123 protein-coding genes (2 of these 123 only partly in view) are annotated in these 115,343 nt (G+C 41.3%); 92 read left to right on the plus strand and 31 right to left on the minus strand.

Features of this window, described 5'->3' with window-relative positions; genetic code table 11:
- The 4 genes from SHALO_RS00855 to SHALO_RS00870 form a co-directional block, all read right to left on the minus strand.
- On the minus strand, window positions 1-258 hold the 5' portion of the coding sequence (locus tag SHALO_RS00855) for a transporter substrate-binding domain-containing protein (RefSeq protein WP_025343385.1). The gene continues 543 nt to the left of window position 1, outside the view; 258 of the gene's 801 nt are visible here — the first part of the coding sequence; its start codon is at window positions 256-258; its stop codon lies beyond the left edge, outside the window.
- A 24-nt stretch (window positions 259-282) separates the two neighbouring features.
- Entirely contained in the window at window positions 283-1,023 is a 741-nt protein-coding gene (locus SHALO_RS00860) for an amino acid ABC transporter ATP-binding protein (protein WP_069476960.1), read from the minus strand.
- 100 nt (window positions 1,024-1,123) lie between these two features.
- Complete coding sequence (locus SHALO_RS00865; protein WP_069476961.1) at window positions 1,124-1,438, minus strand: hypothetical protein; 315 nt, start codon at window positions 1,436-1,438, stop codon at window positions 1,124-1,126.
- 16 nt (window positions 1,439-1,454) lie between these two features.
- A complete protein-coding gene (locus SHALO_RS00870) occupies window positions 1,455-1,769 on the minus strand; it encodes a c-type cytochrome (protein WP_084010634.1) in 315 nt (104 codons plus the stop codon).
- A 177-nt stretch (window positions 1,770-1,946) separates the two neighbouring features.
- Between SHALO_RS00870 and SHALO_RS00875 the strand changes: the two genes are divergently transcribed.
- On the plus strand, window positions 1,947-2,852 hold the full coding sequence (locus SHALO_RS00875) for a DMT family transporter (RefSeq protein ID WP_069476962.1): 906 nt from the start codon (window positions 1,947-1,949) through the stop codon (window positions 2,850-2,852).
- A 99-nt stretch (window positions 2,853-2,951) separates the two neighbouring features.
- Here SHALO_RS00875 and SHALO_RS00880 read toward each other — a convergent pair whose 3' ends face one another.
- Genes SHALO_RS00880 through SHALO_RS00890 form a run of 3 tightly spaced genes read right to left on the minus strand, consistent with a single transcriptional unit; the run spans window position 2,952 to window position 5,413 of the window.
- Entirely contained in the window at window positions 2,952-3,758 is an 807-nt protein-coding gene (locus tag SHALO_RS00880) for a metal ABC transporter permease (protein ID WP_069476963.1), read from the minus strand.
- On the minus strand, window positions 3,755-4,516 hold the full coding sequence (locus tag SHALO_RS00885; protein ID WP_069476964.1) for a metal ABC transporter ATP-binding protein: 762 nt from the start codon (window positions 4,514-4,516) through the stop codon (window positions 3,755-3,757). The genes SHALO_RS00880 and SHALO_RS00885 overlap by 4 nt, the downstream gene beginning before the upstream one ends.
- 12 nt (window positions 4,517-4,528) lie before the next feature.
- Window positions 4,529-5,413, minus strand: a complete 885-nt coding sequence (locus SHALO_RS00890) for a metal ABC transporter solute-binding protein, Zn/Mn family (protein ID WP_069476965.1) — start codon at window positions 5,411-5,413, stop codon at window positions 4,529-4,531.
- A 142-nt stretch (window positions 5,414-5,555) separates the two neighbouring features.
- On the opposite strand from SHALO_RS00890, the gene SHALO_RS00895 reads away from it, so the two are divergent.
- From SHALO_RS00895 to SHALO_RS00995, 21 genes are all read left to right on the plus strand, one after another.
- Window positions 5,556-5,927 (plus strand): Fur family transcriptional regulator, encoded by a 372-nt coding sequence (locus SHALO_RS00895; protein WP_069476966.1) that lies wholly within the window; start codon window positions 5,556-5,558, stop codon window positions 5,925-5,927.
- Window positions 5,924-6,406, plus strand: coding sequence for a hypothetical protein (locus SHALO_RS00900; RefSeq protein ID WP_069476967.1), 483 nt, complete (start codon window positions 5,924-5,926; stop codon window positions 6,404-6,406). Before SHALO_RS00895 ends, SHALO_RS00900 begins: the two co-directional genes overlap by 4 nt.
- A gap of 10 nt (window positions 6,407-6,416) precedes the next feature.
- Window positions 6,417-7,259: a deoxyribonuclease IV gene (nfo, locus tag SHALO_RS00905; protein ID WP_069476968.1), complete on the plus strand. Its 843-nt coding sequence runs from the start codon at window positions 6,417-6,419 to the stop codon at window positions 7,257-7,259.
- A gap of 19 nt (window positions 7,260-7,278) precedes the next feature.
- On the plus strand, window positions 7,279-8,517 hold the full coding sequence (locus tag SHALO_RS00910) for an OmpP1/FadL family transporter (RefSeq protein ID WP_069476969.1): 1,239 nt from the start codon (window positions 7,279-7,281) through the stop codon (window positions 8,515-8,517).
- 2 nt (window positions 8,518-8,519) lie between these two features.
- A complete protein-coding gene (locus tag SHALO_RS00915) occupies window positions 8,520-10,088 on the plus strand; it encodes a fatty acid--CoA ligase (RefSeq protein ID WP_069476970.1) in 1,569 nt (522 codons plus the stop codon).
- A gap of 104 nt (window positions 10,089-10,192) precedes the next feature.
- Window positions 10,193-11,926: an ATP-binding protein gene (locus SHALO_RS00920; protein WP_069476971.1), complete on the plus strand. Its 1,734-nt coding sequence runs from the start codon at window positions 10,193-10,195 to the stop codon at window positions 11,924-11,926.
- A gap of 170 nt (window positions 11,927-12,096) precedes the next feature.
- Entirely contained in the window at window positions 12,097-12,495 is a 399-nt protein-coding gene (locus SHALO_RS00925; RefSeq protein WP_420801894.1) for an NAD(P)H-quinone oxidoreductase subunit 3, read from the plus strand.
- On the plus strand, window positions 12,477-12,986 hold the full coding sequence (locus SHALO_RS00930) for a NuoB/complex I 20 kDa subunit family protein (protein WP_069476972.1): 510 nt from the start codon (window positions 12,477-12,479) through the stop codon (window positions 12,984-12,986). Before SHALO_RS00925 ends, SHALO_RS00930 begins: the two co-directional genes overlap by 19 nt.
- Window positions 12,983-13,783 carry an NADH-quinone oxidoreductase subunit C gene (locus SHALO_RS00935; protein ID WP_069476973.1) on the plus strand — a complete coding sequence of 267 codons (801 nt, stop codon included), beginning with the start codon at window positions 12,983-12,985 and terminating at the stop codon, window positions 13,781-13,783. Before SHALO_RS00930 ends, SHALO_RS00935 begins: the two co-directional genes overlap by 4 nt.
- A gap of 2 nt (window positions 13,784-13,785) precedes the next feature.
- Window positions 13,786-15,012 carry an NADH dehydrogenase (quinone) subunit D gene (gene nuoD, locus SHALO_RS00940; RefSeq protein ID WP_025343401.1) on the plus strand — a complete coding sequence of 409 codons (1,227 nt, stop codon included), beginning with the start codon at window positions 13,786-13,788 and terminating at the stop codon, window positions 15,010-15,012.
- Between the two features lie 9 nt (window positions 15,013-15,021).
- Window positions 15,022-15,261 (plus strand): NADH-ubiquinone oxidoreductase subunit E family protein, encoded by a 240-nt coding sequence (locus SHALO_RS00945; RefSeq protein ID WP_069476974.1) that lies wholly within the window; start codon window positions 15,022-15,024, stop codon window positions 15,259-15,261.
- A complete protein-coding gene (locus tag SHALO_RS00950) occupies window positions 15,262-16,104 on the plus strand; it encodes a hypothetical protein (protein WP_025343403.1) in 843 nt (280 codons plus the stop codon).
- Entirely contained in the window at window positions 16,101-18,578 is a 2,478-nt protein-coding gene (locus tag SHALO_RS00955) for an NADH-quinone oxidoreductase subunit G (protein WP_069476975.1), read from the plus strand. Before SHALO_RS00950 ends, SHALO_RS00955 begins: the two co-directional genes overlap by 4 nt.
- On the plus strand, window positions 18,571-19,563 hold the full coding sequence (gene nuoH, locus SHALO_RS00960; RefSeq protein ID WP_069476976.1) for an NADH-quinone oxidoreductase subunit NuoH: 993 nt from the start codon (window positions 18,571-18,573) through the stop codon (window positions 19,561-19,563). Before SHALO_RS00955 ends, nuoH begins: the two co-directional genes overlap by 8 nt.
- A 9-nt stretch (window positions 19,564-19,572) precedes the next feature.
- Window positions 19,573-20,187 carry an NADH-quinone oxidoreductase subunit NuoI gene (gene nuoI / locus SHALO_RS00965; protein WP_069476977.1) on the plus strand — a complete coding sequence of 205 codons (615 nt, stop codon included), beginning with the start codon at window positions 19,573-19,575 and terminating at the stop codon, window positions 20,185-20,187.
- A gap of 7 nt (window positions 20,188-20,194) precedes the next feature.
- The gene (locus SHALO_RS00970) at window positions 20,195-20,749 is read left to right on the plus strand and encodes an NADH-quinone oxidoreductase subunit J (protein ID WP_069476978.1); all 555 of its coding nucleotides are present in this window, start codon (window positions 20,195-20,197) and stop codon (window positions 20,747-20,749) included.
- On the plus strand, window positions 20,746-21,048 hold the full coding sequence (nuoK, locus tag SHALO_RS00975; RefSeq protein WP_025343408.1) for an NADH-quinone oxidoreductase subunit NuoK: 303 nt from the start codon (window positions 20,746-20,748) through the stop codon (window positions 21,046-21,048). The genes SHALO_RS00970 and nuoK overlap by 4 nt, the downstream gene beginning before the upstream one ends.
- A gap of 2 nt (window positions 21,049-21,050) precedes the next feature.
- On the plus strand, window positions 21,051-22,907 hold the full coding sequence (gene nuoL, locus SHALO_RS00980; RefSeq protein ID WP_069476979.1) for an NADH-quinone oxidoreductase subunit L: 1,857 nt from the start codon (window positions 21,051-21,053) through the stop codon (window positions 22,905-22,907).
- Between the two features lie 10 nt (window positions 22,908-22,917).
- Entirely contained in the window at window positions 22,918-24,444 is a 1,527-nt protein-coding gene (locus SHALO_RS00985) for an NADH-quinone oxidoreductase subunit M (protein WP_069476980.1), read from the plus strand.
- Window positions 24,444-25,931 carry an NADH-quinone oxidoreductase subunit NuoN gene (nuoN, locus tag SHALO_RS00990; RefSeq protein ID WP_069476981.1) on the plus strand — a complete coding sequence of 496 codons (1,488 nt, stop codon included), beginning with the start codon at window positions 24,444-24,446 and terminating at the stop codon, window positions 25,929-25,931. Before SHALO_RS00985 ends, nuoN begins: the two co-directional genes overlap by 1 nt.
- A gap of 39 nt (window positions 25,932-25,970) precedes the next feature.
- Window positions 25,971-28,367: a tetratricopeptide repeat protein gene (locus SHALO_RS00995; RefSeq protein WP_069476982.1), complete on the plus strand. Its 2,397-nt coding sequence runs from the start codon at window positions 25,971-25,973 to the stop codon at window positions 28,365-28,367.
- A gap of 142 nt (window positions 28,368-28,509) precedes the next feature.
- On the opposite strand, the gene SHALO_RS01000 is transcribed toward SHALO_RS00995, so the two are convergent.
- Entirely contained in the window at window positions 28,510-29,928 is a 1,419-nt protein-coding gene (locus SHALO_RS01000) for an aldehyde dehydrogenase family protein (RefSeq protein ID WP_069476983.1), read from the minus strand.
- Window positions 29,929-29,951: 23 nt separating this feature from the next.
- Entirely contained in the window at window positions 29,952-30,848 is an 897-nt protein-coding gene (gene miaA / locus SHALO_RS01005) for a tRNA (adenosine(37)-N6)-dimethylallyltransferase MiaA (RefSeq protein WP_069476984.1), read from the minus strand.
- A gap of 131 nt (window positions 30,849-30,979) precedes the next feature.
- Between miaA and mqnP the strand changes: the two genes are divergently transcribed.
- Genes mqnP through SHALO_RS01020 form a run of 3 tightly spaced genes read left to right on the plus strand, consistent with a single transcriptional unit; the run spans window position 30,980 to window position 32,887 of the window.
- Complete coding sequence (gene mqnP / locus SHALO_RS01010) at window positions 30,980-31,849, plus strand: menaquinone biosynthesis prenyltransferase MqnP (protein ID WP_069476985.1); 870 nt, start codon at window positions 30,980-30,982, stop codon at window positions 31,847-31,849.
- A gap of 2 nt (window positions 31,850-31,851) precedes the next feature.
- The gene (locus SHALO_RS01015) at window positions 31,852-32,382 is read left to right on the plus strand and encodes a hypothetical protein (protein WP_069476986.1); all 531 of its coding nucleotides are present in this window, start codon (window positions 31,852-31,854) and stop codon (window positions 32,380-32,382) included.
- The gene (locus SHALO_RS01020) at window positions 32,372-32,887 is read left to right on the plus strand and encodes a DUF6115 domain-containing protein (RefSeq protein ID WP_025343420.1); all 516 of its coding nucleotides are present in this window, start codon (window positions 32,372-32,374) and stop codon (window positions 32,885-32,887) included. Before SHALO_RS01015 ends, SHALO_RS01020 begins: the two co-directional genes overlap by 11 nt.
- Before the next feature lie 37 nt (window positions 32,888-32,924).
- On the opposite strand, the gene SHALO_RS15665 is transcribed toward SHALO_RS01020, so the two are convergent.
- Together SHALO_RS15665 and SHALO_RS01030 are read right to left on the minus strand one after the other, a co-directional pair.
- Window positions 32,925-34,373: a methyl-accepting chemotaxis protein gene (locus tag SHALO_RS15665; protein ID WP_084010636.1), complete on the minus strand. Its 1,449-nt coding sequence runs from the start codon at window positions 34,371-34,373 to the stop codon at window positions 32,925-32,927.
- The gene (locus tag SHALO_RS01030) at window positions 34,339-34,851 is read right to left on the minus strand and encodes a PAS domain-containing protein (protein WP_069476987.1); all 513 of its coding nucleotides are present in this window, start codon (window positions 34,849-34,851) and stop codon (window positions 34,339-34,341) included. Before SHALO_RS01030 ends, SHALO_RS15665 begins: the two co-directional genes overlap by 35 nt.
- A 149-nt stretch (window positions 34,852-35,000) precedes the next feature.
- On the opposite strand from SHALO_RS01030, the gene moaA reads away from it, so the two are divergent.
- On the plus strand, window positions 35,001-35,969 hold the full coding sequence (gene moaA / locus SHALO_RS01035; RefSeq protein ID WP_069476988.1) for a GTP 3',8-cyclase MoaA: 969 nt from the start codon (window positions 35,001-35,003) through the stop codon (window positions 35,967-35,969).
- Here the strand turns inward: moaA and SHALO_RS01040 are convergent.
- On the minus strand, window positions 35,951-37,105 hold the full coding sequence (locus SHALO_RS01040; protein WP_069476989.1) for a molybdopterin molybdotransferase MoeA: 1,155 nt from the start codon (window positions 37,103-37,105) through the stop codon (window positions 35,951-35,953). The two genes, moaA and SHALO_RS01040, sit on opposite strands and share 19 nt — an antisense overlap.
- A gap of 80 nt (window positions 37,106-37,185) precedes the next feature.
- On the opposite strand from SHALO_RS01040, the gene SHALO_RS01045 reads away from it, so the two are divergent.
- The 15 genes from SHALO_RS01045 to mnmL all read left to right on the plus strand — a co-directional run bounded on the left by SHALO_RS01045 (window position 37,186) and on the right by mnmL (window position 49,278).
- On the plus strand, window positions 37,186-37,596 hold the full coding sequence (locus SHALO_RS01045) for a hypothetical protein (RefSeq protein WP_069476990.1): 411 nt from the start codon (window positions 37,186-37,188) through the stop codon (window positions 37,594-37,596).
- Complete coding sequence (locus SHALO_RS01050) at window positions 37,597-38,265, plus strand: 16S rRNA (uracil(1498)-N(3))-methyltransferase (protein ID WP_069476991.1); 669 nt, start codon at window positions 37,597-37,599, stop codon at window positions 38,263-38,265.
- A gap of 97 nt (window positions 38,266-38,362) precedes the next feature.
- Window positions 38,363-38,563: a 50S ribosomal protein L31 gene (gene rpmE, locus SHALO_RS01055; RefSeq protein WP_025343427.1), complete on the plus strand. Its 201-nt coding sequence runs from the start codon at window positions 38,363-38,365 to the stop codon at window positions 38,561-38,563.
- A 12-nt stretch (window positions 38,564-38,575) separates the two neighbouring features.
- Entirely contained in the window at window positions 38,576-39,388 is an 813-nt protein-coding gene (gene rsmI, locus SHALO_RS01060; RefSeq protein WP_069476992.1) for a 16S rRNA (cytidine(1402)-2'-O)-methyltransferase, read from the plus strand.
- A 91-nt stretch (window positions 39,389-39,479) separates the two neighbouring features.
- Window positions 39,480-40,163 carry a 23S rRNA (guanosine(2251)-2'-O)-methyltransferase RlmB gene (rlmB, locus tag SHALO_RS01065; RefSeq protein ID WP_025343429.1) on the plus strand — a complete coding sequence of 228 codons (684 nt, stop codon included), beginning with the start codon at window positions 39,480-39,482 and terminating at the stop codon, window positions 40,161-40,163.
- Window positions 40,156-41,079: a hypothetical protein gene (locus SHALO_RS01070; protein WP_069476993.1), complete on the plus strand. Its 924-nt coding sequence runs from the start codon at window positions 40,156-40,158 to the stop codon at window positions 41,077-41,079. Before rlmB ends, SHALO_RS01070 begins: the two co-directional genes overlap by 8 nt.
- A complete protein-coding gene (locus tag SHALO_RS01075; RefSeq protein ID WP_069476994.1) occupies window positions 41,076-41,891 on the plus strand; it encodes a hypothetical protein in 816 nt (271 codons plus the stop codon). Before SHALO_RS01070 ends, SHALO_RS01075 begins: the two co-directional genes overlap by 4 nt.
- A gap of 14 nt (window positions 41,892-41,905) precedes the next feature.
- Window positions 41,906-43,117, plus strand: a complete 1,212-nt coding sequence (locus SHALO_RS01080) for an LL-diaminopimelate aminotransferase (protein ID WP_069476995.1) — start codon at window positions 41,906-41,908, stop codon at window positions 43,115-43,117.
- A gap of 3 nt (window positions 43,118-43,120) precedes the next feature.
- Entirely contained in the window at window positions 43,121-44,392 is a 1,272-nt protein-coding gene (locus SHALO_RS01085; RefSeq protein ID WP_069476996.1) for a homoserine dehydrogenase, read from the plus strand.
- Between the two features lies 1 nt (window position 44,393).
- Window positions 44,394-44,720 carry a YraN family protein gene (locus tag SHALO_RS01090; protein ID WP_069476997.1) on the plus strand — a complete coding sequence of 109 codons (327 nt, stop codon included), beginning with the start codon at window positions 44,394-44,396 and terminating at the stop codon, window positions 44,718-44,720.
- Between the two features lie 86 nt (window positions 44,721-44,806).
- Complete coding sequence (gene trxA, locus SHALO_RS01095; protein ID WP_025343435.1) at window positions 44,807-45,124, plus strand: thioredoxin; 318 nt, start codon at window positions 44,807-44,809, stop codon at window positions 45,122-45,124.
- Between the two features lie 128 nt (window positions 45,125-45,252).
- Window positions 45,253-46,185, plus strand: a complete 933-nt coding sequence (gene trxB, locus SHALO_RS01100) for a thioredoxin-disulfide reductase (RefSeq protein WP_069476998.1) — start codon at window positions 45,253-45,255, stop codon at window positions 46,183-46,185.
- 15 nt (window positions 46,186-46,200) lie between these two features.
- On the plus strand, window positions 46,201-46,968 hold the full coding sequence (gene dapB, locus SHALO_RS01105; protein WP_069476999.1) for a 4-hydroxy-tetrahydrodipicolinate reductase: 768 nt from the start codon (window positions 46,201-46,203) through the stop codon (window positions 46,966-46,968).
- A gap of 19 nt (window positions 46,969-46,987) precedes the next feature.
- Window positions 46,988-48,325, plus strand: a complete 1,338-nt coding sequence (gene purF, locus SHALO_RS01110; protein ID WP_069477000.1) for an amidophosphoribosyltransferase — start codon at window positions 46,988-46,990, stop codon at window positions 48,323-48,325.
- Window positions 48,325-49,278: a tRNA modification radical SAM protein MnmL/YtqA gene (gene mnmL, locus SHALO_RS01115; RefSeq protein WP_069477001.1), complete on the plus strand. Its 954-nt coding sequence runs from the start codon at window positions 48,325-48,327 to the stop codon at window positions 49,276-49,278. The genes purF and mnmL overlap by 1 nt, the downstream gene beginning before the upstream one ends.
- A 141-nt stretch (window positions 49,279-49,419) precedes the next feature.
- Here mnmL and SHALO_RS01120 read toward each other — a convergent pair whose 3' ends face one another.
- The 5 genes from SHALO_RS01120 to SHALO_RS01140 are packed head-to-tail and all read right to left on the minus strand — an operon-like array spanning window position 49,420 to window position 53,205.
- Window positions 49,420-49,962: a DUF2393 family protein gene (locus SHALO_RS01120; protein ID WP_069477002.1), complete on the minus strand. Its 543-nt coding sequence runs from the start codon at window positions 49,960-49,962 to the stop codon at window positions 49,420-49,422.
- Window positions 49,963-49,972: 10 nt separating this feature from the next.
- Window positions 49,973-50,509, minus strand: a complete 537-nt coding sequence (locus SHALO_RS01125; protein ID WP_069477003.1) for a DUF2393 family protein — start codon at window positions 50,507-50,509, stop codon at window positions 49,973-49,975.
- Entirely contained in the window at window positions 50,499-51,182 is a 684-nt protein-coding gene (hisIE, locus tag SHALO_RS01130) for a bifunctional phosphoribosyl-AMP cyclohydrolase/phosphoribosyl-ATP diphosphatase HisIE (protein WP_069477004.1), read from the minus strand. The genes SHALO_RS01125 and hisIE overlap by 11 nt, the downstream gene beginning before the upstream one ends.
- Window positions 51,179-52,273, minus strand: coding sequence for a prohibitin family protein (locus tag SHALO_RS01135; RefSeq protein WP_069477005.1), 1,095 nt, complete (start codon window positions 52,271-52,273; stop codon window positions 51,179-51,181). Before SHALO_RS01135 ends, hisIE begins: the two co-directional genes overlap by 4 nt.
- 17 nt (window positions 52,274-52,290) lie before the next feature.
- The gene (locus SHALO_RS01140) at window positions 52,291-53,205 is read right to left on the minus strand and encodes a branched-chain amino acid transaminase (protein ID WP_069477006.1); all 915 of its coding nucleotides are present in this window, start codon (window positions 53,203-53,205) and stop codon (window positions 52,291-52,293) included.
- A 243-nt stretch (window positions 53,206-53,448) separates the two neighbouring features.
- On the opposite strand from SHALO_RS01140, the gene SHALO_RS01145 reads away from it, so the two are divergent.
- Together SHALO_RS01145 and bcp are read left to right on the plus strand one after the other, a co-directional pair.
- On the plus strand, window positions 53,449-54,867 hold the full coding sequence (locus SHALO_RS01145; RefSeq protein WP_069477007.1) for an aldehyde dehydrogenase family protein: 1,419 nt from the start codon (window positions 53,449-53,451) through the stop codon (window positions 54,865-54,867).
- A 23-nt stretch (window positions 54,868-54,890) separates the two neighbouring features.
- Window positions 54,891-55,355, plus strand: a complete 465-nt coding sequence (gene bcp / locus SHALO_RS01150; protein WP_069477008.1) for a thioredoxin-dependent thiol peroxidase — start codon at window positions 54,891-54,893, stop codon at window positions 55,353-55,355.
- 40 nt (window positions 55,356-55,395) lie between these two features.
- On the opposite strand, the gene SHALO_RS01155 is transcribed toward bcp, so the two are convergent.
- Window positions 55,396-58,272 (minus strand): DUF748 domain-containing protein, encoded by a 2,877-nt coding sequence (locus tag SHALO_RS01155; protein ID WP_238585266.1) that lies wholly within the window; start codon window positions 58,270-58,272, stop codon window positions 55,396-55,398.
- A 142-nt stretch (window positions 58,273-58,414) separates the two neighbouring features.
- On the opposite strand from SHALO_RS01155, the gene SHALO_RS01160 reads away from it, so the two are divergent.
- From SHALO_RS01160 to SHALO_RS01210, 11 genes are all read left to right on the plus strand, one after another.
- Window positions 58,415-59,503, plus strand: coding sequence for an epoxyqueuosine reductase QueH (locus tag SHALO_RS01160; protein ID WP_069477009.1), 1,089 nt, complete (start codon window positions 58,415-58,417; stop codon window positions 59,501-59,503).
- 33 nt (window positions 59,504-59,536) lie between these two features.
- Window positions 59,537-59,980, plus strand: coding sequence for a 3-hydroxyacyl-ACP dehydratase FabZ (gene fabZ / locus SHALO_RS01165; protein WP_037959045.1), 444 nt, complete (start codon window positions 59,537-59,539; stop codon window positions 59,978-59,980).
- A gap of 9 nt (window positions 59,981-59,989) precedes the next feature.
- A complete protein-coding gene (lpxA, locus tag SHALO_RS01170; protein WP_069477010.1) occupies window positions 59,990-60,781 on the plus strand; it encodes an acyl-ACP--UDP-N-acetylglucosamine O-acyltransferase in 792 nt (263 codons plus the stop codon).
- Window positions 60,771-62,003 (plus strand): ATP-dependent Clp protease ATP-binding subunit ClpX, encoded by a 1,233-nt coding sequence (gene clpX, locus SHALO_RS01175; RefSeq protein ID WP_069477011.1) that lies wholly within the window; start codon window positions 60,771-60,773, stop codon window positions 62,001-62,003. Before lpxA ends, clpX begins: the two co-directional genes overlap by 11 nt.
- Before the next feature lie 15 nt (window positions 62,004-62,018).
- Complete coding sequence (locus SHALO_RS01180) at window positions 62,019-63,053, plus strand: rod shape-determining protein (RefSeq protein ID WP_037959038.1); 1,035 nt, start codon at window positions 62,019-62,021, stop codon at window positions 63,051-63,053.
- Complete coding sequence (gene mreC, locus SHALO_RS01185; protein WP_069477012.1) at window positions 63,046-63,792, plus strand: rod shape-determining protein MreC; 747 nt, start codon at window positions 63,046-63,048, stop codon at window positions 63,790-63,792. Before SHALO_RS01180 ends, mreC begins: the two co-directional genes overlap by 8 nt.
- A 62-nt stretch (window positions 63,793-63,854) precedes the next feature.
- The gene (gene carB / locus SHALO_RS01190; RefSeq protein WP_069477013.1) at window positions 63,855-67,112 is read left to right on the plus strand and encodes a carbamoyl-phosphate synthase large subunit; all 3,258 of its coding nucleotides are present in this window, start codon (window positions 63,855-63,857) and stop codon (window positions 67,110-67,112) included.
- A gap of 5 nt (window positions 67,113-67,117) precedes the next feature.
- Entirely contained in the window at window positions 67,118-67,558 is a 441-nt protein-coding gene (locus SHALO_RS01195) for a Sua5 YciO YrdC YwlC family protein (protein ID WP_069477014.1), read from the plus strand.
- A 74-nt stretch (window positions 67,559-67,632) separates the two neighbouring features.
- Window positions 67,633-67,917, plus strand: a complete 285-nt coding sequence (locus tag SHALO_RS01200) for a BrnT family toxin (RefSeq protein ID WP_084010638.1) — start codon at window positions 67,633-67,635, stop codon at window positions 67,915-67,917.
- Complete coding sequence (locus tag SHALO_RS01205) at window positions 67,904-68,131, plus strand: BrnA antitoxin family protein (protein WP_069477015.1); 228 nt, start codon at window positions 67,904-67,906, stop codon at window positions 68,129-68,131. The genes SHALO_RS01200 and SHALO_RS01205 overlap by 14 nt, the downstream gene beginning before the upstream one ends.
- Window positions 68,132-68,232: 101 nt before the next feature.
- The gene (locus tag SHALO_RS01210; RefSeq protein ID WP_069477016.1) at window positions 68,233-68,856 is read left to right on the plus strand and encodes a hypothetical protein; all 624 of its coding nucleotides are present in this window, start codon (window positions 68,233-68,235) and stop codon (window positions 68,854-68,856) included.
- 91 nt (window positions 68,857-68,947) lie between these two features.
- Here SHALO_RS01210 and SHALO_RS01215 read toward each other — a convergent pair whose 3' ends face one another.
- The 3 genes from SHALO_RS01215 to surE are packed head-to-tail and all read right to left on the minus strand — an operon-like array spanning window position 68,948 to window position 70,779.
- Window positions 68,948-69,289 carry a hypothetical protein gene (locus SHALO_RS01215; protein ID WP_069477017.1) on the minus strand — a complete coding sequence of 114 codons (342 nt, stop codon included), beginning with the start codon at window positions 69,287-69,289 and terminating at the stop codon, window positions 68,948-68,950.
- 60 nt (window positions 69,290-69,349) lie between these two features.
- Window positions 69,350-69,994 carry a tRNA threonylcarbamoyladenosine dehydratase gene (locus tag SHALO_RS01220; protein ID WP_069477018.1) on the minus strand — a complete coding sequence of 215 codons (645 nt, stop codon included), beginning with the start codon at window positions 69,992-69,994 and terminating at the stop codon, window positions 69,350-69,352.
- Window positions 69,994-70,779: a 5'/3'-nucleotidase SurE gene (gene surE / locus SHALO_RS01225; RefSeq protein WP_069477019.1), complete on the minus strand. Its 786-nt coding sequence runs from the start codon at window positions 70,777-70,779 to the stop codon at window positions 69,994-69,996. The genes SHALO_RS01220 and surE overlap by 1 nt, the downstream gene beginning before the upstream one ends.
- A gap of 101 nt (window positions 70,780-70,880) precedes the next feature.
- Between surE and lpxB the strand changes: the two genes are divergently transcribed.
- Genes lpxB through SHALO_RS01260 form a run of 7 tightly spaced genes read left to right on the plus strand, consistent with a single transcriptional unit; the run spans window position 70,881 to window position 77,962 of the window.
- Complete coding sequence (lpxB, locus tag SHALO_RS01230) at window positions 70,881-71,912, plus strand: lipid-A-disaccharide synthase (RefSeq protein WP_069477020.1); 1,032 nt, start codon at window positions 70,881-70,883, stop codon at window positions 71,910-71,912.
- A 21-nt stretch (window positions 71,913-71,933) separates the two neighbouring features.
- Window positions 71,934-72,431: a transcription elongation factor GreA gene (gene greA / locus SHALO_RS01235; RefSeq protein ID WP_069477021.1), complete on the plus strand. Its 498-nt coding sequence runs from the start codon at window positions 71,934-71,936 to the stop codon at window positions 72,429-72,431.
- A gap of 1 nt (window position 72,432) precedes the next feature.
- Entirely contained in the window at window positions 72,433-73,446 is a 1,014-nt protein-coding gene (gene argC / locus SHALO_RS01240) for an N-acetyl-gamma-glutamyl-phosphate reductase (protein ID WP_174543295.1), read from the plus strand.
- Window positions 73,436-74,170, plus strand: coding sequence for a UDP-2,3-diacylglucosamine diphosphatase (locus tag SHALO_RS01245; protein WP_069477022.1), 735 nt, complete (start codon window positions 73,436-73,438; stop codon window positions 74,168-74,170). The genes argC and SHALO_RS01245 overlap by 11 nt, the downstream gene beginning before the upstream one ends.
- Window positions 74,163-75,113 carry a chemotaxis protein gene (locus SHALO_RS01250; RefSeq protein WP_069477023.1) on the plus strand — a complete coding sequence of 317 codons (951 nt, stop codon included), beginning with the start codon at window positions 74,163-74,165 and terminating at the stop codon, window positions 75,111-75,113. Before SHALO_RS01245 ends, SHALO_RS01250 begins: the two co-directional genes overlap by 8 nt.
- Before the next feature lie 10 nt (window positions 75,114-75,123).
- Window positions 75,124-77,454 (plus strand): hybrid sensor histidine kinase/response regulator, encoded by a 2,331-nt coding sequence (locus SHALO_RS01255; protein WP_069477024.1) that lies wholly within the window; start codon window positions 75,124-75,126, stop codon window positions 77,452-77,454.
- Between the two features lie 13 nt (window positions 77,455-77,467).
- On the plus strand, window positions 77,468-77,962 hold the full coding sequence (locus tag SHALO_RS01260) for a chemotaxis protein CheW (RefSeq protein ID WP_025343480.1): 495 nt from the start codon (window positions 77,468-77,470) through the stop codon (window positions 77,960-77,962).
- A 49-nt stretch (window positions 77,963-78,011) separates the two neighbouring features.
- Here SHALO_RS01260 and SHALO_RS01265 read toward each other — a convergent pair whose 3' ends face one another.
- Window positions 78,012-78,926 carry a methylenetetrahydrofolate reductase gene (locus SHALO_RS01265; RefSeq protein ID WP_069477025.1) on the minus strand — a complete coding sequence of 305 codons (915 nt, stop codon included), beginning with the start codon at window positions 78,924-78,926 and terminating at the stop codon, window positions 78,012-78,014.
- A 134-nt stretch (window positions 78,927-79,060) separates the two neighbouring features.
- On the opposite strand from SHALO_RS01265, the gene serB reads away from it, so the two are divergent.
- The 17 genes from serB (at window position 79,061) to SHALO_RS01350 (ending at window position 94,615) form a co-directional block, all read left to right on the plus strand.
- A complete protein-coding gene (serB, locus tag SHALO_RS01270) occupies window positions 79,061-79,681 on the plus strand; it encodes a phosphoserine phosphatase SerB (protein WP_025343482.1) in 621 nt (206 codons plus the stop codon).
- 12 nt (window positions 79,682-79,693) lie between these two features.
- Window positions 79,694-80,692 (plus strand): transaldolase, encoded by a 999-nt coding sequence (locus SHALO_RS01275; RefSeq protein WP_069477026.1) that lies wholly within the window; start codon window positions 79,694-79,696, stop codon window positions 80,690-80,692.
- Between the two features lie 15 nt (window positions 80,693-80,707).
- Window positions 80,708-81,910: a type IV pilus twitching motility protein PilT gene (locus SHALO_RS01280; RefSeq protein WP_069477027.1), complete on the plus strand. Its 1,203-nt coding sequence runs from the start codon at window positions 80,708-80,710 to the stop codon at window positions 81,908-81,910.
- Between the two features lie 66 nt (window positions 81,911-81,976).
- Entirely contained in the window at window positions 81,977-82,513 is a 537-nt protein-coding gene (locus SHALO_RS01285) for a 50S ribosomal protein L25/general stress protein Ctc (RefSeq protein WP_025343486.1), read from the plus strand.
- An 8-nt stretch (window positions 82,514-82,521) separates the two neighbouring features.
- A complete protein-coding gene (gene pth / locus SHALO_RS01290) occupies window positions 82,522-83,097 on the plus strand; it encodes an aminoacyl-tRNA hydrolase (protein ID WP_069477028.1) in 576 nt (191 codons plus the stop codon).
- Window positions 83,094-84,152: an LptF/LptG family permease gene (locus tag SHALO_RS01295; RefSeq protein ID WP_069477029.1), complete on the plus strand. Its 1,059-nt coding sequence runs from the start codon at window positions 83,094-83,096 to the stop codon at window positions 84,150-84,152. Before pth ends, SHALO_RS01295 begins: the two co-directional genes overlap by 4 nt.
- A gap of 78 nt (window positions 84,153-84,230) precedes the next feature.
- Window positions 84,231-85,436 carry a diaminopimelate decarboxylase gene (gene lysA, locus SHALO_RS01300; protein WP_069477030.1) on the plus strand — a complete coding sequence of 402 codons (1,206 nt, stop codon included), beginning with the start codon at window positions 84,231-84,233 and terminating at the stop codon, window positions 85,434-85,436.
- 24 nt (window positions 85,437-85,460) lie between these two features.
- On the plus strand, window positions 85,461-86,528 hold the full coding sequence (gene pheA / locus SHALO_RS01305) for a prephenate dehydratase (protein WP_069477031.1): 1,068 nt from the start codon (window positions 85,461-85,463) through the stop codon (window positions 86,526-86,528).
- A 3-nt stretch (window positions 86,529-86,531) separates the two neighbouring features.
- Complete coding sequence (gene hisC, locus SHALO_RS01310; RefSeq protein WP_069477032.1) at window positions 86,532-87,632, plus strand: histidinol-phosphate transaminase; 1,101 nt, start codon at window positions 86,532-86,534, stop codon at window positions 87,630-87,632.
- A 12-nt stretch (window positions 87,633-87,644) separates the two neighbouring features.
- Entirely contained in the window at window positions 87,645-89,375 is a 1,731-nt protein-coding gene (gene fliF / locus SHALO_RS01315) for a flagellar basal-body MS-ring/collar protein FliF (protein WP_069477033.1), read from the plus strand.
- Window positions 89,372-90,400, plus strand: coding sequence for a flagellar motor switch protein FliG (gene fliG / locus SHALO_RS01320; protein ID WP_069477034.1), 1,029 nt, complete (start codon window positions 89,372-89,374; stop codon window positions 90,398-90,400). Before fliF ends, fliG begins: the two co-directional genes overlap by 4 nt.
- A 4-nt stretch (window positions 90,401-90,404) precedes the next feature.
- Complete coding sequence (locus SHALO_RS01325; protein WP_069477035.1) at window positions 90,405-90,725, plus strand: FliH/SctL family protein; 321 nt, start codon at window positions 90,405-90,407, stop codon at window positions 90,723-90,725.
- A 34-nt stretch (window positions 90,726-90,759) separates the two neighbouring features.
- The gene (locus SHALO_RS15685; RefSeq protein WP_069477036.1) at window positions 90,760-91,218 is read left to right on the plus strand and encodes a transposase family protein; all 459 of its coding nucleotides are present in this window, start codon (window positions 90,760-90,762) and stop codon (window positions 91,216-91,218) included.
- Window positions 91,134-91,598, plus strand: a complete 465-nt coding sequence (locus tag SHALO_RS15690) for a transposase family protein (protein WP_084010640.1) — start codon at window positions 91,134-91,136, stop codon at window positions 91,596-91,598. Before SHALO_RS15685 ends, SHALO_RS15690 begins: the two co-directional genes overlap by 85 nt.
- 40 nt (window positions 91,599-91,638) lie before the next feature.
- A complete protein-coding gene (locus SHALO_RS01340; protein ID WP_084010642.1) occupies window positions 91,639-92,118 on the plus strand; it encodes a FliH/SctL family protein in 480 nt (159 codons plus the stop codon).
- Window positions 92,119-92,133: 15 nt separating this feature from the next.
- On the plus strand, window positions 92,134-93,966 hold the full coding sequence (gene dxs / locus SHALO_RS01345) for a 1-deoxy-D-xylulose-5-phosphate synthase (protein ID WP_069477037.1): 1,833 nt from the start codon (window positions 92,134-92,136) through the stop codon (window positions 93,964-93,966).
- A gap of 229 nt (window positions 93,967-94,195) precedes the next feature.
- Window positions 94,196-94,615 carry a Fur family transcriptional regulator gene (locus SHALO_RS01350; protein ID WP_025343496.1) on the plus strand — a complete coding sequence of 140 codons (420 nt, stop codon included), beginning with the start codon at window positions 94,196-94,198 and terminating at the stop codon, window positions 94,613-94,615.
- A 43-nt stretch (window positions 94,616-94,658) separates the two neighbouring features.
- Here SHALO_RS01350 and SHALO_RS01355 read toward each other — a convergent pair whose 3' ends face one another.
- Together SHALO_RS01355 and SHALO_RS01360 are read right to left on the minus strand one after the other, a co-directional pair.
- Complete coding sequence (locus SHALO_RS01355) at window positions 94,659-95,255, minus strand: peroxiredoxin (RefSeq protein ID WP_069477038.1); 597 nt, start codon at window positions 95,253-95,255, stop codon at window positions 94,659-94,661.
- Window positions 95,256-95,364: 109 nt separating this feature from the next.
- Window positions 95,365-97,335, minus strand: coding sequence for a methyl-accepting chemotaxis protein (locus SHALO_RS01360; protein WP_069477039.1), 1,971 nt, complete (start codon window positions 97,333-97,335; stop codon window positions 95,365-95,367).
- A gap of 208 nt (window positions 97,336-97,543) precedes the next feature.
- On the opposite strand from SHALO_RS01360, the gene SHALO_RS01365 reads away from it, so the two are divergent.
- The 6 genes from SHALO_RS01365 (at window position 97,544) to SHALO_RS01390 (ending at window position 100,918) form a co-directional block, all read left to right on the plus strand.
- Window positions 97,544-97,828: a DUF362 domain-containing protein gene (locus tag SHALO_RS01365; protein WP_025343499.1), complete on the plus strand. Its 285-nt coding sequence runs from the start codon at window positions 97,544-97,546 to the stop codon at window positions 97,826-97,828.
- A gap of 153 nt (window positions 97,829-97,981) precedes the next feature.
- On the plus strand, window positions 97,982-98,395 hold the full coding sequence (gene ndk, locus SHALO_RS01370) for a nucleoside-diphosphate kinase (protein WP_025343500.1): 414 nt from the start codon (window positions 97,982-97,984) through the stop codon (window positions 98,393-98,395).
- A 107-nt stretch (window positions 98,396-98,502) separates the two neighbouring features.
- Window positions 98,503-98,769 carry a DUF177 domain-containing protein gene (locus SHALO_RS01375; RefSeq protein ID WP_238585268.1) on the plus strand — a complete coding sequence of 89 codons (267 nt, stop codon included), beginning with the start codon at window positions 98,503-98,505 and terminating at the stop codon, window positions 98,767-98,769.
- A gap of 1 nt (window position 98,770) precedes the next feature.
- Entirely contained in the window at window positions 98,771-98,923 is a 153-nt protein-coding gene (gene rpmF / locus SHALO_RS01380) for a 50S ribosomal protein L32 (protein ID WP_025343502.1), read from the plus strand.
- Window positions 98,924-99,916: a phosphate acyltransferase PlsX gene (gene plsX / locus SHALO_RS01385; RefSeq protein ID WP_069477041.1), complete on the plus strand. Its 993-nt coding sequence runs from the start codon at window positions 98,924-98,926 to the stop codon at window positions 99,914-99,916.
- A 9-nt stretch (window positions 99,917-99,925) separates the two neighbouring features.
- On the plus strand, window positions 99,926-100,918 hold the full coding sequence (locus tag SHALO_RS01390; protein ID WP_069477042.1) for a beta-ketoacyl-ACP synthase III: 993 nt from the start codon (window positions 99,926-99,928) through the stop codon (window positions 100,916-100,918).
- A 42-nt stretch (window positions 100,919-100,960) separates the two neighbouring features.
- Here SHALO_RS01390 and SHALO_RS01395 read toward each other — a convergent pair whose 3' ends face one another.
- Window positions 100,961-101,788, minus strand: coding sequence for a prephenate dehydrogenase (locus tag SHALO_RS01395; RefSeq protein WP_069477043.1), 828 nt, complete (start codon window positions 101,786-101,788; stop codon window positions 100,961-100,963).
- 128 nt (window positions 101,789-101,916) lie between these two features.
- Here SHALO_RS01395 and bamA point away from each other — a divergent pair, with 128 nt between their 5' ends.
- Complete coding sequence (bamA, locus tag SHALO_RS01400) at window positions 101,917-104,166, plus strand: outer membrane protein assembly factor BamA (protein ID WP_069477044.1); 2,250 nt, start codon at window positions 101,917-101,919, stop codon at window positions 104,164-104,166.
- 61 nt (window positions 104,167-104,227) lie between these two features.
- Here bamA and SHALO_RS01405 read toward each other — a convergent pair whose 3' ends face one another.
- The 6 genes from SHALO_RS01405 to plsY all read right to left on the minus strand — a co-directional run bounded on the left by SHALO_RS01405 (window position 104,228) and on the right by plsY (window position 109,014).
- On the minus strand, window positions 104,228-105,694 hold the full coding sequence (locus SHALO_RS01405) for a Ppx/GppA phosphatase family protein (protein WP_069477045.1): 1,467 nt from the start codon (window positions 105,692-105,694) through the stop codon (window positions 104,228-104,230).
- Entirely contained in the window at window positions 105,694-105,945 is a 252-nt protein-coding gene (locus tag SHALO_RS01410) for a YfhL family 4Fe-4S dicluster ferredoxin (protein WP_025343508.1), read from the minus strand. Before SHALO_RS01410 ends, SHALO_RS01405 begins: the two co-directional genes overlap by 1 nt.
- Before the next feature lie 67 nt (window positions 105,946-106,012).
- Window positions 106,013-107,323, minus strand: coding sequence for a sensor histidine kinase (locus tag SHALO_RS01415; RefSeq protein WP_084010644.1), 1,311 nt, complete (start codon window positions 107,321-107,323; stop codon window positions 106,013-106,015).
- A complete protein-coding gene (gene hsrA / locus SHALO_RS01420) occupies window positions 107,302-107,973 on the minus strand; it encodes a homeostatic response regulator transcription factor HsrA (RefSeq protein WP_012856039.1) in 672 nt (223 codons plus the stop codon). Before hsrA ends, SHALO_RS01415 begins: the two co-directional genes overlap by 22 nt.
- A 79-nt stretch (window positions 107,974-108,052) precedes the next feature.
- Window positions 108,053-108,388, minus strand: coding sequence for a dihydroneopterin aldolase (locus SHALO_RS01425; protein WP_069477046.1), 336 nt, complete (start codon window positions 108,386-108,388; stop codon window positions 108,053-108,055).
- On the minus strand, window positions 108,388-109,014 hold the full coding sequence (gene plsY / locus SHALO_RS01430) for a glycerol-3-phosphate 1-O-acyltransferase PlsY (protein ID WP_069477047.1): 627 nt from the start codon (window positions 109,012-109,014) through the stop codon (window positions 108,388-108,390). The genes SHALO_RS01425 and plsY overlap by 1 nt, the downstream gene beginning before the upstream one ends.
- 100 nt (window positions 109,015-109,114) lie before the next feature.
- Between plsY and nadA the strand changes: the two genes are divergently transcribed.
- The 7 genes from nadA to lpxC all read left to right on the plus strand — a co-directional run.
- Entirely contained in the window at window positions 109,115-110,107 is a 993-nt protein-coding gene (nadA, locus tag SHALO_RS01435) for a quinolinate synthase NadA (protein ID WP_069477048.1), read from the plus strand.
- Complete coding sequence (nadC, locus tag SHALO_RS01440; protein WP_069477049.1) at window positions 110,104-110,934, plus strand: carboxylating nicotinate-nucleotide diphosphorylase; 831 nt, start codon at window positions 110,104-110,106, stop codon at window positions 110,932-110,934. The genes nadA and nadC overlap by 4 nt, the downstream gene beginning before the upstream one ends.
- Window positions 110,935-110,950: 16 nt before the next feature.
- Window positions 110,951-112,009, plus strand: coding sequence for a flagellar biosynthesis protein FlhB (flhB, locus tag SHALO_RS01445; RefSeq protein WP_069477050.1), 1,059 nt, complete (start codon window positions 110,951-110,953; stop codon window positions 112,007-112,009).
- A 64-nt stretch (window positions 112,010-112,073) separates the two neighbouring features.
- Window positions 112,074-113,018: a DHH family phosphoesterase gene (locus SHALO_RS01450; protein ID WP_069477051.1), complete on the plus strand. Its 945-nt coding sequence runs from the start codon at window positions 112,074-112,076 to the stop codon at window positions 113,016-113,018.
- Window positions 113,015-114,385 (plus strand): peptidoglycan metallopeptidase Pgp6, encoded by a 1,371-nt coding sequence (gene pgp6, locus SHALO_RS01455; RefSeq protein ID WP_069477052.1) that lies wholly within the window; start codon window positions 113,015-113,017, stop codon window positions 114,383-114,385. Before SHALO_RS01450 ends, pgp6 begins: the two co-directional genes overlap by 4 nt.
- Window positions 114,382-114,975 (plus strand): septum site-determining protein MinC, encoded by a 594-nt coding sequence (minC, locus tag SHALO_RS01460; RefSeq protein WP_069477053.1) that lies wholly within the window; start codon window positions 114,382-114,384, stop codon window positions 114,973-114,975. The genes pgp6 and minC overlap by 4 nt, the downstream gene beginning before the upstream one ends.
- Window positions 114,972-115,343 carry the 5' portion of a UDP-3-O-acyl-N-acetylglucosamine deacetylase gene (gene lpxC / locus SHALO_RS01465; protein ID WP_069477054.1) on the plus strand. The gene runs 513 nt beyond the window's last position, so only the first 372 of its 885 coding nucleotides appear in the window; its start codon is at window positions 114,972-114,974; its stop codon lies off the right edge, out of view. The genes minC and lpxC overlap by 4 nt, the downstream gene beginning before the upstream one ends.

A 115,343-nucleotide genomic window follows, 5' to 3' on the forward strand; every position in this document is an offset into this window, starting at 1 on the left:
GCCATCCCATGCAGTTGGAACCAATTGAAGTTTAACACCCATTGCTTTTGCCATTTCATTCGCCATATCAACATCAAAACCGATGATGTTTCCTTGTTTGTCTTTCATCTCAAATGGCATATAACCAGGCTCCAAGCCTACTGTTAAAACCCCTTTTTGCACGATGCTGTTGAGGGTTGATTTTTGCCATAGGTTGATGTCATCAGCCATAGCGTTAATGCCTAGCATTACAAGTAATGCAGCTAAAAGTTTTTTCATTGCTACTCCTTAAAGATTTGGTTTTTAGTGTGTTAATATCTCTTGTAAAAATTTCTGAGCACGTTCTGTTTTGGGGTTGGCAAAAAAAGCTTCAGGGGTTGCTTCTTCTATAATAACACCCTCGTCCATAAAGACGATGCGATCGCTGACTTCTTTGGCAAAACCCATTTCATGTGTCACACAAACGATCGTATAGTTCTCATGGGCAAGCTCGCGCATAACATCCAAAACACCACCGATCATCTCGGGATCAAGCGCACTGGTTGGTTCATCAAAGAGGATAATTTTAGGCTTCATTGCAAGCGTTCTCGCAATGGCAACACGCTGTTTTTGACCACCACTGAGCTCATTAGGATAGCCTTCTGCTTTATGCACCAGTCCAACACGCTCCAATAATTTAAGCGCTGCTTCGTTGGCATCGTGTTTGCTCATCCCTTTCACTTTACGTTGAGCGATGGTGATATTCTCCAGAATTGTTAAATGGGGAAAAAGGTTAAAATGCTGAAAGACCATTCCTGTCTCAGCACGGACTTGATTGATATTGGTTTTTTTACTGTAAAGATTGTAGTCATCGATGACAATTTCACCACTATCAATCTCTTCAAGTTTATTCATACAGCGAATCAACGTTGATTTGCCACTGCCACTAGGGCCGCAAATGACAACGATTTCACCTTCGGTAACGGAAAAATTAATATTTTTAAGCACATGAAACGCGTCATAATATTTATTGACATTTTCCATGCGCACGATCGCTTGACTCATTCAAACCTTTCATTCATTAAATGGCATTGAGCATAATTGTAGCAGTAGAATATAAAAGTAAGATAAAGGAGTTTTTACATGTTGAAAAAGGTCAAAATTGTTAATTACAAGAGGGTACATTACCACTATCGCTGGCAAAAGAACTCAAAAAATGATATAAATTGGTAAGATCTTTTTCAGTAGTCATTAAAGGGGCATTAGGACAGAGAGCTTTAATTGCAAGAGAGAGTTGGTTATTGTCATAAAAGGTTTTCCATTCACTAACCGTATGTTTCTTCCCCATGACTTCTCCATTAAAACCACAAACAGGTTTTAAATACTGTGCATAAAATATTTTTCCTTTTACGGTACTTGCATAAAGAGATGTTGAAAGCAGGCATGTACCAAAAAATATGGCACAGATGATCTTTTTCATATCAATCCTTTAAAGGCTATTTTTGTAATTTTGAGACGTAGTTTGCAATTTCGTTTAAGTCTTCCATATTCATATTTTTGACTTGTTTGGACATAACTAACGTGGTACTGTGGGTTTTAAACTCACTCTCTTTATAAAATTTTAGACTTTCCATTAGCTCTACCGCACTCTGTCCTGCAATAATACCACTTTTGCCAAAGGCTTTATTTCGACCATCCGCTCCATGACAGCCTGCGCATTGTTTAAAAAGCGATTCACCATTATTTTGGGCATATAAAAAAGAAGAGAGAAGGAGAATTGTGAGAAGGGAATTTTTAATGTTTCGTGCCATAACTAAAAGCCTCCAATATTAAATAAGAATAAAAATATTTTACTAAACTTGATTATATCATGTTATTGTTAGGGAGATAAATAAAATTTTTTTTTCGCAAAACTTTAATTTGCATGGGCTGTATTTTCACACATCATTTGATACAATTCAACTTTTATCAAATGTGAGAGGTAAAATGTGATAAGCAATAAATTCAAAGAATTGGGTGCAGATTTTTTACTTTTAATGGTGGCTGTGGCATGGGGAAGTACCTTTTTTGTGGTACAAGCGGCGGTCAATGAGACACCTGTGTACACTTTTTTATTTTGGCGCTTTTTCTTAGCCGGTCTTTTGATGGCACTCATTTCGTTTAAACACCTGCATTTGATCAACAAAGAGGTTTTAAAAGCGGGAATACTTTTGGGTCTTTTCATGTTTTTAGGCTACGCGTTTCAAACTTTTGCACTGACCTACACGTACTCTTCAACGGTTGGCTTTATCACGGGACTGAGTGTGATTGTGGTTCCATTTGCTTCGTATCTTATTTTTAAACATAAAGCTTCGGTTTTCTCCTCTTTAGGGGCGATTGTGGCAGCCATTGGGCTCTATTTTTTAACGCTTAACAGTGAGATCGGACTCTCGTTAGGCGAACTGTATGCCTTCATCTGTGCGATGATGTTTGCACTGCATATCGTCTTTACGGGGCATCTTTCTCGAAAACACAATGTCTATCTTTTGGTGACCATTCAGTTTTTAACCGTGGGCGTCTGCTCTTTGCTGGGTGGGATTGTTTTGGAAGGCTCTATTGTTCCGCCTCAAATGGATCTGCTTTTTATCAATGCTATTGCGATTACAGTCATTTTTGCGACGATTTTTGCCTTTTGGGTGCAAACGGCGATGCAACGTTTTACAACCGCGGCTAAAACAGCGATCATCTTTACGATGGAACCTGTGAGTGCGGGAATTTTTGGCTACTATTTTGCAAACGAGCTTCTAAGTTTTTCTCAAATGTGTGGTGCGGGGATGATTTTGTGCGGCATGGTGATTGCGGAATTAGGCTCATATTTTATCGAGCAGTACCGAAGACGAAAGAGTAGACTTTAATTAGCATTCAAACACTACGTTAACACTGGGTTCTCTTCAGAAGAGAGCCCACGCACCTTTGGTGCTTTGAGCGCATGAAAAATAAGTTTTGCATGCGTTCTAATCTTTCGTCAGTCTGCTGTATAAAAGTTGTAGGAAAAAGAGCGTGGTTGCGACAAGAATGATGGATGCACCGCCACTAAGGTTGAAGCGATACGAGAGGTAAAGCCCGAGTGTGCAAAAAAGTGCTGAAAGAAGCGAAGATACGACCATCATGCCACCTACGGAATTGGTGAATTTTTCGGCAATATACGGTGGAATGGTCAGCAGTGCAATCACCAAGATAAGCCCCACTGCACGGATGATAATCACAACACCAAGGGCTATGATCAAGACCAATGCAAAATAGAGCAGTGTGACATTAATGCCTCGAAGTTTGGCAAATTGCGCGTCAAAACTCATGGCTAAGAGTTGTTTGTAAAAGATAATGGCAAAGGCTAAAACCAACACCAACACCGTACCCATGCTGTAAAGATCTTCGGGAGTTACTGATAAAATCGCACCAAAAAGATAACTCATCAAATCCACATTGTACCCAGGTGTAAGGTCGGTCATGATGATACCCAGCGCCATACCAAATGCCCATAAAACACCAATAAGTGCATCAAGACGTGCGTTGTTTTGGTGCGTTATGTAGGCGATGATTGCCCCTAAAAAAAGTGAAAACAGCGATGCTCCAAGCATGGGAGCAATACCAAAATAAAGCGCCAACCCAACTCCACCGTACGAGCCATGTGCAATGCCCCCTGCGATAAACACCATGCGATTGATAACGGTGAGTGTTCCAATGACACCACAAATAATGCTGACCAACAAAGACGCCCAAAGGGCATTTTGCATAAAATCAAAACTTAAAATATCCATCATGCGAGCTCTTTGGGGAAATGATTGCAACGAGTTGCGCTGATCAGCTCAACGGGGCAAACATGTTCGTTTTGATTTTCAAAGACTTTGAAATTTTGAGTTTTTGGCACATCGTGGACGAAGAGCGTTTTGTTGACATGGACGACTTTTGTGGCGTAATTAAGTGCGACATTGATGTCGTGGCTAATGATGACGATGCCGACCGTTTCGTTGAGCGATTTGAGCAGTTTAAACATATCGATTTGTCCTGCGGTGTCGATGCTTGCGGTTGGTTCATCCAAAAACATAATTTTGGCTTCACACGCAAGGGCGCGGGCGATGAAAACACGTTGGCGTTGTCCGCCTGAGAGCGTGTTGATCTTTTGGTTTTCAAACCCTTTCATGCCCACTCGCTCTAACATGCCGAGCGCAATCGCGCGATCTTCTTTTGAGTACGTTGCAAAGGCTTTGGATTTGGAGAGTCTGCCCATCAAAACAACGTCCATCACTTTAATGGGAAAGTCTTTATTGGCGATGGTATCTTGGGGAACATAAGCAATTTCATGGCTTACATGTAAAGGGTTTTCACCAAAAAGAAGCACTTCGCCGCGTTCAGGTTCCAGCAATCCTATCATCATCTTTAAGAGGGTGCTTTTACCGCCACCGTTGGGACCAATGATGGCTAAAAATTCGCTCGTGTTGTACTGGAGGTTGATGTCCTCCAGCACGCACGCGCCATCATAACTAAAATAGAGGTGATTGATTTGAATATCATTTTGCATAAAGCGATTATATCATTTTAGTTCTGATTGAAACGTTTTGGCAATGCTCAAAAGATTTTCACTCCACGCATAAGCTAAAGGATCGATGGGTACAACTTTGCCATTAATTTGCTTGGCAATACTGATGGCACTTTTTTGAGAAAACTGAGGCGCAACAAAAATCACTTTAGCATTTTCTTCTTTGGCTTCTTTGATGATGGTCGCTAACTCACTTGGTTTTGGCTCTTTCCCACTCACTTCAATCGCAATTTGCTCTAAGTCATAGCGCTTAGCAAAGTAGCCATACGAAGGGTGAAAGACGATAAATTTACGGCTTTTAATGTCGCTAAGGGTTTTTTGAATAGACGCATCTAACGCATCGATTGAGACGATAAATGCTTCGTAATTTTTGGTAAATTCACTTGCGTGTGCTGGATAAAGTGTGACCAGTGCATCGTAAATATTTTTAGCTTGCGTTTTGACTAAAATGGGGTCAAGCCAAACGTGTGGATCGAGAGATTCATCTTCATGGTCGTGGTCGTGATGCGCCTCTTTTTTAGGATCTGCTTTTTCATCTTCATGATGGTGTTCCACCATCGCTATTTTTTCAATGCCTTTTACTGTATCGACCATCACCATTTTGGGATTAGTGCTTTGAAATTTAGGAAGCCACGCTTTTTCAAATCCATCACCGATGCTAAAGTAGGCATCAGAACTGGCAAGCTCTTTCATTTGCGCAGGCTTTGGCTCATAGGTGTGTTGGTTCGCCCCTGGCGCTACCATAACGTTTACATGTAAAAAATTTTTCGCGATTTGTTCCACAAAATATTTTTGAGGCAAAATGCTGACCGTAACGGTCTGAGCGGCACTTAAGAGTGAACCAAAGAGAAGTGTGACGAGAAGAAGAATGTATTTCATGATGTTTCCTTTGCGACTTAGTTGCATAATTTGGATGCAATCTTAATCCAATGCAACTTAGTTGTGACTTAGAATGATTCTTTAATCGTATATGAAAAAAAATTGGGTACTATTTCTTAGATTTCATCCCAAAGAGGAAACTATGAGCGAACAGCTTCAAAACGTGTTTCAAGAATACGACATCAAATTTACAACAGCACGCGCTTCGATTTTAGAGGTGCTCAAAGTTGCCAACAGTCCGCTAAGTTACGAGCAGATCAAAGAGAAAATGAGCGTCACAATGGACAAAGCGACCTTTTACCGCAATATCGCAAAGTTTGAAGAGTTAGGCATGGTGCATAAGTTTGAGTCGGATGATCGCAAGTGGTATTTTGAGCTTTCCAGTACGACACATGCGCATTTTATTTGCGAGCAGTGCCATAAAATCACCTGTATGAACGTCGATATTGGCAACGTTGAGGGCGAAGTAACCAGCATCGTGCTTAAGGGTACATGTAAAGCGTGTCACTCATGAAAAAACTTTTACATGTAAGCTTTTTAGCCTTGCTTTTTTTGAGCGGATGTGCGATAAAACAAGAGATTACCTCTTCTGAGACGTATGTGATTACCATTAAAAACAAACACGTAGCACTTTCCGATACAGGGTTTATTAACCACGGAAATGACTATACGAATGTTCAAATTTTCACGGCAGGCAGTGCTCTTTTCAATCTTGAAATCATGGGGAACACCATCTGTTTGGACGGACGTTGTATGGACAAACTCGCTTTCAATCAGCAGTTTTTTCAAGAGGACCATTACGCGGAATTGATGCAGGAGATTATCGCCAAAAAGCCTATCTACGAAGGGCAAAATCTGCGTCAAACCTCTAGCGGTTTTGAGCAAGAGATAGACCGCCCAAACAGCCATCTTATCTACAAGGTCGAAGGCTCAAACCTCACCTTTAGAGATACCAAAAATGGTATTTTAATACGCCTAAAACCATTACTATAAAGGAATTTTCATGAAATTTGTTGGGGCACATGTCAGTGCCAGTGGCGGAGTCTTTAATGCTCCCATTAATGCCACAAAAATTGGAGCCAAAGCGTTTGCGCTCTTTACGAAAAATCAGCGTCAATGGGAAGGAAAGTCTTTAACCCAAGAAGAGATTGATCGTTTTAAGGCCGAGTTAGAAAAAGCGCAGATTTTACCCAAACATGTGTTACCGCACGACAGCTATCTGATCAATCTTGGGCATCCTGAGCTTGAAGCACGTGAAAAATCGTTGAATGCGTTCTTGGATGAGGTAAAACGCTGTGAAGCTTTGGGGCTTGATAAACTCAATTTTCACCCAGGAAGCCATCTCAAACAGATCAGCGAAGAAGCCTGTTTGGAGCTGATTAGCGCTTCCATGAATGAGGTGTTACGTCAAACAAACGGTGTGACCTTGGTTGTGGAAAATACCGCAGGTCAAGGAAGCAATATGGGTTACAAAATGGAACACCTAGGCTATCTTATGGAGCATTCTATCGATAAAGAGCGTGTCGGGGTTTGCATCGATACCTGCCATCTGTTTACTTCAGGTTACGATATCAGAAGTGAAGAAGCGTATAGGCAAACGATGGAAAAATTTGCTACAATCGTCGGATTTAAGTATCTCAAGGGGATGCATCTCAATGATTCTAAGCCAGATTTGGGCACTCACGTTGATAGACATGACTCTATTGGCAAGGGGAAATTAGGGGTAGAACCATTTCGGTTTATCATGAACGATGAACGCATGGATGAGATTCCTTTAATACTTGAAACGATCGATGATTCTATATGGGCAGAAGAGATTGCACTGCTGTATAGTCTTGTCCAATAAAACATTCTAAGGACAATCTATGACACAAACGGTAAGAGTTGCTACGTTACTCAGTCTGAGTGCGGCGACGCTTTTGGCTTCAGGATACCGTATCCCTGAACAATCTTTAAACTCAGTAGCGCTCAGTGCGGCGTATGTAGCAGGTGCCAATGGTGCCGATGCGAGTTATTACAACCCTGCAAACATGTCTTTTATGGCAAGCGGTGCTTACACTGAGGTTGCATTAACGTATATTAATCTACCCGAAGTTAATTTTGATGGTGCTGTCTCTTCGATGGATGGAAATTCTAAAGAAGAAGAATTTTTAATGCCAAACTTGCATTATGTCTCACCGATGGTGGGCAATTGGCGTTACGGTCTTTCTATTACAGCACCAGCTGGTCTTTCAAAACGTTGGGATGAAGCCTTTGCTAAATCAAGTTCTGAAGAGTTTACATTAACGGTTATTGAAGTTAATCCAACGGTTAGTTATCTTGTGAATGAACAACTCTCACTGGGTTTTGGTTTGCGTGGCGTTTATACCGATGGTGTGGTAAAAAGCAATGCAAGCAATATCTTAACACGTGACTTAGAAGGTGATTCAATTGATTTTGGTTACAATCTAGCTATTAGCTACAAACCAATTAAAGATGTAACCTTGGCTGCAACGTATCGTTCCAAAGTGGATTTAACCGTTGAAGGAGATGCCAAACTCAATTATTTAGGTGGTTTAGGCGGAAGTCCTGGAAGCTATAGTGGAGATGCTTCTGTTACTATTCCACTGCCCGCTTCTTTGGCATTAGCAGCAGCGTATACCTATGAGAAAACAACCGTAGAATTTGTGTTTGAGAGAACCTATTGGTCAAGTTATAAAGATTTAGATTTTGACTATGATGGTACTTTAAGCAATGCTGTATTAGTTGCAAAATTTGATAGCCCTATTGCCAAAAATTGGAAAGATTCCAATGCGTATCGTATTGGTTTAAGTCATCAATGCACTGATAATCTCAAAATGATGCTTGGTTTTGCGATCGATAATTCACCCGTTCCAAGTAATACGCTTGGTTTTGAACTTCCCGATTCGGATGCCAAGCTCTACTCCATTGGTTTTGAATACGCAATGAGCCAAAATCTTAAAGTAGGTTTGGCATACCTTTATGACGATAAAGAAGATCGAACGGTCCACAACAATACGGGAGGAACATCGGTAGCGCCATCAGGTACCTTCACCGATTCATCTGCCCATCTTTTAACAGCATCACTCAAATATAAGTTTTAATGATGCTCACCTATCCGTATCAAAATTTTTATGAGATCATGGAGGCCAATGCTAAAAATGATCCTAAAAAAACGGCTATTTTTATGGATGACCACAAAGTATCGTATGTGAAGCTTAAGCATCACATCGATACGTTTGCGCGTTTTTTGGAATTTAGCAGTATTAAAAGTGGAGATCGGGTTGCCATGATTGTGGGCAACTCGGTGGAGTTTATTGTCTCTTTATTTGCGATTACGAAGATTGGAGCGATTGCCGTACCTCTGAATACCTTTTTGAAAAAAGAGGAGTTTGAGTATATCTTGAATGATTGCAGTGCCAAAATGCTGGTCTGCTCCGCCTCGTTTGCCAATGAGACTAAAAACTTACTGGATACAACGAAGATTGAAAAGATCATTTGGTGCGATGATTATCCTCATTTGGATGAACGCAATTATAGCTTTAGCGAAATTGATGCAAGCGCGGACAGACATGGCTATGTAACCAAAAAGCCAAAATTGGATGATTTGGCCTGTATCGTTTATACATCAGGCACAACGGGAAAACCCAAAGGCGCTATGCTCTCGTATCGCAATATCTTCTCCAATGCGATCTCAGGCGCAGACTCATTTCACATTACATGTAAAGATCGTTTCATCGTTTTTTTACCGATGTTTCACAGCTTTACGCTCTCCATTATGGTGCTGTTGCCCCTCTTTACGTGCTCTAGCATTGTTATCGTGCGTTCGGTTTTTCCTTTTGCCAATGTGCTTAAACAGACCCTGCTCAAACGTGTGACCATTTTCCTTGGCGTTCCAACCTTATACAACGCGCTGTTGAAAGCAAAAATTCCATGGTATTTTATGTGGTTCAATCAGGTGCGTATTTTTATCTCAGGCAGTGCGCCACTCAGTGAGCAATCCTTGAATGATTTTAACGCCAAATTTAAAAAAGCGACGCTTTTAGAAGGCTATGGGCTTAGTGAGTGTTCGCCTGCGGTGTGTGTGAACCGATTGGATCACCAAAAACCGCTCTCGGTTGGTTTACCGCTTCCAAGTTATGAAGTGAAAATCGTCAATGAAGAGCGCGTTGAGGTCAAAACAGGCGAAGTGGGTGAAATTATGGTGAAAGGCGATTGCGTAATGCAAGGTTATCTTAACCATGCCGATGCGACCGATGAGACCATCATCAATGGCTGGCTTTTAACGGGTGATTTGGGTAAAAAAGATAGCGATGGCTTCATTTACATTGTGGATCGTAAAAAAGATCTGATTATCTCCAAAGGAATCAACATTTACCCTAGAGAAATCGAAGAGATTATCTATAAATACGAAGGGATAGATGCGGTTGCGGTGATTGGTATTCGGGATGAACAGACCAAAGACGAAGAGGTTCTCGCTTTTATTCAACTCAAAGAAGGCGTGGAGATTCAAGAGAGCGAATTACGCGCTTATCTTAAGCAACATGTGGCAAATTTCAAGTTACCGAAGCATATTTACTTTGTTGAAGAGCTTCCTAAGAATGCAACGGGTAAGGTTCTAAAGCGTGTTTTAAAAGAAAATGTCAAAAATGGTGGAATCTTACGTAAAAGATAGAGATTAACTTTTTAACCAAAGGGTTATTTTATCATCATCTTGTCATCATATATTTCCATGTAGTCGTATAATAATATTTTTACTATGGATCAAAAGGCTTTGTATTGCAGTATTTGATAGATTTTTTAGAGAGTAAAACGGTTCAAACATCCACAATTTATGAACATCTTAAATGTTCGATTGACGAAGCAAAATTTTTACAATTGATGACCAAAGAGTACGTGCAAGGCTCTGTTGATCTCGGTGTTGGGGAGATTTTGATTAAGCTTTTTGGCGATAAAAAGTATGCGCATCTGCAAAAACTCTCGTTGGTGAAAGAGTTAATCGAGCAAGGGTGGATTGTGCAAAACAATTTTCTAACCTCAAAGATCATGGATGTCTCCAACTTAGAGCTCTTAAACAGCAGTGTTACGCTGAGTTCTGCTTTTTTAAAGCTCTTAGAAGAGGGAACTCTAGAGGTTGTGTTACCAGACGTTACGCCATACGCCGATCATCTTGAATATCTTAAAGATCAATTTTTCAGAATTGAGCTGTATCAAAAACTAAGCCAAACCAAACACAATGCAACGGAAAATTCGCCCAGCATTGGACGCCTTAAAAATAAACTCGATCTTTTAGAAAGTCGCATCGTTGAGCGTATCAAAGTCACTCAAAACGAGATCATCGTTGAAACTATTTTCAAAGACAATGAGCTAAGTCCTAAAGAGCAACTCATTTTTTTAGCCCTTCTCAAAGAGGAGTATGCCGGTGAGTTTGAGAGTTTGCGCGATATGAACACACTCATTAGTCTTATCAGCGTCGATGATTATGAGAAGATCAAAAACCGTTCTTTATTGGAAGAGGGCTCAAAGCTTATCGAAAATCTCATTATTGACTACGATGAGATGCTCAGTACCTTTGGTGGTGTGACGCGAAGTTTTTTTATCTCTGAAGAGATTTTGCAAAAAATAATGCACCCCAATAAAGAGAAAAAAAGCAAGAAAATTAAACTCGATATGCTCATTGGTGAGCAAGAACTTTTTGAACTGATCGACCCTAAGACTAATTTAGATGATGTGATTTTGCATCCAAAAACCAAAGAAGTGCTTGATAATTTACTGAAACAAATTGATAAAAATGTGGTGAAATTGCTTCGAGAATGGGGCATAAAAGAGCGTCGCAGTGGCATTGATGCCAAGATCATTCTTTATGGCGCTCCAGGAACGGGTAAAACGATGACAGCGCTCTCTTTGGCTAAGTCGATGAAAAAGCGCGTGCTCAGTTTTGATTGCTCCAAGATTCTCTCTAAGTACGTCGGCGAGAGTGAGAAAAATGTGCGCAGTATTTTTGACACCTACAAAGAGCTGTGCAAAAAGACGAAAAGTGAACCATTATTGCTTCTCAATGAAGCCGATCAATTTTTAAGTGCACGCTCCACCGACAGCGGCGCCAGTGCGGATAAAATGCACAATCAGATGCAAAATATCTTTTTAGAGCAGATTGAGCGTTTCGATGGACTACTTATTGCAACTACGAACCTTTTGGAGACGATCGATCCCGCATTTTCAAGGCGTTTTGACTATAAAATCGCTTTTGAAAAGCCTGATTTGAAGCAACGTATTGAGCTTTGGAAAAAGCTTTTACCTGAAAATGCTACCTATGAAGAGGGTTTAGATATTGAAAAACTCGCTTCATATCCGCTTACGGGTGGGCAGATCAAAGTCGTGCTTAAAAATACAGCGCTCAAAGTCGCTGCCAAAGCAAAACCGCTGTTTACATTTGAAGATTTTAAACTCTCGATTGACCGCGAAACCAAAGGCGCCTTTGGCGACGCAAAATCCGTTGGATTTATGAATTAAAGGCATAGACAAGCCTTTTTGAGTGTTTACATGTAAACATTCAGATGGATTTGTTGAGAAATGATAGATTCTGCCTCGTTAGAGGCAAGCTTCAGCATCCTAGTGGTTAAATGTAGCTATTTAAGCTTTGCTTAAATAGCGTGATAAAATGAATGAATGAAGGAATGATGATGACCCCTTTGTCGCATATGGATTTTGCCCATCCCTATTTTGGAGCTTTTTTCCTCCTTGTTTTTGGTGCCGTTGTCTTTTATGGCATTACCGTCTTAGCACGTGTCGTTAGCCGTAAAATGGCGCGACTCGATACGGAAAAACTCAAACTCAGCATTTACGAATGCGGTCCTGAAGTGACCAAACAGCCCAATAAAATTTCGGCACATTTTTACCTTTTTGCACTTTTGTTTATTTTATTTGATGTGGAGATTATCTTCATGTTTCCGTGGGCGGTGGATTTTAAAGTTTTAGGCATGTTTGGGTTTGTTGAGATGATTTTATTTGTCATTGTTTTAACCATTGGTTTTGCATACGCATGGAAAAAAGGAGCGCTCGAATGGCACAGCATAAGATAAATTACCTTCAAGAAGCAGGTCTTCCTGTGGCACTCACCACAGTCGATAAGTTGGTTCAATGGGGTAGAAGTAACTCGTTGTGGCCACTCACTTATGGCCTTGCCTGTTGTGCGATTGAGATGATGGCAACGGGTGCGAGTCGTTATGACTTTGACCGTTTTGGAACGATTTTTAGGGCGAGCCCTAGACAAGCCGATGTCATCGTCATTGCAGGAACACTTACCAAAAAGCACGCGCCGTTTATGCGTCGTTTGTATGACCAGATGCCCGATCCAAAATGGGTCATTAGTATGGGAAGTTGCGCTAATACGGGTGGTATGTTCAACACCTATGCAACCGTTCAAGGCGCTGATCGCATTATTCCTGTGGATATTTACCTTCCAGGGTGCGCGCCTCGTCCTGAAACCCTCCAATACGCACTTATGCTCCTCCAAAAGAAAATTCGAACCGAGAAAGCATCACGCAGACTTGCTCCCAAAAGGTTGGTATGATGAGACATTACAGCGATAAACAAAACGTTCAAAAAAAGTCGTATTACAGCGATCGTTACTTCGTAGCCCCTCAAATTCCTAAAGAGGCTGTGGAGAGTGACGAAATCTTTGCCAATGATGTAAAAGTATTGCAAGAGAGTTTTGAGATCAAAGAGGCGTATATTCAAAGGGGGCAATTGGTTGTTTATATTGACCCAAAAGATAACGTCGATGTTTTAACGATGCTAAGAGATCAGCTCTCTTACAATTTTTTAAGTGAACACAGCGCGATTGACTGGTTAGCCAAAAGTGGTGAATTTGAAATTTTTTACCAAATGCTCTCCACCTCAAAACGCAAGCGCATGCGTGTGAAATGTTTTATCAAAGAGAAAGAGGTGCTTAAAAGCGTGATTGGCGTTTACAAAAGTGCGGATTGGGCAGAGCGTGAGATGTACGATATGTTCGGTGTTATTATCAGTGGACATCCGTATATGAAACGTATTTTAATGCCCGATGATTGGTATGACCATCCGCTTCGCAAAACCTATCCGTTGCACGGCGATGAAGTGGCGCAATGGTATGAAATCGATAAGATTTTTGGCAAAGAGTATCGTGACATCATAGGACCCGAAGATCGTGATAGTGCGCGCGTGGATGTGAACGACACGTACCGTTTTGCGCACCTTAACCACGAAGTTCCTTTTGGTGCTGAACCAAGTCAGGAAAAAACAAACATCGATTACCAAGAAGAGGGTGGCGTATTTATCGTGAAAAAACTCAAAAAAGAAGATGCTAAAATCGTGAAAGAGAGATACTAATCATGCAAAAAGTCAATCGTCTAAAACCTTTTTTTGAGAATATTGCTTTTGAGCGTGAAGACAATCATATGATCGTTAACTTTGGCCCACAGCACCCAAGTGCACACGGTCAGCTTCGTTTGATTTTAGAACTCGATGGCGAGAAAGTGAGCAAAGCGACTCCTGATATTGGCTATTTGCACCGCGGTATGGAGAAGATGGCTGAAAATATGATCTACAACGAATTTTTGCCAACGACCGATCGAATGGATTATATTGCCGCAACTGCCAATAACTACGGCTTTGCGCTCTCGGTTGAAAAACTCATCGGTCTTGAAGTGCCAAGACGTGCTAAAGTGATTCGTATGATGCTTTTGGAGCTTAACCGCATCTCTTCTCACCTCTTTTGGCTCGCAACGCATGCCCTTGATGTGGGCGCGATGACGATTTTCCTTTACACCTTTAGAGAGCGAGAATACACGCTGGATTTGATCGAAGATTATTGTGGTGCGCGTTTGACGCACTCTTCGGTGAGAATCGGTGGTGTGCCACTGGATTTGCCAAAGGGATGGATTGACGGGCTCAATAAATTTATTAACCATTTGCCGCTTGATATTGCAGATTACGAAGGCTTACTTGACCAAAACCGTATCTGGAAAATGCGTTTGGAAGATGTGGGCGTTGTGAGCCCTGAACAAGCGCAAAGTTGGGGCTGTTCAGGACCGATGCTCAGAGGAAGTGGCATTGCATGGGATATTCGCAAAGAAGAGCCGTATGAACTCTACGATGAAGTGGAGTTTGATGTGCCTGTAAGTACGACCTGCGATAGTTATGGAAGGTATAAGCTTCACATGGAAGAGATGCGCCAAAGTGTTCGCATTCTCAAGCAACTCATTCCGATGTATGCGGAGACCTCACCCGAAATTATGGCCCATGCGCCTCAATATATCTCTGCGCCTAAAGAGCAGATTATGACGCAAAATTATTCGTTGATGCAGCATTTTGTCCTTGTAACACAAGGGATGCGTCCTCCTGTTGGAGAAGTGTATGTGGCGACCGAATCACCTAAGGGGGAACTTGGTTTTTACATCAACTCTCAGGGCGATCCGTATCCTTACAGGTTGAAGCTTCGTGCGCCAAGTTTTTTCCATACGGCACTTTTACAAGAGATTTTAGTGGGTGAATATTTAGCCGACGTGGTTGCGATTATTGGTAACGCGAACATCGTCTTTGGCGAAATTGACAGATAGGAGAAGGCGATGCAACGGTATGATTTACGCCATTTAGGGGATGATTTTTACGGACGTATGCTTGAGATCATCGATGAGACAGCGATAGGTGAAGTATCTATCTTTATGTTTGAGATCGGTGATTTCTCTCCTGTTCAAAAAAGCGCAGATGTGATTAAAGAGGCGGGGTGGACACTCATGAACTCGTTGAAATTCAATGAAGCCGACTGGACGATTGTCGTTAAAAAAGTGAAAAGTGAAGTAGCATAGATGGTAAAGAAGCAATTTATAGAAGCCTTAAATCAGCCGAGCCAAGACGCTTTTGCGTTTACATGTAAAGAGTTTGATCTTATTATTTGTCTAGGAACGCTTCCTTCTCGCCATGACACAACACTCTTGGAAGATTTGAGTGCGAGTGAGGCTAAAGTGGTCTATCTCTTTACGATGGAAGATTCCGATTTGGTTGAAAAAAGTACTTTTTTTAGCCGCTATGAAGTGGGTGCAGAAGAGGGTGTATTGGCACTTCTTGCCAAAAGTTTTCTTTTACATGTAAAGCTTCCAGAAACTGTTCAAAACTATTTTGAAGAACTCGATGAGGGTTACATCAGTGCGGAGAGCAATCTAGGCGAAGAAGAGATTGAAGAGATCGAAGCGTTGTATCAAGAGGCTAACCGTGTGCTGATTGTTTTAGGTGATGATCTGATACGTCATCCACAAGCTGCTTCTATTGCACATCTTGCAGGATTGATCGCAAAGTTTGGCAAAGCGAAATTGCTTGTTGTGGGTAGCACACCTGAAATGATTGTCTCATCACACAATGAGAGCGTTTTAGGCGCAGTTGAAAATCTGAAAAGTTTTGATGGGGTTGTGGTTTACCAATGCCCTGTAACGCAAGCGGATGAAGAGCAACTTCTCATCGGTTCCGCCCAGTTTCAAATGGCAGCCAAAGTGCAAAACAACGACAAAATCACGGTTGCCATCAACCAAGAGGTCTATCCGCGCACCTTTGTTCGCGACGATAGTTTAAAAGGCGTGATCGCTTTAATGCCCTGTGCGAAAGCGGACTCTAACTATCCCTACCATGTAGTAAAAATAGTGAAGGCAGAGCAATGAGCGATGTTTTAATAACCATAGATGGAAAACAGTGTACCGCGACAGAGGGTGAATACATTTTAGGCGTTGCGCGCAGAAACGATATTTTTATCCCAGCGCTCTGTTATGTAACGAACTGTTCACCAACGCTTGCGTGTCGTTTGTGTTTGGTGGATATCGATGGCAAAAGGGCGTACAGTTGTAACGCACGCGCCAAAGAGGGCATGAACGTTATCACGAAAACGGAAGAGATCGAAAAAGAGCGAAGAGCGATCATGGAGATTTATGACATTAACCATCCTTTGGAGTGTGGTGTCTGCGACCAAAGTGGTGAATGCGAACTGCAAAACTACACCTTGCATATGGCTGTGGACAGCCAACACCACTGCATCGCCGACACGCACCGCCCAACCAAACAGTGGGGTAAAATCCATTACGATGCATCACTCTGTATCGTGTGTGAGCGTTGTGTCACGGTGTGTAAAGATATGATCGGCGAATCAGCCCTTAAAACCGTTCCTCGCGGTGGTGCTGAGCTTGATAAGGCATGGAAAGATAAAACCGAAAAAGACGCCTATGCGATGTGGAATAAACTCCAAAAGTCGATCATCGGTATTGCCAGTGGTGCTGAAACACTCGACTGTACACAGTGTGGCGAGTGTACGGCAGTATGTCCTGTAGGAGCGCTTGTTAGCTCAGACTTCCAATACACGTCTAACGCATGGGAACTTCAAAAAATCCCAGCGTCTAATCCGCATAGCAGTGATTGTTCGCTTCTTTATTACGATGTCAAACACACCAGTACGAGTAATCCTGAACCTAAAATTTACCGCGTCAATAGTGACCATAACTACGCGCCCCTTCATGCGGCAGCTCGTTATGGTTTTGACTTCCAAAACGAGGTTACATGTAAAGATGAAAGTGCGTTTGCACGGGTGGTTGAACTGCTTCAAACCAAAGTTGATACCATCGTTTTTGACAGTTACATTACCAATGAAGAAGCGTTGATTTTACAAAAACTCAAAGAGAAATTTGGCTTTAAGTTAGTAAACGAAGATGCCAAAGCGTATCAAACCTTCCTCAAACATTTTGCAAGTACTGCGGGTTCAAGCCTTTACAGTGGCGATTTGAAGTCTATTTCCCAAAGCAATTTTGTGGTCAGTTTTGGAACTGCCATTAAAACCGATAGCCCTAATGCGGGTTATGCGATGAATAATGCTATTGGTATGAACAAAGGCGCAGGGCTTTATTTCCACCCTGTGGCTGATCCTATCGTTGCCGCTTACTCGAAAAACCTTCTAAGTGTTACTCATAAAATAGGCGCAGAAGAGGCGATTGCATATCTTTTACTCGATCTTTTTGGCGACAAAGAGGCGATGCCTAAAAGTGTTGTTGAGTATTTGGCAACGTTTCATACGGTAGAGAAAAAAACCATCCAAGAGAGCGTTAAAGAAGAGATCAAAGAGATGGTCAAAGACGAAGAGAGTGGCGAAGAGAAAGAGGTCACGAAGACCATCACGAAAATGGTAGACACAGAGATCGAAGTTGACACGAATGCTTTGATTGAACTTATCGGCGCGGAAGCGGATTTAGTAGAGAAAATCACTAAACTTTTGGATAAAAAAGATAGCTTTAGTTTGATCGCAGGCGAAGACCTTTTTAATCATCCAAGAGCAGAAAATATCGCAAAGCTTTTAGGTTTGATCGAGCGATTTACCGCGTTTAAATTGGTCGTTATTCCATCACGCACCAATACACTCGGTGTTTCGCTGATTTGTGATCTAGACGAGCAAAAAGGTAACTTTACGCTAGGCTACAACGTGAAAGGCGACTTTACACTGAGCAGCTTGGGCAAGGGCGATTTGGATATGCCAGCTCTCAATCAACAAGAAGGAACGTTTACGTCGATGAACAAACGCGTCGTTCCCACCAATGTGGCATTGCCATTTAAAGGCTATTGTCTCAATGACATCGCCAATGCAGTGGGACTTGAAGCGGAGTGGACGATTGATTATACGCCGTATTTGCCGAGTGAAAAAGGCTTTAAGAAAGAGAAATTTGATAACTTGCCGAATCGTTTTGAAAACGATGGTACTGAAAATCGCGGTTATGCACTTGAGCTTCAAACCTTTACATGTAACGATGAAGTTGAATCCATTTCAAGCTTTACATGTAAAGAGAGCGATGTGATCTACCAAGCCAATCCTGTGCATCAATTTAGCGCCTTGACCAACAAAGCCCATCAGCTTAATGAAGCTGGAGCTCTGTATGTTTCGTCCGCCTTTTTAGAGTCTAAAGGGCTTAACGATGCCGCGGTGGTGACAGTAGAAAATGAGGCAGGTGCCAAATTGGTGATTGCAATTAAAGAAGAGAAAATGATCGATGGATTGATCGCGTATCTTCCAACATTTGATACCAAAATCGATACCGCACCGTTTTTTAAAGAGGGTTACCGATTCGCTCACGTCGTGATTAAAGGAGTTGAACATGTTTGAAACAGCCGTTTTGGTTGAAACCATTGTCAAAGCCGTCATTGTTGTTGCGGTGGTTGCAGGTATGGCAGGGTTTGCGACGTTTATTGAACGAAAAGTGTTAGCCTTTATGCAACGCCGTCTAGGACCCATGAATGTGGGACCGTATGGGCTATTGCAACTTGCAGCCGATGGTATTAAACTTTTCACTAAAGAGGACATTGTTCCGCAAAATGCCGTGAAGCCCATTTTTATGATCGCACCCGTGATTGCAGCGGTGACAGCGTTTGTGGCGATGGCAGCGGTTCCTTATTTTCCCGAATTTACCCTTTTTGGTTATGTGATTCATCCGATTATTTCCGACATTAACGTAGCGCTTTTGTATGTGATGGGCGTGGCCTCAGTCGGTATTTATGGTCCACTGCTTGCTGGAATGAGCAGTGCCAACAAATGGTCACTTTTAGGAGCGGCACGCGCTGTGGTGCAGATGCTCTCCTTTGAAGTGGTCACTGGGTTATCGGTACTTGCACCAATTATGATGATAGGCTCTTTATCGCTGATTGATATTAACGATTACCAAAGTGATGGTGTGTTTAGCTGGCTGATTTGGAAACAACCTTTAGCGTTTATTTTGTTTGCAATGGCAGGTTTTATGGAGACCAATCGTGCGCCCTTTGATACGATTGAGTTTGAGGCTGAAGTTGTGGCTGGGTATGCAACGGAGTATTCAGGCATGCGTTGGGGACTCTTTTTCATCGGTGAATATGCCAATATGATTACGATTTCAGTGCTTGTGAGCATCCTTTTTATGGGCGGTTATAATCCACTTTGGTTTATTCCAGGAGCTGTGATGATGTTGGTGAAAGTCTCTTTTTGGGTCTTTTTATTTTTATGGGTAAGAGCGGCATGGCCACACATTAGACCCGATCAGTTGATGTGGGTCTGTTGGAAAGTCTTAATGCCTTTAGCGGTGATTAACATCTTAATCACTGGCTTTGTGCTGATTTAGGGGGATGAAATGGAATTAAAAGATTTTAAACAACGCAACATCGCTCCTGGATACATCTTTTTTGAGGGAGAAAAAGCGCCTGAAAATGGGTGGCAAGCCTTTAAAAAAGTGGTCAGACGAACGCTTAAAGGCGAGCTTTTTGTCGGTCTTTGGATAGTCTTAAGGGAGATGATTCGTTTTGATATTCACACGATTCAGTACCCTGCCGAAAAAATGGAGATGAGTCCACGCTATCGTGCCATTCATCGTCTGCTTCGTCTATTTGAGAGCGGTAGTGAGCGCTGCATCGGGTGTGGGTTGTGTGAGAAAATTTGTATCTCGAATTGTATTCGCATGGACACGCATATTGATGAGAAAAGCCGAAAAATGGTGAGCGAATACAGCATCAACTTTGGGCGTTGTATCTTTTGTGGGTATTGCGCTGAGGTGTGTCCTGAACTCGCCATCGTGCATGGGGTAGAGTATGAAAATGCCAGTGAACAACGCGCTCATTTTGGTCTCAAAGAGGATATGCTAACCCCACTTGATACCTTTAGAGCCAACGAACAAAAAGAGTTTCCAGGGTTTGGTGCATTGAGTGACAATGCCGATGAAGCTGTGAAACAGACACCATTAGCGTATTGAGGTTACCATGTATGAAATTATAGCATTTTATGTTTTTGCCGCATTGACCATCGGTATGTTTGGGATTGTGGTGACGAGTCGTAATGCTTTGTATGCGATGAGCGCACTAGCAGGCGGAATGATCTTTATCTCGGGCTTCTTTTTTATCTTAGATGCTGAGTTTTTAGGGGTCGTTCAGATCGTCGTTTATTCGGGCGCTATTATGGCACTTTACGCGTTTGGTATGATGTTCTTTGATACAACACGTGATGTTTCAGAAAAGATGCGCTCCAAAAAAATCGCCTACAGCCTCTCTATCGCCAGTGCGGTTTTGGTTGTCGCCATTTTATGCGCACCGCTTGTGGGAGAGAGTGTGGAAGCACTTTACCCCAGCATCGAAGGTGTAGGAAATGTTCAGATGATCGGCGTTGTGCTTTTTACCAAATACTTAGTTCCGTTTGAGTTAGCCGCCATTATGCTTCTGGTTGCGATGATCTCAGGCATTGTGCTTGCGAGTAAAAAGATGGATGAATATTTAGCCATCGAAGATGAAGATCTTGAAGATGTCAAGGAGGGCAGATGATCACCTTAACACACTATTTTATTTTAACAGGTATTCTATTTTCCATTGGGCTTGTCGGTGTGATGCGACGAACGAACCTTTTAATGCTTTTTTTCTCAACCGAGATTTTGCTCAATGCGATTAACGTAGGGTTTGTGGCAGTTTCAAAATATTACAATGATCTGAGCGGTCAACTGTTTGCCTTTTTTATCATTGCCGTTGCGGCGAGTGAAGTCGCTGTCGGGCTTGGACTTCTCATTCTTTGGTACAAACGCAATGGCTCGGTTGATCTTAACAGCCTTCAGACGATGAAAGGGTAAGCATGGAAAATTATCTTTATACCGCACTCTTTGCGCCCTTGGCAAGTTCTCTGTTTGTAGCCTTGTTTGCGGCGCGACCTAAGATGCTTTTCACGGGTATTGTGGCTTCGTTGCTCATTGCGATTTCGATGATTGCCTCCTTTGTGTTGCTCATCGATGTGAATACGTATGGACCTTTGCATGTAACGATGATGGATTGGATTGCCGCAGGCAATTTGGAAGTTCCGTTTGGCTTTGTCGTTGATGAAGTCTCTGTCATTATGATGGTCACGGTCACGCTGGTTTCAACGATTGTGCATATCTATTCGATTGGCTATATGGATCACGATAAGAGTTTTAACCGCTTCTTCTCTTACCTCTCCGCCTTTGTTTTTTCGATGATGATTTTGGTCATGAGCGATAACTTTGTAGGGCTTTTTATCGGTTGGGAAGGTGTGGGTCTTTGTTCATGGCTCCTCATTGGTTTTTGGTATCACAAAGAATCTGCTTCGTGGGCAGCCAATGAAGCGTTTATCATGAACCGAATTGCCGACCTTGGCATGTTGATGGGTCTTTTTCTGATCTACTGGAGTGTAGGATCATTCCAATACGATGAGTTTTTTGCCAGCGTAAAAACGATGGATTCTACGCTTCTGACAACGATTGGTATCTTCTTATTTATCGGTGCGATGGGTAAATCAGCACAGTTCCCCCTCCACACATGGCTTGCCGATGCGATGGAAGGTCCAACACCGGTTTCAGCACTCATTCACGCGGCAACGATGGTAACTGCGGGTGTTTATCTGGTCATTCGTTGTGGTGAACTCTATGCCCTTATCCCTGATGTGGGCTTTGCAATCGCATCACTAGGAGCATTTGTAGCGCTCTTTGCTGCTTCAATGGCGCTGGTCAATAACGATCTTAAACGCATTATCGCCTACTCAACGCTTTCGCAGTTAGGGTACATGTTTGTAGCCGCAGGACTGGGTGCCTACTGGATTGCCCTGTTTCATTTGATGACGCACGCTTTCTTTAAATCGCTTCTCTTTTTAGGTGCGGGTAATGTGATGCACGCGATGCACGATGAACTCAATATCAAAAAAATGGGTGGGTTGTATGGTTCGATGAAAGCAACCGCCATTTTGATGAGTGTTGCTTCGGTGGCATTGGCAGGTATTTATCCCTTCGCAGGCTTCTTCTCTAAAGATAAAATTTTAGAAGTTGCCTTTAATGAAGGTGCATACTTTTTATGGTTTGCCCTTTTCATCGGTGCGGGACTCACCGCATTTTACAGTTTCCGTTTGGTGATGCTTGTTTTCTTTGGTGAGAAAGAGCATGTGAAGTACGGCATTCATCCGCATGAAGCGCAACCGTTTGTCATTTATGCACTGCTTCCTTTAGGGCTTTTAGCCATTGTTGCAGGATTTTTAGAGCATACGTTTGAAGGGTTTGTAACGCGTCTTTTGGCACAGTATGAGATTCATATCGAACACGGTACGGAAGCTCTACTCATTGCAGCCACTTTGGGAATTGCACTCAGTGGAATTGCTTTTGCCGTTTACATGTACCGACGTGGTGGCTTCCCCAAATCGTGGGAAGAGCGTTTTTGCTACAAGCTTTTAAGCAACCAATACTATATACCCAAACTCTATGAGCTTTATATTATGCGTCCTTTTAGCGCGTTAGCAAACTTTGCATGGCAAAAAATTGATACGAAAGTGGTGGATTTGACAGTGGATTTAATTGCTAAAATGGTGTACTCCACAGGTGAAAAAAGCAGGAAAATGCAAAGTGGTAACCTCTCTGATATGCTCAGATGGATGGTGGTTGGTATGATTGGCTTACTCATTTTAGCCTTCGTTTATAGACCGATGGTTTAGGGAGCAGAAGATGGAACATATTTTATCACTTCTTGTATTTTTCCCTGCAATTGCAGGGCTCTTAGGCTTTTTGGTCGTTAAAGAGAGCATTCGAGCGTATGGTATCAGTGTCAGTGCGATTGAGTTTTTTCTCTCGATTATTTTATGGATTGGCTATGATGGTTCCAATGCTGGCTATCAATTTGTCGAGTATTATCCTTTTATCTCAAGCTATGGTATGAGTTATTATCTTGGCGTGGACGGTATTTCCCTTTTCTTAGTGATCTTATCGACCTTTATTACGATGATCGCACTTATTGCACTGAGTATCGAAAAAGAGATTAAAAACCTTATCATCTCCGTGCTCTTTTTAGAGATGACGATGGTGGGAGTATTTGTGATCTTGGATGTGATTTGGTTCTACGCCTTTTGGGAACTCTCTTTGGTGCCGATGCTCTATATCATTGGTGCGTGGGGAAGTGCGAACCGAATGTATGCTTCGATCAAGTTTTTCCTCTACACCTTTGCAGGCTCCGTTTTAATGCTTGTGGGCATTTTGTATATGGGCTTTTTATACCACGAGGCAACGGGTATTTGGAGTTTTGCATTGCCAGATTGGTATTTGTTGCAAGTGCCTTTTGAGACGCAATTGTGGCTTTTTGGAGCTTTCTTTTTAGCGTTTGCGATTAAAGTGCCGATGTTTCCGTTTCACACATGGTTACCCTACGCACACGGTCAAGCCCCAACGATTGGTTCGATCATCCTCGCAGCCGTGCTTCTTAAAATGGGCAGTTACGGTTTTGTGCGTTTTTCGCTCCCGCTATTTCCGGATGCGTCGGTCTATTTTCTAATTCCTGTGGCGGTGATTTGTATCATCATGGTGATTTATGCGGCGATGATTGCGTATGCACAAAAAGATATGAAACAGGTGATTGCGTATAGTTCGATTTCACATATGGGTATTGTTATTCTTGGAACCTTTGCTATGAACGCGGAGGGCATTACAGGTTCCATCTTCTTGATGCTGAGCCATGGTATTGTTAGTGGCGCTCTGTTTATGCTGGTGGGGGTCATTTACGATCGCCGTCATACGAAGCTTATGAGTGATTTTGGTGGGCTGGCTTCGGTGATGCCAAACTTCGCAACCATCTACGGCATTATGCTGATGGCCTCTGTTGGACTTCCTCTTTCCATCGGATTTGTCGGGGAGTTTTTATCCTTAGCAGGGTTTTACCGCATCAGCTGGGTGATGACATTGCTGGCAGGAACAGGCATTATTTTAGGCGCTGTTTACATGCTCGTTCTGTATAAAAAATCCTTTTTTGGTGAAGTCGTGCATGCTGAGAATAAAACACTTAAAGATCTTAACGCCAAAGAGCTAACCGCACTGATTCCGTTAGTAGCACTGGTTGTCATTTTGGGCGTTTATCCTAAACCTGTGCTTAGTGTCATTGATATGAGTGTTCAAAAGATGCTGGTACTCATGGATCAAAAAGCGGTTGTGCAAGAGACGAAAGATCTGCTGTTTAAAGCCAATACCATAGGAGGAACATACTAATGCTAGAGCCTATCTTAATTGATGTTGCAAGCCTCAATCTGCCTGCACTTCTTCCTATGGCAATTCTCGTTGTGGGTGCCTTAGCGGTTATTTGTGCTGATTTAGCGGTTAAAGGGCTCAATCGTAGTTTTTTAACGATGATTACAGTGCTCTTTATTATCTTAGATTTTGGAGCGGTGATTGGTTACACAGGTCCTGCACGCGGATTTTTTGATGTGCTTTTGGTCGATGGCATTGCCATGATGGCGCAGGTGATTATCTTAGTCGCTTCGGCTCTTTTCTTACCGCTCTCGTTAAGTCATCGTCATTTTAGAGCGTTTAGAATGGCAGAATTTTACGCCCTCTTTATGTTTATGATCGTAGGTTTTCAATGTATGGTGGTCAGCGACAATCTCATTTTGATTTTTATTGGATTAGAGACTTCCAGCCTTGCTCTTTACACACTCATTGCGCTGCATAACCGTGCTAAAGCCTTTGAAGCAGCGATTAAGTACTTCACCATGGGTGCATTGGCGGCTGGATTTTACGGTATGTCCGCACTTATTTTTTATGCCCTCACGGGGAGTGTTGAGATTTATCAGATCGAAAAAGTACTGATGGCACGTCATTTTGAGCCACTCATTGGTGTACTGGCGGCAACGGTATTTATGTTGGGTGCGCTTGGATTTAAACTCTCCTTGGTGCCATCACACACATGGACACCTGATGTGTACGAAGGAAGTTCAGCGCCACTGGCTGGGTATATGTCCGTTGTTCCAAAAATCGCAGGGTTTGTGGTCGCAATGCGTCTGTTTGAGATGCTGGTAGCCTCTGGTGTAGTATGGGTAGAGCACATTCTTTACGTAGCCGTAGTGCTCACAATGACGTTAGCCAATCTTACAGCGCTGGTGCAAGAAGATGTCAAAAGAATGCTAGCCTTTAGCTCCATTTCGCATGCAGGCTTTATGATGGCAGCGGTTTTAATTGGAACAACTCAAGCCAATACGGCTCTTTTCCTTTACTGGACGCTTTTTATGTTTACCAATCTTGGCGCATTTACGATGCTTTGGATCGTACGACACCGCAAAAATCTTTGGGATGAGCGTTACCAACACCCCTACACTAAGTTCTCAGGTTTGGTCAAGATTATGCCTACAACGGCAACGATTATGGGTATTTTCATGTTTGCACTTGCGGGTATGCCACCTTTTTCTGTCTTTTGGGGTAAGCTCTATCTGATCAGTGCCGCGATTAACAGTGAGTTTATTTTCTTAGCCGTTATCATCGCACTCAACAGTGCTATTGCGGTGTACTACTATATGAAATTGGTTATTTACATGTTCTTAAAAGAGCCTGTCACTGTTGATGCAAAGCTGTATGCCACCAATGCGTCAACTCCGTTAAAAGTGATTGTGGGTGTGGCGGTTATTTTCACTATTTTTGCGATTGTTTTCGTGGAGCCTTTATTAACGGTTATTACCAAATATGTGATTGCTAGCGGTTTTTAATAAGGGGTGAAAAACCCCTTATTTTGCTATAATGCACGCATGAAATCTATTTTAATCTTCCTTTTAGCATCGGTACAACTCTTCGCTTTGGAGATTGTTTTAAACAGTGGAAAAGAGAGTAGGGTGAATTATGCCATCTTACATGTAATGGATGCAAAGCCCTTTTTATGCCAAACAATCCCTGATGTCCTCGATAAAAAACACTACATTTGTACGATCAATCGACCCATTGATAAACCCATAGAATCTAAGAAAATGAAGCTCGCGGAGCTTGATTTCTATGAAAAAGAGGGTCTGTTTTATGTCACGATTGAGCCTAAAGTCGATTCAAAACTGATCCCTGTGGAAGAGAGTCTTTATACGACCAGTGAGGTTTTAACGAAGCCTAAAGAGAAGCTTTATGCCCACTGGACGATTCTTTTGCAAGAAAAACCACTTTATGAAGAGAAGAGTGTTCAAGATGGGATTGACTTTCCTGTTGAATTTCCAAAATATCAAAAGCCTTACATCGGTGCACTTGATCTTAATGGTGCTCCGATTTCATACGCGCAAAGCAAAGATATAGGGCTCTATTTAGAGATTAAGCAGGCGTATGAGAGCGGTTATTATGATAGTGTGGTTAAAGATGTCAAACGTGTTTTAACGCTTTTCCCTAACTCGATTTTTAGAAGTGAATTGGAACTGTATCAGATGCGCGCCATGGATAAAATCTTGAGCGCGAAAGGCGAAGACAAATCCGATAATCTCGCTTTCAATGAAAATGACATTATCACTGTGGGTAAGCGGTGGACAAAAGAGTTTGCCAGTGATGAGAATATCCCCGAAGTTTTAATGTTGATGACCAAAGCGTATATCAAAAGTGGTTCCAAATCGGATACCAATTATTTCATTGATATTTTAATCAGCGAACATCCCGATAGTCTTTTTACCAAACGTGCCATCTTGCTCTATGCCGATAACCTTTTCCTTAAAAAAGAGAAAGATAAGGCGATGAAACTCTACCTCGATGTTCTCTTTAGCGCGCAAGATTTGGACATCGCGTCTGAAGCAGCGATTCGTTTGAGTGATCATCAGATGGATGCAGGTAAGATGAAAGAGGCTAAAGAGTATCTGCTTAAAGTGCTCAATGTCAACGCGCAATTTCTTCTTAAAGACAAGGAAGCCAGTTACAAGTTAGCACGAAGACTTTTTGAACATCGTCTGTATGACTTAGCGGCTAAGATTACCGATTTGCTCCTAGAAAATTCCTCTAAACGAGAGGCTAATCGAGAGCTGTTGCTTAAAGAGAGCGGCGATTGGCATGCCAAAGCCAATGAAGTAGAAGCGGCACATGCACGCTATCAAGAGTATTTAAATGATTATAAAAATAGTGGTGATTATGTTCAAGAAGTGACTGAGAGTTTGGATGAACTCTTTTTTAAACTGAACGAAAACAATGAGACAAAACTTGCCAATTACTATGATAAATTGATTGAGAAATACAACAATGAAATTGGGCAAAAAGCACTGCTTGAAAAAGCAAAATTATTGCTCAAACAGCAACGATTTGAAGAAGTTTTAACCCTTCAAAAAGAGCTTGAGCGAGTACCCGATCGTTTTGATATTAAGCCTGAAGAGTTGGTCTATGAATCGGCAAAAGCTTTAGCATTGCAACAACTTCAAAAAGATGAATGCCTCACTGTGGTCAATCTCATTGAAATGTATAAACTCCAAATTACTGAGTCTGAACACGAAGAGAAACTTTTTCAATGTTTTATGCGTGTATCGCGCTTTGATCGTGCCAGAGAGATTTCAACAACACATCTTAAAGACAGCGCTCTTGCAAGTAGGTACCACTGGTCACAAAAAGAGGTACAAGCACTCTTTAAAATGGGAAAATACCAAGAAGCCTTAGCATTTAAAGAAGATCTGAAAACCCTCTCTTTTTCACTCAGGGAAAAAATCGGACTAGAGACGATTCGTGATCTTTTCTTCTCGTTGGTCAAACTTAAAAACCTTGAAGGTGCAGCTTCGTTGGCGGAGAGTATTAAAATTCTCTACCCTGAAGAAGCGAGCAATTTGGATATCTATTATGAGATTGTGAAAATGGCGAGTGATGCGAAAAACGATCTTTTGCTCGTGACATACGCTGAGGCAAGCCTTGAGATGCAAAAGAAGTTTAAATCCACAGCGCTTAGTCCAACCTTGGAGTTTAGCTATATGGATGCGCTAAAGCGTCTAGGACGTGATGAAGAGGCGTTACGTATCGCAGAGTCGCTTCTTCCTCAAAACTTAACGCCTAAAGATAGAATACGACTCTTCTATCAAGCAGGAGAGCTCAGTTTAAAATTGCAAAATACGGTTAAAGCCAAATCCTATTTTACGCAATGTGTTGCTATTAACGATAACAGCTCATGGAAAAACATCTGCCAACAAAATCTTGATTTAATGCCTTAAAACGTATTTTGTAAGAAGTAAAAAGCACCAAAGGTGCGTGGGCTTACTGCTGAAGTAAACCCAGTGTTAACGTAGTTTTTTCACAGAAACTTCGTTTTGAGCTTTGCTTTAAAAACGTGTTCAGAGTTCTGTAAGAACTCTATTAAAACAATATAGACTTGATCTCGCAAAAAGCATCCATGGAATAGCGTCCGCCCATTCTTCCTAGACCTGATTGTTTCATGCCACCAAAGGGAGGGTTTTTTGCCTTTGATGCCGCAGTATTGATCAAAACTCTTCCGCTTCGTATCTGTTTGGCAAATTCATACGCCTTCGTTTCATCGCTTGAAAAGACATATGCAGAGAGCCCAAAAAGAGTGTCGTTTGCCATGTTGAGTGCTTCTTGCTCACTCTCGTAAGGTAGAACGCATAAAACGGGACCAAAGATCTCTTCTTGCACGATTTTCAATGTTTGATCTTGACAGATAAAAACGGTTGGTTTGACAAAATAGCCTTTCTCAAATTCTTGAACCCTTCCAAGCCCACCGCACAAAAGCTGTGCCCCTTCTTCAATACCACTTTTGATGTAGTCTTGCACCGTATTAAATTGGGTTTGGTTGATCATCGGACCAATCTTTGTCTCTTCGTTTTTTGGATCGCCGATTTTAAGTTTTTGGATCGTTTCGAGGAGTAGCCGTTTGACCTCGTTCACTTTTGCTTTAGGGACTAAAAGTCTACTGCCAGCATGGCACGCTTGTCCGCTATTGCTATAGGCACTGCTTAACACATGGGGAATGACCTCTGCCAAATTCGCATCTTCTAAAAGAACCGTTGGGGATTTTCCACCCAGTTCGAGGGTCATGCGTTTAATGGTTTTAGAGCAGTTTTCAAAGATTCTTTTACCCGTTTTGGTACTGCCAATAAACGAAATTGCATTGACAAGTGGGTGTTTTGTTAAAATTTCACCAACTACTTCTCCTGTGCCATGAACGACATTGACAACGCCTTTGGGAATGTTGGCTCGGTGTAGACACTCTAAAAACGCTTGGGTTTCAAGGGCATTAAATTCACTGGGTTTGATCACCAATGTGCATCCAAGTGCGATGGCTGGGGCGATATTGCTACATAAATGCGCTAGATTGGCATTCCACGGAATGATCACGCCAATAACTCCCACACCCTCTTTGATTGTTATGGAGTAGTCATCTTTTTTGATAAAATCGTAGCTTTTGAGCTCTTCTTTGATCGCTAAAAAGAGATTAATCGCATTTTTGGTTCGTCTGCGCGTCGTGGTAATCGTCGCGCCAAATTCTAAAACGGCTAAGTCAATGAGTTCTTCTTCATATTTGTGGAGTTCATCATGAATACGTTGTAAAATATCCATTCGAGTATCAATCGATGTTTGTGAAAACGATTCAAAGGTTGTGGCGGCACAGTGAATGGCTTCATCCATTTCGGCTGGTGTGCTTAAATAAATTTGAGCGATATCCTCTTCGGTTGTAGGATTTTTCAGCGTTAACCGTTTGCTCGAATCAATTGTTTTAAATTCGCCGTTGATATAGTTCTGGTCGATTATTTTCATTAATGAGATTACCTTTATCGTTGTTAAGATTTGAAATGTGCTTCAATAGCGCCAAAAAGATTATTCACATCGCCTTTTGGGTGCGGTGGAAATTGCGAAGCATTGAACGTGCGTTGGCGCTTGGATAAATGAATCGTATTGAAACTAATGCGCTCGCTAAGAGCATTAAACGTCAATTTACCATCGAAATAATCCAATACCTCTTTGATGCCAATCGCTTTCATACATTGCGGCGCTCTGCTGTACCGTTTTTCCAGTCCAAAGACTTCATCCACCAAACCTTGTGTGAGCATGTTCTGCGTGCGCAGTGCAATTCTTTGCGCAAGAATTTCTCGTGGCGTATCAATTTCAAACAGGGCAACCTCTTTAATGAGAGGCGCTTGTTTGGCATGCAAAAGATAGGCTGAGGGGATTTCCCCTGTCGTGAAAAAGATCTCTAACCATTTTTCGATGCGGTAACGATCATTGGACGCAATTTTACTCGCAAAAGCCTCATCTTGCGCGTTTATGAGTGCATACGATGCCTCTAAATCCAACAAGTGTTGCTCAATTTTTTCTTTTACATGTAAAGATATTTCTGGTTTGGTACTGAGTCCTTCCATCATCGCTTTGAGGTAAAAACCTGTACCACCTACGATGATCAGGTTTTTCCCCTCACGCAGGGCTTCTTGCTCGGCTTCTTTAAAGAGGTCAAAAAACATCGTGACATCAAAATGCTCGCTGGGCAAAAGAACATCCATCCCAAAATGCTTTATGCCTTGTCGCTCCTCAAGGGTGGGTTTTGCAGAAGCAATATTGATCTCTTTATAGATGCTGAGCGAATCAAGCGATACAATATGTGCGTTATACTTCAGTGCTAATTCGATGGAAAGTGCTGTTTTACCTGAAGCCGTTGGTCCTAAAATAGCGATGGTTTTCAATGAGTTTCTCTTACATGTAAGTTTGAGTACCGTTGTACTTTTGCGCCTTTTAGCGGTGCTATGCGTGCAATTATAACACTTTTAAAGGGTTTTGTTGTAAAATCAAGCCATCTTAAACGTAAAGGTTAGTATTGCAACAACTCTGGCTCAAACTCAAAGATATTAGTGATTTGATCGTCTTTAAACACTCCGTTTTCGCACTCCCTTTTATTTTCGTGGCGATGATTGTCTCCTCCAAAGCGCAAAGTGGTACCGTCTGGTTTGGATTTAAACTGTTAATTTTTGGACTTTTAGCCGCTGTAAGTGCGCGTAATTTTGCGATGGCATTTAACCGCTATGCCGATCGCGATATTGATAAGTACAATCCACGAACCGCCAATCGCCCGAGTGTCGATGGACGCATTGGTACGTTCAATATGCAGCTTTTTATTGCGCTCAATGCTATTGTTTTTATTGTCGTCGCGTATCTTATTAATGATCTTGCTTTTTATCTCAGCATTCCAATTTTGATTATTTTGGGTGGTTATTCCCTGTTTAAACGTTTTTCACCGTATGCACATTTGGTACTTGGGGTTTCGCTTGGATTGGCACCTATTGCGGGCGTTGTAGCGATTCAAGAATCCATTCCGTTGTGGTCGATTTTACTCTCCATTGGGGTGATGTACTGGGTGGCAGGGTTTGATCTGCTTTACTCCTTGCAAGATATGGAGTATGATAAAGCCAATGGACTTTTCTCGATTCCTTCGCGCTTTGGTCAAGAGGCGACTTTTTTTATCTCACGGCTGTTTCATGCCCAAACGGTACTGTTTTGGTTTCTATTTGTGCTCAGCGCTGATCTTGGATTTTTGGCGTATGTGGGTGTTTTAGTCTCTGCGATTGTGCTCTTTTTTGAACACCGCATTGTGCTCAAAGATTTTTCCAAAATTGATCGCGCTTTTTTCACGCTCAATGGCTATTTGGGAATCATCTTTTTTGCCTTGATCTTTTTAGATAGGATCTAACCATGGAAACCATTCGTTTCGTGACCGCTTTTTTAAAGATCGCCTTTGAGCCAAGTGATGTGGAAAATTCACCGTTGATACAAGAGTATTACACACTTTTGCAAATCAATGACGACCCGTTAGGCCTTTGGCTCAAATCTTCCAAAATTCGCAAAGAAGCCGAAGCGAGCGATCAGGTACTTTTAACACTGTTGATTGAACTGCACCGCAAAATCGATAAATTGACGCATCTGTCGACCAGTGACACACCGTTGTATGTGCCTTTAGCGATGCAAGGAAATCTCAAAGCGATTGGGCATGGGTACATTGAGTTTGATAGCGATGTTTTAAAATTAAACGAGAGCTATTATGCACGCATCGATATGCCAACGTTTCCAAGGCGTCAGATTCCCATTTTTTTTGAAGCGCACACGCAGAGCATCGGTAAAATTGTGATGATGCACGAAGACGATGAGAACGATTGGAACGCGTATATGGTAGCATGTGAGCGTGTGATGATACGTCAAATGAAAGGAAATCAAAGTGAGTATTGAAACCCTCGCCTTTATAGCATTAGCAGCCCTTGTGGTGATCATTTTTTTAATGGTTTATATTCGCGATATCGAGGTCAATAAAAAACTGATGATTTATGAGAAAAGTATCGAAGAGCTGAACTACCAAAATCATGTGCTCAATAAGACATTAAACGAACTCACCTCCGCCTCTAAAGAGCCTGCCTTGGATGCTAAGGCGTTGGAGAGTAAGATACTTGGAAGTGTAAAAGAGGAGATCCATCAAAGCGTGTTTCCACTGGTGGCTTCCCTCCAAGATGTTGAAAAAATTATGCAAAATTTCAGAGATGAGCAAAGTGGTCGCATTGATCGCTTGGAGAGCCGTACCAAAGAGATGGGATTTGCCTCCTCTTCGCCTTCAAGCTCGAATGAAAAAGTGATCGTTTCTCAGTACGCGAAAGGCAGAAGCGAAGCCGAGATTGCCAAAGATTTACGTATTGGCATTGGTGAAGTTGATCTTGTGTTGAAATTGGCAAATTTAAAATAATCTAAGACGGCTTTACATGTAAAGCCGTCTTAAGCACTTATTTCTTCGTAGCACGGCACTCTGAAGAAGATTCTTGTATCATCGAATCTAAAAGAGTAAAGAGGCTGGTACTCGCATCTTCCATCTTTTTAAAATTGTTAATGAAGTGTGAAATCGTCTCACTCGTATACCCATTTTTAAGCAGTTGCATATTTTCAAGCACAGCGTGATGCACTGCTTTGTGAGGTTCATGAAGCATCGGATACGATTTGGTACTGCCAAAGCGCTGTTGAGTCGTAGGCTCTTTGTACCACTTTCCAAGCCTACATGTCTCATGGTCTGAAAATGCTGTATCGGGTTTTTCATTGAGAACGGCAGAGTAAGCATTGGTTTTGTAGACAACATGATCGATCTTCGCCAAAATCGTAAAGATTTTATTTTCAAGTTTATACGAGATGTCTGCTGTAGCATTAGCATCTTTATTAAAGGCACGCAGCGCATCTTCAAAGTGAATGACATTTTGCCCGCTCGTGTTGGCAATAACGCTAATACGATCCGAATTGGAGTGAATGCCATTGGTCTCTTGTTGCAAGGTTTGAATCGTCATGGCGATCTCTTGCGTTGCTTTTTGGGTGCGTTCAGCAAGCTTTCGCACTTCATCCGCAACAACAGCAAAGCCACGTCCGTGTTCGCCTGCACGTGCTGCTTCAATGGCGGCATTGAGGGCTAGTAAATTGGTTTGATCGGCGATGTCTTTAATGAGATTTGCCACAGAAGAGATTTCCGAAGTGCGTTCACTCAGGGAGGTAATTGCCTCATTGGTGCTGGCTAAAAGTTCTAAGAGTTCTTGAATACCTGAAGAGAGTTCGATGACGGTTTCTAAACTATCATTGGATTTTTCAGCGGTCATATTGGAAACTTCAGTGATTTGCGACATCTCTTGAATACTGTTGGAGAGGTCTTGTTGGATGTTAATCACACCGTTATTTCCATTGCCAAGGTCTGAAAATGCAGAAGAGAGCATGCCTCTGGCTTTTCCTTTTTGCCCTTCTGAAATACCAGTAACTCCTTCTGAGAGATAGCGTGCATTAATTGCAAAGAGTCCACGAAAGCCTTCGTTAAAGATATTGCGATACGTTTTGCCTTGACTGGCTGATTCGATAGAGGTTTTTGTCTCTCGCATCAATGCTTCCATTTGGTCTAACAGATCGTTGATGGCGTACGCCACTTCGCTCATAGGTTGTTTGGGATTGACATTAACGACGCGAGGCTCTAGGTTACCTTTCGCCGCCTCTTTGACCACATTGAGCACTTTTTCATAGATGTCAACATCACACTGCATGGTCTTACGGCTTCCAAAAAAGGAGCCGACACCGACACCCAGAAGCAATCCAGACGTCGCCATCGTGTCGGTATAGCCTGCAAAGTAACTTCCACACGCCACGAGAACGAAAAGGGCAAAAAAAGTCAGTTTAGAGTCGTTGAAGCGTGTTAGAAAGCTCTGCATAGCTGACTCCTTTTTGAGTGAGTAGGTCGGTAATGTACGCTAGTGAAGCGTCCATTCCGCCTGTTTTTTCCAGTTCGAGTAATTTGGCGTACAAGGGTTTAATAATCTCTAACGCTTTAGGATTGGCTTTGCGCCTGACGGAGTAGTAGCCGATAATGTTGCCTGCTTGATCGGTTGAAGCGGTGACATTGGCATACACCCAGTAACAGCCTCCATCAAAACTGAGATTTTTAACATACGCAAAAATCTCCTCTTTATTTTTGACATGATCCCATAAGAGTTTAAAAATAATGCGAGGCATGTCAGGATGACGAATAATACTGTGAGGTTTACCAAGAATTTCTTGCTCGCTCGCACCTACGATTTTGATGAAAGGTTCATTGCAGTAAGTGACTTTGCCATGGGTATCGGTTTTAGAAACTAAAAACGCATCAGCACTGACCGTATGTTCCTTGTTATTTGGAACGGGTTTTTGCATACCTAATACTCCTTATAAAGCTAAAAAATGTCACATTCTAGCTCAAAAATTTTTAGAAATAGCTTGTAAGTTCTGAGAATCACTTTTGCAATCTATATTGTGGATATTTATGTATAATGACCTCCGCATTAAAGTAACAAGGAACAAAAATGTTAGTGGATGGATTTGGAAGAAACGTCACTTATTTAAGGGTTTCCGTAACGGAGAGGTGTAATTTTAGGTGTCAGTATTGTATGCCTGAAAAGCCCTTTTCATGGGTGCCTAAAGAGAATTTACTGAGCTTTGAAGAACTTTTTTTATTTGTAAAAGTTGCCATTGATGAGGGGATCACCAAGATCAGAATCACTGGAGGCGAGCCTCTTTTAAGAACCGATTTAGATAAATTTATCGCCATGATCAATCAGCACAAGAGTGGATTGGATTTAGCGCTCACGACCAACGGTTTTTTACTCAAAGATGCGGCGCAAAAACTCAAAAATGCTGGACTTCAACGCGTTAATATCTCATTGGATAGCCTAAAGCCTGAGGTCGCCAGCAAAATGGCGCAAAAAGATGTCTTAGCTAAAGTGCAAGCCGGCATTGAAGAAGCACTCAAAGTGGGACTCAATGTTAAAATTAACATGGTGCCCATTAAAGGCATTAACGCTGATGAGGTTTTGGATGTGCTCGAATATGCGAAAGCTCGTGGTATGTCGATTCGCTTTATCGAATACATGGAAAATACCCATGCCAAAGAGCAACTCAAAGGTTTGAGTGGCGATGAGGTGCAAGCACTGATCGCGCAACGATACCATTTTAAAGCCATTGGTCGTGTGGGACCAAGTCCTGCGCATCTTTTTGAGCTGGATGATGGGTATGTTTTTGGTATTATTGATCCGCATAAGCACGATTTTTGTGAGGATTGTAACCGCATTCGCCTCACCGCTGAGGGCATGCTCATTCCCTGTCTTTATTTTGATGAAGCGATGAGCATCAAAGACGCGGTGCATAAAGGCGATGTTGCCGCAGCGGCTGAGGTTTTAAAAGAGGTGTTACGCAATAAACCTGAAAAGAATAAATGGAGCGATGATGATCAAAATGAGACCTCTTCGCGCGCCTTTTACGAAACGGGTGGGTGAGTAAAGTAGAAGAAGGGGATCTCTTCGCCTTCTTCGATACTCTCTTTGCCTTCGCTTAAGGTATACCCATTGCACTGACTGAGGATATTAAGCCGTCCTGCCTCGTAATAGGGAGCGCAGACAAAGTGTCTTCCATCGCTGTAGCCTGGAATCGCACTCATCGAATTATCTTTACATGTAAGGCGTTTTTGGTTGATGCAGGTGATAAAATCAGGAATAATGCACGGTCGATGTTGCAGGTGTCGAAGCAGTGGAACGCCCAACATCTCAAATCCCAACATGCACCCCAATGGAAGCCCAGGAAGATGTAAAATAGGTGTGTTTTCAAAAAGCGTTAGTGCACTTGGTTTGGCAGGCGTAATGCGGACTTGGTGAAAAAGAGGTTGAAGTGCTTTGGTCTCCAAGAGATGGCGCATCGCATCGTGACGACTCAGTGCTCCTGTTGTAATGACGCAATCTGCTTTGCCAACGAATTCTTGCAATGCCTTTAAAATCGTAGCATCATCCTCTTCGCAAATAACAATCTCACCAACTTTCCCCCCTAATTCGACGACCCGTGCGGCTAAACTCATCGCATTGGAGTTGTGGATTTCACCTGAGGCGAGTTGAGAGCCAATGCTCAAAATACTTACCGTTGGCTTTTGTACCGCTTGGACTTTAGCAATGCCTTGGGCTGAGAGGGCTGTGATTTTTTGCGCACTGATACGCTCATATTTTTTCAGCAGTAATTCGCCTTTAGCAATGTCTTCACCCTCTTTTTTGATGTGTTGAGATTGGCTTACATGTAAAGGAATTTTGATGCACTCATTTTGGTCAAGAAGGACATCTTCTTCCGCAATAATCGTATCGGCACCTTCGGGAATACTCTCCCCCGTGGAAAGCCTAACACCGTACCCCAAAGGAATGGGCGTAGGATAGGGTGGATTTAACAGTGTGTAAGTCATGGTATGTAGCTCAAATGCGATGCCATAGCCTTCTTTGAGGCTCATTGGGTGTTTGGGTAGTGCAAATTTGGCGTAAACATCGCTACTGGAAATACGGTTAATCGCTTTTAAAAGAGGCAATGTTTGGTTTACATGTAAAGGTTGAATTTGTGTTTGAATAATCTGAAGCGCTTCTTGGTACGAAATAGGCATGGTTTAACCTTGTGATTTATGGGTACTATTATACTAAAATGGGTAAAATCTGAGATTATTTTTTTGAAGGATTTTTCATTATGGAAGAACTGATCCAATTATCGAGTCAACTGCATTTGGTTTTCATCATCCTTTTAGTCGTACTGATCGCACTCAATCTCTATTTGCTCAAAAGTGACAAAACATTTCTTAAACTCTCCAAAAGACTTGAACTCATTGCTCCTCAATACTACATCGTGCTCTCCGCCATCTTTTTCACCGGTATTATCGTCATGGCAGTGCGTCAATTTACCTTTTCGCTTTCGGTGTGGGTGATGATTGTCGTTTGGATTGGCATCGTCGCTTTTGGCATCAGAGGGCATAAAATGTACAAAAGATTGGAGCGAACCGAAGCGTCTCAAAGCGCTTACAAACGCTATGCTATTAAAAAATATAGTCTTGATTTACTCGCACTCGTTCTCACCAGTGCGCTCTTTTATACGGTGCATTAAATGCAGTTTGTTTATCATCCCCGTGCAGGCGAGCCACTTCTCATAGTAGATACGAGGGAATACGAACATCTCTTTAAAGTGCGTCGTATCAGCGTGGGAGAGAAGCTTTCGTGGCGAAATTTGGAAGATGCTTTTATGTATGAGTATGAAATTACCCAGATTGGTAAAAAAGAGGCAGAGCTCGCACGTGTGTCCCAAAAAGAGTTGCCCTTGGTGCCTTCAAACGTTTTACATGTAGGTTGGAGTATCATCGATCCCAAGATTATTGAAAAAACACTTCCGATGTTGAATGAACTCGGTGTTTCTAAAATCAGTTTTGTCTATGCCGAGTTTTCGCAAAAAGGGCATAAACTGGACTTAGAGCGCATGAAGCGCATTTTGATTAACTCTTCCCAGCAGTGCGGGCGAAGTTTATTGATGAAGATTGAAGTGTTTGCTTCTCTTCAAACCTACATAGAAGCGTATCCGAAAAGTCATGTCTTGGACTTTTCGGAGGTAAAATTGCGTGGCGATGAAGCGGTTAGTTCACTCTTGGTTGGACCGGAGGGCGGATTTAGCCAAAAAGAGCGATTGTTACTTCAAACTCAACCGATTGTGGGTCTTACATGTAACACAATTTTACGAAGTGAAACGGCAGTAGTGGCTGCGGCTTCCAAAATATTGGCATGACTTGAAATAATGAATCTTTTGTGCTATAATTTGCACCCTTTGGCAAGACGTGCCAAATAATAGATTTTATTTTTATGAACAATTAAGGAAAAGCATTATGAAAAAAGATATTCATCCAGAATATGTACCATGTGTTGTAACGTGCGCATGTGGAAATAGTTTCGAGACTATGTCCAACAAAGCCGAGTTAAGAATTGATATTTGCAGTTCATGTCATCCATTTTTCACGGGCAGTGAGAAAATCGTAGATGCTGCAGGTCGTGTTGAGAAATTTAAGAAAAAATATAGCTTAAAATAGTTCTTAAACCCATTGATCTATTTCATTCCTACCCCTATAGGAAATTTAGATGACATCTCCGTTAGAAGCCTTAAACTTTTAACGGAGTGCAAAACCCTTTTCTGCGAAGACACTAGAATCACTAAAAGACTTCTCTCCCTCCTTGCTCAAAGACATAACGTAACCTTTCAGATTCAAAATTTTATCTCCATGCATTCACATAACGAAGAGACTGTTTTAGCGAGTATTGATAAAAAAATCTTTGAAGAGCATGTAGGCTATCTCAGTGATGCAGGCATGCCCGGTATCAGCGATCCAGGCGCTGCGTTGGTACGTTTTTGTCAAGCAAATGCCCTAGCGTATGAGATCCTCCCCGGTGCGAATGCTGCCTTGCTAGCGTATGTCACCAGCGGTATTAAAACCCATCAATTTTTGTTTTATGGCTTTTTATCGCACAAAGGAATGGACCGTCAAAACGAGCTGTTTGAAGTATTGAACGCTCCGTACGCGGTGATTGTGTATGAATCGCCTCATCGGATTGAAAAATTGATTGAAGAATTGGCTCAGTTTGCCCCCAATCGTCAGATATTTGCGATCAAAGAGGCAACCAAGCTGTATGAAAAACGTTTTTTTGGAACCGCACTTGAGGTGCAAAAAGCATCAAAAACAGCGAATCTCAAAGGCGAATGGGTCGTGGTGATTACGCCTGAAATAAAGCACGGTGGCGAAGCTATTACCAAAGAAGATTTGATCGATCTTGACCTTCCTCCGAAACAAAAAGCCAAACTCCTTTCCAAACTCACTGGAGAGAGTATCAAAGAGTGGTATACGAAACTTCAAAATTAATGTCCCTATTTTGTTACATGTAAACTCCTAAAAATGGTATTTTACATTCAAGCTAGTATTATTTTAAGCCAGTTTGGATACAATAATTGCCATGATAATCTATGGAAAACAACTCTTTTTACATCTGTTAAATCACTATCCTTCAAGGATTGAAACGGTCTTCTTGCCCAAGCAGTGTGACCCTAAGCTCTTTTCTCAGATTGCGCGTGTCACGCAAAAGATCTGCACAATTGATGAGCGAAAAGCACAAGCGTTGTGTCATGGGGGAAACCATCAAGGCTTTATTGCGGAGATTAAGGATTTTGAGCTTGCTTCATTTAATGAAATAAAGCATGGCTCTTTCTTGGTCATTTTGGATGAAGTCACCGATGTGGGGAATATTGGTGCTATTGTACGCAGTGCATATGCCTTTGGGGCGGATGGCTTGATTTTGAGTGGTATGAAAACATGCAACTTGGAAGCAATTTTGCGTACCAGCAGTGCTGCAGCGTTTGAATTGCCCATTGCACTTTGTCCTTCAACACGCGATATGCTCAATGAACTCAAGCAAATAGGGTTTACACTCTATGGCGCCGACATGAGTGGCGTGGATGTTAAAGAAGTCACCTTTGCACCCAAACGGGCTTTGATTATGGGAAGCGAAGGCAAGGGTTTGTCTCCTAAGGTAAAAGAGCGATTGGATACACTTATTTCAATCAAAATGACAAGAGCATTTGACTCTTTAAACGTGAGTGCTGCGGCTGCGGTACTGTGTGATAGGATTGCCAATGGATAAGGATATCAGGGTCTTAGAAAAGGTTGGTCTACAAGAGGTTTGCAAACGAACCCACATTGAAGTCAAGCAACTCGAATATATGATCAACAATCAGTATGACAAGCTCAATCAAGTCAATACCTTAGGGTTTGTCAAAATCTTATCCAGAGAGTTCAAGCTTGACTTAACCGATTGGCTTGAAGGCTTTTATGATTACTGGGCTGAACACAGTGTGGAAGAGGATTCCCATAAAGATAAGATTTTTATTCGCGCTAAAAGCGATCGTGCTTCTAAAAAAGGGGCATGGCTTTTTCTGTTTATCTTTTTAATCGCAGGTATCTTTGGTGTCGTCTCTATTTTTAAAGGTGAGATTAATATCGATCTTATGGCTCTTTTGGATAAAGCTAAAATTGAAACCAATCAGACCAGCGCGTTTCAAAGTGCTCCAATCGTTCAAGAAGCAGCGACATCTTTGGGTGTCAAAGTGGAAGAGCGTGTAGTTGAAACCAACAGTAGCAATAGCACGGTACAAGCTGTTGTAGTCAGCATTGATGAAAATTTGGCACGTAAAGCAGAAGGAAACGATAGCAATGCTTCAAGCATACCGCTTCCAATGCTTCCCGAATCCAATACAACGTTGGTGAACACGGTTCCCAAAAACAATGCGATCATTATGCCAATGAAACGCATTTGGATCGGTCTTGTTAATCTTGAAACCTTTAGCCGTAAAGAGAGTACCAACGATCAAAATATTACCATTGATTTAAGTAAGAATCAAATCATCAAAACAGGAAATGGCTTTTTCAAACTCTCCTACGATGGAAGTGTGGAAGACTTTACGGAACAAGGATCAACCCGTTTTTTAGTGGAAAACGGTGTGATGAAAAAAATCTCTGAAGAGAAATTTATAGAACTCAATCGAGGCAAAAACTGGTGAAAAAACTATGTCTTATTCTCATCCTTTCACTCTCTTTATTTGGGGCGCAGAGTCTTCAAGAAAAGATTCGAAGTTTTGTGGGTGCTTCAAAATATGAAACACAAAAAAACCTAATTCAAGTCCTTTTTGCGCAAAATAGCACGTTTGTAAAACCCAATGGCGAAGTGGACAGTGTTAAAGTGATTTCAACGCTTAAAAAAAATGGGTTGCTCCAACTTTTATACGATAGACCCATTCAGTTACGTTTGGCATTTCGTACACAAAGTGATCCGCTTATTTTTCTCAAAATTGTGAATGAATCCCTTGAAGCGATGGGGTATAACTATTTTTTAACGAACAATGCACTGCGCGATAGTGCCGGTTTTGTATGGGAGATTTACCTTCAAACAGAGCATATCGTCGATCCTGAAACCTTCGCGAATGCCCTTGAGGCTAGAGGATGCACTGTAACGAATATCGTAAAAAATGAAGACCATTACTGGTTTTATGACATTGATTCAAGTAACGCTTATCTGGGCGCTAAAAAAGTAGAAAGTGGTGTTACAACACCCTTAGGCAAGCCTTTGAAGCCTTATTGGATTGATGTGAAAAATATGAGAGAGGTCACCATAACCGTTCACTCAGGTGATCGTTGGTTTCCCGATGTTGTCTTTTTTGATGAAAATTTGCATCTACTCAGTGATGTAAAATCGGAAGAATCGACACGAACGCTGAAGCTAAAAGTTCCAAATAATGCCACGTATTTGAAAATTGGCGATGCTTTTATGCTTGAGAATATAAAACATGGATTATCTTTACATGTAAAAGAGTAATAGGAGAAATAAAGATGTTTGATGAGATTAGATTTAATACCATTGATAGATTACCAGGGTATGTTTTTGCCGAAATTAATGAACTAAAGCTTGCTGCACGTCATGCGGGGGATGATATTATCGACTTTTCGATGGGCAATCCTGATGGAAGAACCCCACAGCATATTATTGACAAACTCGTAGAATCTGCTCAAAAAGATGGCACACATGGCTATTCGGTGAGCAAGGGTATTTATAAATTACGATTGGCAATTTGCAATTGGTATGCACGCAAATACGGTGTTACACTTGATCCTAATACTGAAGCGGTTGCAACCCTAGGAAGTAAAGAGGGTTTTGTGCATTTAGCCCAAGCGATTATGAATCCAGGTGACGTGGCTGTTGTGCCTGATCCTGCGTATCCGATTCATGCGTATGCGTTTATGATTGCTGGTGGAAATGTTCATAAATTTAGCCTTGATTATGATGAAAAATATGTCTTGGATAAAGAGCAATTTTTTACAAAACTCAAAAAAGTATTTAAAGAATCAGCTCCAAAACCAAAATTTGTCGTTGTAAACTTTCCTCATAACCCAACGTGTGTGACCACCGATGTCTCTTTTTACGAAGAGTTGGTTGCGTATGCTAAAGAAGAGCGCTTTTACATTATCAGCGATATTGCCTATGCAGATCTCTCCTTTGATGGCTACGAGACACCTTCCATTTTCCAAGTTGAAGGTGCTAAAGATGTCGCGGTTGAATGTTATACGCTCTCTAAAAGCTACAATATGGCAGGCTGGCGTGTCGGTTTTGTTGTGGGTAACAAAAAACTTGTGGGTGCGCTTCAAAAAATCAAATCATGGTTTGACTATGGTATGTTTACACCGATTCAAGTCGCTTCTACGGTAGCACTCGATGGTCCACAAGAGTGTGTGGATGAAATTCGCGCTACGTATCAAAAACGTCGTGATGTTTTAGTCGAGAGCTTTAACAATGCTGGCTGGCCGATGGAAAAACCGCAATCAACGATGTTTGTCTGGGCAAAAATTCCTAAAGTGGCAGCACATTTAGGCAGCATGGAGTTTGCAAAACAGTTGCTTCAAGAGGCAAAAATTGCTGTGAGTCCTGGTATTGGTTTTGGCGAAAGTGGCGATGGTTATGTGAGAATTGCGCTCATCGAAAATGAGAACAGAATCCGCCAAGCTGCACGTAATGTGAAGAAGTATTTGAAGAGTTTAGAAGGTTAAAGAATGATCAGAGTCGGAATTATAGGCGTAGGAACCGTTGGTAGCCACGTGGTTAAAATTTTACAAGAGAATGAAGACATTATCACAGCGCGCAGTGGCAAAAAAATTATTCCTATTATCGGTGTCGTCAAAGATACAACCAAAAAAAGGGATGTTAACCTCCCTTTGAGCAGCGATGTTAATGATGTTTTAGACAATCCTGAAGTCGACGTTGTGGTTGAACTCATGGGTGGCGTGGATGAAGCCTATAAAATTGTCACCCGAGCGCTTAAAAATAAAAAAGCTGTTGTCACCGCCAATAAAGCACTTTTGGCGTATCACCGCTATGAATTACGCGATCTTGCTGGTGATACACCCATTGGCTATGAAGCTAGCGTTGCGGGTGGAATCCCGATTATTAAAGCACTGCGCGAGGGTTTAAGTGCCAACCATATTGAAGCGATTAAAGGCATCATGAATGGTACATGTAATTTCATTTTGACCAAAATGATGAATGAAAAAGCGGAATTTGCAGATGTTTTAAGAGAAGCGCAAGCGCTAGGATATGCAGAAGCTGATCCAACGTTTGATGTCGGTGGATTTGATGCCGCGCATAAACTGCTGATTTTAGCGAGCATTGCGTATGGCATTGATGTCAAGCCTGAAGAGATTTTGATCGAAGGCATTGAGCATATCAACAGCGAAGACATCTACTTTGCCAAAGAGTTTGGGTACAACATCAAACTGCTAACGATTGCGAAGAAAAGTGGCGATCAAGTTGAGCTTCGTGTGCATCCTGCCCTTGTGCCGATCACGCAGATGATCGCCAAAGTAGATGGCGTGATGAACGGCATTAGCGTTATTGGTGATCGTGTCGGCGAGACGATGTATTACGGACCAGGAGCTGGTGGAAGCGCTACGGCGAGTGCGGTTGTTTCCGACCTCATTGACATCGCGCGTCATACGCAAAATTCACCGATGCTTGGATTTATCAAACCGCTTGAGAAAAGTGGTTTGACGCTGATGAATAGGGATGATATTTGCACACAATATTACATTCGTGTTACGGTCGAAGATAAAATTGGCGTTCTCTCTAAAATCTCTGAAATTTTGGGAAAACACTCTATTTCTATCAGCAGTTTTTTACAAAAACAAGATGTGAAAAAAGAGGAGCGTGCGGTATTGCTCTTTTCAACCCATACATGTAAAGAGAGCAATATTCAAAAAGCACTCCAAGAGCTCAGTCAGTTGGAATTTGTTGAGCTTAAACCTGCAATGATCCGTATCGAGGCGTAAAATGAGTTTAAAGGTAGGAAAAGAGGCTGAAGAGAAGGCCTCTGCCTACCTTAAAAAAGAGGGACATACGATCCTTGTACAAAATTTTCACTCGAAATTTGGCGAAATCGATATTATTACATGTAAAGAGAATACCCTTCATTTCTGCGAAGTTAAATTTTCACACAAATACGATCCTATCACGCGTATTACCCCTTCTAAAATGGCAAAAATCATCAAAACAATTCAGTATTATTTGCTAACGCACCCCAATTCGTATGATTATCAAATTGATGCTATTTTAGTAACGCCAGAAACTATTGAAATAATAAAAAATATTAGTTACTAAAAAAATAACTTTATCCACTATGGTAATTTTAAAGTTAGAGTGAGTATAATTGACCATCTATAAAATAACGTTTTAGGGGAAAAAAAATGGGAAAATATTTAGAGTTGAATGCATCAAATTTTGATAGTACCGTAGCAGAAGGCGTAGCCCTAGTAGACTTTTGGGCACCTTGGTGTGGACCTTGTCGTATGATCGCTCCCGTTATTGATGAATTAGCAGGTGATTTTGAAGGTAAAGCAAAAATTTGTAAAGTCAATACGGATGAAGAGCAAGATGTTGCGATTAAATATGGTATTAGATCTATTCCTACGATCCTTTTCTTTAAAAATGGTGAGTTAGTAGACCAAATGATTGGTGCATCATCGAAACAAGTTTTAGCGGACAAAGTTAATTCACTTCTTTAATTAAAATTTTGCACGGAAGCCGTTAGACTTCCGTGACTACGTTACCTCTTTTGAACCATAAACATGATTTGTACGAGTATATATACAACGTGTCATTCGGTCACTCTAAAAAAAGATAAGGAAAAATTATGTTAGATCTAGCAATTATTGGCGGTGGCCCAGCAGGTCTAAGTGCTGGATTGTACGCAACACGCGGTGGTTTGAAAAATGTAGTGATGTTTGAAAAAGGACTTCCTGGCGGACAAATCACCAGCAGTAGTGAAATCGAAAATTATCCAGGCAGTGCAGAAATACTCAGTGGTTTAGACTTTATGGCGCCTTGGTCAGAACAGTGTATGCGCTTTGGTCTTAAACATGCGATGGAAGAGGTCTCCCGCATTTCAAAAAATGCAGATGGCACGTTTATAATAGCCCTATCAGGCGGTAAAAGTGAACAGGCTAAAAGCGTCATCATTTGCACAGGAAGCACGCCTAAAAAAGCCAATTTTGAAGGTGAAGCCGAATTTTTTGGAAAAGGGGTAAGCACCTGCGCGACATGCGATGGCTTTTTTTACAAGAACAAAGAAGTTGTAGCCCTAGGTGGCGGTGACACTGCCCTTGAAGAGGCGCTTTATCTCTCCCATATCTGCTCAAAAGTCTATCTTATTCATAGACGTGATACGTTTAGAGCCAGTCCAAGTACCATCGAAAAAGTTAAAAATAATCCAAAAATTGAACTTGTTTTAAATGTGACGGTTAAAAAAGCGTATGGCGATAAAACGGGATTGAATGGCATTATTGTCGTTGATGCTGAAGGAAAAGAGCGTGATATTGCTGTTCCTGGTGTCTTTGTCTTTGTTGGAATGAATGTCAACAATGCTATTTTAAAGCAAGAAGACGGTAGTTTTTTATGCGATATGGATGAAAATGGCAATGTGGTTGTTGATCTGAACATGCACACCTCGGTAAAAGGACTTTTTGCGGCAGGCGATTTAAGAATTAAAGCTTCAAAACAAGTTGTATGTGCGGCAGGTGATGGCGCAACGGCAGGTATTCAAGCTTTAGAATATGTGAACCATTAAGAAGGAAACGCGCGAATGATAGATGTTGGAATCCATGGCTCAACCGGTAGAGTAGGCAGATTGTTGATTGAAAACCTCATAAAAGATAAAGAGGCAAGACCACACGTTTTGCATGCACTGGAAGATTTTAACTTTACGCCTCCCAAAGAGGCAATCGTAACGGATGATGTTGTAGAACTTTTACAAAAAAGTGCTGTTGTCATTGACTTTACCATTGCTATGGGGTGTGAAACACTGCTTGAAAATGCACTGAAGCATCCTACTCCTCTTGTTATTGGCACCACAGGGCTTAACGAACATCAACAAAATCTCTTAAAAGAAGCGGCGAACAATATGCCTATTCTTTACTCTACTAATATGTCTTTGGGTGTAGCGGTTTTGAACCGTTTGGTTGAGCTTGCTTCTAAAAGCCTGAGTGATTTTGACATTGAGATCGTGGAGCAACACCACCGTTTTAAAAAAGATGCACCTAGTGGTACGGCATTAACCCTTGGAGAGCACGCTGCTCGTGGACGAGGTCTTAATTTAGATGATGTACGTGTCAGTGGTCGTAATGGTCTTATTGGTGAACGTAGTAAAGATGAGATTGCTATAATGGCACTTCGTGGTGGTGACATTGTTGGGCGCCATACAGTAGGATTTTACAATGATGGTGAATTTATTGAGATGAACCATACGGCAACCAGTCGTGATACCTTTGCCAAAGGCGCTATCAAAGCCGCAAAGTGGATCATCAATCAACCAAATGGTCTTTATACAATTAGTGACTGTTTAGGTCTTTAAAAAAAGGTGATATGAACTTATGTGTGCAATTGTTGGTGTATTTGATGTAAAACATGCTTCTAAGATAGCCTATTATGCTCTGTTCGCGATGCAACATCGTGGGCAAGAAGCAACAGGTATCAGTGCCAGTGATGGCAAGAAAATCCGAACGATTAAAGACAATGGTTTAGTCACCGAAGTTTTTAACGAAGAAAAACTCTCGTTCTTACATGGCGACATGGCGATCGGCCATAACCGTTATTCAACAGCAGGAAGTGACTCTGTCCGAGACGCACAACCCGTTGCGGCTAGTTATAAACTGGGCGATATTTCTATTGTTCATAATGGAAATTTGATCAATAAACATGAAGTGCGAAGTAAATTGGTAGAGCAAGGTGCTATTTTCCAATCTTCTATGGATACGGAAAATATCATTCATCTTATCGCTCGTTCCCAACAAGGCAAACTCAAAGATCGCATTATTGAAGCGTTACATGTAATCAAGGGAGCGTATTGTCTTTTGATTCAAAGTAGATCCAAAATGTTTGCTATCCGTGATCGTTACGGAGTTCGTCCATTATCGATTGGTAAAATGAAAGAGGGCGGCTACATTGTCGCAAGTGAGACCTGCGCACTTGATCTCGTGGATGCTGAGTTTGTAAGAGATGTCAGACCTGGTGAGATGGTTATTTTTCAACACGGTAAAGAAGAGTTTGAGAGCATTCAACTTTTTGAGCCCGATCCACATATTTGCGCCTTTGAATTTATCTATTTCGCTCGTCCTGATAGCGTCATTGAAGGTAAAAATGTCTATGCCGCACGCAAAAAAATGGGTATGAAGCTCGCAGAACTTGCTCCTGTTGAAGCAGACTTTGTGATTCCCGTTCCCGATAGTGGTGTCAGTGCGGCACTAGGATACGCACAAGCCAGTGGCATTCCTTTTGAAATGGCGATTGTTCGAAATCATTACGTTGGAAGAACGTTTATCGAGCCTACACAAGCGGTACGTGACCTCAAAGTGAAACTCAAACTCTCTCCGATTCATAAAATTTTAGAGGGTAAAAAAATTGTCGTGATTGATGATAGTATCGTAAGAGGTACCACGTCACGTCAGATTGTAAAATTACTCAAACGTGCGGGTGCTGCTGAAGTGCACATGCGCATCGCGGCTCCGACGATTGAGCATCCGTGTTTGTATGGCATTGATACACCAAGCTATAAAGAGCTTATTAGTGCCAATAAAACCGTTGAAGAAGTCAGAGAGTATATTGAAGCGGATTCATTGGCTTTTTTAAGTATTGAAGCGCTTAAAGAGAGTATTGGCAACGATATGAATTATTCACTGGTTAGCTTTGATGGAAACTATTTTATTAAATAATGCGCGAGATTTTAACCGCTGGGCGGTACTTTAAGAGAAAATTTGGGGAAAAAGTCTATAAAATCCCCATCTCTATCTCTGGATTTACCTGTCCGAACATTGATGGTACGGTTGCGCGAGGTGGCTGTGTTTTTTGTGAAAATGAATCATTTAGCCCCAATTTAGAGCACAATCAACCCAAGCGATTTTTTCTGAGCCCAACTTCAGAAAATCCCTACTTAGAGTTCCAACTGGTTCAGTTGGAAGCACAGTATAAGAAGACCAAAAAAGTACTGGCTAAAAAATTTGGCGCTCAAAAATTTATCATCTATTTTCAATCCTTTACCAACACCTATGCCCCTCTTGCAACACTTCAAGCCCTCTATACAAAAGCGCTTAGTTTTGAAGGGGTTGTGGGGCTTAGCATTGGAACACGTACCGATAGCATTAACGAAGAAGTGCTTACCTACTTAGCAGAGCTTTCAAAATCGCATGAAATTTGGGTAGAGTATGGTGTTCAATCTTCTTCGGACGAAACACTCAAAAGAATTAATCGTGGGCATGATAGTGGTAATATTGAGAAATACATTGCTTTAACGCATCAGTATGGACTTAAAATGTGTGCGCATGTTATCTTCGGACTCCCTGGAGAAACACCTGAAATGGCGTTGGAAAGTGTGAAGTTTGCCCTTAGACTTGGCGTTCACTCGTTCAAATTTCATCCCTTGTATGTTGTTAAACGAACAGCCTTGGCGAATGATTTTAAAAAAGGGGAGTTTTTACCTATCTCGGAGGAGTGCTACATTCAAACGTTGATTGAAGCGATCAAGCTTTTGCCAGAAGAGGTGATGTTACAACGTGTAAGTGCAGGTATTGAAGATGAAACATTGCTCTCTCCTGACTGGTGTTATACCAAACATCAGCAGATGTTTAATATTCGCCAAGCCTTAAAAAAAGAAGGGTTTATGTATTAGACTTCTTGCAAAATACATTTTGCAAGAAGAAAAAGCACCAAAGGTGCGTGGGCATTGCGTCTTGCAAAACCCAGTGTTAGCGTAGTCTTTAGAGCTTTGCTTTAAAGACGTGTAAAGAGTTCTGCAAGAACTCTAATAGCGCTAGTGGCAGAAAAGCTCGTAGCGCGTATAAGGTTTTGTATAAGAGGGTGGATAGCGCATAAAGACGGTGAAGTTGCGCATCTCGCCTTTATATAAATTCTCAGCAATCACAAACTCTTTCGTTGTCTCAACGCTATGGCTCTCTTCTCCCCACTTAAACAGGTTATCAAACGCAGATTTTGGAACAAAGCTTATGCCTTCTGTGCCAGCTCGCTCAAACGATTCATTGGAAATTTTGACTTCCAAAACACATGTTCCAATTTTAAAATTACCAATATTGCGAATCTGTCCTGAGATAGAAAACGATTCATTGATTAGGACTTTTTTCTGTACTATATTTTCAAGTCGTGCAATTTTAGTGTATTTATCAAGCCCATAAATAGCAAAGGCTGCAAAAACAGTTGCAATAAAAAATGCAGTGAAAATAGGCGCATAGAGGGAAGATTTACCATCATGGCTACGAATGGTCAGTACGATGGCCAAGGCTAGGAGTAAGAAAATAACAATCATAGCGAACCAATGGAGTAGGGTAAAATAAGTCATCTGTACTCCTTTAGTAGCATTCTGCGCTAAGTGATGCGTTCACATCACTACTGTAGACAAAATCATCGAAGACACTTTGGAATTCCATGACACCCTCTTTGAGCAGCGTTTGTTTTACTAGTATCGACTGATTCGCGATCGGTTTTAATCTGTTAATGAACGCTTTAATCCCTTGTGCATCGGTCTGTTTGAAAACAGAGGTATGCACTAAACAGAGTGAAAAATCTTTTGTTGAATGGTTAGTAATGGATCCCTCAACAATCAAAGAGTCAGAAAAGGTCAATTTTTTCACCAGACTGATTTCCGTTGTGGTCGCTCGTGTGATTTCACTTAGTTTTAGTTTGATAAAAAAAGGTGAAACCACAAGAAGAATCAGTGCAATAATAATCATAAAAAGTGAGGTAACAGAGGATTTTTTGGCAATTAAACTTGCCAAGATAATCAATGCTAAAAAGGTAAAAAGCAGCCATCCAAATGCCAAATAATCATAAAGACCAAAGTGTTTAACATAGGTCAATAGTGATAATTTAAGGGCATCAATGTTCATTGCGACTATTTTTCTCCTCTATTCCACTAAGACCAAAGCGCCTCTCAAGCTCTTTGGAAATGAGTGATGGATGAATGTTTTTAGATCCTAACGCTACGAGGGCATGAAACATAAGATCGGCCGCTTCGTAGATAATCTCTTTACTATCACCATCTTTACATGCAAAGCAAAATTCACCCGCTTCTTCGACTACTTTTTTCAAAATGCTGTTATCGCCTTTGTGAAGCAGTGATGCCACATAAGAGCTTTTGGGATCAGCATGTTTACGCTCTTGAATGATATGGTAAATTTTATCGGTGATCGAATACGCTTCGATCTTTATTTCTGGCTCTTTGGGTGTTTCATCAACGTCTACACGGTTAAAAAAGCACGACATTCGCCCTGTATGACACGCAACACCCTCTTGCACCACTTTGAGCAATAAGGTATCGCTATCACAATCCAAATAGGCCTCTTTAACGTGTTGAAGATGCCCACTGGTTTCACCCTTTTTCCAGAGGCTTTGGCGGCTTCTGGAATAGTAGTGAGCCAGTCCCGTTTGCAGTGTTAATGCAAGTGCTTCTTGGTTCATGTAGGCGAGCATCAGCACTTCACCACTCGTGACATCTTGTGCAATGACAGGAAGAAGTGGTGAGGCATCCCAGTTGATGGAATTTAAAAGTGTTGAACTCATTTGCTTATACTAACGGCTTTCTGACTATCTTTAGTATCAACCCAAATGTTTGGCACTGCACCACCAGGTGTTAGGAAGATTTTTGCATCTTTATTTTCACGAAGCGCTTCATTAAACTTACCTTGCACTTCAATTTGTCTAAGTGTCAAAAGAGGTGTTGAGATACTGTCACTAATTTTTTTGTTGGCGTACGCATCAGCTTCTGCTTCAATTTTAATCGCATTGGCTTGACCTTGCGCGTTAATTTCTCTCGCTTTAGCTTGACCTTCTGCTTCAGCTGCACGTTTTAAGGCTTGTTGATTGGCGATTTCAACTTCATAACGTGTTCGCTCGACTTCTTGTTTCGCTACTTGAACACGTTCGATTTGCTCTTTGATTTTCACTGGTAAAACAATTTCACGAAGTTGCATTGTCAAGAGTTCAACAGGTTGACCCGGTTGTGCATCAATCGCTTTACGGATTCCTTCTTCAATGTTAACCGCAATTTCATTACGCTTTTGAGGAAGTTCCTCGGCGTTAAACTTACCAATAACGGCACGTGTTACATCGCGAACGACGGGATTGATGATCTTATCTTCCCATGACATACCCCATGTTGCAATGGTCTGAGGTGCTGTGGTTGGCTCTAACTTGTATTGAACGGTGAGTTCAATTGAAACAGGAAGACCTCTAGCATCAAGGACGGAGATAGCAGCATTACGTTTAATGCCTGAGCCTCTTTGCATCACTTCACCCAAATCTTCGGTGGAAGAGTAGTTCATAATGCGCACTTTCGTATCGACAATAAAAACTTGTTGAATAAAAGGAATAAAAAGGTGAAAACCTGGGTCCATAGGCGTTGATTCAAATTTACCGGTGGTGGCTTTGATACCCATTTCACCTGAGTTAATAATCACAAAAGGCTTTGCTACAACGGCAATAACCACGATAGCGATTAGCACATAGATAATTCCTGCTTTTTTACCAAGGTTTTTCAAAAAATCGGGAGGTTCGATATTAAAAGGTGTGCGATTGTCATTGTCACCGCCACCACTGTTTCCGCTTCCTCCACCGTTTTTCTTTTTAAAATAATCGTTTAAATCTGCTGGCATAGTTTTCCTTTAGTTGTTTAGATAAATGTTAATAAGTGTTTGTATTTTGGATTGCGTCCGTAGACAACATCAAAGTACGCATCTTGAAGTTGTTTGGTAACAGGTCCTCGTTTACCATCGCCTATGATGTAGTTATCGATATCTTTGATCGGTGTGACTTCAGCCGCCGTACCTGTAAAGAAAGACTCATCAGCAATGTACGCTTCATCACGTGTAATGCGTCTGCGCTCAATGGGAATACCCGCTTCGCGTGCAAGATCTAACACGGTTGCTTGGGTAATGCTTTCAAGTGAAGTGTCGTTTGGTGGTGTAATTAAAACACCGTCCCTCACGATAAAAAAGCATTCGCCACTACCTTCGGCGATAAAGCCATCTTTATCGAGCAATAAGGCCTCTTCATAACCAGCTTCTAAGGCTTCGTATTTTGCCATTTGTGAGTTAAGGTAGTTTGCCGCAGCTTTGGCTTTACCCATGGTTGAACTAACAGGATTTCGTGCAAACGAAGAGATTTTAACGCGAATGCCATTCTCTAAACCTTCATCACCGAGGTAACTTCCCCATTGCCAAGCTGCGATGGCTGTTTTGACAGGTGCTTGAACGTGGTTCAGTCCCATAATGCCGTATCCGAGATAGATGAGAGGTCTAATATAAACATTTGACGTAAAGTTATTGGATCTTAGCACTTCAATGTGCGCAGCTTCGAGTTCTTCAAGTGAATAAGTTGCTTTAATACGTGTGATTTTAGCAGAATTGAGCAAACGTTTGGTGTGCTCTCTGAGCTTAAAAATTGCCAGACCATTTTCTGTCATGTACGCACGTGTACCTTCAAAAACACCGTTGCCATAGTGAAGTGTATGGGTCAAAATATGTACTTTTGCATCGTCCCATGCAACGAGTTTGCCATCCATCCAAATGTATTTTGCTTTATCCATTGTTTTACCTTCTTAAAAGTCGTTTTCTAAAGAGTTACTATGTTATCCAAAAATTAATTAAAGATAGTTTTAGTATGAAAAGTTGAGTTATAATTCAATCTGGACACGTCTTTAAAGCAAAGCTCTAAAGACTACGTTAACACTGGGTAATCCTTGGCGGAATGCCCACGCACCTTTGGTGCTTTGAGTTCTTGCAAAACTTATTTTGCAAGAACATTAGTGACAATACAAGGAGTGAAAATCATGAAAGCAAAGCTGTACATTGGTTCTACATGTAAAGAAACAAAAGCGTATAAAGAGGTGCATTCACCTTTTGATGGACGTGTGGTTTCAAGCTTTTGTATCTGCGATGCAATGGATGCCAAAGCCATTTTAGAAACAGCGAAAAAAGCAGCTTTACATGTAAAGCTTATTCCTTTGCATCAGCGCATCCATTGGCTTTTGGATGTGGCTCAAAAATTAGAATCTGAGCGTGAAAAAATAGCGCAGATTATTACTGATGAAGTGGGAAAACCAATCGCTTTTTCGCGTGTTGAAGTCGATCGTTGCATTGAGACGATTAAACTCTCCGCCAATGCAATCTTACATGTAAACGGTGAAACGTTCGATACCACGGCGATGCCCAGTGGTAAAAAGAGCTTAGCCTTTTACAAACGAGAACCTGTGGGCGTGGTGCTTGCCATTACCCCTTTTAATTTTCCACTCAACCTTGTCGCGCATAAAATTGCTCCAGCTTTAGTTGCTGGTAATGCCGTCATCTTAAAACCCACCTCACAAGCGCCACGCACAGCGTATGAACTCGTCAAGCTTTTCATTGAAAGTTCATATGCTTCCAAAGATGCGCTTAGTCTTATCTACAGTGGTGAAGGGGTGAATGAAGCACTCATCACCAGCAATATTCCTCGTGTGATTAGTTTTACAGGAAGTGTGGGTGTTGGGCGTGAGATCATGCAAAAAGCAGGGATTAAAAAAGTCGCACTCGAACTAGGAGGCAATGCGGCAACCTACATTGATGCCTCTGCTGATTGTGCACTTGCAGCAAAACGATGTGCGGTGGGAGCATTTATTAACTCAGGTCAAGTGTGCATTTCCTTACAGCGCATTTACGTACATGAAGCCATTTATGAAACGTTTGCTAAAGCGCTGGTGGAAGAGACAAAAAGCTTACATGTAGGCTCACCGTATGATGAAAAAACGTTTATTGGTCCAATGGTCAATGAAGCAGCGGTTGAAAAGGCAAAAGGATGGATTCAAAGCGCCATCAATGAAGGTGCAAAGCCACTGTGTGGTTTTACATGTAAAGATCTTTTGTTTGCGCCAACCATTATGGCGGATGTGACTGAGCAGATGCAAATTGTGTGTGAAGAGGTCTTTGCTCCGATCGTTTCGCTGATCAAGGTAAGCGACTACGAAGAAGCAAAAGAGAAAATGAATGCTTCTTCGTATGGACTTCAATATTCTATTTTTTGCAATGATCTTTCTATGGCTCACAGAGCGATTGATGAACTAGAAGCAGGTGGCATTGTGATCAACGACATCCCCACTTTGCGGTTTGATCTTCAGCCTTATGGTGGCATCAAACAGAGTGGCATTGGAAAAGAAGGCCCCTATTTTGCACTTATGGATGACTATACCCAGATCAAATCTGTGGTAATATGCTAAAAAATATCAACAAAGGAATTCATATGTTAACCATAGGCGATAAAGCCCCAGATCTTAGTCTTCCCAATCAAGACAATGTCGAAATATCCCTGCGAGATTTAGAGGGAAAATGGGTTGTGCTTTACTTCTACCCCAAAGATAGCACACCTGGATGTACGACTGAGGCATGTGATTTTACAGCAGCACTTCCTAGTTTTGAGGGTTTAAATGCGGTTGTTTTAGGCGTAAGTCCTGATAGTACTACATCGCATCAAAAGTTCATTGCCAAACAAAAACTTGAGATTACACTGCTTTCAGACGTGAGTACCGAAGTGGCACAAAATTACGGTGTTTGGCAGTTGAAAAAGTTTTGTGGCAAAGAGTATATGGGCATTGTGCGTTCAACGTTTTTGATCGATCCAAGCGGAAAAATTGCGAAGCTTTGGTCCAATGTGAAAGTCAAAGACCATGCAAGTGAAGTTAAAAAAGCTTTAGAATCACTAAGCTAAAGTGTCGTTTGGAGGCTTAAATGGGAGCCTCCAAACTTTCTTAGTTACTCACGGAAATCGAACAGCCCACCCACTCTTCACGAATGGCATCACTGGCTTGAGGCTCATTTTTGATGAGTCGTGCAGGTGCTATTTTATACTTTGTCGTCAAGGTTTGAAAGATGGTATCGAAACGCTTAAGTGCTAAAGCGTGAAGTGCTTCCGGCGTGACCGTGATGCTTTCTGCAATCTTAGAGATCAAAGCATCGTGAATGGCACCAAGGTCTAAATTCTCTTCTTTATAGGTTTTCATCAACTTGCTGTACGCATCATCTGAGTATTTTTGAATGAAAAGTTTTTTGATCGTTTTGCCATAACTGTCATCTTCTTTGCTTTTTTTAGGGATCAACGCTTCAATTTGCGCTGTGACATTTTGCTCTTGAAGAGCTTTGGTATCGAGGGTTTCATTATAACTTGGTGTAATGATGAGTTTGAGTTCCGCTCTTTTGTCTAAAATCTGACGATACTGCTCCATTTTTTCCTCTTCCGAGGCAATAAAGGCAGACTCACCTGCTGCAAAATCGATACTTTTAAGGTTCTCCGTCTCAATCCCTAACATAGAACCTAAAAGTTTAAACGGAGAGGTCGCAATACTCCCGATGAGGTTTCCAATCGCTTTCCATACAATGCTTCCATAACGAAATTCAGGGTCATTCAGATCGCCACTGACGGGAAGGTCAAGATCGATTTGCCCTTTGGAATCTTTTAAAATAGCGATAGCAAGTCCTAAAGGAAGATTGGTCGCATCTTTACTTTCGATCTTTTCACCCAAAATTAGCGAGTCAAGATTAATCTTATTGGCACCTTCCATGACCCCCTTTTTAATTTTATAGTTCAGATCCATGGAGAGTTTTCCCTCTTTGATAGCATAGCCTATAAATTTACTGGTATAGGGAGAAAGAGAAGGCATATCGATGTTTTTAAAGAGAATTTTGAGCATGGCCCGATCTTTAAAGTTAAAGGGTAAAATAGATCCATCAATCTTTGCATAGCCGTATTTATCGACTTTTCCTTCAAGTTTAAGCACGGAAGGTTTGGTGTTTTTGGTATCAAGAGTTGACATCGATCCATTGAGGCGATCGGCAAATGTTGCAAATGGAAGAAGTAAAGAAGCGTCTTTAAAATGCGTTGTTCCTCTTTTGAGTACGATATTGCCAATATACATGGACATCGCATCGTGTGTGCTTGGGGCTTTTTGTGTTTGAGACGACTTTTGGGGTTGTGTGGTTGATGTCTTTAAAAGATTGGAAAAATTGGTGGTGCCATCTTTTTTAATATCGAGATTGATATAAGGTTTATCCAGCATAATGTTTTGAATACTGAGCGCTGCAGGAGAGAGATTGTAAGCGATACGGCTAACATTCAGCGTTTCCCATGCCACAAGCGAGTTTTTTAATTTATCCGCGAGTGAAAATTTTGAGATGGTTGCATCACCTTCGATTTTGAACATTGGCTTTTGATCAAACGAAGCGCTTAGTTTAGACGTAAGCGATAAGGAACCATCTTGAATGAGCGTTGTTGTAAAAAGCGTGATGTAAGGTTGCACTTTTTCTAAAGAGAGTTTAGAGGCATTCATCACCATCTCAAGTGACGCCGTCGCAGGGATAAAAACACCTTTTGCGTTTAAAGAAGCGGTGGTGTCGATGGTGCTGTTAAAATCATAGGCAATAGGGCTATTTTGATCGTGCGTAATATTTTGAGCGATCAGTTTCAAAGGTGCCAAGTGGATAGGTGTACTTTTGACATTTTTGTCTGTAACATCGATGGTTGCTTCATTGATTTCGAACGTTTTGAGTGCAAATTTCCACTCATTTTTAGTTTCTTGCGCGGCAGGTGTTGGTGTCTTGGGTTGCGTTGGTACACTTTTCGGCGTAAACAGACGTACTAAATTCACCGCATACTCTTTTTCCAATTGTACATCCACAAAAGGTTTGGAAAGAATGGCTTTTTCGATGCTGATGTTGGACGTTTGCAGGTCAAAATCAATCGTTTCAAGTTTGAGAGAAGGCACGTCAACGACTGTTTTTTGCTCCGTATCGACGAAGCGAATATTTTCCAGTAAAGCAGATGCTTTTTCTAAAGATACCAGCGGTTTTTCTTTGCTCAAATCGATGGAAAAAGGAACTTTAAGCGAGAGTTCGCCTTGGGTAAGGGTTGCTGGAATGTTGGGTACTGCGTATCGCCAAAAGTTTGAAAGGGGAAGATGTGAAATGCCCAGTTCCCCGTAAAATTTAAGGGGTTCAAACGAAGCGCTACTGGCTAGCGTTATTTTTTCTTCATTTTTTAACATCACTTTGAGTGCGTGAATGCTCAGGTCATCTTTGTAAAAACTAAGATTGTTGACCGCATAATTGATAGGGCCAATTTCGAGTTTAAACGGTTCACTAGGGCGTTCATCGCTAAAGTTTGTTTTCGCATTTTGGATTTCAACATGCTCAATGATAAAAGGCATGGTAAGGCTCGTATCTGTCGTTGCATTACTCTCTCTTGAAGGGTTTGTTGGAAAAAGACTCAGAAGTGTCAGATTCCCTTTTGGATCAATTTTAAGGTCCACAAAGGGTTGCTCAAGCAGAAGTGATTTGACAAAAAACTCTTTCTTGAAAAGATAGGTTGGATCGTAATTGATGTAAAGATGCTCCAGCGTTGCAACGTCGTTTCCTGCTGTATCGTGCAGTGCAAAATGGTTTACATGTAACTCAAACGTGAAAGGGTTAAAGAGTACTTTTTCCATGGAAACCAAGAGATGAAGTTTCTCTTGCAAAAGAGACGGCATTTGGGTACGTATCCACCATGGAAGGATCACAAAACCACTCAACGTATAGAGTAAAGGAAGAAAAATCAACCAGAACAGTAGATTTTTGAGACACTTTTTGATCATAGTATCCTCCTTCTGTGAGTAAATTTATTATACAACAAAATACAAAATTCTATTTAAAAGCACTATTAGTTTTATGAGGCAGGAAAGGTTATATGTTACCTATGTTATACTTTTACAAAATTAAATCTAATAAAGAAATGCCATGCTCGTTCATATTTGCTGCTCTGTTGATAGCCACTTTTTTCTACAAAAACTCCAAAACGCTTATCCCAAAGAGAGACTTATTGGCTTTTTTTACGATCCTAATATTCATCCTTTTAGTGAGTATGAACTCAGGCTCCTTGATGTCAAACGCAGTTGTGCGAAACTGGGCATTCCTTTACATGTAGGAGCCTACAATTACGAAGGGTGGCTAGAAGCGGTTCGAGGCTTAGAAGGTGAGCCTGAAAAAGGCAAACGTTGTCAAGTCTGTTTTGATAACCGGTTAGAAGCCAGTGCGCAAAAAACGCTGGAAATAGGTGAAAAAATCCTAACAACGACTTTACTAACAAGCCCTAAAAAATCACTCGATCAGTTAGGAAACGCATTGCGTTTGATTGCCGATCGGTACCATCTTGAAATCGCCGTACCTGATTTTAGAAAAGGTGGTGGGACGCAAGAGCAGTTTGCCCTTGCCAAAGAGGCGATGTTGTACCATCAAGATTATTGCGGGTGTATTTTTGCACTCAGTGTTCAACGAGAGCAACAACAGCGCTTTGCCGATGAATTAAGCTCTCCACTGCGACCGCAGATCCTTCCCTCTTCCATTGAAGCGCGCACCGTTTTGTATGAAAACGTCATGGAACTCGAAGCGCAAAAAACTCCTTTTAAATTGGTGCGCGAGAAGTTTTTAAATTACAGACTGCTTCGTGCATGGGTGAAAAAGAGTAACCAAGACGTGGTGCCAAGTTATGTGCTTTTTTATTCTACATGTAAAAAAGAGAAGATCAAAGCAAACATCGAATTCATCAACGAAGGTGTTGGTTTTTTCAGCAAAGAAGAGGCGCGGTTTATTGCACTTAAAACGTTTAATGTTGTGGCAAATACGCACTATGCCAGTGTCAAAGAAATGCTACAAAATCCCCCAACGGTGGAAATTGAAATGACATTTAGAAACGCGATAATGAAGTTATCCTTTGCCTCTTTAACCCCTCTTATCGTACTAGATGAGGTGAATGTGGGTGCTTATGAACTCTTCCTTCAAAGCAAAACTTACCATGACATTAGAGAAAATTTAGTATTAATTAGCTAAAATATTAGAATTTTCATTGATAAGGTTTCAAGAATGATAGATGTTATAGAAATTCAAAAAATACTTCCCCATCGCTATCCTTTTTTATTGATTGATCGTGTTGAAGAGCTGATTCCAGAGCAATCGATCAAGGCGTATAAAAACGTGACCATTGGTGAACAAATTTTTCAGGGGCATTTCCCTGGTCATCCCATCTATCCGGGTGTTATGATTTTAGAGGGCATGGCGCAAGCGGGCGGCGTGCTAGCATTTAAAAGTATGAACATGACCAATGAAGAGGCAGCGCAAAAAGTGGTTTATTTTATGAGCATTGACGGTGCTAAGTTTCGAGCCCCCGTTCGCCCTGGCGATAAATTGGAGTATCACATGAACGTCGTGAAACACAAAGGGTCTATTTGGGTTTTAGCCGGTAAGGCGTATGTCGGTGATGTACTGATGAGCGAGGCTGAACTTAAAGCCATGATCGTTGATAAATAGGCGGTTACGATGAGTTTAATTTCTCCCCATGCCATTATTGAAGAGGGCGCTATTATCGGACCTGATGTTGAAATCGGGGCGTTTTGTTTTATCTCAAGCCAAGCTAAAATTGGACAAGGGACAAAAATTGCTCAGGGTGTTCACATCTGTGGCAATACCACTATCGGCAAGCACAATGAGATTTTTTCGCATGCTGTTTTAGGTTCTATCCCACAAGACCTCAAATACGCAGGTGAAGAGGTTGAACTGATTATTGGCGATTACAATAAAATTCGCGAATTTACGCTGTTCAATCCAGGAACCCTTGGCGGTGGCGGTAAAACGATCATTGGTGATCATAACCTGTTTATGGGCTATGTCCATTTAGGGCACGATGTCATTGTGGGCAATCACTGCATTTTGGCCAATGCCGCAACAATCGCTGGGCATGTCGAGATGGGAAATTACGTGGTCGTTGGTGGAATGACACCAGTGCATCAGTTTGTTAAAATTGGCAGTTACGCGATGATTGCAGGAGCGGCGGCACTTTCACAAGATGTTCCTCCGTTTTGTTTAGCAGAAGGCAATCGTGCGGTTTTAAGAGGACTGAATCTGACAGGACTTCGCCGTCATCTTGAGCGCCAAGACATTGATGCGCTTAGAAGTGCTTACCGTGAATTATTTGAGTCGGGTCAACCGTTACAAATACAAGCTGCAAAATTGTTAGAAGAACAGCCTAATGTTCATGTTCAACAAATGTGCAATTTTATTATGGAGTCCACACGTGGCATTCCATTCGAGAGGAAAAATAATGGTCAATAGAGAGTGTAGTTTTTGTGGCACGAAAGAGAGTAGTGACACGCGTTTGATCGCAGGCGATGATGTTTTTATCTGCGAGCATTGTGTTATCTCTGCCCATAAGATATTTTTTGGAGAAATCCCAGAGCCTTCTGTAAGTGGCAGTGAAGAAGCGTTCGATCAAGAGCTTTTAGCCCCCAAAGAGCTCAAAAAAGTGCTCGATGATTTTGTGATCGGACAAGACCAAGCTAAAAAGATTTTTTCGGTGGGCGTTTATAACCACTATAAGAGAATTTTCAAACAAAGCAGTATCGCTGACGATACCGAAATTTCTAAATCCAATATTTTACTTATTGGACCAACTGGTAGCGGTAAAACGTTGATGGCTCAGACTTTGGCGCGCTTTTTGGATGTGCCAATTGCCATCTGTGATGCGACCAGTTTAACGGAAGCAGGTTACGTAGGTGAGGATGTTGAAAACATTCTGACGAAACTGCTTCAATGTGCCAATGGCGATATTAAAAAAGCAGAGCAAGGCATTGTGTTTATCGACGAGATTGACAAAATTGCGCGTATGAGTGAAAACCGTTCTATCACCAGAGATGTTTCAGGTGAGGGCGTTCAACAAGCATTGCTTAAAATCATCGAGGGTAGCGTGGTCAACATTCCACCTAAGGGCGGACGTAAACACCCTAATCAAGATTTTATTCAGATCGATACGACCAATATTTTATTTGTCTGTGCAGGTGCTTTTGATGGCTTGGAAGAGATCATCAAACGTCGTATCGGCAAAAACGTGCTTGGTTTTGAGCAAGAAAAACGCACCAAAAGCCAAGATGCAGGACTTTTTGATTTGGCAGAGCCCGATGATTTAGTCCATTATGGTCTGATTCCAGAGCTCATTGGACGTTTACATGTAACCGCAAAACTCTCACCAATTACGCAAGAAGACATGGTGCGTATTTTGACGGAACCTAAAAATGCAATCTATAAACAGTACCGAAAACTTTTTGCGATTGATAACGTTGAGCTCTCTTTTGAGAAAGAAGCGCTTGATTCTGTGGCTGAGCTTGCGATCAAACGCAAAACGGGAGCGCGTGGACTTCGAAGTATTATAGAGGACATTATGGTGGATGTAATGTATGAGCTTCCCGAGTTGGATGGATATGAAGTGGTGATTACAAAAGATGTGGTTACAAAAGGTGAAAAACCGCTTTATATCAAAAAAGATAAAAAAAGTGCGTAAAAAAGGATTAGAGAGATGATTTTAGACAAGATAATAGGATTTTTCTCAAGTGATATGAGTATCGACCTTGGAACGGCCAATACATTGGTATTGGTCAAAGGTAAAGGTATTATTATCAATGAGCCTTCCGTTGTTGCCGTACAACGCAACCGTTACGGTAAACAAAATATCCTAGCGGTGGGTAAAGAAGCTAAAAATATGGTGGGTAAAACACCAGGTGACATTGAAGCGATTCGTCCGATGCGTGATGGCGTTATTGCTGATTTTGATATGACAGAAAAGATGATTCGTTACTTCATTGAAAAAGCGCACCGAAGAAAAAGCTTTTTACGACCGCGCATCATCATCTGTGTTCCCTATGGCTTGACGCAAGTGGAGCGTAAAGCGGTACGTGAGTCTGCAATGAGTGCGGGTGCGCGTGAAGTTTTCTTGATCGAAGAGCCTATGGCGGCAGCGATTGGCGCAGGACTTCCGGTTCGTGAACCCCAAGGAAGTTTGGTCGTTGACATCGGTGGTGGTACGACCGAAATCGGCGTGGTTTCACTAGGCGGTTTGGTCATTAGTAAATCGATTCGTGTTGCGGGAGATAAGATAGATCTTGCCATCGTGGATTATGTAAAGAAAAAATACAACCTTCTCATTGGTGAGCGAACCGGTGAAGAGATTAAAATCGCGATTGGTACGGCTGTTCCTATGGATGAGCCTATCTCGATGATGGTTAAAGGCCGTGACCAAGTGAGTGGACTTTTAAGCCGTATTGAACTCACCAGTGAAGATGTCAGAGACGCGATTAAAGAGCCACTCAAAGAGATTGCGGACGCGCTTAAAGATGTGCTTGAAGTCATGCCTCCTGATCTTGCGGGCGATATCGTTGAAAATGGTGTTGTTCTCACAGGTGGTGGTGCGTTGATCCGTGGCTTTGATAAATACCTCTCAGACATCGTCAAGTTGCCTGTTTTTGTTGCAGACGAGCCACTGTTAGCGGTTGCAAAAGGTACAGGTAAAGCACTCGAAGAGATCGAACTTTTACAACAATTGTCGAATGAGTAAATTAAAAATTATCATTTTGCTTGGCATCTTTGTGTTTGTATCGTTTCGGTACAGCACGGAGGCTAGGCACATCATAGGTAGCGCGAACACAAAAATTCTTGCTTCCTATGTTGAGATAAAGACCAAAATTCAAGAAAAGATTGATGAGCATTTCTCTCAACAAGAAGAGATACAGCGACTCAAAACTGAAAATCAAACCTTGCAAAAATCAGCCGTTCTTTCGATCGCTTTTGCCAGTAAACTCAACGATATGTTAAAAGAACACAATACCACAGGGTATGATCCTCAGGTGAGGATGGTTCAATCCATTGGGTATACCAATCTGAATGATTATGGCAAAGTGTGGCTGAAATTTGATGAGTTTAATCAAAGCAAGATTTATGGCTTGTTGCAACAAGGGTATGCTGCGGGTATTGTGGTTTCAAACGATGGGCATCCTCAAGGTTTGCTTTTGAGTGACCCCAAAGCTATTTTTGCGGTTTATGTGGGCAATCAAAAGATGCAAGGTGTTGCGCAGGGCAATAGCAAAGAGCTTTTGGTCAAATACATTTCGCAATGGCTTCAACCTCATGTAGGCGATGAGGTCATTACAAGCGGACTCGATACGCTCTTTTTTGAGGGAATTAAAGTGGGCGTGGTCACCGAAGTGATTGAAGAAGAGTCTTCAAAAACAGTGGTTGTCAAACCCTATGCAACACCGCATGTACCGTCGTATATGCACGTGATCGTACGCAACTAGTTTTGAATCCAGAACCTAAAAAGGGGTTGGGTTGAATACTACATGTAGAATAAAGGAAAGAGATGCCAAAACGTCAAGATATTAAAACCATATTATTAATCGGATCAGGTCCTATTGTTATCGGACAGGCATGTGAATTTGACTATTCAGGAACTCAAGCAGCGAAAACGTTAAAAGAACTCGGATACCGAGTGGTACTTGTTAACTCCAATCCCGCAACCATTATGACAGATCCTGAATTTGCAGATCGCACCTATATCGAACCGATTACACCTGAAGTGATCGCACGCATTATCGAAAAAGAGGGCGTTGATGCGGTACTTCCAACGATGGGCGGACAAACTGCGCTCAATGTCGCGATGACGATGCACGAACAAGGAATGCTAGAAGGCATTATCTTTTTAGGTGCCAATCCAGAAGCGATTAAAAAAGGTGAAGACAGACAAGCCTTTAAAGAGGCGATGATAAAAATTGGTATGGATTTACCTATCAGTGCCTATGCGTATAATTTAGAAGAGGCATATGCGGCAGCGGAGAAAATTGGCTTTCCTCTCATCATTCGCGCTTCTTATACCTTAGCAGGTGGCGGTAGTGGTGTGGCGTATAACATCGACGAATTTAAAGAGCTTGCGATGGCAGGAATTGATGCCAGTCCGATTAATGAGATTTTGATCGAAGAGTCACTGCTTGGTTGGAAAGAGTATGAGATGGAAGTTATCCGTGATCGTGCTGATAACTGCATCATCGTCTGTTCCATCGAAAACTTTGACCCGATGGGTGTGCATACGGGAGATTCCATTACGATTGCTCCTGCATTGACTTTGACCGATAAAGAGTACCAACGTATGCGAAATGCCTCGTTTGCGATTCTTCGTGAAATTGGCGTGGATACGGGCGGTAGTAACGTACAATTTTCCATCTGTCCTGAAACAGGACGTATGACCGTTATCGAGATGAACCCACGTGTGAGTCGAAGTTCTGCCCTTGCTTCTAAAGCGACTGGGTATCCAATTGCTAAAGTAGCGACGCTTTTAGCCGTTGGTTTTACCCTCGATGAGATTAAAAATGACATCACAGGAACGGCGGCAAGTTTTGAGCCTGTTATTGACTACATCGTGACAAAAATCCCTCGTTTTACCTTTGAAAAATTCCCATTGGCGGATTCTACACTGACCACTTCGATGAAAAGTGTCGGTGAGGTTATGGCGATTGGTCGAACCTTTAAAGAGTCTTTCCAAAAAGCACTCTGCTCACTTGAGACCAATTTGAGCGGATTTGAAAGTATCAAAGCAGATGAAGACAAACTCAAAAACGAGATCAGAAGACCCAATGCCGATAGAGTTCTTTATGTCGGTGAAGCATTCCGTAGAGGCTATAGCGTGGAAGATATTTTTGCGCTGAGCAAAATCGATCCGTGGTTTTTAAGACAAATCAAAGAGATTATTGATTTTGAAAAAAAGATCGATATGTTTATTCTCAACGATGAAAAACTCTTACGCCAAGCTAAAACAATGGGCTTCTCTGACAAGATGATCGCGAAACTGATCAACAAAGAGGACAATTTAGAGCTCACAACCAATGACATCTATTTTGCACGTAGCAAACTGGGTATCGATTTTGAGTACAACGAGGTCGATACGTGTGCGGCAGAGTTTAAAGCGCTCACACCGTACCTTTACTCAACGACCAATGTGACCAAACTTCCTTTACATGTAAAAGAAGAAGAGACACAGAAAAAAGTGATGATCATCGGTGGTGGTCCTAACCGAATTGGTCAAGGCATCGAGTTTGACTACTGTTGTGTGCACGCGGCGTATGCCCTCAATGATTTAGGTGTTAAAACGATTATGTACAACTGTAACCCTGAAACCGTTTCAACCGACTATGACACGAGCGATATTCTCTACTTTGAACCGATTGATTTTGAACACGTCAGAAGCGTGGTTGAAAAAGAGAATCCAGATGGCGTTATCGTTCATTTTGGTGGTCAAACACCCCTTAAGTTAGCGAAAAAGCTCACCGTGATGGGCGCAAAGATCATCGGTACAACGGCGCGTGTGATTGATATGGCAGAAGATAGAGAGAAATTCTCCAAGTTTATTACAGAAAACAACATCAAACAACCAAACAATGCTACGGCAACGAGTGAAGAAGAGGCGATCGAAAAAGCAAAAGAGATCGGCTATCCCGTCCTTGTTCGCCCAAGTTACGTCTTGGGTGGAAGGGCGATGCGTATCGTTTACAACGAGAGCGAACTTCGCACCTACATGAAAGAAGCGGTGAGCGTGAGCCACAATTCACCTGTTCTTATCGATCAATTCCTTGATCGTGCTATCGAAGTGGATGTCGATGCGATTTGTGATGGTAAAGAAGTCTACATCGGTGGCATTATGCAACATATTGAAGAAGCGGGTATTCACAGTGGCGACAGTGCATGTTCTCTGCCTTCGATTAGCCTCAGCGATGAGATTCTGACCAAAATAGAATCCCAAACCAAACAAATTGCCCTTAACCTTGGCGTTGTTGGTTTGATGAACATTCAATACGCCATCTATCAAGACGATGTCTATATGATCGAAGTTAACCCACGTGCGAGTCGTACGGTTCCATTTGTGAGTAAAGCAACAGGTATGCCGATGGCGAAAATCGCAACACGCGTGATGTACCAAGGTAACCTCAGAGAAGCGCTTGCTTTCTATGATAAATTTGACGTTGTTCGTGAGGGCAATGGCATCTTAAAACCTAAGAAATTTGACCATGTTGCGGTTAAAGAAGCGGTCTTCCCGTTCAACAAACTACAAGGGGCAGACCTCATTTTAGGACCAGAGATGAAGTCAACGGGTGAAGTTATGGGCATTAGCAAAAACTTCCCAGCGTCGTTTGCCAAAAGCCAAATTGCTTCGGCTAACGTGCTTCCCAAAAGTGGTTCTGTCTTTATCTCGTTAGTGGACATCGACAAGTCTTTTGCGAAAGAGATCGGGACTAAATTTGAAGCGCTTGGCTTTAAAGTCATCGCAACAGGTGGTACGCACAAAGCCTTGCAAGAAGCAGGTGTGAACGCAGAGTTTGTCTATAAAATCTCTGAAGGCAGACCAAACATCGAAGATAAACTCAAAAATGGTGACATCGCGCTTGTGATTAACACGAGTGATGCCAAATCAAGCAAAGACGATGCAAAGAAAATTCGCCAAGCCGTTCTTCGCTTTAAAATTCCTTACTTTACCACCGTTGCTGCAGCCGCAGCCGCAGCGACAGCGATAGAGTACATTCAAGACAAAAGCGCGCTTGAGCCACGTGCTTTACAAGATTATCTAAACTAAAACCCATGAACCCCGACCTTGTTTATCTAGCCCAAACAGAGACAACGGTGGGGTTTCTCTCCCAAAATGCTGAGGCACTTGCTCGCATCAAAAATCGCCCAAGCGGTAAATCATTTCTCATCAGTGTCGATTCGCTGGGCACACTTCGTAGTTTTACCCGAGTTCCAAAACGCCATAAAAAAAGTGTTCGTAAATCCCAAAAAACAACCTTTGCCTATCCGTGTGGTCTAGCGATTCGTGTGGTCAAAGATGCAGAGCATTCGCAGTTTTTGAAAAAAATTAAATGGAGTTATTCCACTTCGTCCAATCCCAGTGGAAAGGGCTTTGATGAAGTTTATGCGCAAGAGAAAGCCGATGTTATACTCTTTACATGTAAAGGTTTTTTTGAGTCCAAACCTTCTTCGATTTTAAGGCTTGGAAAAAGAAAAATGAGAAAATTACGGTAATATTCTTCTAAATAAATATTGACAATGTACATACAAAATAGCTATACTTTTTGAAATAATCATGGAGAAGAAATGTGAAATTTGAGTGGAGTCAAGAGAAAAGTGCTTTAAATATGCAAAAACACGATGTGAGTTTTGAAGAGGCACGAGAGGTTTTTGATGACCCTTTTCATATTTCTACGCTTGATGTTCGCTTTGACTATTGTGAAGAGCGTTGGATAACGCTTGGCGCCACTTTAAAAGAGAAAATTTTAGTCGTTGCCAATATGTTTTTTGATGAGCATGGTGAAGAGATTGTTCGCATCATCAGTGCAAGATATGCAAATAAAATCGAAAAGGAATTTTATGAAAACCATTGAAGAGCGAGAAAAATTCGATACATACGAACTTGAAGATTCTTATGATTTTAAAGATGGTGTCAGAGGACGCTTTTATGAGCCTAAAAAAATCCCGACAACATTGAGACTCGATAATGACATTATTCTTTATTTCAAGAAAAAAGCAAGTGAACAAAAGGTCTCTTACCAGTCACTTATCAACGCCTATTTACGAAAAGAGATTGGCGCTTTATAGATCATTTTAAACTTCAATACAGGGCTTGATAAGGTCTTTATTGAAGCAAAAGCCTCTTTACATGTAAAGACGTTAAAAAAGAAAATGAGGAAATTACGGTCATGAATCTGCAAAAGCTCAAAGAGGCAGAAGCCTATTTTTTGGAACTTTACCCACAAGGTTTTGAAGATGTAGGACTTTTGCCCATCATCAAAAGACACAATACCGCCAAAATTGGCGAGCAAGTCCGTGAGCTGATTGCCAAAGAGAACTTCACACAGCCCGACATCATCTGCGAAAATTTCACCAAAATCGTCTCCAAATCAACCCTCATATCACTCTTTGAAAAACCAAAAGTAAGAGACATGATTAAGTCGATGCGCATGGAGCGAAGAGATATGTTCGCTATTGGTCTGTATGAAATGCTTTATGGTGACAAAAAAGAGGGATTTGAAACAATGGTAGAGGTGCTCTCGTTTTATAGTTTGGCAAAATGGTCTATCGTAACGCTTATACCCTATTATTTCTACCGAGACAAAGAGTTTTTCATCAAGCCTACAACCACCAAAAATATCCTCTCTTTTTTTGAGATAGAAGGTTTAGTTTATAAGCCAAAACCGAGTTATGAATTTTACGTGCAGTATACAAAAGTTTTAGAGAGTATGAGAGCAGAAGTCAGTAAGAAGATAAGTCCTAATGATAATGCTGGTTTTACAGGCTTTTTGATGATGGCTATGGAAGAGTAGTCAAGTTTCGAACAAGGTTTTAATCTTTACATGTAAAGATTAAATGGGTGAAAAGTTAAAAGTTTAGCTCCCGTATTCCATGTTCCAATAACTAAATTTTGTTTTTATGATTTTCTTCCCAAAGCCCTTGTCTACGAGAATATGATATTTTGAAGATAAGAAATATACTTATTGCCCAAAAAAGAGTAACTAAGTTCGAGAATGAAGAATCAAGATGATGATTAATTAGTTGATGAATTTCTTCTTGATTGATAGAATTTTTGAGAGCTTTATCGAAAGGGTAATCTAAAATAAATCCGATTGGTATCCCTAAAATGGAAAGTACAAACCATATCGTTTTTTCAGTAGAAGTGATATATTTAGCAAGCACAATTTTACTAATAAGAATAATATTAATTGCTAAAACAAATATAAGCGCTAAAAAAAGACCCATCTTGAACCTCCTTAATATTTAATTGCAGAGTAAACTGCAATTTATATTATCATAGATAGTCTACATCTTCCCCGTAATCTTCCGAATTGCCAACGAAGCAAGCGTCAAACCAAACGAAGCGGTGACACACATCAAACTTCCCATCTCTTTACAAATCGGCTTTTCATCCGAAAAGACGGTTAAAAATGTGCCTTGAAACCCCGTTTTCTTAAGCCCATCTCTAAAGCCCTTTGCCAGCATATCGCCATAGGTGTCCCAAATAGGAGCGTAGTGGATTTTGGTTGGGTCAATTTTTTTCGCACCACCCGCGGAACTTAAAAGTTTGGTGTGGGCTTTGTGCGCCACGGCGATTTTCGCTTCCATATCATCGATCGCGTCAATGACGATGTCGTAAGGCTCAAAGTCAAAATTCTGTACCCATTCAGGCGTTACTTTTGCCACAATGGGCGTTACCCCTTTATAGAGGCTTGCCATGTGCAAGACTTTCACTTCTCCTACCGCTTCAGAACCTAGTTGTCTGTTTTGGTTGGTGACATCGTAGGTATCAAAATCAACGATGGTGATGTCACTGATACCTGTGCGATACATTGCATCTAAACACGGACTTCCCACGCCACCAATGCCTAAAAGAAGGATTTTGGCGTTTTGTAGTTTTTCAAAGTCGTCGCCAAAAACACGTCTGACACGAGAATAACGATCTTCCATTATTTTATCCACTCTTTTAATGTTTCGAGTTCATCGTGTGCGGTCATATCGAGTTTTATAGGTGTGATGGAGACATAGCCTTCATCAATGGCGCTGAGGTCACAGTCATCTGTTACGCCTTTTTTCCACTCCAGCGTATGAACGCCCAGCCAGTAATACTCTTCACCTCGAGGGTTTCGGTGCAGATGCGCGTCATTGCCGTACATTCTATAGCCTGCACGTGTGATTTTGTAGCCTTTGCACTCTTCGGGTTTAAGAGGAGGAATATTGACATTTAAAAAGCGACGCTCTGCAAGAGGAAACGTGCCGTCTAAAATGCGTTTGGCAAGGTCGTACACGGTTTGCTCTGCAAGATCATAGCCGTGGGTGAGCTCGATGTTTTGAGGACCGCCTGTGTAGACTTGAGAGATGGCAATAGAGGGAACACCATGAAGGGCTGCTTCCATTGCCGCACTGGCTGTGCCACTGTACGTGATGTCTTCGCCTAAATTGGAGCCTTTATTGATGCCACTTACGATCAAATCAGGTTTTGACTCTCCCTCAAAAAGAGCGTTCAAGGAGAGATAGATACAATCCGTGGGCGTGCCATCATCGAGTTTAAAAAAGTCATCGCCAATCGCAACAAAGCGAAGCGGACGCGTGAGCGTAAGTGAGTGTCCGCAAGCAGATTTCTCAGAAGTGGGGGCTACAATGGTTACTTGTCCTAAAGGACGAAGTGCGCGAGCAAGCGCGTGAAGTCCAGCGCTTTCAAAGCCATCATCATTGGTAATTAAAATACGTTTCATTGAAAATGCCTACTTTTTTTAAAACATTATAACGAAAGAGGCTTACACTTTTAAGAGATTTTTGTATAGACTTCGTTTAATAGAATGTAAAAGGTGCTATTTTGAAATTACTTGTCTCCGCCCTAGAACCATCCGCCAATTTACACTTGGAACCCATTTTAAACGCTCTTGAGCAGTGCGAAATTTATGGCATTTTTGATGAGCGTTTTGGAAAACCTTTGATGCCCAGTCGTGCTTTTTCGATTATGGGGTTTTTAGATGCTTTGCCAAAAATTCGCAAAGCTAAAAAGGCGATTAAGATTATGGCGCGTATGAGTTTTTTTGTGGACAAAGTGCTGCTCATAGACTCACCAGCGTTTAATCTTCCGCTTGCCAAGGCGATTAAAACGATCAATCCCAATGTCGAAATCATTTATTATATTTTGCCAAAAGTGTGGGCTTGGAAACCCAAACGTGTCGCAGCGATGGAGAAATACTGCACCGTTTTAGCCTCCATTTTTCCGTTTGAACAGCAGTTTTACACGAAAGCCGTTTATGTGGGCAATCCATTGCTCGATGAGATTCCTCTGTTTAAATTGCGCTATGAAGAGACGGGGATTGTTTCTTTTTTTCCAGGGAGTCGCAAGAGTGAGATTCGCAGTCTTTTTCCGATTTATAAGGAGTTGGCTTCTAAAATCGAGGGCAAAGAGAAATGGCTGGTGATTCCTGCACATTATGATTACCGTGAAATTGCAGAGATTTATGGCGATATTCATGACTTTAAAATTTGTCGCAACACGTATGAGGCGTTGGAGCAAAGTGAATTTGCGTTTGTCTGTTCAGGCACGGCGACGCTTGAAGCAGCACTCGTAGGGGTTCCATTTGTCTTGGCATATAAGGCCAAAGCGCTGGATTATTGGATCGCGAAGCAGTTTGTGAAGCTGAAACATGTGGGACTGGCGAATATCATTTTCGACTTTGAAAACAAAGAACCATTGCATGAGGAACTGTTGCAAGAAGAGGTGTATGCGCAACGTCTGTTTGAGGCGTATGAGAGTGTGGACAGAGAAGCATTTTTTAGCCGTATCACCGAGCTTAGGAAGATATTGGGGCATGGAAGTCAAGAGGCAATGATAAGCATAATGAAGGTATAATAGAAGAGATAAGGAGTAATAATGAGCAATGCAAAAGAACCTATGACCGAATACGGTTACAAAAAATTAATGAATGAACTGAATGATCTTAAAAAAAAGCAACGACCTGAAACGGTTATTGAGCTTGATATTGCAAGAAGCCACGGCGACTTAAAAGAAAATGCGGAATACCACGCCGCGAAAGAGCGTTTAGCGTTTATTGATGGGCGTATTGGGGAGCTTAGCGATCTTGTATCGCGCGCGCAAGTGATTGACCCAACCACGTATGAACATGAGAAAATTCGCTTTGGTTCGACCATTATGTTGGAAAATTTAGAGACCAACGAAGAGGTGACGTACACCATTGTGGGAAGTACGGAGAGCAATCCGGACCGTGGGCTCATTTCATACTACTCCCCTTTAGCGATTCAATTAATGGGGCGAGGGGAAGGCGAAGAGGTGACCATCAAACTGCCTTCAGGCAAACAAGTGTATGAGGTTTTAGAAGTCGCATACCGTGAGATCAATTTCGAGGGATAACATGGCAAAAATAGACGTAGCCATCATCGGCGCAAGCGGTTATACAGGGCTAGAGCTGATTAAAATTTTGATTAACCATCCCCATTTTAACATTAGCTATATCGCAACCACAGAAGGTGGCATGAAAGCGAGCGAATTGCATCCAAGTCTACTGGGTGTTTTTGAGCAAGAGGTTTTAAAAGCCGATGCTTCAGAAGTCGCTAAACATGCCAAGCTTGCTTTTTTAGCGCTTCCGCACAAAGCGGCGATGGGGTTTGCGAAGGAGCTTTTGGATTTACATGTAAAGGTGGTTGACCTTTCCGCGGATTATCGTTTGGAACTTGAAGCCTATGAGAAACATTACTGCGAGCATGAAGATAAAGAGCATTTAAAAGAGGCAGTGTATGGGCTTCCTGAGATCAATCGTGCGAAGATTAAAGAGGCGAATTTGATTGCCAACCCAGGATGTTATCCGACTGCTTCGATTTTGGGAATTTTGCCGTTTTTGAATTATCTTAAAAAAGATGCGCCGATTTTTATTGATGCGAAAAGTGGCGTTTCTGGTGCGGGTAAAAAACCTAGTGCGACAGCGCATTTTGTCACCATCAATGAAAATATCTTTGCGTACAATCCGCTCAAACATCGCCATGAGCCAGAGATCGCTGAAAAGCTTCGACTGGTGAGCGGACATCCGTTTGAAGTGAATTTTGTACCGCATTTATTGCCTGTGAGTCGTGGTATGTTGGTGAGCTCGTATTTACAAACGAATGAGCTTATTGACGCGAAAGCCGTGCTTCAGGATTTTTATAAAAATGAACGTTTTGTGCGTATTCGCGAAGTGCCTGTCGATATTAAGTCAACCGCTGGAACGAACTTTTGCGATATTTTTGTAAGCCAAAAAGGCAAATCTATTTTTGTTTCATCGAGCATCGATAACCTTTTGCGCGGCGCTTCCTCTCAAGCAGTGGTCAATGCCAATTTGATGTGCGGCTTTGAAGAGTCTGCAGGAATTCCTATTATCGCCTATGTCCCCTAATCTTATCATTCAAGAAGGAGCGCTTTTTATTGCCGATGCGCATGATTCAAGTGATCGCTCTTTCTTCTTTGATTTTCTTTTACATGTAAAGCAAAATCCTCCACCCCAACTCTTTTTAATGGGCGATATGTTCGACCTTTTGGTGGGCAGTGTTGCGCATGGGGTTCAACAGTACCAACGCTATATTGATCTGATTGAGGAGCTTGGAAAAAGCTGTGAAGTTTACTATTTTGAGGGCAACCACGACTTTGATCTCTCCAAACTCTTTAACCATGTAAAGGTGATTCCCATTGAGGAACAACCGCTTACATGTAAACTTCCCAGTGGCAAAACCTGCTTGTTGTTACACGGCGATAAGTATGGAACGCTTCTTAATCGCACGTATACCAAAATCATCCGCAATCAAAGTGTCTTAAAAATCCTTAATTATATTGATAAAAGAACAGACGCTTCAATCTCAAAAAAGATCCAAAACGATCAACACACGAAAAAATTGTGCAAGACCATCGAGCATTTTGCAACGCAAATACAACGCAAGCTTCATTTCTACCCCAAAACGGACGTTATTGCAGAGGGACATTACCATCAGAATGTCGATTTTATGGTCTCTGGCGTGCATTATGTAAATTTTTCTTCTTTTGCGTGCAATCAAAGTTACTTTAGTGTACAATCTTCCTCAGAGACAGAATTTGCGCAAAAGCAACTAAGGGGCTGCAATGGCTAAAGAGAGTATTTTGAAAGTAGGCTCTAATGAAATGGAGCTGGTGGACTTCCGTATTTTTAAAAAGGAAGAAAACGGCGTGTATGAGGGAATTTACGGTGTGAACGTTGCCAAAGTGCGCGAGATCATCAAAATCCCTAATTTAACAGAACTTCCAGGCGTTCCTGATTATATCGAGGGGATTTTTGACCTTCGTGGTATCGTGATTCCTGTGGTGAATCTTGCAAAATGGATGAACATTAAAGAGCCGGATGATGGATCGATTAAACCTCGTATTATCATTACGGAGTTTAGCGACATTTTGATCGGATTTGTGGTTCATGAAGCCAAACGCATTCGTCGTATCAGCTGGAAAGATATTGAGCCAGCATCGTTTGTTGCGGGCATGGGTTCACTCGATAAGAGTCAGATTACAGGTGTAACGCGTATTGAAAATGACGATGTACTTTTGATCTTAGATCTTGAGAGCGTGGTTCAAGCACTGGGCATTTATCAACCGAAAATGGATATTAACGATGACCAAATTCTTAAAGTAGAAGGCACCGCACTCATTTTGGATGACAGTATGACGGCTCGAAAGCTTGTCAGCGATGCGCTTAAAAAGATGGGCATGCGTGTGGTTGAAGCCAAAGATGGAATGGAAGGGATGCAAAGACTCAATGAGCTTTACGCAACCTACGGTGATCGTTTAACCGATGAGGTCAAAATTATTATCAGCGATGTCGAGATGCCTCAAATGGATGGATTTCACTTTGCAGCCAATGTGAAAGAGGATGCCAGATTTAAAACTATTCCGATCGTTTTTAACTCTTCAATTAGCGATCATTTTAGCGAGATCAGAGGCAAAGAGGCGGGCGGTGAAGCCTACTTAACGAAGTTTGATGCAGGAATTTTCTACAAGGAAGTCTCAAAAGTCATCAAATCACACGTGAAAACAGCACAATAGGGGTAGAACGATGGAAGATATTCAAGAAATTTTAGAAGATTTTTTGGTTGAAGCGTTCGAACTTATTGAACAACTTGATCAAAACTTAGTGGAGCTTGAGTCCAATCCCGATGATTTGGAACTGCTCAACAGTATTTTTAGGGTCGCACATACGATTAAAGGATCATCATCCTTTTTAAATTTTGACATTTTAACAGGTCTCACACACCACATGGAAGATGTTTTAAATAAAGCACGCCATGGTGATCTGAAACTCACACCTGAGGTTATGGATGTGGTTTTGGAGTCCATTGATTTGATGAAAAGCTTGCTTCATGCGATTCGTGACAGTGGCAATGACACTTCAGCGGGGATTGATATTACCGATATTTGCCGTCGTTTAGACATTATTTCTAATGGTGAACCTGTCGCAAATGTTCTCGTAGCCGCCGCAGAAGTGGATGAGTCTCCAACTCCTACGTATGAAGATGATAACACAGACTACTCCAAACTAAGCGACAAAGAGGTAGAAGACGAAATTGAACGTCTTTTAAAAATGCGTAAAGAAGAAGACCGCAAACGTAAAGAGAATACCAGTGCTGCTAAAGCGGCTGCTGTGCCTACGCCATCGTTTGAGAGTTTGAAAGACAGCGATGAAGAAGTAGCACCAAAAGCGGCTGAACCTGTTGTCGCAAAACGCGCTTCAGCTGAAGCCAATGCACCGGCTCAAAAAGAGTCAGCCAGTACAATGGAGCAAACCATTCGCGTTGAGGTGAAACGACTGGATCACCTAATGAACCTTATTGGTGAGCTTGTTTTGGGTAAAAACAGACTTTTAAAAATTTACGATGACGTGGAAGAGCGCTATGAGGGTGAGAAATTTTTAGAAGAGCTGAACCAAGTGGTTTCATCGATTTCACTTGTCACAACCGATCTTCAAATTGCGGTTATGAAAACCAGAATGCTTCCGATTGCAAAAGTCTTCAACAAATTCCCAAGAATGGTAAGAGACCTCTCTCGTGAACTTGGAAAACAGATCGAACTTGAAATTTCAGGTGAAGAGACCGAGCTTGATAAGTCTATCGTTGAAGAGATTGGCGATCCACTCGTACATATTATTCGTAACTCATGCGATCATGGGATTGAAGATGGTGCGACCAGACGAGCTCAAGGTAAACCAGAAATGGGACTCATTCAGCTAAAAGCGTATAATGAGGGCAATCACATTGTTATTGAGATTACCGATGATGGTAAAGGGCTTGATCCAGATATTTTACGTGCAAAAGCGGTTGAAAAAGGCATGATTACTGAGAGAGAAGCGGACGCTATGAATGATAAAGAGGCGTTTGCATTGATCTTTAGACCATCCCTCTCAACGGCAAAAGTCGTTACGAACGTTTCAGGTCGTGGTGTGGGAATGGACGTTGTTAAAACCAACATCGAAAAACTCAACGGTATCATTGATGTCGACAGCGAAGTCGGTCATGGTACGGTGATTAAACTCAAAATTCCTCTTACTTTAGCGATTATTCAAGCCTTGCTTGTCGGTGCGCAAGAGGAGTACTATGCGATTCCTTTGGCGTCTGTTTTAGAGACGGTTCGTATACCATTGGATGAGATTTATACGATTGAAGGCAAAAATGTTTTAAGACTTCGTGATGAAGTGCTCTCTTTGGTTCGCCTCTCAGACATCTTTGGTGTCAAACAGGTGTATGAAGGTGGCGAACACACCTATGTCGTTGTCATCGGACTTGCAGAGTCCAAACTGGGCGTTGTTGTTGATACCCTTGTTGGGCAAGAAGAGATTGTTATTAAATCTTTGGGTGATTATCTCCAAGGGATTGAAGGCATCGCGGGTGCTACGATTCGAGGCGATGGACGTGTGACGTTGATCGTCGATGTTGCTGCTCTTATGAATCTTGCAAAAGGCATCACGGTTGATATTCGTGCGAGTGCAGAAACCGTTGTGAAGACCAAAACAGTACCAAGCGACTACATCGTTTTAGCAGTCGATGATAGTGCGATGGATCGTAACATCATGAAAAAATCGATGGAGCCTATTGGGGTTAAAGTGCTTGAAGCCAGTAACGGTCAAGAAGCGCTTAACATGCTCAAATCGGCTGAATACAGCATCGATGCGGTTTTGATTGATATTGAGATGCCGCGCATGGATGGATACACGTTAGCGGGCGAGATTCGTAAATACTCGAAGTACAAAAACCTTCCACTCATTGCAGTAACATCTCGTACGTCTAAATCAGACAGACTTAGAGGCGTTGAATCAGGTATGAGTGAATACATCACCAAGCCATACTCTCCCGAATATCTCGAGAGTGTTGTGCGAAAAAATATAAAACTATAAGTGGGGCAAAACGATGAATGATAAACTCAATCAAATTCTTAAAAAACAGCAAGAACAAGTTGATGAGCCGCACAAAAAAGAGGATGATGTTATTCAACTGGTCGGATTTATTATAGGGCAAGAAGAGTACGCGGTGCCCATTTTAAGCATTCAAGAGATCATTAAGCCGATTGAATACACAAGGGTTCCCAGTGTGCCAACGTATATCTTAGGTGTCTTTAACCTTCGCGGAAGCGTCATTCCTTTGATTGATCTTAGAAGTAAGTTCAAAATGGACCCTGCTAAAGTGACGGAAGATACGCGCTACATCGTTATGAAGGGTGTCGATAATACCGCAGGCTTTGTGATTGATCGTCTCACAGAGGCGATTCGTATCAAAAGCAGTCGTATCGGACCACCGCCTGAAACGATTCATGCGGAAAAAGGGATGGTGTACGGCATTGGAATGCGGGATGAAAATATCTTGACGATTCTTAAAGTCGAACAGCTCTTAAAACGCGATTTCTAAACCCTCATAAAGCGCCAAATCAAGCTATTTGGCGCTTTACATGTAAACCTTAATACTTCACCAAATCTGCGACCAATTCAAAGTTATTGGCACTCATCATATGAATCTTTGGATGAATCTTTTTAAGTTCTAAAAAGGCATTTAACGAGAGTTCAAACCCTACTTTTTTCTCTTCTTCTTCACTGATTTTTTTAGCATGTGCTAGTTTGTCCATCCAGATAGAAGGCACATGAATGCCTGGAACGTGCGCGCTCAAAAATTGAGCGGTACGCAGTTTGATAATCGGAAAAAACCCTAAAATGAGTTGCGCTTGGCTCTGCTCTTTGTTGATCTCGGCTTTGGCATCTTTGAGTAAGTCTAAAAGCATTTTCGCATTTTCAACGCTGTAAACAGGTTGGGTGATGATGCCCACCGCGCCATGTTTGATCTTTGTTGCCATCTTTTTCATTAAATTTTTAGGGGTATTGGCATGTGCATTGCACACCGCAAAGGAGTAAATGGGTTTGGGTTGCGTTTTAAACGGTTTTCCCGAGTAGTCAATGCCTGCATTAAAGCACTGAATGATTTCTAACAGAAGCGTACTGTTTCCTTCAAAAACCCCTTTAACGGCGGGTTGATCACTTGCGCTCGCTGGATCTCCCGTAAGGGCGAGAATCGTGCGCAGATCAAATCCATTCGCACCCAAAAGGTCTGATTGTAAGGCGACTTTATTGCGGTCTCGCATGCTCATTGTCGCGATGACGGGTTTATGAAACTGTGTTTGAAGTTTGAGCGCGCCAAAAAGCGCATTGAACTTAAGGCGTGCGAGCGGATTGTCGGTGGTGCTAAAGCCATCCACAATTTTATCCAGTCCAAATGCCGCAATTTTTTCAATAATCGGCTCAAACGTTGGCTCGTGCATCGGGGTTGTCTCAAGCGTCAAGAAGGTGTCATATTTTAACTTTTCGATAAAATTTTCAATCATTGCGTTTATCCATTCGGGTGAACTTTGGCGTATTATAACTTAAACACTGAAAAAGAGGTAATTGTTTTATGTTTTATTGCCTAAGCAAGATACTGCTATAATAAGTGCCTTAAGAATCACAAGGAGCAGTCTGGATGAAGTTGTGTGTGTTTGATTTTGACTCAACGCTGATGGATGGCGAAACCATCGATTTTCTAGCCAAAGCGCATGGAGTCGAAAAAGAGGTTTCAACGATAACTGAAGCTGCGATGCGTGGAGAGCTTGATTTTTTCGAGAGTTTGAGCACACGTGTAGGGCTTTTAAAAGGGATGAACGCCAAAATTGCAGAAGAGATGTGCGCTTGCTTACCTCTGATGAATGGTGCCAAAGAGGCAATCTCTGGACTGAAAGCCAAAGGCTATACGGTAGTCGTTTTTAGCGGAGGTTTTCGCATCGCAACGACACCTGCTAAAGCGATTTTAGGGTTTGATGTGGACTTTGCGAATGTTTTACATGTAAGAGATGGACATCTTAGTGGACTGGTCGGTGGCGACATGATGTTTGGTTTTTCCAAAGGTGATATGCTAAGACGCTTGCAAAATCTTTTACATGTAAGTTATGAAAATACGATTGCCGTGGGTGATGGCGCGAATGACATCTCGATGTTTGAATGTGCGGCGAAGAAAGTAGCCTTTTGCGCCAAACCGATTTTGAAAAATGCCGCTAATATCGTGATCGATGAGAAAGATATGCGTAATCTTCTCCAATTTATTTAAAAGAGTCAAACAATGTATAACAATGAACTGAAATTTTCGTTATGGTGTGATTTTGTGGAGCGAAGCTTCCTTGAGGGTGAATTTGGCGAGTTGATCGCAAACAATGTCATTAATGCGGCAACGAGCAATCCTTCTATTTTCCAAGCCGCGTTTTTAGGTTCACCTGCATATGCGGAAGATAAAGCAAAACTCCAAGGCAAATCCGCCAAAGAGATGTATGAAGCACTGGCGATTAGCGACATTCAACTTGCCGCCAAGAAACTTTTAAACTCGTATAAAAAAGGTGACGATGGCTTTATCAGCATTGAAGTCGATCCTTTCTTGTGCGATGATACGGAAGCGACCGTGGAAGAGGGCAAACGCCTTTTCAAAGCGATCGGTTATCCGAATGTGATGATCAAAGTTCCTGCCACCGAAGCTGGTTTTAGTGCAATGGAAGCGCTTTTGAGCGAAGGCATTAACGTCAATGCTACTCTTGTTTTCTCCGACACTCAAACCAAAGAGTGTCTCAAAGCCTTTGGCAGTGCGAATAAAACGTTAGTCGAAAAAGGGGTTAAAAAACTTCCCCAAGCAGTCATCAGCATCTTTGTGAGTCGTTTTGATCGTAAGCTGGATGCTGAGCTTGCCAAAATTGATTTTGTAACATCACGCGTAGGCATTATGAACGCCATGCGTTGTTATGAGCTCATTCAAAATGCGAAGTTACCCAATGTGAGAACGTTGTTTGCGAGTACAGGCGTTAAAGGCGATAAGCTGAGTCCTGATTATTACATTAAAGAACTTTTCCTCGAAAACTCGATCAATACCGCACCACTTGCAACAATCAAAGCATTCATCGCCTCTTCCAAAGCGTGCAAGCCTATCGAGCTTAGATCCGATTGGATTGAGAACTTTTTTCACTCCGTAGAAGCCAATGGCATCGATATGAACGTTGTATGTGATGAGTTGATGGATGAGGGTTTGCGTGCCTTTAAAGAAGCTTTTGTAGAGATTTTAAACGAACTCAAATAGACAAAGGATGCCCCAATGGCAGCAGTTGAAGTCAATGTAAGCGAACTCACATTTGAGATGACCAAAAAGCTGAAGTTTTACCTCAGCAAGCTGGTTGAACATAAGGGAAGCGATTTACATGTAAAGACAGGAGCGACCATTCGTGGGCGTATTCATGGTGAAATTGTCTCTTTTTCCAAAGAGGCGCTTGGGTACCAAGATGGACTGACGTTGGCAAAAGAGCTTTTACGAAGTCGTTTCCCTGAGTTGGTTGAGAAGAAAAACATTGACTTCACCTTTAAGCTCAACGATGAGTACCGTTTCCGTGTTAATATGTTCTTTCAAGTCGATGGTGTCTCAGCGGTATTTAGAACGATCCCGATGGTGCTTCCTACGATTGAAGCCCTTCATTTGCCTGTCATTTTGAACACACTGTGCGATCTTCCTCGTGGTCTTATTTTAGTCACAGGTCCTACGGGATCGGGTAAAACAACGACACTCGCTTCGATGATCAATCGCATCAATAAGACGCAAAAAAAGCATATTATCACGATTGAAGACCCCGTGGAGTTTATCTACAAAGATGAATCGTGCGTGGTCAATCAGCGTGCCATTGGGCAAGATGCCATCTCCTTTTCCGATGCGCTTCGTGCCGCGCTTCGTGAAGATCCTGATGTCATTTTGGTGGGTGAAATGCGTGATCTTGAGACGATCGAAACGGCGATGCACGCAGCCGAAACCGGTCACTTAGTGCTCTCCACACTGCACACCGTGGATGCGAAAGAGACCGTTGGGCGTATCATTGGTATGTTTCCAGGAAGCGAGCAAAACCGCATCAAGATGTCGTTAGCATCTGTTTTGCAAGGCATTGTTGCGCAACGATTGGTCAAAACAGTCGATAATGGACGAACAGCGGCAGTCGAAATTTTGGTGAAAAATGCCCGTATTGAAGCATTGATTTTAGAAGGTCGTGAGGGCGAAATACCAGACGCACTCAAAGAGGGAAAAGACGTTTACAAAACCCAAACCTTTGATCAAGCCCTTTTAGGATTGTACGCAGAAGGCAGAATCTCACGTGAAGCGGCGATCCAAACCTCGACCAGTCGCAATGACATTACGATGGCACTGGATTTTTACGATGCCGATAAAAGTCAAAAAGAGACACGCAAAGATGAGACGCGTGTGAGCATTAAAGAGCTTCAAGAGATCGATAAAGACATCCTTAGCTTAAAGAAATAGAGACTTTATACAGCTTTTAGGTTTACTCCTGTACAATTAGCACCTTATTTTTTACAAAGGAAAACTATGTTAGAAGGCATCATTAGAGATAGTATCGAAAAAAAGGCTACCAAAGCGCTTCGTAGAGATGGATATCTAATTGCTAATATTTACGGTAAGGGTGAACAAAACATCAATGCTGCATTTAAAGCAAACGAATTCATCAAAGCAGCAAAGAACAAAGAGACTCTTATTTTCCCAGTCAAAGTTGCGGGTAAAGAGTACAATGTTGTGATCCAAGATTACCAAAGAGACCCCGTAAATAGCAATCTTTTACATGTAGATTTGCGTATTGCACTTCCAGGTGTTCTTAGTAAATATTTAGTGCCTGTTATGCTTGAAGGTCTTCCCGTCGGCACAAAAAACAAAGGCGTTTTGATTCAATCAAAAAAACGTTTAACCGTTAAATGTACAGCAGAAAATTTACCAAACAGCTTCGTCATTGACGTCAGTGGACTTGATGTTGGTAATACTGTTCTCGTACGTGATATCCCCGTTCCAGCAAACGTTATCATCATGGATGAGACACGTGTTTCTGTTGCCGGAGTTATTAAAGCGAAGTAACGCTTATTATGACACTGATCGTAGGGCTTGGAAATCCAGACTTACAGTATAAAAATAATCGACACAATGTCGGTTTTATGGTCATCGATGCACTCATCGATGACCAATCTTCATGCGAAAAAATCACCAAAGCCAATTTCAAAGGCGAGCTTTTTAAAGCCACTTCGATGCTTCTTCTTAAACCCACAACCTATATGAATCTCTCTGGCGAAAGTGTTAGAGCCGTTGATGATTACTTCAAACCCGATCACATTATTGTGATTCATGATGATTTAGACCTTCCTTTTGGAACCCTGCGTTTTAAAATCGGAGGCGGTCATGGCGGTCATAATGGGCTAAGATCGATTGATGCACATATTGGTGCTGAGTATATTAGGGTTCGCATTGGCATTGGAAAACCCTTGCATAAAAGCGATGTAGCGAAGTATGTGCTTTCTGATTTTTCAGCGTGTCAGCGAGAATTTTTACCTGAAATTCTTTTACATGTAAAGAAAAGCATTCAAGCCCTCCTCACACAGGATTTAAAAGAAGTTTCGCTACAATACTCCCTTAAACAAACACTGTGCGATGGGGATAAGGTATGAAACTTTTTGAGAAATACATTGTTAAAAATTATCTCAAAAATTTCTTTGTTATTTTCATAGCGCTTGATCTTTTTTATGTTGGTGTTGATCTGCTCACCAATTATAATAATATTCCCGATTCTGCCAATTTACAGCTACTCTACGCGATTTTTCAAGGGATGAATGCGGTCAATTATGTGTTGCCACTCTCCATTGTTTTTGGCATGGTTGTGACCTATTTTGGCATGATCAAATCCAATGAGCTCATTTGTATGTACGCTTCAAGTATCTCAAAACGCTCTTTGGTCAGACCTTTTTTTCTGACGGCTTTAGTTTTAACACTGGGCTATATCGGGCTTAATTGTACTGAGTTTGCCTATGCGTACGAGTACAGTGCCAATCTTAAAAAATACAACCGCATCTCCACCAGTTCCGAAGATCTTTTTTTAAAACACGATAACCAGTATGTCTATTTTAAACGGCTTGATCCTCTTAAACAAGTCGCATACGATGTCACTATTTTTGAAGTGGAAAGTGTGGATCTTACCAAGATTATTCGCGCTTCCGTTGCTTCGTTTATTAAAAATCATTGGGTCTTAGAAAATGTCAGTATCATTCATAAACCACATGTCAGCTCGCTGGATGATACGGGATACCGCACGGAAAGTGTTCCAACACTCAAAACGATGGAAAATTTTAAACCGAAGATCATGGACAATGTGTATCAGAGCGAATACGCGCTCTCCATTATAGACGGAATCGATGCGCTGCTCTTTTTTGAAACCCAAGGGGTGAATACCCATAAGATCAAAGCGACACTTTTTTATCAACTTTTTTTCCCGCTTTTTGCCCCTTTCTTAATTGTTATTTTGTACTATAAAGCACCCGTTATGGGGCGTTATTTTAATATGGCACTGATTGCTTCTTCGTTTGCTTTTATCACCCTTGTGGTGTGGAGCGGACTCTTTTTGCTTAGCCGTTTGGCAGCCAATGGCGTTATTTTTGCTGAGATTGCTATTTTACTTCCAATTATTCTGCTCTTTTTTACAGCATTACATTTTTACGCGAAACGCTAAATTGGGCTCTATTTAATCATTTTTTGTTGAACTTTTTGATAGAATAGAAAATTATTGTTATCTCTGATAAGGTTCAAAATGACGAAATTCCAAGCTTTGGCACAAAAATATGGCACCCCTTTATACGTGTATGATTTTGATACGATCGACACAAAATTTTCTGCTCTAAAAGAAGTTTTTAAAGCACGCAAATCACTGATCTGTTTTGCCGTAAAATCAAACTCCAATCTCTCTGTTTTAAAACACATGGCACACCTAGGTGCTGGATGCGATTGCGTCTCCATTGGCGAAGTGAAACGCGCTTTAGTGGCAGGAATCCCAAAATACAAAATTATTTTTAGCGGTGTCGGCAAACGGGATGAAGAGATTGAAGAAGCCCTTCAAAACGATATTTTGATGATCAACCTTGAGAGTGAAGAGGAGATGAATCGCGTTGAGATGATTGCCTCAAAACTAGGCGTGATTGCACGCATCAGCATTCGTGTTAATCCCAATATCGATGCACAAACCCATCCGTATATCTCAACGGGTCTTCATGAAAATAAATTTGGCGTGGATTTGGACAGTGCCAAACGCATGTACATTCATGCCAAAAATAGCGCTTCACTTGATCCTGTGGGCATCCATTTTCATATTGGAAGTCAGATAACCGAAGTGGAGCCTTTTAGAGAAGCGGCACTGGTGTTGGCGAATTTATTACGAAATTTAAAAGCGCTCAAAATAGAGATTAAATTTTTTGATGTGGGTGGTGGCATTGGTATTCAGTACAAAGATGAAACAACTGTTGATCTTTATGCTTACGCTCAATCAATTTTTGCAGCCCTTACCGGTCTTGATGTCACACTTGTGTGCGAACCAGGGCGCTATTTGGTAGGCGATTGTGGCTTCTTTTTAACGCGCGTGCTGTATGAAAAAAACAATGGTTTTAAACGCTTTGTGATCGTTGATGGTGCTATGAATGATCTGATTCGTCCAAGCCTGTATCAAGCGTATCATGCCATTGATGTTGAAGGCAAAGAAGATCACGCAACAAGTGTGTGTGATGTCGTTGGGCCTATTTGTGAAAGTGGTGACTTTTTTGCGAAAAATATTGCATTACCTGCCCTTGAGCACGATGATCTTCTGATCGTTAAAAGCGCAGGAGCCTACGGCTTTACGATGAGTAGCAATTACAACACACGTACGCGCGTCGCCGAAGTTGCACTTGAAAAGGGCGAAGATCGTTTGATTCGCCAGCGTGAAAGCTTTGAAGATGTGATTGCATTAGAGCGAGCATATCTGTGAGTTATTCCATAGGAAAGGCACATCATGCAAGTAATCGATAAATTTCGAAAAGAGATTGATCTGATTGACAATGAGATCTTAAAACTGCTCAATGAACGTATGGAAAAGGTCAAAGAGATTGGACGTGCCAAACAAACCAGTGGAACAGCAATTTACCGACCAGAACGTGAAAAAGAGATCTTAGATCGCCTCAAAGCGCTCAATAACGGTGCGCTGAACACAAAAGCGATTGACGCAATTTTTTTAGAAGTCTTTGCCGTAAGCCGCAATCTAGAATTTCCTGAGAAAATCGCATTTATGGGACCAGAAGGCAGTTACACGCATCAAGCCGCAGAGAGTCGTTTTGGCGCGATGGGCAGTTATATTGAAGTCAGTTCCATCGAAGCGGTGTTTCATGTCTTGGAAAATGGTGAAGCAAAATACGGCGTAGTTCCTGTGGAAAATAACACCGCAGGTGCCGTGGGTACGACACTGGATTGTTTAGGAAAATTTAGCTCAAAAATTGTGGCCGAACTTTACATGGACATCCACCACTCTTTTGCTACGGTGTGTGAGGACATTAAAAAAGTGAAACGCATCTACTCACATCCGCAGGGTTATAACCAATGTCGAAGATTTCTGGAAGAGCATATGCTCTTAGGTGTGGAGTTTATTCCCACCAAATCAACGGCAGAAGCGGCGAAAAAAGCAAGCGAAGATCATGATGCTGCGGCGATTTGTTCCCACATTGCTGCTAAATTGTCGAACGTGCCCATTTTGTTTGAAAAAATTGAAGACAATATGGCAAACCAAACACGCTTCTTGATTTTGAGTGATTTTAAAAACAAAAAAGGGGTGCATAATAAAACCTCCATTTTGGCGAAAACTGATGATAAACCTGGCGGACTTGTGGAGTTTTTGCAAACCTTCCAAGATCAAAAAGTGAATCTTACGAAGATTGAGTCGCGCCCAACGAAAGAAAAAGGGTTCCAATCCATTTTTTACATGGATTTTGAGGGACACATTGATGATGAAAATGTCCAAAAAGTGATCGATGAAAATAGAGACAGATACGATATTAAATGGCTTGGAAGCTATATTTGTGGAGGATGAGGAATGCAATTTAACGGTGTTTTAGCAAATTTAAAAACGTACGAAGCGGGCAAGCCGATTGAGCTTGTGGTACGTGAGTATGGCATTGAAGCCAAAGATGTGATTAAACTAGCAAGCAATGAAAACCCAAGAGGGTGTAGCCCAAAAGTGATTGAAGCGGTACGCGCAGAAGCGGTTCATATGAACCGTTATCCCGATGACAGTATGTATGAACTCAAAGAGTCTTTGGCGAAAAAATACCATGTTGAAGATAAAAACATTATCATAGGCTCAGGCAGTGATCAAGTGATTGAGATTGCGATTCACGCGAAAGCCAATGCGAATACGAAAGTGTTAATGGCCGGTATTACCTTTGCCATGTATGAAATTTATGCGCTTCAAACAGGTGCAAAAGTACTTAGAACACCTTCTGCTCAGCACAATTTGAAAGAGATGCTTGAAATTTATAAAGCGAATAAAGATATTTCGATCATTATGCTTTGTATCCCAAATAATCCTTTAGGCGAGTGTTTGGATGCTAAAGATGTTTATGCTTTTTTAGATCAAATTGACAAAGAGACATTGGTGGTGGTTGACGCCGCTTATTTGGAGTATGCACGCTTTAAAGATCCTGTAAAAAATATTGATGCCCAAGAGCTAATAACCAAATATCCTAATGCCATTTACACAGGCACGTTCTCAAAAGCGTATGGACTGGGCGGTATGCGTTGTGGTTATGGCATTGCACAGCCTGAGATCATTCAAACGTTTTTGAAACTTCGAGCACCGTTTAACATCACCAATCTCACACTTAAAGCGGCGATTGTAGCGCTGAGTGATGAAGCGTTCATGGATGCTTCGGTTAAGGAAAATTTTGAGCAGATGAGCGCGTATGAAGCATTTGCAAAAGAGCTTGGATTTAAAGTGATTGAGAGTTATACCAACTTTATCGTTTTAGAGTTTGACGCAAGTAAAAACTCTGGCGCAATTGCGCAAAAGTTGATGGAAAAGGGTATAATCGTTAGAAATTTAGGATCGTATGGTATGAATGCTATTCGTGTCACTATCGGAACACCAGAGCAAAACGCACGCTTTTTTGAACTCTTTAAAACAATTTACATGTAAGAGAAAGACACCATGGAGCTTAGAACACTTTTAAACCAAATAGCAACACTTATACAAAACTTGACCTTACGCCAAAGGATTGTTGCCGCCGTATCGATTGTTGTCTTGATTGGTTTTTTAGTGTTTCTGACGCTTTATAAAAATTCCACGTCTGCCAAAGGAAATGGCTACAGTGTTTTGTTTGAAAATACAACCGCAGGTGATTCTGCGCTGATTATTCAACAGCTTGAAAAAGAGAAAGTTCCTTATAAAGTGCTCAATGAAGGCACCATCGCAGTTCCGAGTGATGTCGTTCATAAGCAGCGTATTGCGATTGCAGCCCTTGGCATTCCCAAAAACAGCAAAGTAGGTTTTGAGATTTTTGATAAAACCGAGTTTGGTGCGACCGATTTTGAACAAAAAATTAAATACATTCGCGCCCTTGAGGGTGAACTTGCGCGCACGATTGAAAGCCTTGGCCCCATTGCCAATGCAAGTGTGCATATCGCGATTCCGAAAGAGACCGTTTTTGCGCAAAAACAGGCGGCTCCAACGGCTTCCATTGTTTTAAATATTCGCCCTAGCATGAACCTTTCCATCAAACAGATTATCGGCATTAAAAATCTCGTTGCAGCGTCTGTTTCTAACCTCAATGCTGAGAATGTCTCTGTTGTCAATCAAGACGGTGAGCCTTTGGGTGACGAGCAGAGCAACATCTTCCAAGGCGAGCTCGTTAAAAGTCAAATGCGTTATAAAAAAGAGTTTGAGCACAATGTTGAGCAAAAAATTATCAATGTCTTAGCCCCTGTGATTGGTGGTGTCGATAAAGTAAATGCCAAAGTAACGATTGATTTTGACTTTTCACAGCAAGATTATGTGAGTGAAACGTATGATCCAAACTCAGTCCCTAGAAGTGAGCAGAGTGTTGAAGAGAAGCGCGAAGGAAAAGAGCCTCAAGATGTGGGTGGCGTTCCAGGTGCTATCAGCAACATAGGGCCTGTTCAGGGACTCGAAAATGGTAAAAAAAGTGAAACCTATCAAAAAAGTTCAACCACGACCAATTATGAAATTTCTAAAAAAGTGGTCAATTCCAAAGATGAATTTGCGAAAATTAAGCGCTTAACAGCAGCCGTGGTCGTGGATGGCGTTTATAAATACGGTGTGGACAGTGAAGGTAAGAAAAAGAGTGAGTTAGAGTATTTTTCACTTTCCAAAGAGCAGATGGACGCCATTCGTGATGTGGTGCGCCAAACGGTTGGATTCAATCAAACAAGAGGGGATGAAGTCACGGTCAGTAACTTTGAATTCAAGCCACTCTCCAGTGATGGAACCCGTGCTCCAACTAAAGACATGATGGATAAAGTCTCTAACTACGTAGGGCCATTGGTTCCACTGGTTAAATACCTGATCGTAGGTATCTTGCTCTTTATCTTCTATAAAAAAGTCATCATACCGTTTAGCCAAAAAATGGTGGAGACGAAATTGGATGACTTTGAAGATGAGGTCGAACCGGTTACTGCCCATGAAGAAGAGGGTGCCGAAGATACCTTGGAGAAATTCAGACAAGCGCGTAAAAAAGTGGAAGATCAACTTGGCATTGGTCAAGATTTTAACGAAGAAGCGCTTAAATACGATGTTTTACTTGAAAAGCTTAAACATGTTGCTGAGCAAAAAGGTGAAGAATTTGCTTCGCTTTTACAGTCTATGATTCGCAATGAAGGCGACTACGATAGTAGCAGAAACAGTTCTAAGGATATTGGATAATGAAACTAACAGAAGAGCAAAAAACCCTCTATAACGAACTTTCCATGTCTGAAAAAGCGGCCATTTTGATGATCCAACTGGGTGAAGATTCAACCGCTAACCTTTTTTCACATATGGAGATAGACGTTGTCACAGATATTTCAAAATTTATTGCAACGGCAAAAAATATTGATAAATCGGTTGCCAATGCTGTTTTAGAAGAATTTTATGTTATTTTACAATCAAACCAGTACATCCGAAGTGGTGGTATGGAGTATGCGAAAGAGATTTTATACCGTACCTTTGGAGCGGAGGGTGCTCAAAAAATTCTTGATAAACTCTCTAAATCAATGGAAAATTCTCAAAGTTTTGGTTATCTCTCTCAAATTAAGCCTCAACAATTGGGTGATTTTATTATGAATGAGCATCCTCAAACGGTAGCGCTTATTTTGGCACATATGGATCCAACGAGTGCGGCTGAAACACTCTCGTTTTTCCCTGATCAGTTGAGAAGTGAAGTAACGATTAGAATGGCAAACTTAGGCGAGATTTCACCTTCTGTTGTTAAAAGAGTTTCGGCTGTTTTAGAGAATAAACTCGAATCCTTGACTTCGTATAAAGTTGAAGTGGGTGGGCCTCGTGCGGTGGCTGAAATCCTCAACCGTTTGGGTCAAAAAGCGTCCAAAACAACGATTGCCTACATTGAACAAGCCGATGAAAAACTCGCTTCTATTATCAAAGATATGATGTTTACATTTGAAGATATTATGAAACTTGATGGCAATGCTGTGCGTGAAATCCTTAAAGTTGCCGATAAACGTGATTTAATGGTAGCGCTGAAAGGCTCAGCCGATGATCTTAAGCGAAAGTTCTTTGATAATATGTCACAACGTGCTCAAGAAGCGTTTGTCGAGGAGATGAACTTTTTAGGGGCTGTTCGTGTTAAAGATGTCGAAGAGTCTCAACGAAAGATTGTTGAAGAGGTGCAAAAACTTTCAGAGCAGGGCATTCTCCAAATCGGCGAAGCCGAAGAGATGATAGGTTAAGATCGTGACAGAAAATATTATTGATAAAGAAAAAGTAGACGATCACTCTGTTAAACCGTATCGGTTTAAGGTTCTAGGCTCCAACGTAGCAGATGGCGCAACACCTTTACATGTAAACGAAGAGTACATCACTGAGAACGCTTTTGCTAGCGAATCAAAGCATGTTCCTGATGAAATCGTTAACATTGCCCGCATTGAAGAGGGAACCCAAAATCAGTTTATTGAAGAGCTGCTCAAAAAAACCGATGAGCTGACAACCAATGTGGTGAAACTTCAAATTCAGATTGAAAAACAAGAACAAGACTTTAATAGACTTCTTTCATAACCCCCAAAAGGTCTAAAAATTGCTTTAAAGGGTGATGAAAACATATGAACGATTAAAACAGATAAGACCAGCGGAATTTAAACGGTTGGTAGGTGTAAAAAAAGAGACTTTTGAGGTGATGCTAGAAGTCTATAGTGAGTATCATGAGAAGAAGAAACAACAAGGTGGAAGACCAAATCGTCTTTTGCCAGAAACGCAACTTTTGTTGATGTTGGAATACTATAGAGAATATCGTAGTTTGGCACATATGGCATTTGATTATGAGATTAGTGAACCAACAGCATCAAGGATTATAAAAGAGGTAGAAACGGTACTGATACATTCAGGGAAGTTTTCATTACCTGGTAAAAAAGCATTGCATCAAGAGGGAGGAATTGAACTTGAATATATTGTCATTGATGCGACTGAATGCCCAGTGCAACGCCCAAAAAAAGACAATGGCGTTGCTACAGTGGGAAGAAAAAGCGTCATACTGCCAAAGGACAAATTGTGATTGATGTGAATTGTCGTATCATTTGTACCGCAATCAGTACACGCACAATGCATGATTTCAAACTCTTTAAAACATCTCGGTTACCTATCAAAAAAGAGACAAAAGTATCTGTAGACACGGGTTATCTTGGTATAACATCTTTGCATCCTAATACGGATATTCCAAAGAAAAAAAGCAAGCTACATCCACTTAGTATGGAGGATAAAATTATCAATAAAGCAAAAGCATCCCTACGCATTGTCGTTGAACATATTAATGCAAAAATAAAGACTTTTAAAATGCTTGGAGAAAAGTATCGTAACCGCAGAAAACGATTTGGATTACGCTTTAATTTGATCTGTGCTTTGATTAATTTTGATCGTGGTTTTAGGATTATTTGATGGGTTATGAAAGAAGTCTAATAATAGACTCACAGAAGAGCTGACCAGAGAGCGTGAAAATGCCTATGCTCAAGGGTACCAAAAAGCCAAAGATGAGCTTGAAGATGTGGCAGCCGAGATGAAATCGCGCTATTTAAAATCGATTGGGCATTTGGATACGCTTTATAAAAGCATCGAAGAGAGATTGGCTAAACTAGAAACCGATATGAGTGTGACGGCTTTTGAGATCGCCAAAGAGGTGATTAAAAAAGAGGTGAGTGTCTCAAGTTCAAAAATTGCCGCATCGCTTTCAAAAGCCTTATTGCAAGAGGTTAAAGATGCAATTAAAATTGAACTGAGGGTCAACCCTAAAGATTTAGAGGCACTTAAAGAGCTTTACGCAGAAGATGAAAAAATCAAGGTAACGTCTGATGACGCGATTACCTTAGGTGGCGTTGTCATTCTTAGCGACGTGGGAAACCTCGACGGCAATTTGGCGATGCGTTTAGAAAAAGTAAAATATTTACTACAAGAAAATTAAAAAGTACTGGAAGAGATGAAAACATTACGAGAATACTCCATTGAAGAATTGAACGAATATTGTGAGCAAATTAGGCAAAAAATTATTCAGACCGTCAGTAAAAATGGTGGGCATCTGAGCAGCAATGTAGGTGCTGTGGAGCTGATTGTTGCCATGCACTATGTCTTTGATGTGAAGAATGATCCTTTTATTTTCGATGTAAGTCATCAAGCCTATACCCATAAACTGCTCACCGATCGTTGGGATCGTTTTGATACGCTTAGGGAGCTTGATGGCATCAGTGGCTACACAAGACCTGATGAATCACCGTGCGACTACTTTGTTGCAGGGCATAGTTCTACGTCTATTTCACTTGCTGTGGGTGCTGCAAAAGCGATAGCGCTCAAAGGGGAGCAATACAAACGTGTACCCATTGCGTTGATTGGAGATGGCTCACTCAGTGCGGGGATGGTGTATGAAGCACTCAATGAACTAGGCGATCGCCGTTACCCTGTTGTCATTTTACTTAACGATAATAAAATGAGTATTTCAAAGCCCATTGGTGCCATCAGTAAGTTTCTATCCAGCGCGATGGCGGGTGGATTTTACCAAAGAATTAAAAAAACAACCGAGCAGATTTTGCAATACTTGCCAGAGAGTGCTACGTACATGGCGAAAAAGTTTGAAGAGAGTTTTAAACTGATTACCCCGGGTATTTTATTTGAAGAGTTAGGTATTGATTATATTGGGCCGATTGATGGTCATGATGTCGAAAGTCTGATTCGTGCATTGCAATCCGCACGAAGTCTTAAAAAACCTGTGATCGTTCATGCTCAAACCCTCAAAGGCAAAGGCTATGAGATGGCGGAGGGATACTACGAGAAATGGCATGGCGTAGGTCCTTTTGATGTTGCCAGTGGCGAAGCGATCAAACAAGGGCTGAGCAAAAATGCAACCACGATGTACTCTGAAGCATTGATGCAATTGGCTAAAACGCACGACAATGTCGTAGGTGTCACCGCAGCCATGCCCAGCGGCACAGGATTAACGCCTTTAATTCAAGCCTATCCAAATCGTTTTTGGGATGTGGCGATTGCTGAACAACATGCCGTAACGTCGATGTGTGCAATGGCGAAAGAGGGTTTTAAACCCTATATCACGATCTACTCCACCTTTTTGCAACGAGCGTATGATCAAGTGATCCATGATGCCTGTATTATGAATTTGGATGTTGTTTTTGCAATTGATCGTGCGGGCATTGTGGGGGAAGATGGCGAGACACACCAAGGGGCATTTGATATTTCTTACTTAAGTGCAGTTCCTCATATGACTTTAATGGCGCCACGTGATGAACGAAGCATGCACGCAGCGATTCACTATTCTTACCTCCACAAAGGTCCATTAGCCATTCGTTATCCAAGAGGATCATTTTTAGAATCAGATGCTTTTGAATCCGTGCCGTTTGAGTATGGAAAAGCGCAACTGCTCCAACAAGGGCAAAGTAGCATTCTTCTTTTAGGGTATGGTGCAGGGGTCGGAAAAGCCGTTGCAACTGCAAAATTATTGGCTGAGAAAGGTATTGAAGCAGCAATTGTCGATTTGCGATTTGTTAAACCTTTGGATGAGCCACTGCTGATCTCTTTAGCGCAAGAGTATGATCAGTGGTATGTCTTTAGTGACAGTGCAAAAATTGGTGGTGTTGGCTCATTACTGATGGCATTGAAAGAGAAATATGCTTTACATGTAAAGATTAAAACCTTTGAATATGAAGATGCTTTTATCACACATGGTGCGACACATTTGATTGAAAAAAAATTGGGCATTAGTATCGAACAGTTATCCGAAGCCATTTTAAAGGAACTCTATTAGAGTTCTTGCAGAACTTTTTACACGTCTTTAAAGCAAAGCTCCAAAGACTACGTTAACACTGGGTTTTGCTCGGCGCAATACCCACGAACCTCTGGTGCTTTTTCTTCTTTCAAAACGCATTTTGAAAGAAGTATATTAATTAATAAAAACTATTAGTTAGTTTTTTTTCAGGAAGATTGATCTAATTTATGGAATCATTCAGAAAATAGTAATAGGAAAGGGGTCTATGATGAATGATTTTATCACTCTTCTCAAAACCAAAGAGCTTAAAGCAACACCCCAAAGAATATCGGTTCTTAAAGAGTTAGGTAAAAAGATGCATCCAACGATTGATGATCTTTATGAGGCACTTAGAAAAGAGAATCCATCGATGTCTTTGGCAACGGTTTATAAAAACCTTGCAACACTGAAAGAAAAAGGTGTGGTGATTGAAGTCAATACCGCTGAGGGGAAAATGCGCTATGACATCTACTCAAAGCCACATATTCATATTATTTGTAAACAGTGTGGAGCGATTGAAGATGTGGATTATGACCAAAATTTGTTTGAATATCAAACAGCGTTAGAGCAGGCTAAGAGCGTTAAAATTGATCGAATGGATGTGATTGCTAGTGTTGAGTCATGTTCTGTGTGTCACAAGAGGTCATAAAAAAGAGTACGCTAAGAGAGTTCATCTCTCTTAGCGAAGATGATTATAGTTTTTCTGAGTTATGCGCTAGATAATCAGCAACACCTTCTGTGCTTGCTGTCATACCTTTATCGCCTTTTTGCCAACCTGCTGGGCACACTTCACCGTATTCATTTGTAAAGAGCATCGTATCGATCATTCTGAGCATCTCATCAATGTTTCTTCCAAGAGGTAAATCGTTGATTACAGCATGTCTTACCGTGCCGTCTTTGTCGATCAAGAATGAACCACGAAGTGCAACACCCTCTTTGAAAAGAACGTCGTAATCACGAGAAATTTGTTTGGTAATATCAGCAACCAATGGGAATCTTACTTGCCCAATTCCACCTTGATTGACAGGAGTGTTTTTCCATGCAAAGTGTGAAAATTGTGAGTCAATTGAGACACCAACAACATTAATGCCACGGTTTTTGAACTCTTCAAGTCTTTTATCAAAGGCAATGATTTCAGATGGACATACAAAAGTGAAATCGAGTGGATAGAAGAACAAAACAGTTCCTTTTGATCCAAAGTTTTCGTACAGATTGAAATTATCGACAATTTGATTGTCACCTAGAACGGCAGTTGCTGTAAAATCAGGAGCTTTATTGGTTACTAACATAGGTATCCTTTAATTGAGAATTTTTATTGGTACAGAAATTATACAATTAAATATAAAAAACTCTTTTAATCAATAAGACTAATTTTATCCAATAAGTTTTAACCCAAATTTAGGTTCTAAATTCTTCAAGCTTATGGTTGAGGTTTTCCGTCATTTTGCTCAGGTGTTCTGCTGCTCCTGCTATCTCTTCAACGCTACGGCTATTCTCCGTTGAAATTTTATTGATTTCGCCTATCTTGGTGATAATAGCATCAATTTCAGTACCCGTTTGAAGATAGTTATCAACGGTATTTTCAGTTGTTTTTGTCACAGCATCAATAATCGTAAAGCTCTCTTGCAGACGATTTTCAACCTCTTGAGCGCTGATGGCGAGCTCCTCAATTTTGTGAGAGTTGTGGCTCATCTGCTCACTGGAGTTAACGATGGATTGAACAATAACATTAATCGTTGCATTGATTTCAATAAGGCTTTTTTGAGTGCGTTCCGCTAGTTTTCGTACTTCATCGGCAACAACAGCAAAACCACGTCCATGCTCTCCTGCGCGCGCAGCTTCAATGGCGGCATTTAAGGCAAGGAGATTGGTCTGATCCGCAATGTCACTGATGACGGTTAAAACACTTCTGACTTGTTCCGCATCGGTGCTAAGTTGGCTTAATTTTTGAGCCAGCTCAATTTCGGTGACAGAACTTTTTTGTATCTCATCAGTGAGCGCAACAACGGCATTACTGGCTGAGTAGAGTGAACGGTTGGCTTTAATCATCTCTTCTTTACTGCTCTTAGCTTGCTCGATGGAGCCTAACATATTACCACGCACTTGATTGGCTTGTTTGGTGGTATCAAAGACAATGGTGGTTGATTGTTCAACCAATTTTTCAACTTGCAATGAGGTGGTTGAGAGTTCATGAGAGATAGACGAATTCTCGCTAGAGAGCGATTTTGCATTGCAGATGAGCACACGCACTTTTTCAATAAAATGGTTGATTTGCTCACTCGCTTGTGCGATTTCATCACTGCCTTTAATCTGCAGTTTTCGGGTAAGATCGCCATCCCCACTGGAGAGCTCTTTGGCTTTTTCGATCAGGTTATTAAGCGGTTTGGTAATAATCTGATTGATAATAATCCAAATAACAAGCACAATGGCTAAAGTAAGAATTAAAGAGGTAATAATAAGTATATCTCGTAGTTTGTCGTTTGCTTCTTGAAAATCTTTTTCATTGGCTTTGGCGACTAAAACCCAATTCCACTTATTAAAGGCTTGAAAACTTAGGATCTTCTCTTCACCTTCTTCAATAATATGCAACATTCCATTTTTTTGCGCAAGCATTTTTTTATCAAGTTCTGAAATAATTTTCGCTCCATCGCTTTTGGGGTGAATATCATACGACTCACTTTTGGTATTCATCGCATAAAAATAGCCATGTTCTCCAATTTTCATCGTATTGATCTGTTCTTCAAGTGCTTTGAGCCCTTCAGTAAAATTGTAACCAATAAATAAAATGCCTAAAATTTTATCGTCTTCAATAATAGGAGCGTAAACGGTAATATAATCTTGACCAAAAAGCCGTGCACTACCAACATATTTTTGTTTTTTCATAATGGGTTCATACGCAGGACTGTTTTTACCTAAATAAGTTCCCATGGCACGTGAGCCGTCCTCTTTTTTCAACGAGGTAGAGATACGAATAAAATCATCCCCATTCAATACAAAAATAGTTGCAATCGCTCCTGTAATCTCTTTAAAAGCTTCCACTTTTGCAAAATTGTTATTAAGTGTGTAGCCGCCTGCCGCGATCAGAGGCGTATCAACACCATTGACTTTAATCTTCTCGTTGGCATCGACATGAAAAGAGCCAAAGCCCGCTTCAAAAATACTAAAAAGTTTCACGGCCGTATCTTCAAGAGCACTGTTATAAACTTGAACAGTTTGTTGTAAATCTGCAATATTTGAATGAATTTTTTGCTCAGTTTCTTGCTTAATATAGCCACTCAGATAAAAATTGATGTAAAAAATAAATGAAAAAATAGAGATAGAAACAATGAATACTTGTAAAATTGTCACTTTTTTTGCTATTGAGTTCATCTAATACGCCTCCGCTTAAACTAAAATCTAATTGAATGATAGTATTCAAATAATCCTTTTAAGATCGTTAAGGGGAAATAGAAAAAACGTCAATGAGTGTTTACCTTCTTTTGGTTTGAGGTGTTTGGATTACAAACAATTTTAATATCAATTTTAATTTAGTTTCGATATAGTTTTTTGCTAGTAAAAACTGAACTAAGGAGAAATTATGGCAGTAAAAATTACTGATATTTGTATCGCATGTGGTGCCTGTATCGATGAGTGCCCTGTTGAAGCAATTGTAGACGATAGTGACAACCCAACAGGTGCAGATATTTATTATGTATATGCTGACAAATGTGTAGAGTGTGTCGGACATCATGATGCCCCTGCATGTGCAGAAGCGTGTCCAACAGAAGGCTGTATCGTATGGGATGCTCCTTATCCTGGTCAGCCAAGTCGTGATGAAATCGGCGCAGATTTGAGAAAAGGCACAACGCCTTGTGCTGAGTAAAAACAGTAAAAACTAAAGAGGATTTTTCCTCTTTAGTTTTACATGTAAGATATTTTAGCGTCTCTTTATTGATATTAAAAAAAAATTCTGCTATACTCCCACGTTCTAATTCCCTACAAAGTTATGAAATTCAATTATATATAGGAGAGAATTGTGGAGAGCACATTATCTATTATTAAACCAGATGCAGTAGCAAAAAACGTTATTGGTAAAATTGTTGACAGATTTGAATCAAATGGGTTAAAAATTGCAGCGATGAAAAAAGTACAACTCAGCCAAGCGGATGCAGAGGCTTTTTACGCTGTTCATGCAAGCAGACCATTTTTTGGCGAATTGGTTTCATTTATGATTAGTGGTCCTGTTGTGATTATGGTTTTAGAAGGCGAAAATGCCGTTCTTAAAAACCGTGATCTTATGGGTGCAACCAATCCTAAAGAGGCAGCTAAAGGTACGATTAGAGCTGATTTTGCCGATAGTATTGATGCAAATGCAGTTCATGGTAGTGATAGCTTAGAGAATGCAAAAATCGAAATTGATTTCTTTTTTGCACGAAGAGAAATTCTTTAATTTCAATGCAGATCGAATTCAAAAAAATTCCCACAACTGGGATTCATTTTGAAACATCTTTAGGTGAAATTAGATTTTTTGGAGAAGCGTTAAAGACAAGTAAGACAATGGTAAAATGCACAGGTACAATGGAAGGAACCCTTCTTCATGTGTGTGATCGATGCGCTGAAAGTTTTAAGCTGATGGTCAATGAAAGTGTTGAAGTCTTTGCTTGTGAGGGTCTTTATGAAGATACTGAGGGTGAAGGGCTTTTAAATATAATAGAATTTTTTGACGGTTCGATTGATGTGGATTCAATGCTTCAAAGTGAGATCGAAGCCTTCAAAAGCGATTACCACTACTGTGGACAATGTGAACAACTAAAAGGAGAATAAAATGGCAGTACCTAAGAGACGCGTGAGTAAAACCAGAGGCGCGAAAAGAAGAACACACTATAAAGTAACCCTTCCTATGCCTGTTAAAGACACTGATGGAACATGGAAAATGCCTCATAGAGTGAACAAAACGACAGGCGAATATAAAAACTAAATGCTAACCATAGCAATTGACGCAATGGGCGGGGATTTCGGTCCTGCCCCCATTGTTGAAGGAACGCTTCACGCATTACGAGAACGTGAGTTTAAAGCACTTCTTGTTGGGGAAGTCGCTCTTTTAAGATCCCTTACCCCTCATGAATATTTAGACAGAATCTCATTTGTTGAAGCAACCGATATTCTTGATATGCACGAAGCCGCTACCAATGCCCTTAAACGCAAAGAGACCTCTATCTATAAAGCCGTTGATTTGGTCAAAGATAAAGTAGCGGACGCCGTTGTTTCCATGGGACATAGCGGGGCAACGATGAGTTTGGCAACATTGCGTATTGGAAGGCTTAAAGGCGTTTTACGTCCTGCTATTGCAACCATTATGCCAACGGCTGTTCCTGGCAGATTGAGTTTAGTATTGGATGTGGGTGCTAATGTGGATTGTAAAGCAGAACATTTAGCACAATTTGCGGTCATGGGTGAAGCCTATGCCAAAGATATTTTAAAAATTGCTAAGCCTAAAGTTGGCTTACTCTCTAATGGTGAAGAGGAGAGTAAAGGTAATGAAATTACAAAAGAGACATTTTTAACACTCAAAAAATTTGAGAGTTTTGTCGGTAATGTCGAAGGTAATAATATTTTTGACGGCTCTGTTGATGTGATCGTTTGTGATGGCTTTGTTGGTAATATTTTGCTTAAAGCCAGTGAAGGTGTTGCCGATTCGATTACCAAGATTATCAAGCAAAATGTAAGGCGCTCTCCTTTAGCCATTGCTGGGGCGGTACTGATGCGCAAAGTATTTAAAGTGCTTAAAAAGCAAGTTGATTATGCCGAGTACGGTGGAGCACCACTGATTGGCATCAATGGCTGTGCGATTATTGGGCATGGAAAAAGTAACTCTAAAGCGGTCAAAAATGCTATTTTTCAAGCGATCAATTTTTCGAGTTCCAGTATCAACGCTGATATTGAGCAAAAAATAGCGCTACTAGAGCAATAAAGGATAAACGTGTACGCATCTTTAAAATCCATTGGAGGTTATGCTCCTTCTCGCATCCTCAGTAATACCGATCTTGAAAAAATGGTTGAAACGAGTGATGAGTGGATTGAGAAGCGTACAGGAATTAAAGAAAGACGTATTGCCGCGGACGATGAGGCGACAAGCGATTTGGGTGTTAAAGCAGCCCTTCTTGCCATTTCGCGTGCGGGGATAGCTAAAGAAGAGATTGATCTTATCATCTGTGCGACACTTTCACCTGATTATCTGTGTATGCCCTCCACCGCGTGTGTAATCGCTGGCAAGCTTGGCATTAATGATGTCATGGCATTTGACATCAGCGCTGCTTGCAGTGGGTTTGTCTACATGCTTTCCATGGCAAAAGCTTTCATTGAATCAGGCATGAAAAAAAATATTTTGCTTATTGGTGCCGAAAAAATTAGTAGCATGATTGATTATACCGACCGAGGAACCTGTATTCTTTTTGGTGATGGTGCCGGTGCTGCGATTATTGGTGCGACTGAAAATAAAAACGAAGCTATTTTAGATATTCACGCATCCGCTGATGGACGTTATGGTGATCTTCTTATCACGCCAGGGTGTGGCTCAAAATATCCATGTTCTCAAGAGACACTGGATAACAAACTCAATTACATCAAAATGCAAGGCAATGAAGTTTACAAAGTGGCGGTTAAAACCCTTACCAACGATGTGATTGATATTTTAGAAAAAAACAACATTGACGCTTCACAAATTGATCATTTCATTCCGCATCAAGCCAATTTTAGAATCATCGAAGCGGTGCGTGCAAAACTTAATTTCCCTATCGAAAAAACCGTTCTAACCGTTGCAAAATATGGCAATACTTCTGCAGCGTCCATTCCGATGGCAATGAACGATGCTTATGAAGAAGGACGCATCAAAAAAGGCGATCTGATGCTCTTAGACACCTTTGGTGGTGGTTTCACATGGGCAAGCGCTCTTGTGCGTTTTGGCGGTCATTAATCCTTACATGTAAACCTAAAAAAGCTTACATGTAAAGCTTTTTTAGAGAATTTTATGCAAGGTGGTGGCTTTACTCATCCATGCTTCAAGACCACTCCAGTCCTCTTCTTCAATCATCTTTTTTGACTTTTCAAGCTCTTCTTTAAACACCTCAATCGAACTTAAAAGATTGGTTTTATTTTGCCTAAAAATATCCGACCACATTTGAGGCGAACTCTTAGCCACACGGCTCATATCCCTAAAACCGCCTGCTGCAAGGGCCAAAATACTCTTTGGATCTTCTTGTCCCATAACACTGTTTGCCAGTGCATAACTAATCACATGGGGAAGATGTGAGATAAACGAAGCATGCGCGTCATGGGAGATCGGGTCCATAAAGACGATTTTCATTCCAATGTGGGAGAACATCTGAATCGCTCGGTTTTTATGCAGGTCATTGCTGTTATCGGTATCGCATAAAACAACCACTTTGTCATGATAAAGATTTTGAATCGCCGCACTCGGGCCAAATTTTTCGGTACCGGTCATCGGGTGCGCGGCAATGAAATTGGAACGAATCGATTCAGGCACAGAAGCTACGATCTCCGCTTTGGTACTTCCTAAATCAATAATCGTTGTTGTATCGCGCACATCTTTAAGCTCTTGGAGTGCTTTGATAATGCCTCCAACAGGAATAGCAAGGAAAATCACATCGCAGGCTTTAATCTCAGCAAAGGAGACAATGTCGTGTACAAGATTGAGTTTTAATGCCTCTTCGCAGTGGCTCAGATTGTGGTCGAAGCCAACAATTTTAGAGACCAATTTGGTGTTCTGGAGTGCTAAACCTAAAGAGCCTCCCATCAAACCAAGTCCAACAATACCAACAACCATCAAAACTCCTTTTCTGCCGTATCTTCGAGCACTTACATGTAACCTTTATGAGGTTTAATAGGCACTTAATTCTAGAGATGGTATTATATTCAAAATATCTAAAAAAATAAATTCTAGGGCTAATCAGTATGAAAAAAATAACTGCGTTGTCTCTTGTTGTCGCGACTACTTTGTGTGCGGCTCCGTTAAAAAGCCTTCAGTTTGATGGTTTGATCCACCTCTCTCCTGAAATGGCTTCAGAGATGATCGATATGAGAGCCGGTGACTCTATCGATATGGAAAAAATCGATAAAGCCGTAAAAACGCTTTACAAACAGAACTATTTTGAAGATGTTTGGGTCGAAGAGGTGAGCGAAGGTGCTCTGTTGATCCATGTGAAAGAAAAACCCGTTATTGCTAAGGTCGATTTTTTAGGCATTAGTGAGAGCGACAAAGATGAGATGAATAAACTTGCAGGCATCAAAAAAGGTGAAGTTTATGATGCTGAGCGAGCAGAACTCTCCAAACTCAAAATTATCAAGTTTTATGAAGACAAAGGGTATTTTGATACCGTTGTTGAGATCAAGACGACTCCGCTGAGTGAAAAACTCTCGATGTCATTGGATTTTGTCATTAACCGCGGTGAAAACGTTGTGATTAAAAACGTTACCTTATGCGGTACAAAAGAGCTGGATTATGATGATGTTGAGCCGAATATCGCCAATAAAGCTGCAGAGTGGCTTCCTTGGATGTGGGGCTTTAACGATGGAAAGCTGAGAACCAGTGATTTAGAGCATGACTCTGCTCGTATTAAAGATACGTATATGCAAAAAGGTTACTTGGACTGTGAAGTGAGTCAACCTTTCTTAAAAACCTACCTCGATAGTTATACCGCTGATCTTGTTTACAGCATCAGTGAAGGCGAACAGTACAAAGTGGGTACGATCGCGATTGAAATTCCAGAAGGGTTTATCGATAGCGATGAAGTGATTAAAGCGATGTTCCTTCAAAATGGAAAAGTCTTTAACGTTGCAAAACTTCGTAAAGATATGGCATTGATTGAGACCAAGGTCGCGGATCAGGGGTATGCGTTTGTGAAAATCGTTCCGGATGTTAAAAATGACAAAGCAACACATATCGCAAACATTACATACCGTGTCATCCCTGGTGAAAAAGTCTATATCAACAATGTCAGAATCGCAGGCAATAGCCGAACGATTGATCGGGTTGTTAGACGAGAAATCTATTTAGCCAATAACGATCTTTACAGCAGAACCGATGTGACCGATACAAAAAGTGCGCTTAAGCGAACAGGTTATTTTGAAGATGTTGAGATTAAAGAAGAGCGTTTGAGTAAAAACTCTATGGACTTAGTCATCAATGTCAAAGAAGCTTCAACAGGTTCCATCGGTGGTGGTATTGGTTATGGCTCATCTGATGGACTTTTGTTAAGTGCGAGTGTGTCTGATGGCAATATCTTTGGTTCAGGTTTGCGAGCTGGTATTGATGTGGAAAGATCTGATAGTGAACTTAATGGAGCACTCTCTTTAAGCAATCCACGCCTTTTTGACTCTGTTTACAGTCTCAGTGGTAAGATTTATGCTGCCGACAATGACTACGACTATTATGATGAAGAGCGATACGGAATCAACATTGTTTTAGGGCGTAAAATTGCACGTAACTGGGGTGTTTCAATAGGGTATATTATTGAACAAAACAAACTCTCCGATGTGGATGACAGCGTTGATACCTCTTTGTATACCACAGAGCGAACACTTAAAAGTTCAGTTGTTCCAGGTATCTCGTTTAACAATACCGATGACTACTACCTTCCACGCAGTGGTATCGCTGCAAGCAGCAGTTTAGAGATTGCAGGATTGGGTGGTGATGAAAAGTTTATGAGCAGTGTCAATAAATTTGCGACCTATTACGGTCTGCAAGATTTGATCGATTATGATTTGATTTTACGTTACAAAGCACAGTTCAAATACCTTGCCATCAATGATTCAGATGAAAAATACTCTTATGGTGAGAAGTACTATATGGGTGGTGTTAGAACCATTCGTGGTTATGAGTCTAACTCTATTTCTCCAAGAGGTACGCCTGCGCCTCTCAAGGGCGAACCTCTTGGTGCGCTTGTTGGTGGTAACACAATGCTCATTAATACCGTAGAAGCGAGCTTCCCATTGATCGAACGTCTTAAAATGCGTGCCGCAATCTTTTTTGACTATGGTATGATCGGTGAAGATAATTTAAATATTAAACGTGGTGGTACGGGTATTGCGCTTGAATGGGTTTCTCCATTGGGACCGATTGGGCTTATCTTTGCACAGCCGGTTATGGATGAAGCAGGGGATGAAAAAGCATCCTTTGAATTTACAATCGGACAGAAATTTTAATCTTACATGTAACCAAGGAAAGCGTCTCTTTCCTTGGTCTTCTTCGCTTCAACTTCCTAAATTACTTAATAATAATCGCAAAAGAGGCTGGTTTAATCAGCTGTTTAATCTGTTCACGTGCTAAAAAAAGTCTCTTCTCTGCTTGAATAGTGAGGGTGTGATTTTGGTAGCTAAAGGCAATTTTGCTGCGACGCATATCGCTGTTAATGGCTTTGGCTAACGAGAGAATGAAGCTGAGCCATTGCACGGTTTGCATATCGGGCAAAAGGGTTTTATAAAGCGTCATATCCTCTTGTGCTGGAAGTTTGTTGACGTGGTATTTAATCAACATCGCAATAAGAATTTTTTGTTCATGCGAAAAGCCGTAGTTGAGGTTATTTAAAATAAAGTAGAAACTGTGCAGATGATTTTGATAAAACCCTAACTTTGTGCCTATGTTATGAAGTTCTGCGGCGACACCCAGTTCGTATTTGAAGTTCTCAGGTATGCCATGAAGAGGAGAAAGTGTATCAAAAAGAAGGTGCGAAACCCTTTTAATATAGAGATTATCTTCTTCCATCAGAGAGAAACGATCTTTAAAACTGCGAAGGCTGAGTTTAAAATCGGAGCTAAATTTATGGTGGTGGGAGCGTAAGAGATCGCACAAATAAGCTCCTTCTCTAATTCCCGCACCACTGGTGATCATTGTTTTGCTGGAGAGTTTTTGCAAGATAGACTGAAAGATAATGCACCCTTCGCGCATCGTATCAAAGCGATCTTTACGCACACCTAGATTCTTAAGTCCCAAAACATCGGAACTGACGATGGCATTGACCAACGAGGTGTGCGAGGCGATTTCATACTCAAAGCCATGCACTGTCTTAAGAGGGTAATTGGTGCGCTCCATAATGATCTTAGAAAGCGACCTGAGTGTTCCACCGATGCCAATCATATCGTTACATGTAAAGCGCTCTGGAATCTTTTCAATGGCTTCATTGATAAAAGCACGAATTTTTTCCAAAGGTATTTTTTTATCAAAAAAGAGCTCTTTGAGTCGGACAGTGCCAATATTTAGCGAGATCGTTTCAACAATCAGACCATTTTCAATCTTAGCAAGTTCTGTTGAGCCTCCACCAATGTCAATCGTCACAGCATCGTGGATCTCTTTAAGGTAGTTCAGTGCGCCTACTGCACCATAATACGCCTCTTTCGTTCCTTCAATAATTTTAATATTGATATTAAGCTCATGATGGACTTGGTTAATAAAAGCATTGGCATTGGGGGCATCACGAAGTGCAGACGTGGCAATGCAGAGCACCTTGTTGCACTTGAGTCCTTTAATGATATGCCCAAACTCTTCAAGCGCAGTAAAAGCGCGTTTCAGTGCAGGCTCTTGCAGTACACCATCAAAGTTGTAAGCACCTTCTCCAATGCGTACACGACTCTTGGTCTCATTAATCAGGTGGAAAGCAAAACGACTACTTTTTTCAAAGATTGCCATTCGTGCAGAGTTGGATCCTATATCAATAATGGCTGTGCGTTTAGACATTAAAGGTCGCTATTAAGCTGTTCGTATTTTAGCTTTAGCTCTTCAACGCTTTCGATATTATCTGGGTCTGCAACGATGCACTCAACAGGGCACACAGAGATACAGGCAGGCTCATCGTAGTGACCAACACACTCTGTACAAACATCTGGATCAATGATATAAATTGGATCAGACTCCTCAATCGCTCCATTGGGGCATTCATCGCGACACGCGTCACACGCGATACACTCTTCCGTGATCATTAAAGACATGCTTGTTTTCCTTATTTAAAGTCAAATTTATTGACGAGTTTATACACTAAAAATACTTTAACGAAATTTAAAGAGAACGTTTGCGAAGAGGAAGTAAGAGTGTAGCTACTGTTCCTTGCCGATCTTCCCTGTTTTTGAGCGTGATTTTTGCCCCTATTGCATCGGCGGCATTTTTTGCAAGGAAAAGTCCAAGCCCCGCACCTGTTTGATTTCCATAGCGTTTAAACGGTGCAAAAAGATCTTTACTCTCATCAATGCCAATTCCTTCATCAATGACATGTACCACAAAGCCCTCTTTTAAAAGCAGCGCTTGAATCGTGATATTTCCATGCTTTGGCGTGAATTTGATCGCATTTTGAACAAAATTCTGTAAGATATGAATCAAAAGAGTGGGTTGAAGCATCATTTTATAGCTCAGAGGTGCGATCTCTTCAATAAGATTTTTATCTTCCATCTTGGCTAAAATGGTGTAATTATTCACTTGCTCTTTTAAAAAAGCAATCAAATCAATTTCTACAGGTTTTTCAAACTGCGCCCCTTCTTGCCTACCAATCTCTAAGATATTGCTGATCATCTTGTTCATATCGTTAATCGTTTGGTTATTGCTTTTGATCGTATCTATATATTTCTCATTCTCTCTTGGTTTTAAAAGTGTCACTTCATTCTTCGTTTTCATAACCGCCAAAGGCGTTTTGAGTTCATGTGCGGCGCCGATGAAGAGCTCTTTTTGAGAGTTAACAAAGATTTGAATACGCTCAACCAGTTTATTGATACTTGATCCCAAAGGTTGAAACTCACTGGGGAGCTTTTGTGTTTCAATCATCTGTAAAAAGTTTTCATTCATATTGGCAAGTTTGTTGGTCAAGGAGCGAATGGGAAGGACTAGCATCCGAGAGAGGAAAAGTGCATAAAAAAGGATCAAGAAGATTGCTGTTAGGTTAATGCTCAAAATATTTCTAAGAATTTTGTTTAGTAAAATATCGGTATTTGAGATGTCTTTGGTGATAGAGATAAAGTAATGCTCGCGTTTTTCCAAAGGATAGTAGATGGTCAGAAATTTTTGCTCATCCTTTTCACTGTGCTCAAACGAAGGGGTATTGCCTTGATTGACACGAATGGCAATCGTTACTTGCACATCGTTGGGGTTATTGATAGAACTTAAGGAAGGATCAAAAATATTAATGCCCATACGCTCAATGGAGCTGGTGCGTGATGTAGCAATAATCTGGGCTTGTTTGGTGAGTTCGTGGGTAATATCTTCAAAAATTGAGATTTTAATGTAGTTGTAGAGGATGACGGAAAAGATTACAATCAGTGTCGCCGAAGCGGACACCAATTGTAATATAAAACTTTCTCTTATACTTTTTTGGGAAAGCAAAATCTATAACCTCTTCGTCTAACGGTCTCAATCGTTGAGATTTCCAATGGTTTGTCCATTTTTTGACGAATTTGGTTAATAGCAACTTCAATAACGTTAGGTGTCACAAGCTCTGGCTCTTCCCAGATTGCATCAAGGAGTTGCTCTTTAGAGACGATTTGGTCGCTGTGGCGAGCAAGGTGAGTTAATACTTCAAACGGTTTACCTTTAAGTTCAATCTCTTGACCTTTGTAGGTAATTTTTTCTTCATCAGGATCGATCGTAAGGTCATCAATTTTGATAACATTGGTACCGCCAAAACGAAGACGTGCTTCGATACGAGCGACTAAAATATCAAAATCAAATGGTTTACGGATGTAATCATCAGCACCTGCTTTAAGGGCTTTGATTTCGCTCTCTTTGTCATCTTTTGCAGAGATAATCACTGCAGCCGTGCGAGGAGATTTTTGTTTAATGAGGTTGATAAGATCAACGCCATCGCCATCAGGGAGCATCCAGTCTGTTAAAACGAGGTCATAATTACGAATACCAATGTAGTATTCTGCATCTTTATAGTTTTCAGAGCTGTCGGTTTGGTACCCGAACTCTTGTAAGCCTTCTGCAATAGTCTTATTGAGGGTTACTTCATCTTCAACGATTAAAATTCGCATTATAAATTCCTTAGTTGCTAAAATTTAAACGGGATTATAGCATAATTTTAGCTAGATTTAAAGTTTTTTTAATTAAATTTTAATTTTGGGCGTAGTAAATCGTGTGCGAAACCCCAACTATCGCATTTGGCAAAATATCAGGTTTTAAAATTTTGAGTTTAAGTTTTGAGATTTGTGGATAGAAAACTTTAAGTTTTTGACTTAAATCTTTCAAAGCATCTTCGAGTAAGAAGTAGCGCATCGCGTTCATTTCAGATTCTAAAAAAGCAGAAACTTTAGCATAATCAATGAAATTATCCCCATGATAATCATACGAAATCTTTACATGTAACGTAACGTTTTGAGGGGTGAGGCGCTCTTCTTCAAGAATGCCTACAATCGTCTCAAATGTTAAATTTTGAATATGAATCTGCATCAGACAACTTTTGATTCTTTCCCTTGAAACAGACGAATAATATTGGGAATGTGTTTATACACAATCAAAAATGCGATGATGAAAATCGGCGCATGGGTTTTGATCCCTTCAAGATCAGGATGAAGGATAAACGAAGAGAGAATCAAAGCACACAGTGCCAAGAGGGATGATAACGAAGAGATTTTAAGTACTTTGCCCACAACAAACCATGTCACAAAAGCGATCAAAGTTTCAAAAGGAAGCATCACAAACAGCACTCCAGCTCCTGTTGCCACGCCTTTACCGCCTTCAAATTTTAGGTAAGGACTGTAGCAATGACCAATGACTGCAAAAATAGCGATCGCCCACAGCGTTTCGATACTTAATCCCAAAAATTTACCAACGAGTAAAAGGACAATGCCTTTAAGCGCATCTAAAACAACCGTAGCGATGGCGAGTTTTTTTGCCAACACGGGATTGGTTTCTTTGAGAACACGAAGTACATTGGTCGCCCCGATACTTCCACTTCCCGCTTCTCGAATATCTTGACCTGTAAAAAGTTTTGCTAAGAGTAAACCAAACGGAATGCCGCCCACAAGATAGCTTAAAATATAAAATTGAACGTTAATATTATAGAGAAAATCCACACACAATCCTTCATTGAAATTGCCACAGTATAGCAATAATTTTGTTATTATTTCTTTAACGCTATAATAAGTTTTTTCGATAGAACGCAAGGAATTTAGGGTGGATAATTCAAAACTCAAAGAAGAAATTTTAAAACTCAAAGACGAGTTACATGTAAGCATTGTGGCCCATTTTTATCAGAAAGATGAAGTGTTTGAACTGGCTGATTTTGCAGGAGATTCGCTTCAGCTCGCTCAGTGGGCAGCCAAAGATAAAAATCCCTATTTGCTCTTTTGCGGTGTGGGATTTATGGGGCAAAGTGTCAAGATTTTAGCACCCGAAAAACGTGTTTTAATGCCTAAAATCGCCTGTTGCGCGATGGCTCGGATGATCGATGTGGACTATTTTGATCAAAATGTAGCCCTTTTAGAAAAAGCGGGTATTGCCAAAGAAGACATTTTGCCAGTGACGTATATCAACTCCTCGGCAGATGTGAAAGCGCGCATTGGCATGATGGGTGGGTATGTGTGCACCAGCTCCAACGCGAAAAAAATTATTACCAAAGCACTGGAGAGCAACAAGAAAATTCTCTTTGTTCCCGATCGCTGTCTGGGACAAAACATCGCCAAAGAGATGGGGTTAAAATCATGCATTGTGGGTGATGGAAGTGATCCTAAAGAGGCGGACATTTTATGCTATAACGGTTTTTGCTCGGTTCATCAGCTCTTTGATGTCGATGACATCGCGTTTTACCGTGCTAAGTATCCCGGTATCCTCATCGTCACGCATCCAGAGTGCAAGCCTGACGTGTGCGATCTCTCCGATTTTGTGGGCTCAACCAGTCAGATTATCGACTACGTGAAAAAACTTCCTTTGGATCAAAAAGTTGCCATTGGTACGGAATACAATATGATTAAGCGTTTGCGTAAAGAGAATACCTATGTGCTCTCTTCTTCAAAGCCAGAGTGTCCTACGATGAATGAAACCACACTCCAAGATGTGTACAACGTGCTTCTCAGCATCAAAGAAGAGCGATTTGAGAATGAGATTAGCATCTCCGAAGAGACCCGAAAATGGGCGCATGTAGCGCTGAATCGGATGTTTGAGCTATGATCAAAACATTTGTTAAAAAAGCACTTGAAGAAGATGTTGGCAGAGGAGATCTTTTTTCATTGGTCGGCAAAGACAGTTTTGCGAGTGCTAATATCATCTGTAAAGATGAGGGGATTTTTGCAGGAAAACCTTACGTTAAAGCGCTGTGCAAGATGAACAAACTGGATGTTACCTTCTACTTTGACGATGGTGATACACTTCAAAAAGGCGATTTGGTTGCCTTAATCGAAGGCAAATCTAAAAATATTTTGCGGTGTGAACGAACGATTTTAAACCTCATGCAACACGCCAGTGGCATTGCGAGCAATGTTGCTGCGTATAAAAAAATACTTGAAGGCTACCGTGTCAAACTGCTGGATACTAGGAAAACCAGACCGCATTTGCGCGTGTTTGAAAAATACGCCATTCGTTGTGGTGGCGGTAATAACCACCGAATGGGCTTGGATGATTGCTTGATGATTAAAGATACCCATCTGAAAACTATCGACGATCTGAATGTTTTTATTGAAGAAGCCAGAGAGAAACTTCCCTTTACATGTAAGATTGAAATTGAGTGTGAAGATGTAGAATTTGCGAAGTTTGCGATGCAATGTGGCGCCGATATTGTGATGTGTGACAATATGTCGTATGAAGCGATAGAAGCCGTTGTTGCGTATAAAAACAGCGATTTTCCTCATGTGCTTTTAGAAGCGAGTGGCAACATTACCAAAGAAAATATCGTAGCATACGCTCAAACAGGCGTGGATGCGATTAGCAGTGGGAGTTTGATTCATCACGCGGTTTGGCTTGATTTTTCAATGAAAATTACCCATAAAACTGTGATCTAAATAGGAATGTTGCACTGTGGCAGATGATCAAGAAAAGACGGAAGAGCCCAGTTCCAAGAAGATTGAGGATGCCAGAAAAGATGGCAATGTCCCCAAAAGCCAAGATACCAGCGCTTTTGTCACGTTAGTCGTGGCACTGGTTGCTTTTTTAGCGCTCTTCCCGTGGATAGAATCACGCATCGTCTATCTTTATTTTTATTATCAATCCCTCATTGGCACCGAAATCACCAAAGAAGCAACACTTCAAATCTCAATGATCTCGTTTCGTGAAGTTCTTTTTATGGTGATTCCCCTCTCATTAGCCGTAGCTATTTCTGGAATTTTAGCCAATGTGATGCAAACAGGTTTTATTTTTACCACCAAACCGTTGATACCGGATTTTTCAAAACTGGATCCGGTGAAAGGGCTAAAAAATCTTTTTTCGATGAAAAAAGCGGTAGAGACGATCAAAATTATTATCAAAGTAGGGATGATCTTATGGGTATGCTACTATTTTTTACTCTCGTTTACCAAAGAACTTCCTACTGTTATCTATTTTCCACTCTATGATCAATTGGCGTGGCTAAAAGAGAAAATGCTCATTTTGGTTGCTGTCATTTTATTGCTCTTTTTGGTTCTCTCCTTAGCGGATTTGATGTTTGTTCGCTACAACTACTTTAAAAGTTTGCGGATGAGCAAGCAAGAGTTGAAAGATGAATACAAACAGATGGAAGGTGATCCGAAGATTAAAGCCAAAATCAGGCAGATTCAGATGCAAATGACGCGCAAGCGCATGATGCAAGAGATTCCCCAAGCCGATGTCGTTATCACCAACCCAACGCATTATGCCGTAGCCATTCGCTACAACCAAGAAAAAGAGGCAGCGCCTAAAGTCATTGCAAAAGGGACAGATTACATAGCGCTTCGCATTAAAGAGATTGCGATGAATTATAATATTCAGATTGTTGAAAACCCTCCCTTGGCAAGAGAGCTCTATAAAAAGTGCAATATTGGTGAGATTATTCCTGAAAATCTTTACAAGGCCGTTGCTGAAGTATTGGCGTTTGTCTACAAAAGCTCTAAAAAAATGCGCTAGGGAGCATCAATAACTTTTCAGTCAAAATTAAGTATAATTACCCTTTTACGAATGTGGAGTTAAGATGTATCACCAAGCGTGGAAGCGTATGCTTGAAGCCAATCACATTGTTATTGTCTCTCATGTACACCCCGATGGCGATACGTTAGGGAGTGCGCTAGCGTTGTATGATGCACTGATCCGCACGGGGAAAAAAGTAACGCATTACAACAAAAACAGTGAATTACCACGTGTGTACGATTTTTTGCCAGGATTTTCAAAAATCAAAAATAGCGTACCAAAGCATTTTGATCTTGTGGTCAGTTGTGATTGCTCAACCCGTGATAGGCTCAAAATCCCTCTTGGAGATTATGAGATTATCAACATTGACCATCACCTCACCAACCACTATTTTGGAGATATAAACCTTGTGGTCGATCGCTTCACGAGTGCCGGGATGGTGGTGTATGAGCTTTTAAAAGCCAATGGCATTGAGATGAGCCAAGCGTGTGCAACCTGCCTTTACACGGCGATTGCAGACGATACAGGGTTTTTTCAGTATGGCGACATGGATGAATTTACTTTTAGCATTGTGGCACAACTGGTGAAAGATGGCGCCAATCCAAAAGAGATCGCTTCTAAGGTGAAGCGCAGAGAATCGCTTTCAAAGATAAGACTCTATGGGTATATGCTCAACCATTTTGATCTTTATGAAAATGGGCGTATCGCGACCATTATTTTTGATAAAGCAGCCCTGGAAGCAACAGGTGCCAAAAGAGACGATACCAAAAATATCGTCAATATGCTCAGAAGCATTGCAAATGTCACCATTGCTATTATGATATTGGAAGAGAAAGAGGGAGGCTATAAAGTCTCATTACGCAGTAAAGATATTAATGTTTCAAACGTTGCGTTGGAGTATCAAGGAGGTGGTCATAAGACTGCCGCAGGGTTTGAAGTGCCCATCTGTGATCCCAAAATGCTTCGAGATGAAATTGTGGAAAAAATAAAAAGGATAGACAAAGAATGAAAAAACAGAGAAAATCATCCATAGCTGCGTTTGTGCTAGGATTTATTTTTTTACTTTTAGTAGGTGGCGTTGCATTTGTATTTAACTCCAATTTGTTTGAAAGAGAAGCTCCTCAAATTGTTCTTCCCAAAGAGATAGAGTGGAATTTAAAAGACCCGATTAAAGTTCAAATAGTCGATGCAAGTGGACTTCGTTTTGTGCGTGCTTCGCTCTTTGATGGTGAAAAAAGCATTATTTTAGATACAAAAGAGTTCAAATCAGCCGAAAAAATGGTTGATTTAAACCTCTCGTTCCCCAAAATGGGTTTTGGTGCCAATAAAAAAGTATTTGAGTTAAATATCGAAGCAGTTGATGGCAGCAAATGGAATTTCTTCTCTGGCAATAGCGTCAGTGCAAAATCGGTGATTAAAGTCGATACCAAAAGACCTGATGTCAATATCATTGGAAGTTCGTATAAGATTATGAAGGGTGGCGTTGCAGCGGTGATTTTTAAAGCGCAAGATGAAGCGATGAAATCACTCTACGTTGAGACGAATTTTGGTAAGAAATTTTATCCGACACCGTTTTACAAAGAGGGGTATTACATTACGTTAGTGGCATGGCCGACACATATCGAGAGTTTTACTGCTTCGGTTGTGGCAATAGACCGCGCAGGAAACTTAACTAAATCCCATGTACCTTATTTTTTACAAGATAAAAAGTACAAAACATCTACGATTGCATTGGAAGATCGCTTTTTGGATGGTAAAATTGCCGATTTGATTGCGGAAATGGCACCTGAACGCTCATCCCTTACCAAACTAGAAAAATTTAAATTTGTTAATGAAGATATGCGCAAAGGCAATGAAGCTAATATTTTAAAAGTAACCTCTGCGGTTCCAATAGACCTTATCAGCGGATTTTATTTAAAACCTTTTTACCCACTTCGCAATGGCAAAGTGGTTGCCAGTTTTGGCGATCACCGCTATTATGAGTATGAGAAGCAACCGACCAGTGAGTCATACCATTTAGGGCTAGATCTTGCCAGTAATGCGCAAGCCGCTATGCAAACTTCAAATGATGGAGTCGTCGTTTTTGCGCGTGAAAACGGCATTTATGGCAATAATATCATTATTTCCCATGGCTTAGGTGTTTATTCACTGTATGGGCACTGTTCTAGCTATATGGTCAAAGAGGGCGATGTGGTTAAAGCAGGAGAGTCCATCGCCAAAACAGGCTTAACAGGCTTAGCGTTAGGAGATCACCTTCACTTTGGTATGTACGTTCAAGGTGTGGATGTCAGACCAGAAGAGTGGATGGATGAGGTGTGGCTTAAAGAGAGCATTTTTAATGTAATAGAATCAGCAAAGAAGATTATGGATCGATGAAAGTAACGCAAAAAAACGTCAGAGTGTTTCATATTGAGATTGATGATGAAGCCTCTTTTTTAGACTATTTTAGAAAAAATAGCCTTCTTTTAAGGGAATTCTTTTTGCTTATAGAAGGTGAAATTACGAAGAATATTGCCTTTATTTTAGATCAAAGTGGTGTCTGTTATAAAGAGATCAATCAGTGTAACATTCGTTTTGGTGGTATCAAAAAAGAGGCACTCTCTCTTGAAGAGGCACCTAAAAAAGAGAAAGTTTTAGAAGAACAACCACCCAAACAGATGCCAAAACTCAAGCTCTATGATCGTCCGATTCGTTCAGGTGAAGAGATTGTTGAGAGTTTACCGATTGTTATTTTTGGTCGCGTTAACAGCGGTGCAAAAGTCTTTTGTGAAGAGAGTATGAGTATTTATGGTATTATTGACGGATTAGTACAGTGCGATGGCGAGTATATCGTGCTGAGTGGCATGAGCCCTAGAGGTCACCTCATTTTTAATGGCGAGATCGTGGATCGGGAGATGCTCAAACTTAATGTGCTTCAAAAAATCGTTATGCGAAATAACGTTCTTGAGATAAAGGAAGTTGTGTGAAACAGACCACATTAGCCAAAGCTGTCAGCGGTGTTGGAATTGGGCTTCATAAAGGTGAGCCTATTCAAATACGTCTTGAGCCTCTTGAAGCCAATAGCGGTATTCTTTTTTACCGAAGCGATATTGGACTCTTGGTTCAAGCCTTGCCTCAAAATGTTGTGAATACGCAAATGGCAACGGTCATTGGCAATGCAAGTGGCTATATCTCAACGATTGAACATCTTCTCTCTGCGGTATATGCGTATGGTATTGATAACATTAGAGTGGTTCTTGATGGTGCTGAAGTGCCTGTAATGGATGGAAGCAGTGCCAGTTTTTGTATGATGCTCGATGAAGCGGGAAAGCGAAAACTAGATGCGACCAAAGAT

The sequence above is a fragment of the Sulfurospirillum halorespirans DSM 13726 genome (assembly GCF_001723605.1).
GTDB lineage: Bacteria > Campylobacterota > Campylobacteria > Campylobacterales > Sulfurospirillaceae > Sulfurospirillum > Sulfurospirillum halorespirans.

Coding starts and splice junctions, on each gene's coding strand:
- SHALO_RS01255 (WP_069477024.1), top strand. CDS start 75,124: ATGGAAGATATTCAAGAAATTTTAGAAGATTTTTTGGTTGAAGCGTTC.
- SHALO_RS00925 (WP_420801894.1), top strand. CDS start 12,097: ATGACCCCTTTGTCGCATATGGATTTTGCCCATCCCTATTTTGGAGCT.
- mreC (WP_069477012.1), top strand. CDS start 63,046: ATGAGTAAATTAAAAATTATCATTTTGCTTGGCATCTTTGTGTTTGTA.
- SHALO_RS01295 (WP_069477029.1), top strand. CDS start 83,094: ATGAAACTTTTTGAGAAATACATTGTTAAAAATTATCTCAAAAATTTC.
- SHALO_RS01265 (WP_069477025.1), bottom strand. CDS start 78,926: ATGATTGAAAATTTTATCGAAAAGTTAAAATATGACACCTTCTTGACG.
- bcp (WP_069477008.1), top strand. CDS start 54,891: ATGTTAACCATAGGCGATAAAGCCCCAGATCTTAGTCTTCCCAATCAA.
- fliF (WP_069477033.1), top strand. CDS start 87,645: ATGGAGCTTAGAACACTTTTAAACCAAATAGCAACACTTATACAAAAC.
- SHALO_RS01360 (WP_069477039.1), bottom strand. CDS start 97,335: ATGAACTCAATAGCAAAAAAAGTGACAATTTTACAAGTATTCATTGTT.
- SHALO_RS01085 (WP_069476996.1), top strand. CDS start 43,121: ATGATCAGAGTCGGAATTATAGGCGTAGGAACCGTTGGTAGCCACGTG.
- SHALO_RS01355 (WP_069477038.1), bottom strand. CDS start 95,255: ATGTTAGTAACCAATAAAGCTCCTGATTTTACAGCAACTGCCGTTCTA.
- SHALO_RS01245 (WP_069477022.1), top strand. CDS start 73,436: ATGTCCCCTAATCTTATCATTCAAGAAGGAGCGCTTTTTATTGCCGAT.
- SHALO_RS00985 (WP_069476980.1), top strand. CDS start 22,918: ATGGAACATATTTTATCACTTCTTGTATTTTTCCCTGCAATTGCAGGG.
- bamA (WP_069477044.1), top strand. CDS start 101,917: ATGAAAAAAATAACTGCGTTGTCTCTTGTTGTCGCGACTACTTTGTGT.
- nuoL (WP_069476979.1), top strand. CDS start 21,051: ATGGAAAATTATCTTTATACCGCACTCTTTGCGCCCTTGGCAAGTTCT.
- moaA (WP_069476988.1), top strand. CDS start 35,001: ATGTTAGTGGATGGATTTGGAAGAAACGTCACTTATTTAAGGGTTTCC.
- SHALO_RS00970 (WP_069476978.1), top strand. CDS start 20,195: ATGTATGAAATTATAGCATTTTATGTTTTTGCCGCATTGACCATCGGT.
- nfo (WP_069476968.1), top strand. CDS start 6,417: ATGAAATTTGTTGGGGCACATGTCAGTGCCAGTGGCGGAGTCTTTAAT.
- SHALO_RS01450 (WP_069477051.1), top strand. CDS start 112,074: ATGTATCACCAAGCGTGGAAGCGTATGCTTGAAGCCAATCACATTGTT.
- SHALO_RS01000 (WP_069476983.1), bottom strand. CDS start 29,928: ATGAAAATAATCGACCAGAACTATATCAACGGCGAATTTAAAACAATT.
- SHALO_RS00935 (WP_069476973.1), top strand. CDS start 12,983: ATGATGAGACATTACAGCGATAAACAAAACGTTCAAAAAAAGTCGTAT.
- lysA (WP_069477030.1), top strand. CDS start 84,231: ATGACGAAATTCCAAGCTTTGGCACAAAAATATGGCACCCCTTTATAC.
- SHALO_RS01195 (WP_069477014.1), top strand. CDS start 67,118: ATGAACCCCGACCTTGTTTATCTAGCCCAAACAGAGACAACGGTGGGG.
- pth (WP_069477028.1), top strand. CDS start 82,522: ATGACACTGATCGTAGGGCTTGGAAATCCAGACTTACAGTATAAAAAT.
- pgp6 (WP_069477052.1), top strand. CDS start 113,015: ATGAAAAAACAGAGAAAATCATCCATAGCTGCGTTTGTGCTAGGATTT.
- SHALO_RS01155 (WP_238585266.1), bottom strand. CDS start 58,272: ATGATCAAAAAGTGTCTCAAAAATCTACTGTTCTGGTTGATTTTTCTT.
- SHALO_RS01375 (WP_238585268.1), top strand. CDS start 98,503: ATGGTAAAATGCACAGGTACAATGGAAGGAACCCTTCTTCATGTGTGT.
- SHALO_RS00955 (WP_069476975.1), top strand. CDS start 16,101: ATGAGCGATGTTTTAATAACCATAGATGGAAAACAGTGTACCGCGACA.
- nuoH (WP_069476976.1), top strand. CDS start 18,571: ATGTTTGAAACAGCCGTTTTGGTTGAAACCATTGTCAAAGCCGTCATT.
- SHALO_RS01125 (WP_069477003.1), bottom strand. CDS start 50,509: ATGAACATTGATGCCCTTAAATTATCACTATTGACCTATGTTAAACAC.
- SHALO_RS01215 (WP_069477017.1), bottom strand. CDS start 69,289: ATGGGTCTTTTTTTAGCGCTTATATTTGTTTTAGCAATTAATATTATT.
- SHALO_RS01220 (WP_069477018.1), bottom strand. CDS start 69,994: ATGGAAGATCGTTATTCTCGTGTCAGACGTGTTTTTGGCGACGACTTT.
- SHALO_RS01090 (WP_069476997.1), top strand. CDS start 44,394: ATGAGTTTAAAGGTAGGAAAAGAGGCTGAAGAGAAGGCCTCTGCCTAC.
- nadC (WP_069477049.1), top strand. CDS start 110,104: ATGATCAAAACATTTGTTAAAAAAGCACTTGAAGAAGATGTTGGCAGA.
- SHALO_RS00900 (WP_069476967.1), top strand. CDS start 5,924: ATGAAAAAACTTTTACATGTAAGCTTTTTAGCCTTGCTTTTTTTGAGC.
- serB (WP_025343482.1), top strand. CDS start 79,061: ATGAAGTTGTGTGTGTTTGATTTTGACTCAACGCTGATGGATGGCGAA.
- SHALO_RS01045 (WP_069476990.1), top strand. CDS start 37,186: ATGGAAGAACTGATCCAATTATCGAGTCAACTGCATTTGGTTTTCATC.
- SHALO_RS00910 (WP_069476969.1), top strand. CDS start 7,279: ATGACACAAACGGTAAGAGTTGCTACGTTACTCAGTCTGAGTGCGGCG.
- lpxA (WP_069477010.1), top strand. CDS start 59,990: ATGAGTTTAATTTCTCCCCATGCCATTATTGAAGAGGGCGCTATTATC.
- rpmE (WP_025343427.1), top strand. CDS start 38,363: ATGAAAAAAGATATTCATCCAGAATATGTACCATGTGTTGTAACGTGC.
- SHALO_RS01210 (WP_069477016.1), top strand. CDS start 68,233: ATGAATCTGCAAAAGCTCAAAGAGGCAGAAGCCTATTTTTTGGAACTT.
- SHALO_RS01135 (WP_069477005.1), bottom strand. CDS start 52,273: ATGCCAGCAGATTTAAACGATTATTTTAAAAAGAAAAACGGTGGAGGA.
- nuoN (WP_069476981.1), top strand. CDS start 24,444: ATGCTAGAGCCTATCTTAATTGATGTTGCAAGCCTCAATCTGCCTGCA.
- SHALO_RS00915 (WP_069476970.1), top strand. CDS start 8,520: ATGCTCACCTATCCGTATCAAAATTTTTATGAGATCATGGAGGCCAAT.
- SHALO_RS15690 (WP_084010640.1), top strand. CDS start 91,134: ATGCCCAGTGCAACGCCCAAAAAAAGACAATGGCGTTGCTACAGTGGG.
- greA (WP_069477021.1), top strand. CDS start 71,934: ATGAGCAATGCAAAAGAACCTATGACCGAATACGGTTACAAAAAATTA.
- SHALO_RS01180 (WP_037959038.1), top strand. CDS start 62,019: ATGATTTTAGACAAGATAATAGGATTTTTCTCAAGTGATATGAGTATC.
- argC (WP_174543295.1), top strand. CDS start 72,433: ATGGCAAAAATAGACGTAGCCATCATCGGCGCAAGCGGTTATACAGGG.
- SHALO_RS00895 (WP_069476966.1), top strand. CDS start 5,556: ATGAGCGAACAGCTTCAAAACGTGTTTCAAGAATACGACATCAAATTT.
- SHALO_RS00995 (WP_069476982.1), top strand. CDS start 25,971: ATGAAATCTATTTTAATCTTCCTTTTAGCATCGGTACAACTCTTCGCT.
- carB (WP_069477013.1), top strand. CDS start 63,855: ATGCCAAAACGTCAAGATATTAAAACCATATTATTAATCGGATCAGGT.
- trxA (WP_025343435.1), top strand. CDS start 44,807: ATGGGAAAATATTTAGAGTTGAATGCATCAAATTTTGATAGTACCGTA.
- purF (WP_069477000.1), top strand. CDS start 46,988: ATGTGTGCAATTGTTGGTGTATTTGATGTAAAACATGCTTCTAAGATA.
- SHALO_RS01275 (WP_069477026.1), top strand. CDS start 79,694: ATGTATAACAATGAACTGAAATTTTCGTTATGGTGTGATTTTGTGGAG.
- dapB (WP_069476999.1), top strand. CDS start 46,201: ATGATAGATGTTGGAATCCATGGCTCAACCGGTAGAGTAGGCAGATTG.
- fabZ (WP_037959045.1), top strand. CDS start 59,537: ATGATAGATGTTATAGAAATTCAAAAAATACTTCCCCATCGCTATCCT.
- SHALO_RS00930 (WP_069476972.1), top strand. CDS start 12,477: ATGGCACAGCATAAGATAAATTACCTTCAAGAAGCAGGTCTTCCTGTG.
- SHALO_RS01120 (WP_069477002.1), bottom strand. CDS start 49,962: ATGACTTATTTTACCCTACTCCATTGGTTCGCTATGATTGTTATTTTC.
- SHALO_RS00885 (WP_069476964.1), bottom strand. CDS start 4,516: ATGCAAAATGATATTCAAATCAATCACCTCTATTTTAGTTATGATGGC.
- SHALO_RS01280 (WP_069477027.1), top strand. CDS start 80,708: ATGGCAGCAGTTGAAGTCAATGTAAGCGAACTCACATTTGAGATGACC.
- SHALO_RS01145 (WP_069477007.1), top strand. CDS start 53,449: ATGAAAGCAAAGCTGTACATTGGTTCTACATGTAAAGAAACAAAAGCG.
- dxs (WP_069477037.1), top strand. CDS start 92,134: ATGAAAACATTACGAGAATACTCCATTGAAGAATTGAACGAATATTGT.
- SHALO_RS01365 (WP_025343499.1), top strand. CDS start 97,544: ATGGCAGTAAAAATTACTGATATTTGTATCGCATGTGGTGCCTGTATC.
- SHALO_RS00880 (WP_069476963.1), bottom strand. CDS start 3,758: ATGATGGATATTTTAAGTTTTGATTTTATGCAAAATGCCCTTTGGGCG.
- clpX (WP_069477011.1), top strand. CDS start 60,771: ATGGTCAATAGAGAGTGTAGTTTTTGTGGCACGAAAGAGAGTAGTGAC.
- trxB (WP_069476998.1), top strand. CDS start 45,253: ATGTTAGATCTAGCAATTATTGGCGGTGGCCCAGCAGGTCTAAGTGCT.
- surE (WP_069477019.1), bottom strand. CDS start 70,779: ATGAAACGTATTTTAATTACCAATGATGATGGCTTTGAAAGCGCTGGA.
- rlmB (WP_025343429.1), top strand. CDS start 39,480: ATGATAATCTATGGAAAACAACTCTTTTTACATCTGTTAAATCACTAT.
- SHALO_RS00865 (WP_069476961.1), bottom strand. CDS start 1,438: ATGAAAAAGATCATCTGTGCCATATTTTTTGGTACATGCCTGCTTTCA.
- SHALO_RS01040 (WP_069476989.1), bottom strand. CDS start 37,105: ATGCCTATTTCGTACCAAGAAGCGCTTCAGATTATTCAAACACAAATT.
- SHALO_RS01050 (WP_069476991.1), top strand. CDS start 37,597: ATGCAGTTTGTTTATCATCCCCGTGCAGGCGAGCCACTTCTCATAGTA.
- SHALO_RS01205 (WP_069477015.1), top strand. CDS start 67,904: ATGAAAACCATTGAAGAGCGAGAAAAATTCGATACATACGAACTTGAA.
- SHALO_RS01425 (WP_069477046.1), bottom strand. CDS start 108,388: ATGCAGATTCATATTCAAAATTTAACATTTGAGACGATTGTAGGCATT.
- SHALO_RS00890 (WP_069476965.1), bottom strand. CDS start 5,413: ATGAAATACATTCTTCTTCTCGTCACACTTCTCTTTGGTTCACTCTTA.
- SHALO_RS01395 (WP_069477043.1), bottom strand. CDS start 101,788: ATGGTTGTTGGTATTGTTGGACTTGGTTTGATGGGAGGCTCTTTAGGT.
- SHALO_RS00945 (WP_069476974.1), top strand. CDS start 15,022: ATGCAACGGTATGATTTACGCCATTTAGGGGATGATTTTTACGGACGT.
- SHALO_RS01070 (WP_069476993.1), top strand. CDS start 40,156: ATGGATAAGGATATCAGGGTCTTAGAAAAGGTTGGTCTACAAGAGGTT.
- SHALO_RS01285 (WP_025343486.1), top strand. CDS start 81,977: ATGTTAGAAGGCATCATTAGAGATAGTATCGAAAAAAAGGCTACCAAA.
- nuoK (WP_025343408.1), top strand. CDS start 20,746: ATGATCACCTTAACACACTATTTTATTTTAACAGGTATTCTATTTTCC.
- SHALO_RS01030 (WP_069476987.1), bottom strand. CDS start 34,851: ATGCAAAAACCCGTTCCAAATAACAAGGAACATACGGTCAGTGCTGAT.
- nuoI (WP_069476977.1), top strand. CDS start 19,573: ATGGAATTAAAAGATTTTAAACAACGCAACATCGCTCCTGGATACATC.
- plsX (WP_069477041.1), top strand. CDS start 98,924: ATGCTAACCATAGCAATTGACGCAATGGGCGGGGATTTCGGTCCTGCC.
- SHALO_RS01140 (WP_069477006.1), bottom strand. CDS start 53,205: ATGGATAAAGCAAAATACATTTGGATGGATGGCAAACTCGTTGCATGG.
- SHALO_RS00860 (WP_069476960.1), bottom strand. CDS start 1,023: ATGAGTCAAGCGATCGTGCGCATGGAAAATGTCAATAAATATTATGAC.
- minC (WP_069477053.1), top strand. CDS start 114,382: ATGAAAGTAACGCAAAAAAACGTCAGAGTGTTTCATATTGAGATTGAT.
- SHALO_RS15685 (WP_069477036.1), top strand. CDS start 90,760: ATGAAAACATATGAACGATTAAAACAGATAAGACCAGCGGAATTTAAA.
- SHALO_RS15665 (WP_084010636.1), bottom strand. CDS start 34,373: ATGCAGAGCTTTCTAACACGCTTCAACGACTCTAAACTGACTTTTTTT.
- SHALO_RS01015 (WP_069476986.1), top strand. CDS start 31,852: ATGGAAACCATTCGTTTCGTGACCGCTTTTTTAAAGATCGCCTTTGAG.
- SHALO_RS01080 (WP_069476995.1), top strand. CDS start 41,906: ATGTTTGATGAGATTAGATTTAATACCATTGATAGATTACCAGGGTAT.
- hisIE (WP_069477004.1), bottom strand. CDS start 51,182: ATGAGTTCAACACTTTTAAATTCCATCAACTGGGATGCCTCACCACTT.
- SHALO_RS01405 (WP_069477045.1), bottom strand. CDS start 105,694: ATGTCTAAACGCACAGCCATTATTGATATAGGATCCAACTCTGCACGA.
- SHALO_RS01250 (WP_069477023.1), top strand. CDS start 74,163: ATGGCTAAAGAGAGTATTTTGAAAGTAGGCTCTAATGAAATGGAGCTG.
- mnmL (WP_069477001.1), top strand. CDS start 48,325: ATGCGCGAGATTTTAACCGCTGGGCGGTACTTTAAGAGAAAATTTGGG.
- pheA (WP_069477031.1), top strand. CDS start 85,461: ATGCAAGTAATCGATAAATTTCGAAAAGAGATTGATCTGATTGACAAT.
- SHALO_RS01350 (WP_025343496.1), top strand. CDS start 94,196: ATGAATGATTTTATCACTCTTCTCAAAACCAAAGAGCTTAAAGCAACA.
- rpmF (WP_025343502.1), top strand. CDS start 98,771: ATGGCAGTACCTAAGAGACGCGTGAGTAAAACCAGAGGCGCGAAAAGA.
- hisC (WP_069477032.1), top strand. CDS start 86,532: ATGCAATTTAACGGTGTTTTAGCAAATTTAAAAACGTACGAAGCGGGC.
- SHALO_RS01260 (WP_025343480.1), top strand. CDS start 77,468: ATGAATGATAAACTCAATCAAATTCTTAAAAAACAGCAAGAACAAGTT.
- SHALO_RS00870 (WP_084010634.1), bottom strand. CDS start 1,769: ATGGCACGAAACATTAAAAATTCCCTTCTCACAATTCTCCTTCTCTCT.
- nuoD (WP_025343401.1), top strand. CDS start 13,786: ATGCAAAAAGTCAATCGTCTAAAACCTTTTTTTGAGAATATTGCTTTT.
- SHALO_RS01160 (WP_069477009.1), top strand. CDS start 58,415: ATGCTCGTTCATATTTGCTGCTCTGTTGATAGCCACTTTTTTCTACAA.
- SHALO_RS01410 (WP_025343508.1), bottom strand. CDS start 105,945: ATGTCTTTAATGATCACGGAAGAGTGTATCGCGTGTGACGCGTGTCGC.
- SHALO_RS00950 (WP_025343403.1), top strand. CDS start 15,262: ATGGTAAAGAAGCAATTTATAGAAGCCTTAAATCAGCCGAGCCAAGAC.
- hsrA (WP_012856039.1), bottom strand. CDS start 107,973: ATGCGAATTTTAATCGTTGAAGATGAAGTAACCCTCAATAAGACTATT.